Raw genomic sequence first — 115343 nt, 5'->3', positions numbered from 1 at the left:
AGGTTGGCGGCCACCGTCCAGGCGTCGTCGTCGCGCAGGTGCCCACGGACCAGGTCGCGGGCATACGCGTGGCAGACGACCAGGGCGGGTGCGGCCGGGCGGGCTCCGGTCAGGATCTCGCCGGGGGTGAGCAGGCCGTCGTACAGCAGGTCGCCGAGCTCCCAGATGGGCAGGTCGCGTACCGGGGGGTCGGCGATCAGGGCGCGCGCGACGGCGGGCGATCGAATCGATCCGTGGGAGAAGAAGCCCGGTTGACGGCGGATCAGCGTCGGGAGCAGCGCCTCGGGGCAGTCCGGGTGGTACGCGGCGACGACGACCGCCGGATCACGGGCGGGCGCGGGTATCGGGCCCGGGTCCTCGGCCAGCCTGGCCCACAGGGCGGCGGGCACACGAGCAGGCAGCGCGTGCAGCACCTCCGGAGCCGGCCATGTCGCCAGGTCCGCCGCCGAGGCACGGCCCTCGACCCGGTAGTGGGTTCGGCCGCGGTGGGAGTCGAAGTACCAGATGCCCTCGTCGGCGTCCTCGAGCGACTTGCGGACGTGCGCGGGGAGTTCGTCGTCGATCGCCGCCAGCGCCTGGAGCGCGTCGCCGCGGGCGGTGATCCGCCGGGCGAGCCGGTAGGGGAACTCCCCGAGCCCGCGGCCGATGAGCGCGAGCGCGACCGGCGGGGCCAGGGTGTGCCGGCCGGCGCCGAACGCGAGCAGGTCGGCGGGTTCGAGCACGGCGACCACCTCGGCCACCAGTTCCGGATCGACCCGGGACAGCAGCAGCGACAGCGGGCTGGGGGCGCCCCGGAGCAGCTCGGACGGCCCCACCGGCGGCCGAGGTCGCGCGGCCGAATCGGCACCGACCACCGGAGGCCTCCCGGTCCCGTCGTCCCCGCCCGCCCCACCCGACTCGCGGACGTGGCGCAGCAGTTCGTACACCGTGCCCGGATACCCCGGCCCCACCCGGGCCAGCCGCAGCCACCCCTCCACGTCGTCCGGCAGCAGCGGCCGCAGCCCCGTCACGAGCGGGCCGAACGCGGCGGCCTGCGCCGAGCGGGGGCAGAAGTCGTCGACCGAACGCAACACGTCCCACGCGGGCCGGCCCGCGTGCAGGAAGTGCTCCGGCGTCACCACGTGTTCCAGCAGGGCGCGTTCGAGCGGCCGATTGGCGTGGTCGAGGGTGGCGTCGAACTCGACGACCGCGTCCGGCGGGCAACCCTCGGTGCCGGCGAGCGCGGCGGCCACGATCGGCGCGAACGGGGTCCGCCGGTGTGCCCGCCGCAGCGCGTCCCAGTCCGGCGGCGTGGCCGCGAGCGAGAGTACGTGTCGCGCCTCGGCGCGGCGCAGGCCGGGGGACCGCAGCAGCCCGACCAGTTCGTCGGTGTCCGCGTCGGCGCACGCCCCGACCTCCAGCAACATCAGCCCCTCGGGCGCGTCCAGCGCCGCGCGCACGAGCGGGGCGACCACCCGGGTGCGGTAGTTCCGCACGGACAGCGCGGCGAGCACCGCCTCCGGCCCCTCGGCCCGCCACAGCCCGACGAAAGCCTGGAGCCGGGCCCGCTCGACGACGGCCCGGTTCGGCTGCCGACCCAGCACGGCCAGCGCGTGCCGGATCAACCGGGCCTCGCGCGCGTACACCAGGGCCAGGATGTACGGCCGGGTCCGCGTCGTCGACAACATCTCGCGCAGTTCGGGGTGCGGCGGGCGGTCGCGGCTCAGGATCCGGCGCCGGATGCGGGTGTCGGCGCGCGGATTGACGAAGACCTGCCGATCCACCTCGGGGTCGTCGAGCGCGACCAGGTCCGCCAGTACGGACCGCCGCTGCCGATCGTATCGGGCGAGCGCGAGATGATCGCTCCGGTCGCCGTGCGCCAGCGCGTATTCGACCACGCCCGGCACATCCGCCAACTCGGCCAGCACCCGCCCGCGTTCGGCCGGACCGCAACGCGCGACGAGCCGGATCACCCGGTCCGGATCGGCATGCCGCCACAGCGTCGAGACGGCCCTGCTCAGCACGATCCTTCGCCCCCTTCACTCCCCACCGATGTCGGGCGCACGAACCATCGGCCCACCACCGCCCCGCCGCCGCCCAGTCTGTCAGCGCCCCCACCCGGCTGCCCGGCACGCACCGCCCGAAACCGCCCCCGGTGACGACCGTCGCGAAGCCGCCAAGATCACGGGTGCACGGTTCCGGTCGGTGGGGGCGGGGCCGGATCGACAAGGGTATCCAGGAGGTCGGCGACGAATCGGTCCAGGTCGTCCAGTCCCGCGGCGGCCAGGGTACGGCCGCCTCCCGCCAGCAGGTGCGGGATCGCGCCGTGCAGGGCGAGGGTCAACGCGGCGACCCTCTCGCGAGCGACCGGCCGGCCGGCGGCGCGCAGCGCTCGGTCGAACGCGTCGAAGTCGGCCGCGGCGATCGAGTCGAGGATGGCCCCCAGCCACGGTTTGCGCGCGGCCTCGGCCTGAAGCTCGAAGAACGCGAGCATCCGCGACCGGCCGGGACCCGCCACGTCCCCCAGGAGCGCACGGAACATCGCCGCCACCGCGTCGCGGTCGACGGGTTCCGGCCCGGGCACCCGGCCGTACAGTTCCACGCACCGCTCGGCGACGGCGCGCAGCAGCGAATCCCTGGTCGGGAAGTAGTTCTTGGCAGTGCCCGGAGGCAGCTCGGCGGCGGTGTCGACAGCGCGGTGGGTCAACCCGCGCGCTCCCGATTCCGCCAGGACCTCGATGGCCGCATCCCGCAGAAGATCCCGACGTCGCTGATTCACGCCCTCCAATCTACCCCAGACGTGGTACCACAGCTATGGTGGTTCCGTTCCAGTAGGGACAAAGGACGGTTTCTCCCGGAGGGTCGTGCGCGTCATGCCGGTCGGCTATGTGTGCACTGTGGCAACCGTCCTGCTCGGTACGGCGCTCGCCCTCGCGCCCCGGCCCCGCCCACGGTGGCTCGCCGAGTCGAGCTTCCGCGTCGGCCTGCTCGTCGACGAGATGCCCGTCTTTGCGCTGATCTGGCTTGCCGGGTGGTCGGCGTGGGCGTACGCCCAGGGCGACCTCGACTCGTTCGGCGGCCGGATCGCGGCGGCGACGGCGGCCCTGACGGCGGTCGGAATCCTCGTACTGCTCCGCCGCGCGACGCACGCCCGACCCGCCCTCGCCCGAGCCCTGACCAGCGCCCTGGGCCCGGACCACCGCCCATCCGCCGGGCCCACGACCGCGTCCACGCCCGCCCACCCCACCCGCCCATCACCGCTGCACATCGCCCTCGCCCCCTTCCTCCGGCGGCGACGCGACGTCCGGCGCATCGCGAACATCGCCTACGGCGACGCGCCCGGCGGTCGCAACCTGCTCGACGTGTACCACCCACGCCCGCGCCGGCACCGAGCCGGCAACCCCGGCTCCCCCGCCCTCGCGCCGGTGCTGATCCACCTCCACGGCGGCGGCTATCACCGCGGTCGCAAGAACAGCCAGTCGCTGCCGCTGATCCACCGCCTGGCGAGCCGGGGTTGGATCTGCGTCAGTGCGAACCATCGCCTGCGTCCGGCCGCGCAACACCCCGACCACCTCATCGATGCGAAAAAGGTCGTCGCGTGGGCGCGACAGCACGCCCACGAATACGGCGGCGACCCGAACACCCTTTTTGTATCCGGCAGTTCGGCAGGCGACCACCTCGCCGCGCTGGCCGCGCTCACCCCCGGCGACCCGGCGTACCAGCCCGGCTTCGAGGCCGTCGACACCTCGGTCACCGCCGCGATCGTGCTCAACGGCTACCTCGGCCCCTACTACGGTCAGGGTGAGGAGTCCGCCCCGGGCACCCACGTCCACCCGGACGCCCCACCGTTCTTCATCGCCCACGGCACTCTGGACACCATCGTCCCCATCGAGATCGCCCGAACCTTCGCCCGGACCCTCGAAGCCCACTCCCGCAACCCCGTCGTCTACGCCGAACTCCCGGGCGCCCTGCACGCGTTCGACCTGTTCCACTCCCCGCGCTTCGAGGCCGTCGTCGACGCCGTCGAAACCTTCGCCACCCGGGTCCTTGCCCGCACCGCGGGAGGGCGTGTTGACGGAATGAATAGTTAGGAGCCATACTACTTTCCATGCACCACGATCCACTGCCCGAGGAAACCCCCACGCTCGATCAGGCGGCCCGCCAGATCCGGCGCTACGGGCTCGACGCCGACCCGCAGGCCGTACTGGTCGCCGTGCGATTGTTGGCGGCCGGGGCGCGACTCGGGCAGGCGGTCGAGGCGCACTTCGCCGGATTCGGCCTGTCGGCCGGCCGCTATCGATTGCTGGCCGCCCTCGAGGACGCCGACGGGGAGATGACCCCCTCGGGCCTCGCCGATGCGCTCGGGGTCGCCCGGGCAACGGTGACCGGACTACTCGGCGGCCTGGAGCGGGAGGGACTGGTGCTGCGCCGACCGTCCGCCGAGGACGGCCGCTCCGCCGTGGTCGTACTGACCGCGCGGGGGGCGCGGAAGATGCGCGAGTTGGCCCCGACGCACTTCGGCCGACTCCAGGAGATGGTGAGCGCGCTCGACGCCGAGGAGCGCACCGTGTTCCTGGATCTGCTCGGTCGTGTGGTCCGGGGGATTCCGGCGCTGACGGCGGAGTAGCACCCGCCGTCACTCACCACTTACCACCCGTCATGCAGGTGTGCCGTCCCAAGGTTGTCGTCACGTGAGTGCGATGACCTGGGGTGGCCTTTTCTTCACCCATATAGTTAGGGAGCTAATTATATGGCGACCCCGAAACGGAGATCGATATCCCCATGAGGCAAGGACGTTCCACCGGACGTGGCGCCGGCCCACCCCCCTTCACGCTGTGGCGGGAGGTATTGGTCGCCTACCTCGCCCCCGCCCTGATGGCCGGAGCGGGCGGCGTGGCCACCGGGCAGCAGGAGTTGACCATCGCCGCCTGCACGTCGATCGCCGGAACCTCGGCGATCGTCGCCGCACTCGTCGGCTCCTGGCTGCAACGGCGCGGGCCCGGCCGGAGCTGGCTGACCTCGACCCCCCGGGTGATCCCGACCGTCGTCCTGGCGCTGGCAATCACCGCCCTCGCGGCGTGCGTCGGCTGGTTCGTCGGAGGCCACCTGCCGGAGCGGATCATCCCGCACCACGGGAACTGGCCGGAGCGGCTGCGCCTGGACCTGCCGCTGTCGGCGGCCCTGGCCACCACCATCATCACCTGGCGCTGGCGCGGCGCCCAACGGCACCACTCACCCACGGCACAAGGAGCACGGACATGATCGTCGTCATGGGCGCGACCGGGACCACCGGAAGCGCACTTCTCCACCGCCTGGTCGCCCTCGGCGTCCCGAGCCGCGCGCTGAGCCGGGACCCGGACGCGCTGCGCGAGCGCCTCGACGGGCCGGCCCGCGCGCTGGTGGAGGTGCGGGGCGCCGACGCGGCGGACCCGGATTCGCTGCGCAAGGCATTCGACGGCGCAAGCCAGCTGTTCCTCGCCATGGCCAACAGCCCGGCGCAGGTAACCCACGAGACGTGCGCGATCTCCGTCGCCGCCGCAACCGGCATCCGACACGTCGTCAAACTCTCGGCCCCGGAAGCCACTTCGGACTCGCCGGTGGCCGTCTCGCGCGGCCACCACACCATCGAGCAGGCACTGCGCGACACAGGCATGCCGCACACCGTGCTCCGGCCGTACGCGTTCATGCAGAAGCTGCTGACCCTCGCCCCGTCGATCGCCGCCGAAGGCGTGTTCCTGGGCAGCATGGGCAACGCCCCCTGCAACTACGTCGACTGCCGCGACATCGGCGATGTCGCCGCCGAGATCCTGACCCGCCCGGACCTCGCCGGCCACACGTACACCCTCACCGGCGACCGCACCTACACCAACCCCGAGCTGGCCGACCTGTTCAGGCGCACCCTGGGCCGCCCGATCCGCTACATCGACCTGCCGACCGAGGCCATGCACACCACCCTGACCACCACCGCCGGCCTCCCCGCCTGGCTCGCCGACCACATCGTCGAGATCCAACAACTGGCCATCACCCACCCGGAGTCCCCGACCCGAACGGTCGAAACCCTCCTGAACCGCCCCCCACGCACACTGGAGTCCTTCCTCGCGGAGAACGCCCACCACTTCCAATAGCCCCAAACACACACGCAGGCACGCCGAGGCCGAAGCCTGATCGTTGTCGTTCCTTCGCAACCACGACGATCAGGCGGCCGGGCACCGGAACACTAGCCCTAGGGTGGACGTCACGAGAGTCCGGTGACGTGATGGGTCCGGAGGCGCCATGTCCCTGCAGATGAAGTTGGTCGCGATAACGCTCGATTGCCCCGATCCACCGGCGTTGGCGGCCTTCTATCAGGAGGCGACGGGCTTCGAACCGCACCCGAAGTCGGATGCCGACTTCGCGGGGCTCAACCGCGAGGACGGACTCTTCATCGGTTTTCAGCGCGTCGACGACTACCGGGCACCCGACTGGCCCGGGCAGACGGTTCCCCAGCAATTGCACCTGTGCTTCGACGTCGTGGACCTGGACGAGGCCGAGGCCCGACTGTTGGAATGGGGCGCCGGCAAGCCGGACCACCAGCCCTATGACGCCGCCAGGACGCGGGTCCTCACCGACCCGGCCGGCCACCCCTTCTGCATCTGCCAAGCGTGACCGGGGGTTCGGATCGCGTTGGGCCGGCAGGCGTGGACGCGCCTGTGCGCAGGTATCGCTTTGTCGGGCCCGCCGACCTGACGGCCCTCGTCCGTCCGGACAACGCGGGGCGATCGATCGGCTCGGCCGCGGACGTCGACGCGTGGATCTCGGCACGCGGGCCACGCGAGGCGTGCGAACCGTTCACGTTCGTCGTCGATGTCGCGGGTGTACTTCGCCTGGCTCCGCGCCGCAGCGAGCATGTGGTGTGCGCGGGTGGGAGCGAGGTGCTGAGCGCCGGGGAGATCGCCTTCCGTTCGCACGCGGGACGATGGATCGCGGACGAGATCTGCAACCAGTCCACCGGCTACTGCCCCGACCCCGGCTCGTGGCCGGCCGTGGCCGGCGCACTGACCCGGGCCGGGATCGCGCACCCGGGCGGCTTCACCCACGAGGTGGTCTTCCGCCGCTGCCCCTCCTGTCGGCAGCTCAACATCGTCCGCGATCGGCACTACGTCTGCGCGGTCTGCGACGAGGCGCTTCCCCACGCGTGGAACGTCGACGGGGCCCGACTTCCCCGACCACGCGAAGACTTCCGCGCGAGCCCGGGTCCCGGCCCGCACGACACGTAGCCCGCCCCGGTCAGTCCGTCGGCAGCAGGCCCACATCCGACACCGGGCCGAGGTGGGCGAGCTTGTCCGGGTTCGCCACCGAGTGGATCGCCCGGATCATGCCGTCGGCGATGTCCAGTTCGACCACGCTGAGCACGCGGTCCTCGGCGTCGTGGAACACCACACCCGGTCTGCCGTTGACCAGGACCGGGTGCAGGGACGCCCCGAGCTTCCGGATCCGGCGCAGGCCGCCGACCAGCAGTTGCGCGACCCGCCGAGGGTCGGTCATCGGCCGACCGAGGGCGCGTGCCTTGCCGCCGCCGTCGCCGTGGAAGACGACGTCGGGCGCGAGCATGTCGAGCAGCGCGTCCAGGTCGCCGCCTCCGGCGGCGTCGAAGAATCGGCGTGCGAGTTCCGCGCCCTCCGCCCGCCGCGCCGGGGGCTGTGCGCTCTCTCCCGCCTCTCCGGCGGCGGCGATGCGCTGTTTGGCGCGCGTGAAGATCTGCCGGCAGTTCACCTCGGTCTTGCCGGTGATCCGTGCGACGTCCGGATAGCCGTGTCCGAACACCTCGCGCAGCATGAACACCGCCCGCTCCACCGGCGACAGGGATTCCAACAACACCAGAAACGCCATCGACAACGAATCGGCCAGCTCGGCGTGTTCGGCCGGTCCCGGCGCCTCGGCCGAGGTGACGACCGGTTCGGGCAGCCAGTCCCCCACGTACGTCTCCCGCCGTACCCGCGCCGAGCGCAGGTGGTTGATGCCCAGGCGCGTCACCGCCGTCGTCAGGTACGCCTTCGGCTCGACGATCGTCGTACCCGCCTGACAGGCGCGCGTCAGGCCCAGGAACGCGTCCTGGACGATGTCCTCGGCGTCGCCCACGGAGCCGGTCATCCCGTAGGCGATGGAGAACAGCAGCGGCCGGTATCCGATCGCGCCCGTCTCGTCCACCGCTCCACTCACGGAACGCCTCCCGCCCGGCTCATCACCGCTCATGTCCATGCCTTCCCGTCGGGGACGCCTCCGTGCGACGTCCGCAGGGTAGTCGCACGCGATGATCGGCACCGAAGCCCGCCGTGTATTCGTCACGCCCTCCAGGACAAGACACCCGGCCCGGCTGTGACACGGTGTGAGCGGCCTCACAGCCGGCCGCCCACGCCCGGACTCACCCGGGCGCGCTTCCCATCCGTACCCCGCCCCAACCGTCCTGACCGCCCGACACGACCCCGGGCGAACGTGGAAACATCCCATCGTCGGAGCCCGCTTCCCCCGCCCGGTAAGGAATCACGCCATATCGACCCGCTCGCCGACCCGGCCGACGCGTTCGACGTCATCGTGCCGTTGCTGCCCGGCTTCGGTTTCCCCGGCCCGCTCACCGGTTTTCCCGACGTCAACTTCTGGAAGGTCTCCGACCTCTGGCACACCCTGATGACCGAGACCCTGGGATACGAGAAGTACGCCGCCGGGGGCTGCGACATCGGCGGGCTCGTCTCCAGTCAACTCGGCCACAAGTACGCCGACCGCCACCCGTGGACCCCCGCCCACGACCCACCCCGGTCGTACCGGCCCCGGTCGGCGTCACCCTCGTCACCTACGAGAACCCGCCCGGCATCCACACCGCCGCCGAGCGGGTCCGGGCGTTCGAAACCGGCCCGCAGGCCGCGTGGTTCAACCACGTCAACGTCAACGCGCACGACCACGGCGGCCACTTCATCCCCTGGGAGAACCCCGACGCCTGGGTGGACGACCTGCGCCGCACCTTCCGCGGCCGCAGGCCCTGAAGCGGCGGGACCCGGCCCTCGAACGCGGCTTCGGCGGTGCCGTCACCCGCGCCCGGGAGTTCGCGTCACCTCCGGTGAGGGTGCGGCCGGGTGGGCCAGGGTGCCCGCGAAGACCGCTGCCTGGACACGGCGTTCGAAGCCGAGTTTGTGGAGCATCGTGGAGACGTAGTTCTTGACGGTCTTCTCCGCGAGATGCATACGCTCGGCGATCTGGCGGTTCGTCAAGCCCTCGGCGACCAGGTCGAAGGTGCGCCGTTCCTGGTCGGAGAGGGTGGCGACGAGCGAGTCCTCGCGGTTTCCGGTACGCACACGTTCCAGGACCTTCGCGGTACTGGCCGGATCCAGCAGCGACCGGCCGGCCGCGATCTCCCGGACGGCGCGCACCAGATCGTTGCCCCGGATCTGCTTGAGGACGTAGCCCGCGGCGCCGGCCATGATCGCGGAGAACAGCGCGTCCTCGTCGTCGTACGAGGTCAGGATCAACGCGTTGATCTCCGGGAACGACGAACGCACCGCACGACACACATCGATCCCGCTGCCATCCGGCAACCGGCCGTCCAGGATGGCGACATGCGGGCGCAGCGCCGGTATCCGGCGGGTCGCCTCCGCCGCCGACGCCGACTCGCCGACCACCTCGATGTCGCCCTCTGCGCCGAGCAGATCGGCCAGGCCGCGGCGCACGATCTCGTGGTCGTCCAGGAGGAACACCCGGATCGTCTCGCCCGGTTGCCCGGTCACCCGCCCCGGCGCGGAAGTTCGCGTGGCACCGGTGTCGCGGGGCAGGCGCGCTTCGGCGACGACTTCGGTGGTGGACCCGGCTTCCATGGTGTGTGCTCCCCGACGATGACGAACAGGCGCCACCCGGTCGGGTCGGCGTCGTGCTCATTCTGCGCGGGGCGAACCGCGCCCGACAGGGCCGGAGGTCCCGAAACCACCAGGGCCGAGAGACCTTGATCGGCGACCGCGAGCGGCGGGGCGCACCCGGCGAGAGCGATGACCGGGCCGAACGGCCCTGGGGACCGGGTATTGCGGCCCTGCCGGGCCGGCCGGATCGACGCCATGCTCGACGGGTCCGGCCGAGGACGCCGATCCCGATGCCGTCGGCGACTTTTCACCTGCGGGCAAGGGGGTACGCATGGGTGCACGGGAAGAGCGACGACATCGTGCCCCGGCGGCCACTGCGACGAGAACTCCCGGACGAGAGCCGGGACTTCGGCGGACCCACCACGTCATCAACCTTACGGGTGCATACCCCTACCCCACCCGACTCGGGAGCAGTCCATGAACCACAACCCCTCGCCCGTCCCCACCCCCGAGCGCAACGGCGCGCCCCTGCGCGACCACGTGGTCGTCGGCGTCGACGGATCCGGGCTCGCGGACCTCGCCGTCGAACAGGCCGCCGACGAAGCGGCCTTCCGAGGCGTGCCGCTGGAGGTGCTGCACGTCGTCGACCGGGCGCCGGACCGCGAGGAGGACCAGTCGGCGGCGGAACTGCGGGAGGAAGCGGAATCCCTGGTCCGAACGGCCGCCGAGCGGGCCCGGCTGCGCCATCCGGACCTGGCGATCGTCACCACGGTCGCACTCGCCCGCATCGTGCCGACCCTGGAGCAAGCCACCGACCGCGCGGCGCTCGTCGTCCTCGGCAGTCGCGGACTGGGCGGCTTCGTGGGCCTGTTGCTGGGTTCGGTGTCGTTGTCCGTCGCCGCCGCCGCGCGCTGCCCGGTCCTGGTGGTCCGCGCGCCGCACGCGAACGTCCCGCTGGACGCACCCGGCACGGTCGTCGTGGGGGTGTCCGGCATCGACTGCGCCCCCGCCGTCGAGGCCGCGTTCGCCGCTGCCCAGGCGCGCGGCGTGGCACTGCGCGCGGTACACGCGTGGGCACCCCCGGTGTCGCCCGCCGCGCCCTACGCGGCCCCGTTGTGGGTCGGCGACGACGGCCGCAAGACCGCCGAGGCCACCCTCGCCGCGGCCCTCGAACCCGTCATGAACCGCTATCGCCAGGTACCGCTGACCGAGCAGATCGTCTGCGACATCCCCACCCACGCGCTGCTCGCCGCCGGCGACGAGGCCGAGCTGGTCGTCCTGGCCGCCCACCGCCGCCACGGCCGCTTCGGACCCAACCTCGGCCGCGTCACCCACGCGCTGCTGCACCACTCCAAGGCACCGGTGCTGCTGGTCCCGATCGCCTGACCGGATCCCGTCGCCTGCCGGGCCGACCGGACGCGGCGGCCACACCCTCGACCCGGTTTGACACGATGGTCCCGAGAAAACGTCTTCGACGGATCATCGATGGTGGGGAGGGGTTGTGGCGTCGGAGCAGCGGCCGGCTTTGCCGCGGATGCGTCTGGATGAGTTGTTCGGCGGAACCTGCACATTCGGCCCCGCACCCGACGGCGGCGCACTGCTCGAATGGCGCGTACCCCTGCCCTGACGGCCTCGCGGGGCGTCGGGCTCCGCGGCGCGGCACGTGGTACCGCAGCGCTCGACAGCGCGGGCTCAGGGCCGTTCGGCCCTGTGCCACTCCCGCGCCCGGTTCGAAAGTTGAGCCATGAGCAAGCCCCCACCCACGGGCCACCCCCTCGGCCGCCGCGAAACCCTCCGCCTGATGGCAGGCGAACCGATGGGGCGCGTCATCGTCAGCGAAGGCGCCCTCCCGGCCGTCCACGTGGTGCCGTTCGCCCTCGACCGGGAATGCGTGGTGTTCCGCACCCCCGCCCGACTCCCCCCTCGCCAAGGCCGCCCTCGACACGGTGGTCGCATTCCAAACCGACCACATCGACCCCACCGCACACACCGGCTGGACCGGCACCATCACCGGCCACGCCTCCCGAATCGACGACCCCACCACACTCACCCGCCTGAACCGCCTACTCCCCACCCCCCACGACCCCCACCAGGCATGGTTCCGAATCACCTCCGAACTCGTCACCGGCCACACCCTCCACCCCCACCAGCCCCCCACCCACCCCGAAGGGCAAGGGCGCCTACCGCCTCGTCGACGACCTCGACCTCGACGCGCTGCGCCGTGACCCGAAGCCTCTCGTCGGCTTCAGCGACATCACCCACCTCCACGTGGCCCTGTGGGCCCACTGCGGACTCGCCTCCCTGCACGGCCCGTTCCCGGACGGAAGCCGAGACCGGTGCGGCCCCGCCTCGGCGACCGCGCTGCGTCGCGCGCTGACCACCACCACGCCGGTCACCCTGCACCGGGACCCCACCGAGGTCACCGCCCCGATCACCTTCGGGGGCACCGCGGTCGGCGTCCTGGTCGGCGGCAACCTCGATGCGATCCGCACCGAGGCCGGGGCCGGGCTGCCCGCGCTCGACGGAACCATCCTCTTCCTCGAACACCAACGAGGCACGGGACTGGGGGAGGTCGATCGTGCACTCACCCAACTCGCCCGCAGCGGAGCCCTGGACGGTCTGCGCGGCGTGGTGCTCGGGCAATTCCTCGGCTTCGAGCGGGACGCCGACGACCCGACCCTGGGCGGATGGGGCATCGTGGACGTCCTGCGTGAGCGACTGGGCCGGCTGGGCGTCCCCGTCCTCGGCGGCATCCCCGCCGGGCACGGCCCCCACCCGCCGACGATTCCGCTCGGCACCGAGGCAGCCCTCGACACCGCCGCCGGAACCCTCACCGTCCAGGCGGCCGTGGTCTGAGCAACAACCGCAAAACGCCTGTGCCGTCGGGGGTTCGGGATTCCCGGGGTCGGCGCGCCTACACTCCCCGCATGGCAGGACACGCGACTACGACGGCACTGTCCGATGTGCGCTTCGTGGGGCTTCGCTTCCGGCTGGTGACCCGGGGTGTGCAGCGCCCGGCGCCGGTGGAGGTGGCCGCCCTCGCGCACCACGGGATCGGGGACCTCGTCTCCTGGCGGGCGCACGCGGTGATCGAACCGCCCGAGCCCGGGAGCCCTCCCCCCGCGCCGATCACGGCCCCCGTCCCGCCGGCCGAGCCCGGATCCCTGGCCGAGGCACTGGCCGCGATCGACCGGCGGATCTCGGGCGACCACCCGCACGCGCTGATCGCGGTCCCGCCGTTCGCCGAGACGACGATCATCCGCGAACAACGCGCGTACTGCGCGGCTCTCGCGTCCTGCGTCGTGCTGGACCTGATGACTCTGGCCGCCGTCGTCCGGCCCACCGCCACGCCGCAGTCCCTGGATAACCGCCTGCGCGCCATCGGCCTCCAGCCGCCGCAGGACCGCGCGGCCACCTGGGACGCCTACGCCGTGACCCACCTGTTCCACACCCTCGTCGGCGAGGGCATCGCCGGCCGCCGCTGGTCCACCCTGGAGGACCTCGCCCGCACCGCGGGCACGTACCCGCCCCCGATCGAACCGGAGTTCCTCCCCCCGAGCGACGTACAGGAGTCCCTGTTCGACTGAACGCCGGCCGCCTGCTTCGCCGAATGTGATCCGGCCGGTGATCAGTCGGGGCGCAGGTCGCCGGCGGCGTAGCGTTTGGAGATCCTGGCGCCCGTGTCGGTGCGGAGCAGGAAGTACCAGGTGCGGTCGCGGTAGTGCCAGAGTTTGTACCGGATCGAACCGCTGTGGGGTGTGCGGTTGCGATCGTCGACCACGACGCGGACCCGGTCGCCCTCGTGGTAGGCGGGCTCGGGGATGTCCACGATTGCGGACTCCAGGACCAATGCGCGTGCCTGGTCGGTGAGTTGATCGGCTTCGAGCGCGGCACGCAGCGCCGAGGCGGCGGCCGAGAGGTCGTGGCGGGTACCGAACGGGGTCAGCTCGTGCAGGTCGAACCGCCGGTCCGGCTCGGCTCGCAGGCGGGCGATCGCATGGTGGTACATCGGGACCTCGGTCCAACCCCCGGGCGGGAGTTCGCGGTGCACCTCGCCCGACGCACCCATCGCGGACAGGATGTTCTCGGACACCAGTGGGTGCCGGACATAGGCCTCCACGACGGCCAGGCGCAGTTCCACGTCGGCAACGGCCCGGCACAGCAGGACCAGGTCGCCCGGCCTCGTGATCAGGTTGACGAAGGTCTGGTCGACGAACCGCCGGGCGTCGCGGTGCTGTTCGCCGCCCCCGAAGACGAGTCGTGCGGCGTCGGCGAACACCGTGGCGAAGACGTCCTCGTGTGCCCACAACCGGGTGGCGTGCAGTCGATCCGCGAGCAATCGGTAGCGCTGGGAGGCGGATATCGACATCAACTCGTGGACCGGGACGTGGTCGTCGATGTGCATCCGCCCGCTTCCCTCGTCCCTCGCCCCGCCCCCGTGCCGTGCGTGCCGGATCGGCGCCGACAGTCTAGCCGGCGCCGATCCGTGGTCGATCCGTGGTCGATCCGTGGTCGATCCTCACCGGGTCCGGCGGCCGCGCCCCCGCTCCGTACCCGCGCGGGTCCAGGAAGCCCGGTGCGGTGGCCGGGAGGGTGCCGAGCCGACGACGATCACGCCGGTCGCTTCCCCGATCGTGTGGGTACAGCGCTCGCTCGCGCCCAGGCATCGCGGGCACGACATGGCGCGTCGACGTCGCCCGTCGCCGGCACCGCTCCCCGCCTCGCCACCCGACGTGTTCTTCGCCGCCCCGGTCGTCGTACGCATGTTCGCTCCCATTCGGTGATGCCTATCGCCCACACCAGAAAAGCCGCCCTCGCCGCATCACGCATACGCACGACCGGACCGCCCCGGCCCCACAGGGCACATGTCCCGGGGAAATCCCCGCTCCGACCGACGCACCCGTGCGGGTGAACGGCCCGGTCGACCGATCCATATCGCGTCGGGCAAAAGCGTTTGTCGGGTGTCGTGGTGCGGACTAGCGTGCCCGTGTGGATCTCTTCTCACGCTCGTGGACGGCGTTGCGCGCGGCGGTTGCCGAGCTTTCGGACGAGGACTTCGCCCGGCCGTCGGGGTGTACCGGCTGGCTGGTGCGGGACCTGGTGTGCCACCTGGTCATCGACGCGCAGGACGTCCTGATCACACTCGTGACGCCCGCCGATACGGAGCCGACGCGCGATGCGGTGACGTATTGGGAGGTCCCCGAGACGCCACCGACCGGTGACGATCCGCTCGACGCGTTGACGGTTCGGCTGGCCGCCGCGTACCAGGATCCCCGGTTGCTGAAGTTCCACCTCGACGACGTGGGCTCGGCCGCCGGGCGTGCGGCCGAACTGGCGGATCCGGAACTGCGCGTCGGTACGCGGGACCAGGTGCTCACCGTGGCCGACTACCTGTCCGTGTACGTCCTGGAGTGGACCCTGCACCACCTCGACCTCATCGCACACCTCCCGGACGCGGCGGGCCCGCCCGCCGAGGGGCCGGCCCGGACCCGCGAGCTGCTGGAGCGGATCGCCGGGGCCTCCTTCCCGGCGTCGTGGTCGGACCGGGACGCGCTGCTGGTCGGTACCGGGCGGCGCGCGGCGACGGACGGGGAGCGGGCCGAACTGGGCGATCTCGCGGAGCGGCTGCCGCTTTTCCTCGGCTGACGGTTCGGGGCGGGGCTCACGAGGTGCGCCGTGTGCGCTGTTAGGGTCCGTCGATGACAAGAATCGTGCCCTACACCGGTGCCGAGAAGGAGAGTCTGCTCGCCAGTCTCGATCGACATCGTGATGCGGTCCTGTGGAAGCTCGACGGTCTCGACGACGACGCGCTGCGGCGACCGATGACGCCCTCGGGGACCAATCTGCTGTCCCTGGTCAAGCACTTGGCGGCGGTCGAGTACGGGTGGTTCTGTACGACCTTCGGGCGCGAGACCGAGCCGCTGTGGTTCGACCCGGAAGACGACATGACCGTGCTGCCGAGCGAGTCCACGGCCGACCTCGTCGCCTTCTACGGCCGGGCGCGGGTCGCCGCCGACCGGGTCGTCGGCGAACTCGGCCTGGACGACGTCGGCACGTCCTGGAACGGCATTACGGTGTCCCTGCGCTGGGTCCTGATCCACATGATCGAGGACACGGCGCGGCACGCCGGCCACATGGACATCGTGCGCGAACTCCTCGACGGGGCGATCGGCGACCACCCGCGTCCCTGATTCCCGCTCCGCCGCGGCGACTCGGCCCCGGTGCGGCGTGGAGACTACTTCCGGGGGAGCATGGGCTTTGCTGTGCCATGCCCCCCGCGGAGCACGCGAGGAGCCTTCTCCCGTCGGATGCGGGCGCCGGGGGGCGCGGGCGAGAGTTGTTCTCGTCAGGGCGGCTGCGCGGGGCGGAGGCGTCCGCCCCGCCCGGTGTGCCGCCGCGTCCGGGCCGGGTCGTGTACCGGCGCTTTCGACCACCGACGGGGAACTGCTGTGGAGCACCGACCAACCGAGAACGGCACCGACGACGAAGCCGGTCCCGAGGTCGACGCCGACACCGGCGCCGACGGGGCGGAGGGCGGCGGCCGGGGTGACGAGGCCGGCTCGGCCACCGAGGCCCGGCCGGGCGGCGCCAAAACGACCGCGATGGTGACCGAGGCGGCGGCGGGTATCGGCGCCTCCACGGCCGACCCGCCCTCGGACGCCGACCATCCGGCCACGGACCCGCCGTCCGACGGCACCCCGCCGCCCCGGACGCGGTCGCGGCTTCGCCGTTGGGGGCGGCGGATCGCGTTGACCTGCGTCGTGACGCTGGTCGCCGTGACGCTCGCGTCGTTCACGTACAACGCGTTCACCGACGACCGGGCCGACCCGCCTGAAGGGCTGACCTACGTACAGGCGGCCGACATCCGTACTCGCTACCAGACGTGGGGCACGTCCGGGTCGCCCGTCGTCCTCGTGCACGGTGCCTTCGAGTCCGTCGACACCTGGTCGCGGCTGGCTCCGCTGCTGGCCCGCGACCACCGGGTCTACGCGCTCGATCTGACCGGATACGGCTACAGCCAACGGCGCGGGCCGTACACGGTCGACCACCTCACCCGGCAACTCCTGGGTTTCCTGGACGCGATGCACCTGGGTGGTCCGGGTGAACGGCCGCTGCTGGTGGGCCACTCCAGCGGGGCCGCGATGGTCGCGGAGGCGGCCCTGCGCGCGCCCGAGCGGATCGGGGGGATGATGCTCCTCGACGGCGACGCGCTCGACACCGGCGCCGGTCCGCCGTCCGCGCTCAAGTACGTGCTGATCGACCCGTTCCGCACCAGCCTGCTGCGGATCGGGCTCGGTACGGACTGGCTGATCCGGAAGGTGTACGGCTCGCAGTGCGGACCGGAGTGCCCTCGGCTCGACGGCGCGGGGGTCGACCAGTGGCGGCGGCCCTTCCAGGTGGCGGGCGCCGAGGGCGCGCTGTGGAGCATGCTCGGCGAGGGCGTGTTGGGTATATCCGCCGACCGCCTGCAGCGGCTGCGCGACGTGCCCATGCCCAAGTCGGTGGTCTTCGGCGCGAACGACGACGTGTTCGACCACAAGACCCCCACCGAAACCGCCGACCGCATAGGCGCCCCGCCCCCCACGCTCATCCCCAAGTCCCGCCACCTCCCCATGATCTCCGCCCCCGAGGCGGTAGCCACCGCGATCGACGCGGTCCCGGCCCGGCAATAGCCGGCAAACGCCCGACCGACCATCCCGGCCGACCCGAAAGCGGCGGAACGCAAGTTCTGCCGCCGCTGACCCAGGCCCGGCCGGCGCCGGGACACCACCCCGCAGGGGTGTGGTTTTCCGCAGGTGGACCCGGTGCTCGGCCCCATGTCGCGGCCGTCCGCGCTCCAGCAGGCTGCTTGTACCGGTGATTCGGGGCCCGTTCGCGGGAGCGGGCCCCACCGGGCGAGCGAGGAGGTCGGCGGATGCCGAGGAGCAGGACGCGGGGCGGGTCGGCTGCCGGGTACGCGCCGGCCACATCGCCGGTGGCGGCGCGGGCGCGGGGGTTGGTCAAGGAGTACGGGTCCGGCGCCGGTCGGGTCACGGCGTTGGCCGGGGTGGACGTGGAGCTGATGCGCGGCGGCTTCACCGCGATCATGGGGCCGTCCGGTTCGGGCAAGTCGACGCTGATGCAGTGTCTGGCCGGGCTGGACACCGCCACCCGGGGCGACGTGGCGATCGGGGACACCGAACTCGGCGATCTGGACGACACCGCGCTGACCGAACTGCGGCGCGACCGGCTCGGGTTCGTCTTCCAGGCGTTCAACCTGCTGCCGACGCTCTCCGCGCTGGAGAACATCACGCTGCCGGTCGAGATCGCCGGGCGGCGGGTGGATCGGACGCATCTGGACCGGATCGTCGAGGCCACCGGACTGGCCGATCGACTGGGCCATCGCCCGAGTGGGCTTTCCGGCGGTCAGCAACAACGGGTCGCGGTGGCAAGGGCGTTGGTGGCCCGGCCGGAGTTGGTCTTCGCCGACGAGCCGACCGGGAACCTGGACTCCCGGGCCGGCGTCCGGGTCCTGGACCTGCTCCGACGCGGGGTGGACGAGTGGGGTCAGACCGTGGTGATGGTGACACACGATCCGCGCGCGGCGGCGTACGCGGACCGGGTGGTGTTCCTGGCCGACGGTCGGATCGTGGACGATCTGGCCGACCCCACGGCGGACGGCGTTTTCGAGCGTATGCGCGGACTGGACGGGGGGCCGGGACACGACGGCCCGGACGGTCGGGGCGGCGTCGATCACGGCGCCGGTGGTCGGGCCGACCGGGGCCTCGCCGGTCGGGGCCCCGTCCGCGACGGCGTGCGCGGGGTGTGGCGATGATCCTGGCCCGCATCTGCCTGCGCGGAGTGCTCGCGCATCGGACCCGCATGCTCCTGGCGCTGGTGGCGATCGTGCTGGGCACCGCGTTCGTGGCCGGGACCCTGGTGTTCCGGGACTCGGTCGCGGCGTCGACCCGCGCGGCGTTCGCCGACGCGGCGGCCCGAGCCGAGGGGGTGCGCAGTGTGTACGGGCGGGTGCACGTCCCGGACACCGTGGTACTGGACGGCCGGGGCGCACCGCTGCGTGCGCGCGGCAGCCTCGTCGCGGACTGGCCGGCCGGCGCCGCGCCGCGCCTGGATCGCGGTCGCGCGCCGACCGGCCCGGCGGAGGCGGTCGTGGCGGCGAAGCACGCGCGGGCGCATGGGATCGGCCTCGGCGACCGCCTGCGGGTGGCGGCCGTGCCCGGGACGTTCGAGGCGACCGTGGTGGGCATCGCCCAGGACCGGGCGGGCCGGGTCGGGGACGCCGAGGTGTTCCTGGACCCGACGACGGCGCGACGCGGCCTCCTCGGCGGGGCCGACACCTTCACCTCGGTCGCGGTCGAGGCCGCGCCCGGGGTCGCCGACACCCGACTGCGGCAGGCGGTCCTGGCCGCGTTGCCCGACGCCGCGCCCTATACGGTCCGCACCCGCGACGGGGAGGCCGCCGCACGCGGGGACGCCGCCGGGGCCTCGTTGGACCTGGTCACCTACATCCTGCTCGGCTTCGCCGGGATCTCGGTGCTGGTCGGGGTGTTCCTGATCGGCAACACCTTCTCGATGCTGGTCGCCGCACGCACACGACAGAGCGGACTGTTGCGCGCCGTCGGCGCCCGACGCGGGCAGGTGAACCGGCTGGTGCTCGGCGAGGCCGGCGTGTTGGGCGTCGCGGGTTCGACGCTCGGTCTGGCCCTGGGCGTGGCACTGGCGGTCGGGCTGATCCGGCTGGTCGGGCCGGTCGGCGACGCCCCGGCGGCGGGTGGGCCGACGGTGCGGCCGGGTACGCCGGTGGTGGTGTACGCGGTCGGGGTGCTGATCACCCTGGCGGCGGCCTGGCTGCCCGCGCGCCGGGCCGGCCGGGTGCCGCCGATAACCGCCCTGCGGGGTGTGACCGGCCCGACCGATGCGCGGTCGCCGCGTGCTCGAACGGTGCTCGCCGCAGTGGCGGGCGTCCTCGGCGGGGGTGCGCTGCTGCTCGCGGTCCGGGCCGACGAACTCGCCGCCACCGGGCCGCTGCTCGCGGTCGGCGTACTGCTCACGCTGCTCGCGACCGTCGCCGGCGCCCCGTTCCTGAGCGTCTGCGCGGTGCGCGGCCTGGACCGACTGCTCGCCCGCCGATCCGGACCGATCGGCCGGCTCGCGCGTGGCAATACCATCCGTGACCCGCGCCGCACCGGCGCCACGGCCTCGGCCCTGATGATCGGCATCGCCCTGGTGAGCTTCCTGTCCCTGCTCGCCGCGTCGCTGGTGACCTCCGTGGACGGCCAACTGCAACGCACCATGAACGCCGACTACTTCGTGATGTCCAGCCGGCCGATGACCGAACAGGTCGCGCGTACCATCCGCGAGACGCCGGGCCTGGATCACATCACCGCGCAAAAGACCGTGCGGGCCGATCTGATCACCGCGCACGGCACCGATCGCGACCACGATCTGACCGCCACCACCGAACGTTTCACCGACGACTTCCGGCTGCGTTTCACCGCCGGCGACGCCCGCTCGACGCTGGCGCCGGGCGGGGACGGGATCACCGTTCCGCAGGCGTTCGCCGAGGAGTACCGGCTCGCGCTCGGCGATCCCGTCGCGGTGCGTTTCCACGGCGGCGGCACGGCCCGGCTCCGGGTGGGCGCAATCGTGCGCGACGGCGACGTGTTCGCGTCCGGTGCCACGTACGTCGGCACACACGTCGTGCGCGCGCAGTTGCCGGCCGACCAAGTGCCCCTGGACGACGTGTACTTCGCCACCGCCGCGGCGGGAGCGGATCGGACCCGGGTGGCCGACGACCTCGAACGGCGGTTGGCCGCGCACCCGCAGACGAAGGTCCGCGATCGGGAGAGCTACCGTGCGGCGCTGCACGACACCGTGGCACTGGCCCTGGACCTGGTGTACGCGCTGTTGGCGCTGGCGATCCTGGTCGCCGTGCTCGGCGTGGTCAACACACTCGCGCTGTCCGTGGTCGAACGCACCCGCGAACTCGCGCTGTTGCGCGCGCTCGGCCTCACTCGACGGCGGGTCCGGCGGATGATCCGCGCGGAGGCGGTGCTGATCTCCGTGGTCGGCGCGCTCCTCGGGCTGATCCCCGGCCTGGTCTGGGGTGTGGCCACCCGGCGCGTACTGGCCGACAAGGGCCTGGACACCCTGACCGTGCCGTGGTCGACCTGCGCGGCCGTCCTGCTCGGCGCGATCGCCGTGGGCGTGCTCGCCGCCTGGCTGCCGGCGCGCCGGGCGACCCGGGTCCCGCTGTCCGAGGCGATGGCCGGGGGCGGCTGAATCGGCGACCCGGGTGGCCGGGGCGGTCGGCTGGGCCGGCAGGCTCGTTGGCTCCGGTTGCCGATCGGAGGGCTGGGTGCGCGACGAGGGAGGGAAGGGACCTTGCGGGGTTCGGGATCTGCGTCGGAACACGCATCGGAGTATGCGGCGGACCACGCGGCGGAGTACGCGACGGACCACGCGGCCGACCCGGCGGCTCGGGCCCCCGGGTTGCGATCGATGGTGCGCAGTCGGGCCGAGGCCGCCGGTGCGGCCGTACGAACGCTGGCGCTGGGCGCCCTCACCGCGATCCTCGTGCTGCTCTTCCTGATCCTGGCCGGCCCGGTGTGGGCGGTGACCGGGCCACGTGAGTCCGCGCACGCCCGCCCCCTCGCGCGCGCCGCCCGGGCGTTGGCCGGGTGGGAGCGGCGGCGGCTGGCCCCACCGGGTGCGGTGCCGCCGCTGCCGACCGACACCCGCCGTCTGGTCCGGTATCTGGCCGCGCATGTCCCGGTGGGGCTGCTCGGCGGCGCCGTACTCGCGCTGGTCGTCGCCGGGGTCGGGTTCGGCGCGGTGATGGTGGGTGCGTGGTTGTCGGGCAGTCCGAATACGACCACGGCCGACGTGGCGATCCTCGTTGTGCCCGGGGCCGCCCTGCTGTGCCTGGCCGGCTACGGTCTGGTCGGGCTCGCGGACACCGATCACGTGCTGGCCCGGCGGCTGCTCGGGCCGGATCCGAGCGAGGTGTTGCGGCGTCGGGTGCACGAGTTGGCGGCGAGCCGGGCGGGCGTGGTGGAGGCGGTGCACGAGGAGCGGCGGCGGATCGAGCGGGATCTGCACGACGGGGTGCAGCAGCGTCTGGTCGCCCTGGGCATGCTGCTCGGCCGGGCGCGGCGCGGCGGCGATCCGGCGCGGACCGACGAGTTGTTGCGCCAAGCGCACGAGCAGGCCCAGCAGGCGCTGACCGATCTGCGGGACGTGGCGTGGCGGATCCATCCCACGGGGTTGGACGACGGCGGGTTGCGCGCGGTCCTGGAGACGATTGCCGAGCGGGCGCCGGTGCGGGTCGAACTGGACTACGGCGTACGCTCGGAGCCGGCGCCGATCGTCGCAACGGTGGTCTACTTCGTGGTCGCCGAGGCGGTCACCAACACGGCCAAGCACGCCCGCGCCGACGTGGTGACGGTGACCGTGGCCGACGTGAGCGGCCGGACAGGTGACCAAAGCGGCGACCGGATCGCCGTACGGATCGTCGACGACGGTGTGGGCGGCGCGGATCCGGCCGGCGGCGGGCTGTCCGGCCTGGCCCGACGGGTCGGCGCGCTCGACGGAACCCTGCGGGTCGACAGTCCGCCCGGGGGACCCACCACGATCACGGCGGAGGTACCGTGCGCATAGTGTTGGCCGACGATTCGGCGCTGCTGCGGGAGGGGTTGGCCCGACTGCTCGCCGACGAGGGGCACGAGGTGGTCGCCGGTGTGGGCGACGGCGAGGCGATGGTCGAGGCGGTCGCCGCACACGCGCCCGACGTGGTGGTGGCCGACGTACGCATGCCGCCGACGCACACCGACGAGGGGCTGCGGGCAGCCTTGGAGGTGCGCCGCCGACAGCCGGGCGTGGGCGTGCTGGTCCTGTCCCAGTACATCGAAAAGCGCTACGCGGTCGAGTTGTTGACCCAAGACGGCGCGGCGGTCGGCTACCTGCTCAAGGACCGTGTCGCACACGTCGACGACTTCCTCGACGCGCTGGCCCGGGTTGCCGCCGGCGGCGCGGCCTTCGACCCGGAGGTGGTCCGCCAACTGTTGTCCCGGACCACCCACACCGACCCCCTGGACCGGCTGACCGCCCGGGAGTCCGAGGTCCTGGCGCACATGGCCGAGGGCCGCACCAACGCGGCCGTCGCCAAGGCCCTGCACATTTCGCAGAGCGCCGTCGAGAAGCACGCGAACGCCATCTTCGACAAACTGGACCTGCCGCACGGCCCCGAAACCGGGTACAGCCGACGGGTCCTGGCCATCCTGCGCTATCTGGGCTCCTGACCCCGCCACGAGCGTCGACGGGCCGAGGGCATCCGGGAAGCCCCGCCGCGCCCACCCGTTGACGCCCGGCGGGAGCCGCGTGACGATGGGTCCGGCCGCAGGCGGGTGGCGGCCTCGGCGGACGTGGATCCGGCATGGTGAGGACGACGCGTGGCGCACACCGACCGTACGCGACACGAACTGACCGCGCTGGCCCGGGATCGGCTCGCCTCGGGCGGCGTCGTCCTGCACGGCCCGGTCGGGATCGGCAAGTCCCACGTGCTGCGCGCATTGCTCGCCGGTGACCGGGGCGCACCGCTGCTGCGGACCGAACCGGCCGCGGCGGAGCGGGAGTTGGCCTTCTCCACGCTCGCCGATCTGCTCGATCCGGTCACCGACGAGGTGCTGCGCGCACTGCCCGCGCCGCAATGCTCGGCGCTGCGGGTGGTGTTGTGCCGCGAGCCGGCCGAACCGGGCGGACCGGATCCGCTGGCGCTGCGTCTGGGTACGCTCGCGGTATTGCGCGCGTTGTCGGCGTCCACTCCGGCGATGGTGGCGATCGACGGTGCGCAGTGGGTGGATCCGGCCAGCGCCGAAGTGCTGACGTTCGTCGCGCGGCGCCTGGATCCCGCGCGGGTGCGCGTGGTCGTCGCCGAGACCACGGATCCGCCGGCCGGGCCGATCCACGGCGGCCGGTTCTGTCCCGGCGACGTGCTCGAACTCGAACTCCCGCCGCTGGGCTTGGCGGAAACCCGCGATCTCCTCGACCGAACGGACCGCACGGATCGGACGGATCGGACGGATCGGACGGATCGAATCGACCGGATCGATCGGATCGACCGAACTGCCGGTTCCATCGGGGCTCTCGGGGCCATCGGCGCTCTCGAAGCCGGTGGGCCCTTCGGCGTCCTCGGCGCCGTCCCGACCCCGCCCGGCCCCGACGATCCGACGGACGAACGCCCCCTGCCGCACTGGCTCAGCCGGCAGGTGCATCGGGCCGGCGCCGGCAATCCGATGTACGCCCTCGAACTCGCCCGCGCGCTGCGCCGGTTGCACCGGTTCCCGACCCGCGACCAACCGTTGCCCGTGCCCGATCGGCTGCGCCGCCTGCTCACCGCCCGCCTGGAGGGTTGGTCGACCGATGCCCGCTGGTTGTTGCTGCTCGCCGGGGCCGCCGCCCGTCCCACCGTCGCGACGTTGCGGGCGGCGGCCGGTTTCGTGCACGCCGCGCACGACGCGCCGATCCACACGGCGGACCCGCGCGGCGACGATCCGGTCCGGCGCACCGTCGCCGACGCGACCGCGGCCGGCGTCCTCCACGTGGGCGAGGACGGTGATCGACTGCGGTTCGTGCACCCGCTGTTCGCCGCCGCGCTGTACGACGGCGGCACCGCGGAGGAGCGCCGCGCCGCGCATGCCGCGCTCGCCGAGGTGTGCGGCGAGCCGATCGAACGGGCCCGCCATCTGGCCCTGGCCCTGCCCGGCCCGGACGAACGGGTGGCCGGCACGCTGATGGCCGCCGCCGAACAGGCCCGCCGCCGGGGCATGCCCGACGAGGCCGCCGCGCTGGCCCGCCTCGCCGTGGCGCGCACGCCGGACGAACACGCCGACCGCAGATGCGAACGCAGCCTCGACGGCGCCGGGCACGCCTACGCCGCCACCGACTACGAGCTGTGTCGCGAACTGGCCGGTCACGTCTTCGCCCTCGGCCCCACCCCCGCGCAGCGTGTCCGGGCCTGCATCCTGATCATCAACGCGGCCAACCAGGCGCTGCACGACCTGGACGAGGTGTTCGCGGAGGCGTTCGCCCAGGTCGGCGACGACACGTGCGGGCGGGCCCGGTTGCACTATCTGCGCGCGTGCAAGGCGCACATCAGCGACGGCGACTCGGCGATCGCCTGGACCGAGGCGGCGCGCGCCGCGACGCTCGCCCGGCGCGGCGGCGACCGCTCCACCGAGCAGGTCGCGCTCGCGCTCCAGGCGTTCGTGGGCACCCTCCAGGGCCGGCCGAACGCGCGCGAACCGCTGACCCGGGCGCTGGCCCGGCCGCAGGACGCCGGACCGACCGGCAGCCACAACGGCCCTCGCGGGGTAAAGGCACGATTGGACTTCTTCGCCGACCGGCTCGTCGACGCCGCGACCGAACTCGACCGCATGTTGCGCCGGGCGAAGGAGTCCGACGACGCGGAGGAGAAGGTGTTCCTGCTCTGTGCCAAGGTCGACGTGGACGTCCGGGCGGGGCGGTGCGCCCAGGCGTTGTCGGCCGGGCACGAGGCGTTGCGGGTGGCTCGCGAGATCGGCGCACAGCTCGGTCCGGCCTACTATGCGGCGGCGGTGGCCGAGGCCGCCGGGGGCGATCCGGCCCGGGGCGCGGAACTGGCCCGCGAGGGCATACGCGTGGGTCGGTCCGAGCAGGATCAGGTGTATCTGCCGTTGGCGCTGTGCATCCTGGGGCAGATCCAATATCGGCTGCGCGATCCGGTCGCGGCGGTGGGCTGTCTGAGTCGGGCCCGCACGATCGCCGGGCGGCGCGGCATCGTGGATCCGGCGGCGATCCCGTGGGGCGTGGATCTGGCCGAGGCGCTGGTGGCGGTGGGCGATCACGATCAGGCGCGGGCGGTGGTGGCGGAGGTCGGGGAGGCCGCGCAACGGTTGGGCCGTGACGGGGTATTCGCGTCGTTGTCCCGGGCCGACGCCCTGGTCCGGGGCGAGTCCGGTGACCTGGCCGGCGCGGCCGAGTGCCTGCGGGCGACCGCCGAGCGGCATCGCGAACTGGGCCTGCCGATGGAGCACGGCCGCGACCTGTTGGCGCTCGGCGTCGTGGAGTTGCGCCGCCGGCATCCGGCCGCCGCACTGGCCGCGTGGCGCGGCGCGGAGCTGGCGTTCGTCCGCACGGCGGCGCGTCCCTGGCTCGATCGGGTCCGCACCGAGTTGGAGCGGGTCACCGTCGCGGACGACCCGGCCGCGGGTCGTACGGCCGCCGAGGCACGCTCACGGGCGTTGACACCGGCGGAGCACCGGGTCGCGGAGATGGTCGGCGACGGCGCGACCAACCGCGAGATCGCCACCCGCCTGTTCCTGTCCGCCAAGACGGTCGAATCCACGCTGACCCGGGTGTACCGCAAGCTCGGGATCCGCTCGCGCGCCGAGCTGATCCGGCTCTCCCTGGGCGCGAACGGTCGGTCCCACCAGGCGGAATAGCCGCGCTTCGCGGTCGGTCGCGGCACCGAGGGGGGCTCGGGGGAACCCCCTGCTTTGCGTCCGGGGGGTTCCGGAGCGGGCCGTGAAGGATCAGCGTTGCCCATGTTCCCCCGCACGACCGGCGAGGGACTTCCTCCGCGTCCCGGACGACTCATCGCGCATGTCGTCCGGGATGTCCGGCACCGCGTGTCCCGTTCCGTCCGCGGTGCTCCCTCGCCGGTCGCGTCCCCCTCGATCTCCGTCCGGTGCCCCCTCGCCGGACGAGAAGGAGACACGATGATTCTGCGGAATCACGGTACGGTTCGCGGCGCCGCGAACCCGCCGGCCACGCCGTCGCGGCGCTGGAAGTCGGTCTGTGCCGGAGTGGCCGCCGCGCTGTGTCTGGCCGTTCCGTTGGCCGGCAACGCGTCGGCGGCGCCGGCCAAGCCGTCCGTCGCCGCGCCCCTGAAAGTCGCCCCAGGCGGTGCGCACGCCGCCTACGGAGCACGGCAGTTGGCCCTCACCGAGCTGACCCAGGTGCAGAACCAGTGGTGCTGGGCGGCCACCGGACTGTCCGTGGCCAGGTATCTCGGCCGCGGTACGAACACCAGTCAGAACACCTTCTGTGACTACGCCCGCGGCCTGCCCACCAACTACCAGTGCCCGAACCAGCCCGGTGAGCTGAGCGACGTGCAGCGGGCCTGGTCCCGCCTCGGCATGCGGCCGGGGCAGGTCACCGGGACGCTGGACCTCGACACGGTGGCGTCCTCGATCGACGCCAACTCGCCGATTGTGGTGGGTATCTACTGGACCGCGGGCGGCGGGCACGCGAACGTCCTGTACGGCTACGACTCGGACAACGGAACGCTGATGTACTCCGACCCGTGGCCGTCCAGTCAGCGCTACGGCGAGATGGATTACAACTCGTACGTCAGCAACTACGAGTTCCAGTGGGCCGAGTCGCTGTACGGAGAGGCGTGAGTGTGATGACCGACATCTTTCGTTCCCGGCCCGACCACTCCCGCGCGCCCGTCCGGCGCGTCGGGGTGTTGGCCACCGTCGGTATCGGTGCGTTGCTGTTCCTCGCACCGACCGCGTCGGCCGCCGGTGACGCCGCCCTGACCGGTGGCGACTCGCCGACGACCGCCGACCGGAACGCGGCGCAGCAGGCTCTGGTCTCGCCCGAGACCACGAACCGGCTGGCGACCTTCTTCGTCCACCTCGACCAGCGTGCGACCGCGCAAAGCGGCGCGGTGGTCCAGTCGAAGGTCGCCCCAGAGGCCGCGGCGGCGCAGGCCCCGCAGCTCGTGGGCGCCGCGGTTCCGGTGTACTCGCTCAACGCGGACTTCGTCCGCGGCGGCAACTCGTCGGCTCCGGTGGCCAATTTCGCCTATCTCGCCACCGAGGCCCGCTCGGCCGCCGGGGTCGAGGCGACCGTATGGACGGTGCGCGACCGCGCCTCGGGCGCGTGGCGGGTCACCAACGTGCTGTCGGGTGCCGACGAGGTCGGCTATGCCCGCCAGGCGGGCGGCGACACGGTGTTCACCGAGCCGCAGATCGCGGCCTGGTATCGGGTACACGCGGGTCGTGTCCTGCCGCTGAACCCGGCCGCGCAGCAGTCGGTCGGCCCGAGCGGCGCCACCCTGGCCGACTATCGCACGCTCGTGCACGACCGGTACGCCGACAAGTTGCCCGGTTCGACGTACCGACGCGACGGCAAATTGGGCGGCTTCGCGGCCACGCCGAGCACGCATCACGGTGGATCCTCGGCGGCCGACATCGCGCTGCCGGCGAGCGCCGCCGGCGTGCTGGTCCTGGGCGCCGGAACCCTGGTGATTCGCCGCCGTCGGTCGGCAACGGCCTGATCCTGCACGTCGGTTCACGCTCCGCGCGGCCGTCTCCCGACCGCCGCGGACCCCAATCCCACCGCCCCGCGGGCCGAAGTCGCGGGGCGGTGGCCGTTTCGCCCCGAGTGGGCGATCGGGTGGGCCGATGGGTCAGCGCGCGCCGACGGGTTCCGTCGGGGCGGCCGGAATGGCCGCGATCACGTCCCGGTTGGCAACGAATGCGAGCAACTCGGCGCTGTTCAGGGCCGATCCGTTCTGGATCGTGCCGAACTTGTCGCGGTTGCTCGACGAGACGTGGTAGGTCGAGCCGGCGGGCGTGATCAAGGAGACCGAGACGCGGGTCTCCCTCCCCGAGCGCAGTTTCTCGGTGATCGCCTTCGAGCCGTCCGGCAGGACGCTGCGCTCACACTCGGAGTAGTCGTGTTGGGTCATCCGGCCCGTCTTGTTGTCGAATTGCGGACCGAGTTGGCACCGGTTGTCCGGCTCGGCACCCGGTATGGCGGGCTCGCCGCCGTTGAGGTCGATCGTGGTGACGGTGCCGTCCTGGCGGGTCAGTCGGAAGAACAGCGTCTGGTCGCCCTCGTCCTGGTCCTCGGCCTTGACCACACCCGCGGGCAGGTGCGCGCGCAGGGCCGCGAGGACCCTGTCGTGGATGGGGCCGGGGTTCAGCAGGAATTCGTCGCCGGACACGGTGGGCGGCGGCGCGATGGCGGATTGCGGTGGCTGCGGTACCGCTTGGCCGGGGGCGGCGGCCGGGCCACCCGTGGTGGGTTCGTCGTCCCCCGTCAACGCCAGTGCGCCGACGGCGGTACCGGCGAGCAGGGCACCCGCGGCGAGGCCCGCCACGCCGACACCGAGCCGACGGCGGCGTCGACGGCGGACACCGCCGGCTCGGACTCCGGGCAGGACGTCGGGAATCGGCGGCTCGGCATCGGCCGCCGGCAGCATCTCCCGCAGCAGTCCGGGCATCTCGTCTTCGAGAGGCATCGTGCGCTCCTTGGTTTGTGTTGTCGTGCCGGGCTTGTCGTCGTCGGGCTTGTCGCCTTCGGGCGGGTTGTCGTCGTGCGGGTTGTCGTCGTGCGGGTTGTGCGATCGTTCGCCGTCACGTGCGGCTTGATCGCTACGCGGTTTCGCCGTCGCGTGCGGCTGGGTCGCCGCGCGGGTTCGCCGCCGTGCGCGGCCTGGTTGCCCCGCGCGGTTGTGTCCCGATCGATCACGCGAGCGCGATGTCCGTCACCGACTCGCCGAGGATCGCGCGCAGTTGGTCCAGTCCGCGGCTCGCGGCCGACCGTACGGCCGACGAACTGCGGCCGAGGATCGCCGCGGTCTCCTCGATGCTCTGGTCCTCCCAGTACCGCAGGACCAGCACGGCCCGATAGCCGGGCGACACCTTCCCCAGCGCCGCCAACAGCGCCAACCTGCGGGCACTGTCCTCCGGGACCGCCGATCCGTCGGGGACGGTCGCGGCCGGGAACTCGCGGCTGCCGCGCAGGCGTTTGCCGTCCACGAACCCCCGCACCATCACCCGTCGGGTATAGGCGTCCACCGCTCCCGGATCACGCATCCTGTGCCACGACGCGAACACCTTCTCCAACGCGTTCTGGACCAGGTCCTCCGCCTGGTGCCAGTCGCCGCACAGGAGATACGCCGTCCGGCGCAGCGCCTGGTAACGCGCCGCGACGAACTCGTCGAACATGCGCTCTCGTTCCTGCCTCATCCCCGGTCCAGCCTCATCCCGGCCCCTGCTTCCCGTGCGACCGATGTTCACGGCGGCCGTCTGCGCGCCGGTGTCGGGAGATAGACGGGTCGACGGCCCGGGAATGTTGCGTCACGATCGCGGGCGGAGAGGACAACCGGCCCGGTCACGGAACGTCGGGCCCTGCCAGTGCGAGGTTTGCACTGTCTGGGGTGGGTGTGGCGGTCGATGATCAGTGGGTCCGAGGCGATCGTGGGCGGTGTGGAGGGGATCCACGATCGCGCGGCGAAGGCGCGTGCCCCCATCCGTGCTCCCCGGATGGGGTCGCGCCGCCTCGGTCGAGGTGCCTCGGCCCGGCCGTGTCACCGAGGGTGTGTCACTACTCTGTCACTGCTCGCCGTCGAGCAGGGCCAGCGCCGCCGCGGAGACCGCGTCCGCCGGGGCGTACGCGATCACCACCTTGTCCGGGTCGTCGGACGGGTGCAGGGATTCGTAGGTCAGGTCGAGCGCGCCGACGAGCGGATGCCGGATGCGACAGGTCCCGTGGGCCAGGTCGAATTTCGCCTGGGCCGACCACAGCCGGACGAAGTCGGGGCTGATCGCCGCGAGTTCGCGCAGGTGTGCGGCCAGGTCCGGGTCCCGGGGCCGCTTGCCGACCTCGGTCCGCAGATAGGCGACGGTCTCCCCCGCCTTGCGCTCCCAGTCCGCGTACAGGGTTTTGGTGCGCGGGTCGCCGAACATCAGGCCGCCGATCGAGCGCCGCTCGGGCGGGACTTCGCCGAAGTCGAGGAACACCCGGGTGGCCGCGCGGTTCCAGGCCACGATGACGCCGTTGCGGCCGACCACGTACGCGGGCGGACCCCACGCGTCGAGCAGTACGCGCAACCCCGGGCGTACCGCCGCCCGTTCACGCGCGGTCTCAGCACCGGGCCGGGCCAGGTTGCGCAGGTACTGTCGTTCGCCCCGGGTCAGGCGCAGCGCCTCGGCAACGGCGTCCAGGACCGAGTCCGAGACGCGCGAGGCCTGGCCGCGCTCGAGGCGTATGTAGTGGTCGACGCTGACCGCGGCAAGCGAGGCCACCTCCTCGCGGCGCAGACCGACCACCCGTCGGGGACCGTCGTCGGACAGTCCCACATCGCGCGGCGACAACCGGGCGCGCCGGGACACGAGGAATTCGCGCAACGCGGTACTTGGGTCCACGCCGGCCAGTATCCCCATCCAAACGAGTACTTGGGAAGCGTCTCGGCCGTCTCCTCGCGGCGCCGCCGGGTTCGGGGAGGCGAGTCGCCGGGTCAGCCGCCGTTGACCGTGACGCGCGGGACGGCGCCCGCGCCGAGTTGCCAGCGGTCCAGGATCGCCCGGTATTCCCCGGTTTGCAGCAGGCGCTCCAGTGCCTGCCGCACCGCGTCCCGCAGCAGGGTGTCGGACTTGCGCAGGGCGATGCCGTACGGCAGAGGGTCGATCTGCTCACCCCCGACCTCGAGCGCGCCGCCCGAGGTCCGAGCGCCGTTCACCGCCACCGGGAGGTCGAACACGCCCACGTCCGCGCCGCCTTGGGCGATCTGCCGCGTGGCGGCCTCGATGCCGTCGTACTTGGTCGGACTCGACGTACCGGGCCCACAGCGGGTGGTTGCGCGGGTGACGATGTCCTCCTGGATCGCGCCGCGTTGCACCGCCACCTTCGCGCCGCACAGGTCGGCCGGGGTGCGAATGCCCCGGGGGTTGCCCTTCGGGACCAGGAACACGCTGCCGGCGGTGAAGTAGTCGACGAAGTCGACCGTGTTCGACCGCTCCTTGGTGTCGAACATCGACGACACGACCAGGTCGATCCGACCCGAAGTCAGCGACGGGATCAGGGCGTCGAATCGGGTGTTCTCCAACCGCGGCTGCACACCCAGCAGTTGCCCGATCGCACCGATCAGATCGGCGGACATGCCGATGACGCTCCGGCCGTCGGTGTCCAGATACTCGTTGGGTGGGTAGGCGGCGTCCACACCGATGACGAGGGGCCGTCCGGACCGGTACGGCTCGGGGAGGAGGTGGGCCAACGGGGCGGGGGCGGGCGATTGTGCGCCGGCGCCGGTGCCGTTCGGCGCCGAGGCGGATGCGGTCGGGGGCGGGGGTGAACCGGTGCCGGACGGCGCCGGGTTCGCGGTCTTGCCCGCGCCGCCGGCGCCCTTGCCGTCGTCGCGGGTGAACAGATACGTACCGCCGCCGGCGAGTGCGGCGGCCACGACGGAACCGCCGATCAGGAGGCGGCGGCGCGCGATGCCGGGGCTCGACGGGGCCGGCGGGATGGGCCCGGGGACGTACGCGGGCTTGACGGGTGGCGGCGGGGGAATCATCGGCGGCTCCGACGGGCGGGCCGGGGGTTGGTCGGGCCGGGACGACGGGGTGGCTACCGGGCCGACGGTGGTGGTTGCCGACGGTGCGTCGGCCGGGAGGTCGGGGCGGTGCGGTGGTCGAAGGTCGGTCGACGGCGCGTCGGTTGGCGCCGCGTCGGTCGGCGGGGTGTCCGTCGGGCCCGGCGCACCCGTCGCGCCCGGTACCACCGGCGCCGCCCCACCGCTCGCCGCCGCCGTGGCGGAACGGCTCCGGACCAGCGCGGAGTGTGCCGGCGGCAGCCAGTCCGCACCCATCCGGCGGGCCGTGGTGCCCAGCATCTCGAGGATCTGCGCCGGGATGGGCCGCTCGGCCGGATCCCGACGCAGACACGCGGCCACCACCGGCCTCAATTCCTCGGGGACGGCGTCCAGATCGGGGTCCTGGTACACCACCCGGAACATCAGCTGCGCCGCGTCGCCGAACCCGAACGGGGAGCGTCCGGTCGTCGCGTGCGCGACCACGAGGCCGACCGCGAACACGTCGCTCGCCGGCCCGACCTCGTCGCCCCTGGCCTGCTCGGGCGACAGGAACCCGGGGGTGCCGACCAGGTGTCCCGTCCGGGTCGGCCCGTTCGCCTCCCGCACCATCCGGGCGATGCCGAAGTCGATCACCCGGGGGCCGTCGGAGGCCAACAGCACGTTGGAGGGCTTGAGATCGCGGTGCACCAGCCCCACGGCGTGAATCGCGGCCAGCGATTCGGCCAGGCCGGCGGCGAGCAGTCGCGCGCTCGACGCGGGCAGCGGGCCGTGCGCGGCTATCGTCTCGGTCAGCGAGGGGCCGGCGATGTACTCGGTCGCCAACCACGGCGCCTCGGCGTCTGCGTCCGCGTCGACGAACGCGGCGGTCCAGAAGCCGCCGATGCGGCGCATCGCGGCGATCTCCGAGGCGAACCGGCGGCGATAGTGCGGATCCTCGGCCAGGTCGCCCAGGACCACCTTGATCGCGACGAGCCGCCCGCCGGGCGAACGGCCCAGGTACACCTGCCCCATGCCCCCGGCGCCCAGCCGGCCGAGCACCGCGAAGGACCCGATCCGGGAGGGGTCCCCGACGCCGATCGATTCCACGCCGTACCCCCGTCGTCGAGCTGCCGATCCGTTCGAGGGCTCACCGTACGCGATGGGTCGTCTCCCCCGGCCGGGGGAGGCGTTTCCCCCGTTCCGGGGATCCGGCGACATGGGAGTCCGGGCTTTCCTGGGGACATGACAAACGCAAGGCTTGATCAAGGCCGGGCGCCGCGCGACCCGGGCGGCGTGCAGTGGGCCCCGGGTGGGGCGCGGCGGGCCCTGGGCGGCGGCACGATGCTGCGGGGCCGGCGCAGGCTCGCGGCGTTGGCGGTGGGCGCGGCGGTGTTGGTGCTGTCGGGGTCCGGCACGGCGGTGGCGGCCCCGGTGCAGGTCGCGGCCGGCGGCGCGGCGGCGGAGAGCAGCGGGGTCGACATCCGGGACCGGATCGCCGCGATACCGGGCATGCGGGTGGTAGCCGAGAAGCCCGCCGCGCCGGGCATCCGCTACTTCGAGCTGACCTATCGCCAGCCCGACGACCACCGACACCCCGAGCGGGGATCCTTCGAGCAACGCCTGAGTCTGCAACACCGCTCGACCGAGCGGCCGATGGTCCTGTACACCAGCGGCTACGACCTGGGCGCCGGAGCAAGCTTTCGCTCCGAGCCGGCGACCCTGCTGGACGGCAACCAGATCTATACCGAACAGCGCTACTTCGGCACCTCCCGGCCCGTCGACGCCACCGACCCCACCGATCCCGCCGACATGTCCGACCTGAACATCCGCCAGGCGGCCGACGATCACCATCGGCTGATCCAGGCACTGAAGTCGATCTATCGGGGCTCCTGGATATCCACGGGCGGCAGCAAGGGCGGCATGGCCACCGTCTACCACCGGCGGTTCCACCCCGACGACGTCGACGGCAGCGTGGTCTACTCCGCGCCGAACAACGTCGACGACCGCGACGACAGCGCGTACGACACGTTCCTGGCCCGGGTCGGCACGCCCGAGTGCCGGGCCGCGCTGCAATCGGTGCAGCGCGAGGCGCTCCTGCGGCGCGACGAGATGACGACCCGCTACGCGCAGTGGGCGGCGGCGAACGCGCAGACCTTCGAGACGCTCGGCAGCGTCGACCGGGCGTTCGAACTCGCGGTGCTCCGCCTGCCGATGATGTTCTGGATGTACGCGGGCGAGCCGAAGTGCGCCGGGATACCCGCGCCGGGTGCGTCCGCCGACGAGCTTTACGCATGGGTCGACGGCGTCACCCGGCTTGCGGTCTACGCCGACGAGAGCGTCGCGTTCTTCCGGCCGTACTTCCACCAACTCGGCACCCAGCTGGGCTACATGCAGCTCGCCACGCCCCATCTGGACGGCCTTCTGCGCTACCCCGGCATCCAGGAGGTGCGCAACTACCTGCCGGCGGGCACCGCGCTGCGCTTCGACTCCGGCGCGATGCCCGACATCGACCGCTGGGTCCGCCACCGCAGCGATCGCATCCTGTTCGTCTACGGCGAGAACGACCCGGTACGCGCCGAGCCGTTCCGACCGGGACCGGGCAGCCGGGACACCCGGGTCCTGATCGCGCCGCACACGGGCCACGGCGCGCGCCTGAGCACCCTCACCCCGGACGACGCCGCGCAGGCGACCACCACGCTGCGCCGATGGGCCGGGGCCTGAGCCGGACCGGGGTGCGAGTCGGCCCTGGCCAGGCCCCCGCGGGTGCCCGGGCGAGGGTCAGGCGCGGTCGCGGTGCGGGAGCTTCCAGCCCGGGCGCGGGAAGTGGCAGGTGTACCCGTTCGGGTAGCGCTCCAGGTAGTCCTGGTGCTCGGGCTCGGCCTGCCAGAAGTCGCCCAGCGGCTCCAGCTCGGTGACCACCTTGCCCGGCCACAGGCCGCTGGCCTCGACGTCCGCGATCGTCTCCAGCGCCGTCGCCTGCTGCTGCTCGTCGGCGTAGAAGATCGCCGAGCGGTAGCTGCGGCCGATGTCGTTGCCCTGACGATCGCGGGTCGTCGGGTCGTGGATCTGGAAGAAGAACTCCAGGATGTCGCGATAGCTCGTCACCGAGGGATCGAACAGGATCTCGATCGCCTCGGCATGGTCACCGTGGTTGCGGTAGGTGGCGTTCGGGACGTCCCCGCCCGAGTAGCCCACGCGGGTGGCCGTCACCCCGGGCTGCTTGCGGACCAGGTCCTGCATCCCCCAGAAGCAACCTCCGGCCAGAACCGCCTTCTCCACTCCAGCACTCATCTCGCAACTCCTGACCGACGCCGGTAATCACTCCTTCAATCGTATCGATCCCTACCCGAATGGCGGCGGGTGCGACGGATGCGGTGAACGTGGGCCGGGCCACACGGGGTCAGCCGCCGATGCGATCGAAGCCTTCGTCGACGCCCGGGAGGCCGGCGGGCCCCGGGAGGCCCTGCGTCCCGGGCATCCCCGGTGATCCGGGCACACCCGGGCCGCCCGCCACCGGGGGTGCCTGCACGGTCGCCGAGACCGGGTCCGGCTCGTCGGCGCAGACCGTGCCGCGTGGCGGGAGGGTCAGGTCCGTCAGATAGCGGACGGTCGCCGCCTGCGCACACGTGCTGCGACCGAAGGCGGTGTGCCCCTCGGCACGGAACGTGAGCAGCCGCGCATTGTCCAGGCGCTCCGACAGCGCGACCGCATCCTGATACGGGGTGTCGGGGTCACCCGTCGTCCCGAGCACGAGGATGGGCGCGGAGCCCCACGCCCGATACGAGCCCCGGTGCCGGCTGACCCGTTCGCCGCTCCACTGGGCACACGCCGGCGCGTGGTTGTGGTCGTAGGTGGGCGGCCCGAACCCGATCGGCGGGCCGAGCAGCGGCGCGTCGCGCACATTGGCCCGCACGTTCCGCTCCAGCCGGCCCGGGTCGCGCGGGTAGGCCCGGTCGATGCACTCGACCACGACGTTCGCGGTGAGGAAGTCGAAGCTCGCCGCCGACGGCGGTCGCAGCAGGAAGGCGGTACCGTCCCGCAACTCCGCCTGCCGCAGGGCCGCGCCGAACGCGGGCCACACCGCCTTGCCCCCGTTGATGTTGAACATCAGCCGGTAGGCGAGCGTGTACCCGTTCGCCGCCACGCCCGACGGGGTGGGCACCGGGTGTGCGTCCAACTCCCGCATCAGGCGCTCGAACGCGCCGCGCGCGTCCCCTTGGCCGAACCCGCAGCGCACCGGCTCGGCGCTGCACCAGTCGAGGAAGCGCCCCATCGCCGCGTCCAGCGCGAGGTATTGCGGCCGGTCGTACTCGTACGGGCGCTCCGCGTAGTGGACCGGATCGTAGGCGCCGTCCAGCGCCATGGCCCGCACCCGGCCGGGATACCGATCGGCGTAGACGGTGCCGATGTAGGACCCGAACGAGCGTCCGTAGAAGGACAATCGCCGCTCCCCCAGCGCCCGGCGCAGCAGGTCCAGGTCGCGCGCCACGTAGTCGGTGCCCATGAACGGCAGTACGTCGCCGGCCTTTGCCGCGCAGGCCGCGTCGAAGTCCCGCGCCGTCGACACCGCCCGATCGAACCCGTCGGGACCGGGCCGACCCGGCGATTGTGCGACCTCGCGCGAGTAGGTGGCGTCGTCCCAGCACTCGTACGGCGCGCTGCGCCCGATGCCGCGCGCGTCGAAGCCGAACACATCGAAACGTTCCCGCAATTCGGCCGGCAGGGAGGCGTAGTTTCCGCGCACGAAGTCCACCCCGGAGTTGCCCGGCCCACCGGGTTGGAGCACCAACGTCCCCAGCCGCCGCGTCGGGTCCGCGGCCCGGTGGCGAATCACCGCGAGGGTGAGACGACGCCCATCCGGTTCCCGATAGTCCAAGGGGACGGAGGCGTTGGCACATTCGAAGCCGGCGTCCTCGACGCAGGGACTCCAGGCCAGGGTCGGGGCCGCCGTCGCCTCCCCCGGTTCCGGTTCCGCTTTCGCGTTCGCCGAGGCGTCGACCACGCCGCCCCCGACCATCGCGAGGGCGACGGCCGCAACGGCGGCGGTTCGCCGGTACAGCGCCCGCCACCTCGCGCGCGCCGAACGGCGGGTCGGCTCGTGTACCGATTCGTGGGCCGGATCGAACACACGGCGGTGGCGTGTCATGCTCGTCGATTCCCTTCGCCGGACGGATTCGCACTCGTGTTCTCCCCCGGGGCATCACCGACCGCACCACCTTCGCCGATCGGAACTCCCGCTACCTCAACGCGAGAACCCCCAAGCGGACACGCGGCGATCACCCACCCGCGCGCGGATCCACCGGCGTCAGTGTGCCCAGCCGGTCCTCGACGGCCTGGGCCGCGTCCAGGCAGAGGTCCTCCCGGAACGCGCGCCCGACGATCTGCGCCCCGGTGGGGAGGCCGTCGACCACCCCGGTGGGCACCGCCACCGCCGGCAGGCCGACGAAGCTGGTCACCGTACACAGCCGCATCGCCGACGCCACCCGATCCCGACCGGCCCGGTCCCGCGATTCCAGACCGGGTTCGACCGGGGGCTCGGTGAAGGACGGGCCGAGCAACAGCGGGTATTCGTCGAGGAATTCGGCCCACGAACGACGGATGTTCAGCCAGGTGCCCATCAGCTTCACCAACTCGTCCGCGGTCGCCGGCGGGGTGCGCTCCATCGCCATCCCGATATAGCGGTCCCCGCCCGGGCCGAGCAGCGTGCGCACCACCGGCCAGGTCGGCGCGAACTCGGTCAGGGTGATCCGGTCGTACGCCTCCAGGGCCTCGTCCAGGCGCGGTACGTCCGGCACTTCGCGGACATCGTAGCCGGCGTCCCGCAGCGCGTCGGCCGCCGCCTCGACCGCTCCGCGCACGGCCGGGTGTACGCCGCGTCCGCCGGGATCCGCCACCACCGCAACCCGCACCGGCCCGGCGATGGGCGGGCCGTACGGCGGCACCGGCACGGCACGCGGATCGCGGAGATCCGCGCCGGCCAACACCTCGTACACCGCGCGCAGATCGCCCACCCCACGCGCCAACGGCCCGTCGGTGACCAGGATTTGTGTCGCCGGGCCGGGATCGTCCGGCCCCAGTACCCGATGGTCCGCCGGGAACCGTCCCGTCGACGGCTTCAGCGCGGCCACCCCGCAGAACTGGGCCGGGATTCGCAACGACCCGCCGGAGTCGTTGCCGAGCCCGATCGCGGCCATCCCTGCGGCCACCGCCACCGCGTCGCCGCCGCTGCTGCCGCCCGGGGTGCGGCCGGGGTGCCAGGGGTTGACCGTGTCGCCGAAGAGTTCGCTGCGGGTGTGCATCCCGGCCAGGATCAACGTCGGTATGTTGCCCCGCCCGATCGGGATCGCCCCGGCCGCCCGCAACCGCGCCACGGGCGGCGCGTCGGCGGCGGCCACCAGGTCCCGGAAGCGCGGCACGCCGAACGTGGTCGGCACGCCGGCCACGGCGGTGCTCTCCTTCACGGTGAAGGGCACCCCCGCGAGCGGCCCCAGCACCTCTCCGGCGGCGCGCCGACGATCCGTGCGCAGGGCCTGCGCGCGAGCGTGGTCGGCGAGCACCCGGGTGATCGCGTTCAGCTCCGGGTCGACCTCGGCGATCCGCCCCAGGTGCGCGTCGACGAGGTCGACGGCCGAGACGACCCCGTCCCGCACGGCCTGCGCCTGCGCCGTGGCGGACATGGCCCACAGCTGCTCCGGCATGGTGCGCGCTTCTGCACTTTCGTCCCGGTCCATGCGCCCCGTCGTTTCCATCGTTCCTTCGCTTCCTTCGTTCCGTCGTCCACCGTTCCGATGCAACTGCATCGGAACGATAACCTGGGAACCGATGCACCCGCATCGCAATAACGCGCACCACGACCGGAAGGGCGCGGCAGCCATGCCCAGACAGGTGGACCACGCGAGCCGACGCCGCCTCATCGCCGAGGCCGTATGCCGGCTCGCCGACGAACGCGGACTCGAAGGCGTGACTCTGCGCGACGTCGCCGCGCGCGCCGAGGTGTCGATGGGCGCGGTCCAGCGCTGCTTCCGGACCAAGGAGGAGATGCTCGTCTTCGCCCTCGGCCACGTCGGCGAACAGGTCGCCGCCCGGGTACGGGCCCGCCTGGTCCGCAGCCCCGCCCAGTCGGCCGCCACCGCCCTCGGCCACGCTGCCTCCGAGTTCGCCCTGCTCCGCGACGAACACCGCGCCGAGGCCCGCGTCTGGCTGGCGTTCCTGGCCCAGGCGGCGATCAGCGCCCCGCTGGCCGAGATCCTCAAGACCAACTACGCCGCACTGGAGGAATCCTTCACCCACCTGATCACCACGGCCGCCACCACCCCGAATCCCCCCATCCCCCTGGACCCCCACCACGAGGCCCGCACCCTCCTGGCCCTCGCCGACGGCCTCACCACCCACGTCCTCCTCGGCCACCTGACCCCGCCCGAAGCCGAGGCCGTCCTACACACGCACCTGACGAAACTGTGGGCGGCGTAGGGGTATGCACGGGCGGACATGGGTGCTGCGGCCCTTCGGCCGCGGCGGAGGCAGGTTCGGGAGGGGCAACGGCTCGCGGCGAACCCGCCGATGCCTTCCCGAGCCGGTCGCCTGCTACTGGCGGGAGTTGCGCCTCGGGTTGCGTGGGCGGGCGGGTCCGGTCCGGGCCGTGGGGTGGGCCGCCGCCGGCGTGCGGGACTCCGAGACGCCGGCCCTCGACGAGGCGCGTGTGTTGCTCGGCGAAAACCGGCCGGCAGCGGGGAGCGGGAGGGTGGTCGGGTCGGGTTCTCCGAGGGGTCTTCCCGGGTGGGTCGGGGTGCTTCGGGGGCGTTTTGGAGGGGGGTGGGGTGCGAAACCGGATCGCGATGTGTGGCTGTGGGCTTCGGGCTTCGGTGACCTGCGGTTTTGCAATGCGTGTGCGGGAGTTCGGGTGTCGAGGGCGGGTTTCGTGGGCGCTGTTGGCTTCGGATCCACCGCTGCGATACGGGCGGCAGGCTGGGAAGTCATACGCCCACCGACGACCCATGGCAGGCAGGAGTGGGATGACCGGGCAAGCCAACGGCAATCCTGATCGGATGGATTTCGTCTGCTTTGACGCGGACTTCGTTGTCGGCTTCCTGAAGTGTCGCCGGCGGGCGGTATTTTGCGGCGACCCATGTGACACAGATCAAGACATCGATAGGAGCGCTCGTCGTGATGCCCGAGACAACCCTGGCGACCGACCCTGGCGGGTGGGATGCCGCGCTGACCGGCGCCTTCGAGATACTGCTCGGCGGCCGGCCGGCGGTCGATCCCGCTGCCCGGTACGGGGTGTACTACGTCTCGGATTCCCTCGACGAGTTCCTGTTCCCGAATTCCTGGGTCGCCCCTGCCGCGCTGATGGGTCGGGAATCGAGGCAATTGCCGGATCCGGATGGGGAGTACCCCTTCTCTCCGTGGGCGTGGCGGTTCGACCTGCGCGAGTCCCTGTTCCACTTCGACGCCGATCTTCTGGCCGGGACGGGGCCGTGGGGTGACGGTGGGCACAAGGGTCGCCGGCCGTTCGACGATGCCTTCGTCGCCGACTTGCGGACCGCTTCGGCGGTGGACGATGCGGATGAAGTCTTGGTCCACGGCGCGGAGTTGGGGGCGCTCCTGGACCGCCATGGGGTCGACCTGACCGACAAGGCATCCAAGAAACTGAACGGCTGGCTGTCCGTGCTGCTGCGGGTCGCCACCGACGGCACTCCGACCGACGCGATGCGGGCCGCCACCTTCACCGGGCGCGGCCCCGAACATCTGGTGTCGATCCACGACATGAATGCCGTCCGCACCGCCGCCGAGCCCTGGGAGGAAAGCCTGAGTGCGGTCGCACATCCCGCCCTCCGCGACCATCTCCGCATGCTCTGCCTCAGCGAGAACGACGCACGCAGCGAGGGCGGGTTCTACTACGGCAGCGGCCACTGGCCGTGGGCCGATGTCCTGGAAGCGGTCGGCTGCTCCCTCGTCGCAGGCTGGGGGTTCGGCGAGTCCCAGGCCGGCGTGGCCGTTGTGCGGTTGCCGGAGAGAACGGACACATCCGGGGCAAAGTGAGTACGCCCGCCGCGCCACCGAATCGGCGTCCTCTCCAGGCGCCGATTCACCTACCCGGCCGGGACGGGAGTCGCGCGCGTACGCCATCGCCACGAGTGTCCTCACACACCGTGCAGGATCACGGACGGCGCCGACTGCGCTCGGATGGCGAGTCGATGGACTTTCAGCCCACCCAAGCCTGCTGACCTGCGGCTTTCTCTCCTACCGCGTGCGCACCACCCCACGCAATCCGAATTCGTGCGCCTTCACCGAACGCCCACCGCCCAACCTCCTCGGAAAGCTCCCCGGCGTACTCGACCCGACCGCCACTGTCGGCCGGTTTTCACCCAGCAACACGCCCGCCTCGCCGAAAGCGCCCAGTCTCGGAGCCCCGTACGCCGGCGGCGGCCCATCACCGACTCTGACCAGCACCGGACCAGCCACCCGCAGCCCAGAGCGCAACGCCCGCCGAAAGCGCCCGGCCCGCTCGGGAAGGCCCCGGCGGACTCGGCCCAACCCCGCCCACGCGCGCCTACGTCAACCTCAGTGGAAGCACAAGCAGAACGGGTGGCCTGCCGGGTCTGCCAGTACTCGCCAGTTGGCTCCCTGGCGGACCTGGTCCGTGCGTTCCAGGACCGTTGCGCCGAGGGCCACGGCGCGTTTTTCCTCGCCGTCGAGGTCGTCCACGTCGAAGTCCAGGTGGATTTGTTGCGGGACCTGTTGGCTCGGCCATTCCGGTGGGCGGTAGCCCTCCACGCGTTGGCAGGCCAGTGGCGTGCCCTCGAAGCCGTGTACCTCGATCCAGTCCGGGTCGTTCGCATCCGCGACCACCCGGCCGCCGAGCAGTTCGGCGTAGAACTGCGCGAGCCGTGCCGGATCGGCGCAGTCCAGTGCGATCGCCTGCAGCTTTCGAATCACTTCGACCCCCTGTGGCTCCTCGACCGCTGTCCGCGGCACCGTACCCGAGGGGTCGTACCCACCGTCCCGGTGGCCATGCCCGACCACGCGCCGGCCTGCCGGGGGTCGCGCCCGGGCGTCGGGAAGAATGGGTGGGAACGTGCGATCGGCAACCGATCGGCAGTCGAGTCCGGAAGTCCGGAAAACTCGAAAATCGAGAAGCCCGGAAGTCCGGAAGTCCAGAGGTTCAGGAGGCAGGCGTGGGTGCCGAGAAGCGGTCGTCCGACGAAGAGCAGGCGCAGGCCATCAAGCAGCGCAAGAACGGCCTCTACCGCGGCGAGGTGTCGGAGGAGCTGGCCGCGAACATGCGCACCGGGTGGGCCGACACCGAGCGCGTCGACCTGGCGCCGATCGAGCAGGCGCCGAACACGGCCCGCCGCCGCGCGGCTCTGTCGGCCCGGTTCCCGGGTGAGCGCCTGGTGGTCCCGGCGGGCAATCTCAAGACCCGGTCCAACGACACCGAGTACCCCTTCCGGGCATCGACCGAATACGCGTACCTCACCGGCGACCTGACCCAGGACGGCGTCCTCGTCCTCGAACCGGTCGCCGACGGTCACGAGGCGGTGTTGTACCTGCTGCCCCGGTCGGACCGGGGCAACGGCGAGTTCTGGCTGGACGGGCAGGGCGAGCTGTGGGTCGGCCGGCGCGCCGGGTTGGCCGAGGGCGAGCTGCTGTACGGGCTGCCGTGTCGGGACGTGCGCAAGGTCGTCGAGGAGCTGACCTCGGCCGAGGGGCCCGTGCGTGTGGTGCGCGGTCACGACGCGGGGCTGGAGAGCGCTCTGGGCGAGCGGCTCGACGCCGGGCGGGACGAGGAGCTGCGGGTCTTCCTGGCCGATGAGCGGCTGGTCAAGGACACGTTCGAGATCGGGCAGCTCCAGGCCGCGGTCGACTCGACGGTGCGCGGGTTCGAGGACGTGGTCCGGGTCCTGGATCGGGCCGAGGCCACCTCGGAGCGGTACATCGAGGGCACCTTCTTCCTGCGCGCGCGGCTGGAGGGCAACGACGTCGGCTACGGCTCGATCTGCGCCGCCGGGCCGCACGCGACCACGCTGCACTGGGTCCGCAACGACGGCGCGGCGCGGGCGGGCGATCTGCTGCTCCTGGACGCGGGTGTCGAGACGCACACCCTCTACACCGCCGACGTGACCCGTACGCTGCCCGTCTCGGGCCGCTTCACCGCGCTTCAGCGCCGGATCTACGACGCCGTGTTCGCGGCGCAGGAGGCGGGCATCGCCGCGGTGCGGCCCGGCGCCAAGTACCGGGAGTTCCACGACGAGGCGCAGCGCGTACTCGCCGAGCACCTGGTCGAGTGGGGCCTGGTCGAAGGTCCGGTGGAGCGGGTGTTGGAGCTGGGTCTGCAGCGCCGGTGGACGCTGCACGGCACCGGTCACATGCTCGGTCTGGACGTGCACGACTGCGCGGTGGCGCGGACCGAGTCGTACGTCGACGGCGCGCTGAAGCCGGGCATGTGCCTGACCGTCGAGCCCGGCCTGTACTTCCAGGCGGACGACCTGACCGTGCCCGAGGAGTATCGCGGCATCGGGATCCGGATCGAGGACGACATCCTGGTGACCGAGGACGGCAACCGGAACATGTCCGCCGCCCTGCCGCGCGGCGCCGACGAGATCGAGTCGTGGATGGCCCGCCTGCGGGGCTGACCCCACCCACCCGGCATCACACGACACGGGCCGCCCTCCCCGGACACACCTCGGAGCGGGCGGCCCGCCCCACGCCGCCCCGCGAACCGTCATGGCGACCCGAACACCCCACGCCCACCCGGCTGTTGCCACCCGCCCCTCGTCGCTTTTCGGCCGCACGGCGACGATCACCGGCCAATCCCCGCAGCAGCGCCAAGCGTTATCGATCGGTGACCTTCGCGGGGTGCGGGGATTGCCATGATCATCTTCGCGGCGCGCAATCCGGCCCGCCGCCGCGTGAAACGCACATCCACCAGGAAAGAGAAGCGATGCGCAAGAAGATCGCCGCGACGCTCGCGACGGGTGCCCTGACGGTGACGATGGCCGCGGGGGCCGTCGTGACCGGTGCCGGCACCGCGTCCGCCGGGACGAACGGGCAGCAGATCCACTTCGTGGACCTGTACGGCAAGACCCAGTCGATTCGCATCGAGGGTCCCAACCAGAACGGCCAGTGGGCCGCGCTCTGCGTCAACACGCCGAGCGAGCACAAGTACGTGGACGGCTGGTGGTGGAAGGGCAACATCACCTTCACCCACTACGCGTACTCCGACTGCCAGTTCCAGTACCAGAGCCAAAAGACCGAGTACGTGGCGCCGTACCTGCCGAACACCGACTGGTTCCTCACCACCAACCGGTAGTCGTCCGACTCGGCATCGAACACCCGTCGGCGACCGGCCACTTGGTCGGTCGTCGGCTCGGGCGTACGGACACGGCACCGCGACGGCGAGGCGGGCGGCTCCGGGAGTCGACCCGCCTGCCCCGTGGATCGCGCTCAGGTCGTGCCTCCGTGCGCGCCACGTTCGACCTGCGGTGGACGTGGCGATGAGCGCGCAGGGTGATGCCGAACCCGCGCTCCGGGTCGTACGGTCGCCCCGTGCAACGAATCTATGCCTGGCTGCGGGCACATCCCCTGTGGGTCGACTCGGTGTGCACCATCCCGGCGTTCGGCCTCGGTGTTCTCCAGATCCTGTCCTACGAGTACGGCATCGTCATGTCGCTCTGGGCCTACACGATCGTGGTGACCCTGAGCCTGGGCATGGCGCTGCACCGGGTCCGGTTCCGAGCGGCGACGGTGCTCGTGGTCGCGTCCGGGGTGGCCCAGTTGCTCTGCGACGGGACGATCACGTTCGCGAACTACGCGATGCTGGTGATCGTGTACACGGCCGCCAAGTCCGGGCCGCGTTGGCTCTCCCGGGTCGCGCTCGCCGCCACGGTGTCGGCGCCGGCGGCGCTGCTGGTGCGTTTCCCGCACGCCGACGGCGGGACCTTCAGGGCCAACCTGTCCGCGTCCGGCTTTGTCGTCGTACTGCTCGCCATCTCCTGGGTGTTGGGCGATTCGATGCGTACCCGGCGCGCGTTCTACGCCGAGTTGATCGACCGCGCCGCACGCCTGGAGGTCGAGCGCGACCAGCAGGCGCGGCTCGCCGCGGCGGCCGAACGGGCCCGGATCGCCCGCGAGTTGCACGACGTGGTCGCGCACAACGTCTCGGTGATGGTGGTCCAGGCCGACGGCGCCGCGTACGCGATCGACGCCGCGCCCGACTCGGCCCGGGAGGCCCTGGGCACGATCGCCGCCACCGGCCGCGAAGCGCTCGCCGAGATGCGGCGCCTGCTGGGCGTACTGCGTTCCGAGAGCGACGTCGAGACGTTCGTGCCCCAGCCCGGCGTCGACCAACTCGACGAGTTGCTCACCCGGATCCGCGGCGCGGGCCTGACGGTCGACCTGCACGTCGAGGGCCGACCCGTCGAACTGTCCCAGGGTATCGGCCTGACCGTGTACCGCATCGTCCAGGAGGCGCTGACCAACACCCGCAAACACGGCGGGCCCGGCGCCGGCGCCCGGGTCGTCCTGCGCTACACGGGCGAGGACATCGAACTCGACGTGCGCGACGACGGCCGCGGCGCGGCGGCTCCCGGCGACGGCATGGGCCACGGCCTGGTCGGCATGAACGAACGGGTCGCCCTGTTCGGCGGTCGCCTCGAAACCGGCCCCTACCCGGCGGGCGGCTGGCGCGTACACGCCCTGCTCCCCACCCGCCCCCGCACACCCGCCCTTCCAGGCCGCCCGTAAACAACACACGGCCACCCACCCGCAGCACCCGCTCAGCCCGCCGCCGTACCCGCCCACCGCATAGCCGTGTCCACGTCGGCCGTCTCCACCACCCGGTTCCGCAGCCGTTCGTGCAGCGCGGCCCGCAGTTCGAGGACGCGCGGCGCCGTCGAGCCGGGCAGCAGCGGCCCCCGGTATCGGTCCAGGAGGGTGTCGGCCGTGGTGTTCCGATTCGACAACGCGTGGTCCAGGTCGAGGAAGTCGGCCTCGCAGTCGCCGGTCAGCCGATACGGGTCCGACGCCAGCCGATGGCCCAGGATCGCGCGCAGCCGGGCGAGTTCGGCCCGCACCGTGGCCGGGCGGCCGGTCGGGCCGTACACCGCCTCGGTGATCGCCTTCGCCGTCATCCCGCCCGGTTCGCTCAGCAGCGTGGTGACGATCTCCGCGTGGCGGCGGGTGAGTTCGTGGGTGGCGCCGGCCACGTGCAGCCGCGCCCGGCGCAGCCCGAGCGCCTCGAGGCGCATCGGCGCGGCGGTCACCGGCCCGGAGGCGCCGTCCTCGGCGATGAGCAGGAACAGGCCGCCCGCGGCCAGCCGTTCGACGAGCACGAGCTGTCCGCCGGGCAGCAACATCGGGCCTTCGCCGACCGGCATCGGGAGCCGATTGGGCAACCAGCCGGGCGGATCCGCGCGCACCACGCGCCCGCCGGCGTCGACGATCGCGCTGCGGGTGCCCAGGCGGCGGGCGATGCGCTCGACGTATCGGGTGCGTACCCGCATCTCCTCGCGCAGCCGGACCGTCTCCAACTCCGACTGGGCCAACCGCCGGGCGGTGTCGAGCAGGGGGATCGCCAGTGGCTGCCAGTGCCGTTCGGGGCAGGTGAAGTCCAGGATCCCGAGCAGGTCGCCGCTGATCGGGTCGTGGATGGGCGTGGCGGTGCAGGTGTAGGCCGTGGCCGCGGACAGGAAGTGCTCGGCCCCGAACACCTGGAACGGCCGCCCGGTCGCCAGCGCGGAGCCCACCCCGCTCGTGCCCGCCGCGTCCTCGCTCCACAGCGCGCCCGGCAGCAGGTGCACCCGCTCCGCCGAGCGCAGCGACGTGTGGTCGCCCTGTACCCACAGCAGGTGGCCCCGGGCGTCGCTGAGGAACAACAACCGGCCCGGATCCTCGGTCAGTCCGCCCAGCGAACGGCGCAGCAGCGGCCAGATCCCGGTGAGCGCGTGTTCCTCGCGGTGGCGGGCCAGTTCGTCGTCGTCGAGGCACACCGGCGGCAGGTAGGCGTCGGGGGCCAGCCCGTGTCGTCGGGCGCGCGACCACGAAGCCCGGATCGGGCCGCGAACCCCCGATGCCGTGCCGCCGCTCAGCGCCCGTTCCCGTGCGTCCGATCGGTGTGCCATGGAGTCATCATGCCGGCACGGTCGGTCGCCGGCCGGGCGGGTGTCGTCGCGGGTTCTGCAACGTTGGTGCAACCCCCCTGCGACGTCTGGCGGAACGGCTCCCGGCTCGCGCAGACTGCCGGCAGTGCGGCGCGGCGAACGGGGTGCCGTGACCGAGACCGGAGGAGATGGCGTGCCCTACCTGGAACTGTCCGACACCGTCCCGCTCTACTACGAGGAGCACGGCGAGGGCCGGCCCGTCGTCCTGCTGCACGGTTGGACGATGAACGGCACCTTCTGGTCCGGGAACGTGGCCGCGCTGGCGGCGGAGAACCGGGTCATCGTGCCGGACTTCCGCGGCCACGGCCGGTCCGGGAAGACGCCCGAGGGTCATTCCCTGGACCAGTACGCCCGCGACATCCGCGAGTTGGTTCGGGCCCTCGATCTCGCCGAGGTGACCGTGGTCGGTTGGTCGATGGGTACCTCGGTACTGCTGTCGTATGTGCGGCAGTTCGGGTGTGAGGGGCTGCGCGGCGCGGTGTTCGTCGATCAGTCGCCGCGCTTTTTGGACGGCCCCGACTGGGAGTTTCCGCTGCTCGGCGGGTATTCCCCCACCGATCTGGCGGTGTTCGCGCAGACCGTGCGGCACGGTCGACCGATCGCGGTGAAGCCGTTCATCGAGGCGTGTTTCGCCGAACCCCCGGCGGCCGAGGCGGTGGACGCGGTGTACGCGGAGACCACCCAGACGCACACGTCGTCCGCACTCGACGTCTGGATGGACATGGCGCACTCGGACTGGCGGTCGGTGCTGCCGCAGGTGACGGTGCCGACCCTGCTGGTCTACGGCGAGCGCAGCCGGGTCTTCCCGGGTGATCTGGCCGGGTGGCTGGCGGGTGTGTTGCCCGATGCGCGGATCGAGAGGTTCCCCACCAGCGGGCACGTACCCTTCGTCGAGGAACACGAGCACTTCGACGCAGTCGTCACGGATTTCCTCCGCCGCTGATCTCCCCCGGCGTACCGGAGGAATACGCGGGCCCGCCCGGGCGGGTACCCCCGCCTCGCCCGATCCGGGCGGCCCGTGACCCGAGAATCGGGAAGGCCGATGATTGTGATGCCCCAGCAGGCGCCGGAGACCCGATCGTGCGTGGGCCGGCCGGTGCCGGTCCGACCGCCGGTCCAGGTGCCCGCGACGCGCCGGTCCGGACTGCGCACCGATCTGCCGCATCCCGCTCGCATGTACGACTACTACCTGGGCGGCAAGAACAACTTCGGGGTCGATCGCGAGGCCGCCGACGCCGTGCTCGGGGCGGCTCCCGAGGTGCGCGCGATGGCTCGGGCGAATCGGGCGTTCCTGCGTCGCGCGGTGTCGTTCGCGGCGGGGTGCGGGATCCGCCAGTTCCTGGACATCGGGGTCGGCATGCCCACCGCCCACGACACGTACGAGTGCGCGGTGGCGGCCACCGAGGAGGCGCGGGCGGTGTACGTGGACAACGATCCGCTGGTGCTCGCGCACGCCCGGGCGTTGTCCGGTCGGCCCGGTCGGGTGCGGGTGGTGGAGGGCGATCTCCGCGATCCGCACGCGCTGTTGGCGCGGGTGTCCGGGCGTTCAGGGGTGGATCTGGATCGGCCGGTGGCCGTGGTGCTGACCGCGGTGTTGCACTACCTGTCGGACGCGGACGATCCCCGGGCCGTGGTGGGCGCGTTGGCGGGTGCGCTGGTGCCGGGCAGCATGCTGGTGCTCTCGCATGTCGCCGCGGATCTGCGGCCGGAGGCGGCGCGGGCCACGGCCGAGGCGTATCGCCGCTCCGCCGCCCCGCTGTTTCCGCGCACGGCCGCGCAGGTGCGGGCGCTGTTCCCGGGCCTGGACCCGGTCCGGCCCGGCGTGGTGCCGATCTCGTCCTGGCGCGCCGACCGACTTCCGCGTCCGCTGGTGGAGCGGGAGTGGATGTACGCGGGGGTGGCCCACAAGCCGCCTCCGGGACGCCGGGAGTGTTCGGGTACGGGTCGTGTCCCGGCCCGGGCACTGCGCCCCTGCGCCTGAGCCGGTCGCAGCCCCGCAGGGGAGGGCTGCGACCGGCTCGGAAAAACGGGCGGGTCCGCCCACGCACGCCGGCCGCCGGTTCGGCGTGCGTGGGCGGGCCCGCGAGCCCGGCTCCGGATCACCCGCCTCCGACGCGAGGCCGCCCGGCCGCACCGTCCCCGCACGGCCGAGTCGAACCACCCGCACCGCCGGGTCGGCGTGCGTGGGCGGACCCGCGAGCCCGGCTCCGGATCACCCACCTCCAACGCGAGACCGCCCGGCCGCACCGCCCCCGCACGGCCGAGTCGAACCACCCGCACCGCCGGGTCGGCGCGCATGGGCGGGCCCGCGAGCCCGGCTCTGGATCACCTGCCTCTGGCGCGCGGCTGCCCGGCCGCGCCGTCGAACCATCGCCGCACAGCCGGGTCAAACCACCTGCGCCGCCGCCTCGCACCGTCCCCGCACGACCACGCCGAACCACCCGCACCGCCGCCTCGAACGGTCCCTGCGCCGCCGGCCTCGGCCCCCGCACCGCCAACAACGATCGCCCCTCAGACCACCGTCACCGCGACCCCCGCCTCCGTGATCCGGGCCAGTTCGTCCTTCGGGGCGTCCGCGTCGGTGACCAGGTGGCCGATCCCGGACAGCGGGCAGATGCGGGCCAGGGTGGCCTTTCCGATCTTGGAGTGGTCCGCCACCACGATGGTGTGGTTGCTGCGGTCGGTGAAGGCCCGGTCGGTGGCGGCCTCGAGTTGGTCGTGCGTGGTGCAGCCGTGTGCGGCGCTGATGCCGTCCACGCCCAGGAAGGTCACGTCGGTGTAGTAGTCGGCGAGGGTCTTCTCGGCGATCGGGCCGACCAGTTCGTAGGTCTCCTTGCGGGCGGTGCCGCCGATCACCACGAGCGTGACGTCCTTGTGCAGGACCAGTTCGGCGGCGATGTTCACCGCGTTGGTGACGATGGTGACCGGTCCGCGCTCGGCCAGGATGCGGGCGATCTCGGTGGCGGTGGAGCCGCCGGTCAGGCCGACCACGGCCTGCGCCGGGACCAGGGCCGCCGCGGCGCGGGCGATCGCCAGCTTCTCCGGTCGGCGGCGTTCGCTGCGGTACTGCATCGGCGTCTCCAGGCCGATGTTGCCCACGGACGCCCCGCCGTGCGTACGGCGCAGCAGGTTCACCGCGTCCAGGTGTTGGAGGTCGCGGCGCACGGTGGCCCCCGAGACCGCCAGGATCGCGGACAACTCCTCGACGCTCACGCTCCCGTGTGCGGCAACGTGTTCGAGGATGCGCGCGTGGCGCTCGGTTCTCAACATCCGCGCAGCATATCCGTGCGCATTCGCGCAGTCACGAAATCCACCGGCGCAATCCACGGATGGTCGGGGGACGGCATTTCCGGCCTCCGTATGGCAACTCCCGTGAGCATTGTGCGCACTGACGATCTCTTGACATGACGAATGTTGCTCGATTTACTGCTCCGACGCCGAGCAGCGCAATCGGCGTCAAAGGTACGCCCAGCCGGTAGTCGGCGTGAAGCCGCAAGCCCGGACAAAGTCGCCAGGATGCCAGTCGACATCCGAGGCGGGGACGTATCCTCCGCACCTGGAGTTCGATGATGAACACCTTCCTCCCGGGTAGATCGGCCCGCCGTCTCGCCGCCGTCGCGGCGACCACCGCGGCGATCGCGGGATCCCTGTTCCTCACCTCGTCCGCGAGCGCCGGCACCGCCGCGCCCGCGAACGCCCCCAAGAGCGCCGCCGTCACCCTGCCACCCACCCACGCGAACTTCGACTACCAGATCGGCGGCGCCTACACGCCGCCCACCGGGGTCAAGGTGGTCACCCGCGACCACTCCGCCACCCCGGCGCCCGGCCTGTACAACATCTGTTACGTCAACGCCTTCCAGGCCCAGAAGGGCGCCGAGGGCGACTGGAAACCGGGCGAGTTGCTCCGCCGCGACGACGGCACCGTGGTCTACGACGGCCAGTGGAAGGAGGCGCTGCTCGACATCCGCACCCCCGAGAAGCGCACGTCCGTCGCCGCCAAGGTGAACGCCCTGATCGACGAGTGCGCGGGCAAGGGCTTCCAGGCCGTCGAGCCGGACAACTACGACAGCTACACCCGCTCCGAAGACCTGATCACCGCCGAGAACGCCAAGGCGTTCGTCACGCTGCTCTCCGCGCACGCGCACCAGCGCGGACTGGCCATCGCCCAGAAGAACACCTCCGAACTGGCCCCCGACCGCGCGAGCACCGGGCTCGACTTCGCAGTCGCCGAGGAATGCGGCCAGTGGAACGAATGCGGTGAGTACACCAAGTCGTTCGGCAACAACGTGATCGTGATCGAGTACACCGCCAAGGGCCTGAACACCGCCTGCTCCAAGTGGGGCGGCAAGCTCAGCGTCGTGCGCCGCGACCTGAACGTCGTCCCGGCCGGCAGCAGCGGATACCTGCGCAAGACCTGCTGATCCCCGGCCCACGATCGTCGGCCCGGCGCCTCGATCCCGCACGGATCCCGCCGCCGGGCCACCCCCTTCGCCACGCGCGCCCCCTCGCCCTCGCCCGTCCGGGCCCGCCCCGGGGCGACCGCCGGCGCGCCCACCCGCTCTCGCCTTTGCCTCGCCCGCCCCCGCACGCGTTCCGACATCTCCCGGAGGTCCAGTGGTTCTCGACCGGTTCCATCCCACCGGCCTCTCCCGACGCGGCCTGCTCCGCATCGGCGCCGGTGCCGCCGCCGCGACGGCGCTGTCCACGACGCTGGCCGGGTGCGCCGGCACCGACGACGGCGTGGGCGCCGACGGCCGGGTCACGATCGAGATGTGGCACGGCCAGACCGACACCGGGCGCGCGGGGCTGGAGGCCCTGGTGGAGCGGTTCCACCAGGCCCAGTCGGGCATCCGGGTCGACCTCGGCGGCGGCGTACTCGCCGATGCGATGCTCCAGAAGATCACCGCGGCGCTCGCCGCCGGCTCCTACCCCGACATCGCGTACGTCTTCGGCTCCGACCTCGCCGGCGTCGCCCGCAGCCCCAAGGTGGTCGACCTCGGCGACACCGTGCGCTCGGCCCCCACTCCCTGGGACGACTACTGGGACCCGGCCCGCCAGGCGGTCACCATCAACGGCCGGGTACGGGCCGCGCCCGCCGTCCTGGACGCCCTCGCCGTGATGTGCAACAAGAAGCTCTTCGAGGACGCCGGCGTCCCGCTCCCGCAACCCGGCTGGACCTGGAACGACTTCCTGGCCACCGCCCAGCGCCTCACCGACGCGCAGCGCGGCATCTTCGGCACCGGCTGGCCGGGCGCGGGCGACGAGGACACCGTCTGGCGGTTGTGGCCGATGATCTGGGACCTCGGCGGCGACGTGGTCGCCGAGAACGGCCGCGACATCGGCTTCCGCGAGGTCGGCGCCCGCGCCCTGCAGACGGTCGAGGCGCTGGCCCGCGCCAAGAGCGTCTACATCGACCCCAAGCCCGGCGGCGAGCAGATGTACCAGGTCTTCGCCTCCGGCCGGATGGGCATGGTGGTCACCGGCCCCTGGCAGATCCCCGACATCACCGAGGCGGGCATCGACTACCACGTGGTGCCGCTGCCCAGCTACAGCGGCCGGCCCATGACCATCTGCGGCCCCGACACGTGGACCGTCTTCGACAACGGCAGCGCCCGGGTACGCGCCGCGCGCACCTTCGTGTCCTGGCTCAACCAGCCCGACCAGGACGTCGAATGGGGCGTGCGGGTCGGCAGCCTGCCGCTGAGCCGGATCTGCGAGGCCAAACCCGAGTGGCGCACCCACGCGGCCGAGACGCCGGGCCTGGACGTGTTCACCCGGGCCCTGGAGACGGCCCGTGTACGGCCCGCGCACCCGGCCTATCCGCAGATCTCCACGGCCCTCGGCGAGGCCATCGTGTCCGTGCTGCTCGGCAAGAGCAGTCCGACCCGGGCGCTGAACCGCTGCGCCGCCGCGGCCAAGGCCGCCCTCGTCATCCCGCGTTGACGAATCCCGCGTTGAGGAGCCCCTCCATGTCATCCCTGCCCGCTCCACTCACGCTGTCCGACCACGATCGCCGGCACCGCACGCTGCGCCGCAGACGCCGGCGCGAGACGGCGACCGCGTGGGCGTACATCCTGCCCGCCGTCCTGGTCGTACTCGGCCTGAGCATCGTGCCGTTCGTCTGGTCCCTGCTGCTGTCCTTCCGGGCCGACGACCTGGTCACCCCCAGCCGCTGGGTCGGCGTGGACAACTACGACGCGCTCACCCAGGACCCGCACTTCAGCCAGGCGGTACGCAACACCCTGCTGTACACCGCGCTCTACGTGCCGCTGAGCATGGCCCTGGGGCTGTTCCTGGCGCTGGTGCTCAATCGGCGGATCAAGCTGGTGGGCCTGTACCGCACGCTGATCTTCGTGCCGTTCGTGATCTCCGCGACGGCGCAGGGCGTGTTGTTCTCGTTCATCCTCGACCCGGAGTTCGGCGCGGCCAACTCGGTGCTGCACGCGCTCGGGATCAGTCGGCAGGGCTTCCTCACCGATCCCGGGCAGGCGTTGCTGGTCCTGGTGGCGATCTCGGTGTGGAGCGGCACCGGGTTCTGCGTGGTGATCTACCTCGCCGCGCTCCAGGACGTGCCGCCGTCGCTGTTGGAGGCGGCACGGCTCGACGGTGCGGGGCGGTGGCAGTTGTTGCGGCACGTGGTGATGCCGACGCTCACCCCGGTCAGCCTGTTCCTGGTGTTGTGGCAGACGATCAACGCGTTGCAGGTGTTCGACCTGGTCTATGTGACCACCAAGGGTGGTCCGCTCGGGTCCACCACGGTGATCGTCTACTTCATCTGGGAACAGGCGTTCAAGAACTTCACCGCCGGATACGGCGCGGCGGCGGCCTACGTGCTGGCCCTCGCGCTCCTGGTGATCGGGGTCGCGTCGAGGCTCGTGCGAGGCCGCAAGCCCGCCGGTGCCGTGCTGGTCGAAGGTGGTGCCAAGTGAGCGCGACGACCGTCGAGGCCGCCCCCGCGCAGGCCCGGCCGGCCCCGGTCGCGGCGCCGCGCCGCCGGCTCCCGTTCAGCCCGTGGCATCTGCTGCTGATGCCCCTGTCCCTGCTGTTCGCCCTGCCGCTGGTGTGGCTGGTGCTCAGTTCGGTGATGACCAACGCGGAGATCAACCGGTTCCCGCCCGCGTTGTGGCCCTCCGGAATCGACCTGGGCGGCTACCGCTACGTGCTGGGCAATGCGATGTTCCCCCGCTGGTTCGCCAATTCGCTGATCGTCTCGGCGGTGGCGGTGGCCTCGAACCTGGTGTTCGGGGCACTGGGGGGCTACGCGTTCGCCCGGATGCGGTTCGCCGGGTCGCGCGTGTTGATGGTGGCGATGTTGGCGACCATGGCGATCCCGTTCCAGCTCACCATGATCCCGACGTTTTTGATCATGAAGCGGCTCGGGCTGATCGACACGCTCGGCGCGCTGATCATCCCGTCGCTTGTGACGCCGTTCGCGGTGTTCCTGCTGCGGCAGTTCTTCCTGTCGCTGCCGAGGGAGTTGGAGGAGGCCGCCTGGATCGACGGGTGTTCGCGACTGCGCGTGCTGTACCGGATCGTGTTGCCGCTGTCCCGGCCGGCGCTGAGCACCGTCGCGGTGCTCACCTTCCTCACCACCTGGAACGACCTGACCTGGCCGTTGATCGCGATCAACCACGACACCAAGTACACGCTGCAACTGGGCCTGACCACCTTCCAGGGGCAACACCACACCCAGTGGGCCGCGGTGATGGCGGGCAACGTGATCACCGTGCTGCCCGTGCTCGTCGCCTTCCTCTTCGCGCAGAAGGCGTTCATCCAGTCGATCACCTCCAGCGGTCTGAAGGGGTAGCGATGTCACGGGAGTTCGACCCTCTCGTGATTCGCCCCCCGTCCACCGCACACACCCGGGAAGCCCGATGCCGCACACCTTCGACCTGCTCGTCCTCGGCGACGCCAATCCCGACGTCGTGGTCGGCCCCCTCGACCGGCCGTTGGCCTTCGGTCAGCACGAACACCTCGTCCCCACCGGCCTGCTCACCCTCGGCGGATCCGGCGCGATCACCGCCTGCGGCGCGGCCCGGCTGGGTCTGTCCGTCGCGATCGCCGGCCGGATCGGCGACGACGACGCGGGCCGCTTCGTGCGCGCCGCGCTCGCGGATCGCGGTGTGGACACCTCGGCGCTGCGCGTCGATCCGAGCCTGCCGACGCCGCTGACCACAGTGCTCACCCGCACCGACGGGGACCGGGCCATCGTCACCGCGGCCGGCACGCTGGCCGCGACCGGACCCGACGACGTGCCCGAGGAGTTGCTGCGCCGAAGCCGGCACGTGCACGCCTCCTCCTACTTCCTGATGCCGCGACTCGCGCGGGCGCTGCCCGAGTTGTTGCGCATCGCCCGTGCGGCCGGCGCCGCCACGTCCCTGGACACCAACGACGACCCCATCGGGCGCTGGGACCCGGCCGGGCCGGCCGCCGTACTGCCCGCCGTGGACTACCTGTTGCCCAACGCCCAGGAGGCCCGGGCGTTGGCCGGCTCCCCCGCCGCGACCACCGAGCAGGCCGCCGCGCGGCTGGCCGGGCACGGCCCCGTCGTGGTGGTCAAGGACGGCGGCGCCGGCGCCTTCGCACACGACGGCGCGAACGTGCTGCGGACCCGGGGCATCCCCGCCGAGCCGGTGGACACCGTCGGCGCCGGCGACAGCTTCGACGCCGGCTTGATCGCCGCCCTGCTCGCCGGCGAACCCCTCGCCCGAGCCCTCGATTTCGCCGCCGCGTGCGGCGCCCTGTCCACCCGAGCAACCGGCGGCACCGCCGCCCAACCCACCCGGGACGAGGCGCTGGACGCGCTCGCCCGCAACGGAAAGAACCAGTGATGACCCGCACCAAGATCGTCTTCGTCGGCGCCGGCAGCGTCGTGTTCACCCAGGGCCTGTTGGCGGACCTGTTCGCCTTCCCGGAGTTGAAGGACGCGCACATCGCGCTGCACGACATCGATCCCGAACGCCTGGCCACCGCGCACGGCGCGGCCCGGCTGATCGCCGACGACCGGGGCGCGAGCCCGCTGATCACCGCGCACGCCGACCGCCGCGAGGCGCTGGCCGGCGCCCACTTCGTGATCAACATCATCCAGGTCGGCATGCGCGAGGCCACCCGGACCGACTTCGACGTGCCCGCCGGCTACGGCCTGCGCCAGACCATCGGCGACACCCTCGGCATCGGCGGCATCTTCCGCGCGCTGCGCACCTTCCCGGTGTTGCGCGCGCTGGGCGAGGACATCGCCGAACTGTGCCCGGACGCCTGGCTGCTCAACTACACCAACCCGATGGCGATGAACGTCGGCTACCTCCGGCGCGCCACCGGCCTGACCCGCGTGGTCGGCCTGTGCCACTCGGTCTACTGGACCATGCAGGGCCTGGCCGAACTGGTGGGCGTGCCCTACGAGGAGGTCGACTACCTCGCGGCCGGCGTCAACCATCAGGCGTGGGTGTTGCGCTTCGAACACGCCGGCGCCGACCTGTACCCCAAACTGGACGCGCTGATCGCCCGGGACGAGCAACTGCGGCGCCGGGTACGGGTGGACATGTATCGCCGGCTCGGCTACTACCCGACCGAGACCAGCGAGCACTCCAGCGAGTACGTGCCCTGGTATCTGGGCCACGACAGCGAGATCAGCCGACTGCGGCTGCCCGTCGGGGCCTACCTCGACATCGTCGACGAGAACGTCGCGGCCTACGAGAGCACCCGCGCCGCACTCGCCGCCGGACAGCCGGTGCCGGTGGAGTCGACCATGGAGTACGCCCCGCAGATCATCCACAGCATCACCACCGGCACGCCGCGCACCGTCTACGGCAACGTGCCCAACCAGGGCTTGATCGACAACCTCCCCACCGACGGCGTGGTCGAAGTCCCGTGCCTGGTGGACAGGTTGGGCGTACAGCCGACCCGAGTCGGCGCGCTGCCCGCGCAGTTGGCCGCCCTCAACCGCACCTACCTGAGCGTCAACGACCTGGTGGTGCGCGCCGCGTTGGAGGACGACCCCCGGCACATCCGCCACGCCGCGATGATCGACCCGGCCACGGCCGCCGTACTGCCCGTCGAACGCATCTGGGACCTGTGCGACGACCTGGTCCGCGCCCACGGCAACCTGCTCCAGCCGGCCCTGCGCACCACGCTGGGCCACTGACATCCGGTAATCGACGTGGCCCGCACGGAGCACGACGGAGCCGCAACCGCCGCCCCCCGCGCGCAGCCCCCGTAGGCGCGTCAGCGCCCACGACCCGGGCCGACCCTGGAGATCGACGCGCGCAGCGCGGAGAGCGGCGGAGCCGCAGAACTTGGGCCGGGTGGCCCGGAGCGAAGCGGAGGGACACCCGGCCCGAGCGAGGGGCCGCTTTTTTCTCGGAGGAGCGAAGCGGGGGAGAGAAAAAAGTGGCCCCTCGCGAGCCGGCGCGAAGCGCCCAAAAAGAGCTCCCCCTCGCTCAGTAGTCCTCGTGCGCGTACGGCAGCAGGTCCGTGCGGAGCGCCGCGTCCAGGCGGTGCGCCGCGCCGGGTGTAGTCTCGGTGACCAGTCCGGCGGCCACCAGCCGGCGGATCGGCGTGCCGCCCAGGTAGCAGGTGGCCAACTCGCGTACGTCCAGGGCCAGATCGGGTGCGGCGTCGGCGGCGGTGTAGGTCGCCCCGGTCGGGTCGGCGGTGAACCGGAAGCGGCCCTGGTTCGCGGGCAGCGCGGCGTCGCGCACGTCCAGGACCAGGTCCACCGGCGCCGCCCAGGACCGCGCGGTCAGCGCGGTACGCACATCGACCAGGCGCAGCCGCAGCGCCGGATACTGCCTGGTCACCCGCACCTGATCGCGATCCCCGGCGAACTGCAGCAGCGGATCGTCGAGCGGCCGGGCCCAGGCCACCACCTTGTCGATCAGGTCGATCGAGACGAGAAAGGCCCACAACGCGGCGGCCACCGGGGCGTCCCGCGCCTCCAGTTCGAACACCTGGAGCACGTTGGCCGAGCCGGCGGGCCCCTTGACCTCCTCCACCCGGTAGACGACGTAACCGGCCGGGGTCTCGCCCCGCTCGCCGAGCGCGACGACCCGGATCGGCTCCTCGTCCTCGTCGTCGAGGAGCACCATGGTGCGCCACCACTCCTCGTCCCGGTCCAGTCGCCCGCCCCGCCTGCCCCGCACCGCCGCGTAGACCGGACCGAGCAGGCCCGGCGCCTTGGCCGGGTCGACCAGCCGCAACGGCCGGGGGTCGGGCGTGATGCGCAGGTCGAGCGGCCGGCGGGCGTCGATCTCGATGCTGCACCCGAGGGTTCCGTCGCCGTAGCCGAAGCGGCCGTAGATCGTGTCCTCGGAGGCCCACAGGCAGGACAGCGGCTGACCGAGTTCGGCGCACCTGCGCCACTGCTCCGCGATCATCCGGGTCAGCAGTCCGCGCCTGCGGTGGGTGGGCGCCACGGCGACGTAGTCGAGCCCCGCGCAGGGCAGTTCGCCACCGGGCACGGTCAGCTTGAAGCGGTGCGCGACGACGGCCCCGACGAGGGCGTCGTCCTCGTAGGCGCCGATCCGCCCGCACGCGCGCAGCCTGTCCCGGTGTTGTTTGCGTTCGTCGGCCGAGTCCGCCTCGTGGAAGGCCAGATCGGCGAGATCCACGATGCGATCCACCTGCGACTTGGGGATTTCTCGGATGTCGAGGGTCACCCTCGCGACGCTAGCCGGGTCGGGTTCGCCGCGCATCGAGTTTTCTGCGGGCCTGCCCTGCGCGGCCCGGGCCCGGCCCGGCTCATCCCCCACTTGAGGGATGGGCCGGGGCCCTCGCGCACGCGATCGTCGTCGGCACAGTCACCCGCGGGCCCGAGAAGGCTCGTCCGCGGACCCGAAACGAAAAAGGAGCGGTCATGCGGCTGCGTTTGATCGTCCTGGCCGTCGGCACCTTCGCCATGGGGGTCGACACGTTCGTCATCGCGCCGATCCTGGGGCCGATGGCCGACGACCTCGACGTGTCCCGAACCGCGGCGGGGTGGCTGATCACCGCGTTCGCGCTCGCCTACGCCCTGGGCGGGCCGGTACTCGCCGCCGCCGTCGGACACCGGGCGCCGCGCGGCCTGTTGCTCGGCGGCCTCGCGGTCTTCGCCGTCGGCAACGCGCTGAACGCGGTCGCCGGCGACTACGGCCTCGCGATGATCGGTCGCGCCCTCGCCGGCGCCGGCGCCTCGCTCTACACCGTCAACGCCCTGGCGGTGGCCCGGGCCACCGCCCCGCCGGGGCGGGAGGGGCGGGCCACCTCGGTGGTCGTCGGCGGCCTGACCACCGCGATCGTGCTCGGTCTGCCGCTCGGCGCCTGGCTCGGCTCGACCACCGGCTGGCGCGTGGCGCTGTGGCTGATCGTCGGCCTGGCCGCGGTGGCCGGCGCGGGCATCGCCGCCGTGGTCCCCGACCTGCCGGGGCTGCCACGCCGAACGCTGCGCGAACGCGTCGCGCCGCTCACGGACTTCCGGGTCGTGGTGATCCTCACCGCCACCCTGCTGTGCCTGACCACCAGTTGGACCGTCTACACCTATTTCGACAAGGTGACCCGGCCGGCCACCGACGGCGACGCCGGGCGCACGTCGCTGATCCTGCTGACCTTCGGCATCGGCGCGGTCTGCGGGAACTTCCTCGTCGGCCGCCTGGCCGACCGCTTCGGTCCCGCCCGCACGATCGTGGTCGCCGCGCCGCTGCTCACCGCCGTCGCCGCCCTGGTGCCGGCGCTGTCCCGGTCGATGGCGGCGGCGTGTGTCGTGGTGCCGCTGTGGGGGCTGCTGCACTGGATGATCAACGTGCCGCAGCAGTTGCGGGTCACCGCCGCCGCTCCGGACGCGGTCCCGCTGGTCCTCGGCCTGCACCAGAGCACGATCTACCTCGGGATCAGCGCGGGCGGCGCGGCCGGCGCGGCGGGCTTCGCCCTCGGTGGCCGCGCCGGCATCGGGTGGGCCGCGCTGGCCACGGGCGTGGTCGCGCTGGCCGTGCTGGCCTGGTCGTTGCGGGTCGGGTCGGGGCCTCGGGACGAACTGCGGTCCACCCCGGCCGAGGTGCCGGCGACGTCGGGCTGAGCCCGGGTCCGGAACAACCCGTACGGCCCCGTTCCGGCGGGGCCGTACGGGTGTCGCGCCGGCCACCCACGAGAGCCGGACGGAGTCAGGTAAGGGTTATAGTCTTACTTCACCGGTTACTTCGGCGGAAGGCAACGTGTGCGCATCCCGATGGCCGACTATGTCGCCGGCGCGACCTTCGCATCCGACCTGGTCAATACCTCGCCCACGGTGCGCGCCGACACCGGCGACGCGCTCCCCGATCCGGCCGCGTTGGCGGGCCTCCTGACCGGGCACGACCTGCGGCTCGATGCCCTGGCGGACAAGGGCGCGCCCACCGACGACGACCTCCACGCGGTTCGGCTGCTGCGCCGGGAGGTGCGCGGCGTCGTCGAGACCGAGACGGCGGAGCAGGCCGTCGCGGGCTCCGGTGTGCTCGTCGCCCGGGCGGGGCTCGCCCCCGTCCTGGACCGGGCGGCCGACGGCGGTTGGCAGTGGTACGTCCCGACCGCGCCGGGGGCGTCGCTCGCCGAGGAACTGGCCGCGTTCGTCGCGGTCGGGTTGTTCGGCGCCGTCCGCACCCTCGGCCACGACCGTTTCCGCGCGTGCGCCGGCCCCGACTGTCGCGGCGTATTCGTCGACACCAGCCGGGCCGGCCGGCGCCGCTACTGCCTGCCGGACCTGTGCGGCAACCGGGTCAACGTGGCCAACCACCGGGCCCGGCGGCAGCGGGCGGGGGTGGCCCGGTGAGCGCCGCGATCGAACAACCGCCCCTGACCGGCGCGCTCCGCCTCCCCGACGGGGCCTGGATCCGGGCGCGCGGGCTGCGCCGTCCGCGGCCGGCGGGTCCGACGCCCGACTTCGGCCTCTATCTCGGCGACGAGCGGTTGCGCCGCCGCCACGACGCGGCGCTGACGTGGCCGCACGTCTGGCTCGACTGGCCCGACTTCCGGCTGCCGCGCGATCGGGAGCGGGCGATCCGGGAGATCCGCGCGCTGCACGAACGGGCCCGCGCGGGCGAGGCGGTCGAGGTGGCCTGCGGGGGCGGCATCGGGCGTACCGGGACCGTCGTCGCGTGTCTGGCCGTACGCGCCGGCATCGCCCCTGCGAACGCCGTCGCCTGGGCCCGCGAACACCACCACCGCCGGGCCGTCGAGACACCGTGGCAACGCCGCTGGGCGCGCCGCTTCCCGACGGACGGCTCCGGATCGTCCGGGCCCTACAGGTAATCGTCCAACCGGGCCAGGGCGAAGCCCTGCGCGGTGGCCGTGTCCACGACGCGGCGCAACATCTGGGCCATGTCGCCCTTCCACTGCCCGGGGCCCCGGAAGTGGGTGAGGATGATGTCGCCCGGCTTGAGCCGGTGGTCGTAGCGATACTCGATCCGGTCCGGGAACGCCTCCTGGTTCCAGATCGGGAGCGCCACGATCCCGCACGACTGCGCCGCACGCAGGGTGTCCTCGTTGAACTCCCCATACGGCGGCCGGAACAGCCGCGAGGCGACGCCGATCTCGCGCTCGGCGGTCTCCTGTTCCCCGCAGATCTCCTGCTGCTGGCGCGCATAGCCCAGCTTCCGCAGGTCCGGATGATTCACCGTGTGGTTGTTCACCGCGACACCCTGCTCGTGCAGGCCCCGGAAGTAGTCCCAGCCGCCGCGAGCCAGATAGCCGCTGACGAACGCGCTGAACGGCACGCCCAGTTCGCGGGCCATCCGGGCGAACTCCGGGTCCTTCTCCGCGCCGTCGTCGACGGTGAGGAAGACCACCCGGTCCTCGGTGGGCACCCGGTGCACCACCGGCGGCAGATCGCCGTAGCGGGTCACGCCGGGACCCGACTTCAGCACGGGCCGTGTGGCCGGCGGCGCGGGGGCCGCGATCGGCGCCTCCGCCAGGCCCCACTTGCGCGCGGCGGCGGCCCGACTCGCCGCGATCCGGGCGGCCTCCTGCTGTTCCGCACCCAGCCGGGCGGCCCGGATCCGCGCGTCGGCCTGCTCCCGGACGGCGTCCGGAATCGGCGCGGCCGGTGCGGCGGGCACGCCGGGCGCGTTCGCCGCCGCGATCGGCTGCCCCGGCTTGGTCCGGGGCACGCCGGCGTCCTCGTCCGCGCACCCCGAACCGGCCAGGCAGGCACACAGGCCGAGCGCGACACCCCATCGGGTGAGCGCGCGCCACGACGGGGACCTCATCGCATCCACACAGCTCATGGCGCCCCTTGTTGCCCGCTCCCACCGACTTCGAACCCGGACGTTTGTTCGCCTCGAATGCCTCCATGCCTCGCCCGGCCGAGCGAACCGAGGTCCGGAGCGGCCCGCCCCGTGACGGCACGCGAGCCGGCCACCACTAGGTTTTCGATCATGGACGCGACTGCGGACGACGCGATGGTCCCCCTCCCCGCCGGACGGGTCACCCTGCGCGATCGGCGCACCCAACACAGCTGGTCGGTCGACATCGCGCCGTTCCGGCTCGCGGTGTTCCCGGTCGCCCAGGCGCGGTACGCGCGGGTCACCGGCGAGCACCCGAGCGCCGCCGTCGGGAACCGGCTACCGGTCGAGGGCGTGTCCTGGTACGACGCGGTGCGCTTCTGCAACGCCCTGTCCGCACACGAGGGCCTCACCCCGGCGTACCACCTCGCAGCGGGCGTCGAGCCGGTCGCCTGGGACACCTCGACCGACGGCTACCGACTGCCGACCGAGGCCGAGTGGGAGTACGCCTGCCGCGCCGGAACCACCGGCCCGCATCACGGCCCGCTCGACGACATCGCCTGGTATCGCGCCAACTCGGCGGAGCGTATCCACGACGTGGGCGGCAAGCAGCCCAATCCGTGGGGTCTCCACGACATGCTCGGCAACGTCTGGGACTGGTGTTGGGACCTGTACGACGCCGAAGTCTACGGCGAATACCGGGTGTTGCGCGGTGGCGGTTGGTTCGACGAACACTGGAGCCTGCGCGCCGGCGCCCGTCGGCGCAGCCATCCGAGCTACCGCGTCGACGATGTGGGTTTCCGCGTCGCCCGCTCGATCCTGCCCTGAGCGGGCGACCGCGTCGCAACTGTCTTACACGGACGACCGCGCGGGGCGAATGGGGGCGGCCCGGCGAGCGGACGGGGGGCCGGACGCCGGGCCGCGGCGGGCCCGGCCACGGGGGGAGCCGGCGCCCACTCGCACCACTTTCCGCCCCGGCACCGGTGCCGCACAAGCCCGAACACGCCGACACCGGAGGAAGCCGGCCGACGCGCGCCGTGGGAGCGCGCTCATCGGTATCCGGCGTACCCCGGCGCGCGCCCGGCCCGGGTATGGCCGATTCGATGCCCTCGTCCGAACCGCTCGCACCCGAACCCGGACCGGGGGCCGGCTTGGGCATTACTCCCCAGGTCCCTTGAGCCGACGGCACCGACCACCGCCGAGAGCACCGACCCGACCCCCGCCCCGGCGGCCGGGTCCTCGTCGTGCCCGCGCCGCCCCGCCTCCACCTTCCCGCCCGAACAAGCGTGCCCCTCCGGGTGGTTGACAGTGGAACCGAGATCACCTCTATTATTCTATCCGGAATCATATACGTTCCGAGATGGCATCGCCGATCCGGCGGGCGGTACCAGGCACGAAGGGCGGTGGCGAGTGACGCAGGACGCGGTGACCGCATCGACGGGACGGCGGCCCGGCAAGGTGCTGGCCGTACACTTGAACTACCCCTCCCGCGCCCGCCAACGCGGCCGTGTCCCCGACCACGCCTCCTACTTCCTCAAACCCGGCAGCTCGCTCACCGGATCCGGGCGCGTCGAGCGCCCGGCGGGCGTCGAACTGCTGGGCTTCGAGGGCGAGATCGCCTTGGTCGTCGGCCGCGCCGCGCATCGCGTGACACCGGCCGAGGCATGGGGGCACATCGGCTGGGTCACCGCCGCCAACGACCTCGGTCTGTACGACCTGCGGCACGCGGACAAGGGCGCCAACGTGCGTTCCAAGGGCGGCGACGGCTTCACCCCGCTGGGGCCCATCCTGCTGCCCGCGGCCGAGCTGCGTCCCGAGGCACTGCGTGTACGCACCTGGCTGGACGGCGAGTTGGTCCAGGAGGACACCACCGCGACCCTGCTCTTCGACTTCGCCCACCTGATCGCGGACCTGTCCCGGCTGCTCACCCTGGAGGTGGGCGACGTGATCCTGACCGGTACCCCGGCCGGCGCCGGCGTGGCCGAGATCGGGCAGCGCATCGAGGTCGAGGTGGACAGCCTCGACGACCCGACCCGGTGCACCGGACCGCTGCGCACCGACGTGGTCGCCGGCCCCGCGCTCGCCGGCTGGGGCACCCCTCCGCTCGTCGACCCGGCCACCCGCGCCGACGCCCACGGCGCCGTGCCCGACCCCGCGCTCACCGACGACCTGCGCACCCGGCTCGGCCGGGTCGCGGTGGCCACGCTCAGCGTGCAGTTGCGCGCCCGCGGCTTCGATACCGTCTCCATCGACGGCGTACGTCCGCTCACCCCGGGCACCCGCCTGGTCGGCACCGCCCGCACCCTGCGCTACATCCCGTTCCGCAAGGACCTGTTCGCCGCCCACGGCAACGGCCACACCGCGCAAAAACGTGCCGTCGACAACCTCGAACCCGGCCAGGTCCTGGTAATGGAGGCCCGCGGCGTGGACACCGCCGGCACCCTCGGCGACATCCTGGCCCTGCGCGCCCGCACGCTCGGCGCCGCCGGGATCGTCACCGACGGCGCGGTCCGCGACAGCGCCGCCGTCGCCGCCCTGGGCCTGCCCGTACTGGCCGCCGCCGCCCACCCCGCCGTGCTCGGCCGCCGGCACGTGCCCTGGGACGTCGACGTCACCGTCTCCTGCGGCGGCGCCACCGTACAGGTCGGCGACGTCGTGGTCGCCGACGACGACGGCGCGGTGGTCATCCCGCCCGCCCTGGTGACCGAGGTCCTGGCCGCCGCCGAGGAGCAGGAGGCGCGCGAGCGCTTCATCACCGAACAGGTCGCCCGGGGCGCCGCGTTGGCCGGCCTGTACCCCATCGGCCCCGAGTGGGAACCCGCCTACCGCGCCTGGCGGGCCGCGCTGCCGCCCACCCACGACTCGGCTTCGCCCATCACCCGCGAGGAGTCCCGATGAAGTACCGCGCCGACCCGTCCCTGATCCGCGGCTCGATCGCGCCGCTGGTCACCCCCTTCACCGCCGACGGCGCCCTCGACACCGCCACGCTGCGCCGCCTGGTGCGCTGGCAGCTCGCGGCCGGCTCGCACGGGATCTCGCTCGGCGGCTCTACCGGCGAGCCGTCCGCGCAGACCCTGGCCGAGCGGGCCGAGGCGATCCGGGTGGTCGCCGACGAACTCGACGACCGGGCACCGTTCTTGCCGGGTACCGGTTCGGCCAAGCTGGAGGAGACGTTGGAGTTGACCGGCGTCGCCCGGGACGCGGGCGCCGACGCGGTGCTGGTGATCACCCCCTACTACGCGCGCCCCACCCAGGACGCGCTGTTCTCCTGGTACTCCACCGTCGCCCGCGAATACCCCGACCTGCCGGTGGTGATCTACAACGTGCCGAGCCGCACGGCGGTGGACATCGATCCGCGGACCGTGGCCCGGCTCTTCCGCGCGCACGAGAACATCGTCGGCATCAAGGAGACCACCAGGGACTTCGAACACTTCTCCCGGGTGATGGAGGCCGCCGGCCCCGAACTCCTGCTCTGGTCCGGCATCGAACTCCTGTGCCTACCCGTGCTGACCCTCGGCGGCGCGGGCTTCGTCTCCGCGCTCGCCAACATCGCGCCCGCCGCGGTGGCCGAGATGTACGAGGCGTATCAGCAGGGCGATCTCGGTCGGGCCCGCGAACTGCACTACGCCGTACAGCCGTTGGTGGACCTGCTGTTCGTGGAGACCAATCCGGCGCCGGCGAAGTGGCTGATGCACCGGCGCGGCCTGCTCGGCTCCGACCTGGTCCGCCCCCCGCTGCTGCCGCTGTCCGAATCCGGCCGAACCGCCGTATCCGCCCTCGCGCAGAGCCGGTTCGACCTGCTGACCGACCCCGCCCTTGGAGAATCCGCATGAGCACCACCACGACGACGCCCGTCGAGCCCGCCGAGGTGCCCGCCGGGCTGCCCACCCGGCTGCGTCACTTCATCGACGGCCGACACGTCGACTCCCTGGACGGCGCCACGTTCGAGGTCTGCGCCCCGGCGTCGAACCTGCCCTACGCCACCGCCGCCGCGGGCAAGGCCGCCGACGTGGCGGCGGCGGTGGCCGCCGCCCGTCGTGCGTTCACCACGGGGCCGTGGCCGCGACTGCCCGCCAGGGAACGGGCCGTGGTGCTCAACCGCATCGCCGACGAGGTCGAGCGACGCGATGCGCGGCTGGCCGAACTGGAGACCTTCGACACCGGCCTGCCGATCACCCAGGCGCTCGGCCAGGCGCAGCGCGCCGCCGAGAACTTCCGCTTCTTCGCGGACCTGATCGTCGGTCAGACCGACGAGGCGTATCAGGTGCCGGGCCGCCAACTCAACTACGTGCACCGCCGACCGGTCGGCGTCGCCGGGCTGATCACGCCGTGGAACACGCCGTTCATGCTGGAGTCATGGAAGCTGGCGCCGGCCCTGGCGGCCGGCTGCACCGTGGTGCTCAAGCCCGCCGAATTCACCCCGCTGTCCGCGTCGTTGTGGGCCGACATCCTCACCGAGGCGGGCCTGCCCCGGGGTGTGTTCAACCTGGTCGGCGGGATCGGCGAGGAGGCGGGCGCGGCGCTGGTCGAGCACCCCGACGTGCCGCTGATCTCGTTCACCGGGGAGACCACCACCGGGCGCACCATCTTCGCCGCCGCCGCCCGACACCTGAAGGGGTTGTCGATGGAACTGGGCGGCAAGTCACCGGTGATCGTCTTCGCCGACGCCGACCTGGACGACGCGATCGACGCCGCGCTGTTCGGCGTGTTCTCGCTCAACGGCGAACGCTGCACGGCCGGTTCGCGGATCCTGGTCGAGCGCGGGGTGTACGAGGAGTTCGTCGAGCGCTTCGCCGCGCGGGCCGAGCGGATCGTGGTCGGTCCCCCGGCGGATCCGGCCACCGAGGTCGGCGCGCTGGTGCATCCGGAACACTACGAACGGGTGTTGGCGTATGTCGAGGTGGGTCGCACCGAGGCGCGCCTGGTCGTCGGCGGCGCTCGCCCGGCACATCTGCCGACGGGCAACTACCTCGCGCCGACGGTGTTTCGCGACGTGCCGGCCGATGCCCGAATATTCCGGGAGGAGATCTTCGGCCCCGTCGTGGCGCTGACCCCGTTCGACGACGAGGCGCACGCGGTGGAGCTGGCCAACGCGGTCGACTACGGCCTGGCCGGCTACGTGTGGACCAACGACATCCGCCGCGCCCACCGGGTGGCACACCGGGTCGAGTCCGGGATGGTGTGGATCAACTCGCACAACGTGCGGGACCTGCGCACCCCCTTCGGCGGGATCAAGGCCTCCGGCCTGGGGCACGAGGGCGGCCACCGCTCGATCGACTTCTACACCACGCAGCAGGCGGTACACGTGGCCATGGCGCCACTGCACACGGCCCGATTCGGCGCCGCGTGACGATCACGGCCGAACCCCGCGCGATCCGGCCGTCGGTTCGTCCTCGACCGTATCCGCGCAGGTCGCTCGCTTGCTAGGTTCCGCACAGCTCTCGAAGCCGGTTCCGCGCGACCTCAGGACACCGGCTTCCGCACGACCTCTCAACCGAACAGCGCGTCGAACAGGAGGAGAGCCCCCATGCCCACTCCCGCCGTTCCGCCCCCGCCGCCCGTGCCCGCCGTCCGCCCCGGCACCCCCGCCCCCGTGCCCGAGCCGGCGGGGGCGATACCCCCGCCCGACATCGTCCGGGCCGCCTACGCCGAGCTGGTCGTCACCGACCCCGCCGCGTCCCGGGAGTTCTACGTCGACCTGCTCGGCCTCGTGGTCACCCACGAGGACGAGGACGCGGTGTACCTGCGCGCCTTCGAGGAGTACCTGCACCACTCGCTGGTGTTGCGCCGCGGCGCGAGCCCGGCGCTGGCCGCGCTCGCGTACCGGGTGCGCTCGCCGGGGGAGGTCGACGCGGCCGAGCGCTACTACCGGGCCCTGGGCGTACCGGTGGAGCGCCGCGCGGCGGGCGCCACCCGGGGGATCGGCCCGGCGGTACGGGTGCTGGACCCGCTGGGGTTCCCGCTGGAGTTCTTCTACGCGGCCGAGCACGTGCCGCGCCTGCACCAGAGCTACGACCTGCACGGTGCGGGCGCGATCGCCCGGCTCGACCACTTCAACATTGTGGTGCCGGACGTGGCGCGGGCCGAGCGCTACTACCGCGACCTGGGCTTTCGGGTGACCGAGGACATCCGGGGCGCGGACGACACGCTGTACGCGTCCTGGTTGCACCGCAAGGACACGGTCCACGACATCGCGCTGACCGGCGGCGACGGTCCCCGGCTGCACCACATCGCGTTCAGCACCCACGAGCGCGGCCAAGTGCTGCACGTATGCGATCTGCTGGGCGCCCGGCGCCGGTCGGCGCACATCGAGCGCGGTCCGGGGCGCCACGGGGTGTCCAACGCGTTCTACGTGTACGTGCGTGATCCGGACCTGCACCGCGTGGAGATCTACACCACCGACTACTACACCGGGGATCCCGACCACCCGGTGCTGTCGTGGGACGTGCGGGACAACCAGCGGCGCGACTGGTGGGGCAATCCGGTGGTGCCGTCGTGGTACGCGGAGGCGTCCACGGTGCTGGACCTGGCCGGGAAGCCGCAGCCGGTGTTCGCTCGGGAGGAGAACCACGAGGCGGAGGTGACGGTCGGCGCCGACGGCTTCTCGTTCGCGCGCGACACATCGCCGCAGGTGGGGTCCCCGCCGTGAGCATCCACCCCTGGTGTAAGATCCGAAATCGTATCCGAAATAGTCGAGTGGAGAAGTAGGATGCGCACACGGCAGCCCCTCGCCGTCACCACCTATCCGAGCGTCGGGCCCTCCGAAGAGGTCGGGGAGTCCGAGCAACCCCCGGTGCTGCTCGTGCACGGGTTCTGTTCCGACGCCCGCCGCTCCTGGTTGGAGACGGGCATGGTGACGGCGCTGATCGACGCCGGCCGCACCGTCATCGCGCCGGACCTGCGCGGACACGGCGCCAGTCCGGCCCCGACGAGCGGCGACGAGGCGGACGCGAACACCACCGTCGACGATCTGCTCGCCGTGCTCGACGCGTACGGCGCGGAGCGGGTCGACATCATCGCCTACTCCCTCGGCGCCCGGCTGATCTGGGCATTGGCCGAACGCGCGCCGGAGCGGGTGGGTCGCGTGGCGTTCGGCGGCATGAGCCCGGTCGAGCCGTTCGCCGCCGTGGACGTCGCGGAACTGCGCCGGGTCGTACGCGGCGAGGCGACCACCGCCGATCCGCTCACCGGGATGATCGCGGGCCTGATCCGCGCCGAGGGCGACCGCGCCGACGGGCTGGTCACGTGTGTCGAGGGCCTGCGGAGCACACCCTTCGAGCCCACGCCATGGGCCGGCCACACCCCGCCGTGGTTCGTGGTCGGCACCGACGACCCGATGACCCGGGACATCGACGTGTTGGTCGCGGCGGCGGCCGGATCACGCATGGTCGTGGTGACCGGCGACCACCACGGCGTCCTGGTCAGCCCCAACTTCCAGGGTTTGGCCGTGTCGGTCGTCGGCCGCTGACCCACCCGCCGCATACCGCGCGCACCGGATGACGCCGGGCCGGGACACCGTGTCCCGGCCCGCGACCGTATCCGGTCGAGACTGAGGAGACCGTAGTTGAGCCCCGCAAAGGCAACCGCCGCGAGCAAGGCGTCGAAGTCGTCCAAGTCGGAGATGTGTTACGAGCTGCTGCGCGGCCGGATCCTGGACGGCACCTACGGCCCCGGGTACCGGCTGGTGTTCGACCAGCTCGCCCGCGAGGCGGGAGTCAGCACCATCCCGCTGCGCGAGGCGGTGCGCCGGCTCCAGTCCGACGGCCTGGTGGAGATCGTCCGCAACGTCGGCGCCCGGGTGGCCGTGTTCGACCGCTCGCAGGTCGAGCACTCGCTCAACGTGCTGGCCCGCCTCGAGGGCTACGCGACGGCGATCTCGGCGCCGCTGATGAGCCCCGAGAACATCGCCGAGGCGAGGGCGATCAACGACCGGATGATCGAGGCGCTGGCCGACTTCGACCCGACCGCGTTCACCGCGCTCAACCGGAGGTTCCACTTCTCGCTCTACGCGCATTGCCCCGATCGGCACCTGAACGCGCTGCTCGAATCCGAGTGGGCCCGCCTGGACCACATGCGCCGCTCGACCTTCACCTACGTCCCCGGCCGGGCCCGCACCTCGGTGCGCGAACACGAGCACCTGCTCGACCTGATCGGCGCCGGCGCGGACCCCGGGGAGATCGAACGTGCGGCCTGCGCCCACAAGATCGCCACCGCGGCGGCCCTGCACCAGGCCAAGGCCGGGACGCCGTAGCGGGACGCCGAGAGCCCCGGTCGAACCGGCCGCGGGGCGCCGAAAGCCCCGGCCGGTTCGGCCGGGGCCCGGGTACGCCGGCTGCGGCCGGAGCGAGGTCGCGCCGTCAGCCGACCCTGCGCCCGAAGCGCAACTTCCAGGGCGTCAGGGCGGATTCGATCTGCACGGCCAGGCTCATCTTCGAGGCGCCCTCGGCCCGTTCCTCGAAGCGGATCGGCACCTCGACGATCCGGAGCCCGCGCTTGACCGTGCGGTGGTTCATCTCGACCTGGAACGAGTAGCCGTTGCTGTGGATCGACGGCAGGTCGATCGCCCGCAGCGCCGACGTCCGCCATGCCTTGAAGCCGGCGGTGGCGTCCTTCACGCCCAGCCGCAGGATGGCGTTGACGTAGTGGTTCGCCCACGTCGACAGGAGCTTGCGGTACCAGGCCCACTCCGCGGCGGTCGAGCCGCCGCGCACGTACCGCGAGCCGATCACCACGGCGGCGTCGCCGGTGCGCAGCGTGTCGAGCATGGTCGGGATCACCGCGACGGGGTGCGAGAGGTCGGCGTCCATCTGGATCACCACGTCGGCGCCCTCGTCCAGCGCACGGGTGATCCCGGCGACGTAGGCGCGGCCCAGCCCGTCCTTGTCCCTGCGGTGCAACACCCCGACGAACCCCGAGGACTCGGTGGCGAGCTTGTCCGCCACCTCGCCGGTCCCGTCGGGCGAGTTGTCGTCCACCACGAGCACGTGCAGGTTCGGCAGGCCCAGATCCGCGAGCAGGCCGACCAGAACGGGCAGGTTCTCCCGCTCGTTGTAGGTGGGAACGACGACGACGATCCTCGCGAAGGTCTCTACCACGATCCGGTTCCCGCGCGATCTCCCGGAGCATCGCGCGGCGGCGCCCAGGCACCGGCGGACGACAGGTCTGTATGCATGAGGCGCGAGTCTATCGGCGCCTGGGCGCCGGCCGTCCGCACCCGAGCGGCGTGTCCGCCCGCGCGGCCGGCGGCACGGCGACCGGGGGCGGCTCCCGGTCGCCGGGGCCGGGTGCGCCCAGTCGCCGTGGCCGGGCTCAGACCAGCAGTTGGCCGCCGTCGACCTGGACGATCGTGCCGGTGATGTGCGCGGCGGCGGGTGAGGCCAGGAACACCGCGAGCGGGGCGACGTCCTCGGGGACCGCGATGCGGCCGAGCGGGATCCGGGACTCCCACGCCTGCCGGGCCTGCGGGTCGTCCATCAGGCCGGCCGTCATCGGGGTGTGCACCGGGCCGGGCGCCACGCCGTTGACCCGGATGCGGTGCGGGGCCAGCTCGATCGCGCCGGTGCGGGTGAGCGCGTCCACCGCGGCCTTGGTGGCCTCGTAGTGGCCGAGGCCGGCGGTGGGTTGCCGGGCGCCGATCGAGCTGATGTTGACGATCGCGCCGCCCGCGTCCTCGGCGATCATCCGGCGGGCCGCCGCCGCGGTGACGGTGAACGTGCCGCGCAGGTTGACCGCCACCACGGTGTCGAACACCTCGATCGGCAGGTCGACCAGGAGCCCGCCGCCCGCGACCAGGCCGGCGTTGTTGACCAGGACCGCGAGCGGGCCCACCTCGGCGAGCACCCGATCCAGGGCGGCGGCCACCGACGCGGGGTCGGTGATGTCCATCACGACCGCGGTGCCGCCGATCTCCCCGGCGACCTCGTCCGCCGCGGCGGCGTCGATGTCGGCGATCACGACCCGGTCGCCGCCCCCGGCGAAGGCCCGGGCGACGGCCGCGCCGATCCCGCTCGCGCCGCCGGTGACCACGACCACCCGGCCCGGCCGCGCGTCCGGGGCGGTCATCGGGCCTCCGCCACGATCACCCGGGGGCTGCCGGGCAGTTCGAGCACGTCCACCGGGTGCCAGCCTGCCTCGACGAGCCATTCCTCGACCTCGGCCCGCGGATACACGGTGGTGCCGTCGATGACCAGGTACTCCCCGGCGTGCAGCGTGTCGATCAGGCGCGGCGTCCCGGTCGGCTCCAGGAAGAAGTCGAGCAGCAGCAGCCGGGCTCCGGGCTCGGCGGCCTTGCGCGCCGCCGCCACGATCCGCCGGTTGTGCTCGGGGTCGAAGCGGTGCACCACGTGTTCGAGGAGCACCAGGTCGAATCCGGTGGGCACCTCGCCGGACAGCGGATCGCCGCCGACCACCTCGACCCGGTCCTCGACGCCGGCGGCGGCCAGGGTGTTCTCCGCGTGCCCGACGAGGTCGCCGTCGGACATGAACGTCGCGGACAGCTCGGGGTGCGCGCGCAACGCCTCGGCCAGGAACGACCCGGACAGTCCGGCCAGGTCAAGCACCCGCCGGTGGCCGCCGAAGTCGTAGCACCGGACCAGCATCGCCGCGTGCAGCGCGTTGTAGGTCATCACGCCGCCGAGGAAGGTGCCGAGACGGTCGCCGCCGAGGTCCAGCGGGGCGGGGCGGGCGGTGCGCGAGGTCTCGCCGAATCCGAGCCAGTGCGGGTAGCTGACGCCGTCGAGGAAGGTCAGGAACGGGCGCAGGTCCACGCCCTCCCCCGAGCCGGCGAGATGGTGCGCGGTGGCGGGCGAGTTGGCGTAGCCTGCGTCGCCTCGCTCCAACAGGCCCAGGCCCACCATGGTGTCGGCCAGGATCAGTGCGGTCCGCGCGGGCAGTCCGGTACGGGCGACGATCTCGTCGAGCGGCGCGGGGCCGTCGGCCAGGGCCGCGAACAGTCCGGCCTCGCCGGCCGCGAACAGCTGCTTGGCGGCCATGTATCCGATCGCGACATCGACGATGGGAGCCGGATCGACCGCGGCCCGGGCGTCCGAGGGAACTGGCATGCGGATCTCCTCGAGGGGCAGGAAGTTGGTATCTGGAATGCTATATGATTACCGATGCCATCAACAATGCCGATCTTCGTGGAGGACCCGTGACGCGCTCCCCCGGCAGCAGTCCCGTGCCCCGTCGCCGCCTCGGCGCGCACGGCCCCGACGTACCGGTCCTGGGCCTCGGCTCGTGGAACACGTGGGACCGGATGCGTCCCGCCGACGCCGTCGCGCTGATCCTGGACGCGCTGGAGCACGGCGTGGAGTTGTTCGACGTCGCGCACTACGACATGGGCCCGCACGCGGAGAACGCCCGCACGGACCTGATCTTCGGAGAGGCCATCCGCGAGGCGGGCGTGGCCCGCGAGGACTGGCTGCTGTGCGGCAAACTCTGGCTCTGGGAATACCCGAGGAAGGGCTTCGCCGAGCAACTGGACGTCGCCCTGGACCGGATCGGCACACATCGCGCCGACCTGGTCGTGGTCGGCGACTTCTTCGGCGAATTGCCCATCCCGGCCGTGGTCGCCGACGTCGCCGAACAGATTGCGGCGGGCCGGTTCACCGCGTGGGGCGTCAACAACTGGTCCGCGCGCGACGTGTGGACCGCCCGCCGGTTCGCCGCCGCCGAGGGGCTGACCCCGCCGACGTTCGCCCAACTCAAGTACAGCCCGGCCCGCCGGGCGGTGGCCGAGGGCGCGCCGTTCGCCGAACTCTTCGCCGACGGGCTGGCGTTGCAGGCGTCCGACGTCCTGGAGGGCGGCATCCTGGCCGGCAACCTGCACCCACAGCGCAAAATCGGCGCCGACCCCGGCAACCTCCGCGACCGCATCCGAGAGGTCTACCCAAAACTCGCCCACGCGGCAGCCGAGTTCGACGCCACCCCCGCCCAACTGGCCATCGCCTTCTGCCTCACCCACCCGGCAGTAGCCACAGTCCTCTTCGGCACCAGCCGCATGTCCCAATGGCACGACAACCTCAAGGCATTGACCCTCGTAGCCAAACACGGCCCCACCCTCCGCGACGCCATAGCGGACGTCTGGGTCGACGCCGACGTCATGAACCCGGCAGCCTCCGGCGCCTGACCCCGACAGCCCACCCAACGACCCCGCCGGCGCCCAAGACCACAACCAACACCAAACCCCGACCGAACTCCCCCTTCAGCCGGACCAACACTCAAGACCACCCCAACAAAACACCAACCGACCGGGCTCCCCCTACAGCCCGGCCGGCGTTTGAGGCCATCCCAAGCCAACCAACACCCAACGCCGGCCGAACCCCCACACCGGCCCGCACTTGAGGCCAACCCACCCCACCAACACCAAACGCCGGCCGGACTCCCCCTACAGCCCGGCCGGCGTTTGAGGCCAACCCAAGCCAACCAACACCCAACGCCAGCCGAACCCCCCGCAGCCCGGCCGGCGTTTGAGGCCAACCCAAGCCAACCAACACCCAACGCCAGCCGAACCCCCCGCAGCCCGGCCGGCGTTTGAGGCCGACCCGGGTCAGCCGACACCCAACGTCGGCCGAACGCTCACGGCCCCTCCGGGGACACCACCTCGCGGTCCGCGTAAAACGGCACGAGGCGCGCCCGCAACGCCGTCGCCCCGACCCGCTCCAGCAGCCGCAACCCCCCGATGTTGTCGGCCAGTTGCGACACCTTCGTCGCACCGAACAGCACACTCGCCGTAGCCGGATGCGACAGCGCGAACGCCACGCACACCTGTGCCGCCGTCGCGCCCAGATCCGCCGCCACCTCGGCGATCCCGGGTGCGGAGGCGATGATCCGCTCCCGCACCCCACCGGGATCCCGCCCGATCTCCCGCGCCGGGGCCACCCTGCCCGCCAGAATCCCGCCCTCCAGGACATCGGATGCCTGCAACGACAGCCCCGCCGCGAACAGTTCCGCGAACGGCGCACCGTCCGCGATCGAGCGCCGGCACGGGCTGTACTTGAGCTGCGCCACCTGCGGCCCCGGCGACCCGGCGGCGAGCGCGTGCCCCCCGATGGTCCGAATCGCGGTCGCCGACCAATTGTTCACCCCCCAGTGCCCGATCAGCCCACTCTTCTCCAGCTCGGCCAGATCCCCCGCCAGTCGGGCCAGATCCAGATCCGGATCCCGGATGTCCCCCAGGATCGCCAGGTCGGCATGATCCGTCCCGGCCCGGAACATCGCCCGCTCCACCTGCTCGCGCAGCGACTGCGCGGGATACCCCTCCAACCAGATCTTGGTCGACAACTGGTAGTCCGTACGGGCCAGTCCCGCCGCCCGCACGATCGCCGAGAACAACACGTCGGTGAACACCGGCCGCTGCCCGGGAATCCCGTACACCGCGACGTCGAAGAGGTTGACCCCCCACTCCACCGCCCGCGTGACCAGGTCCACCGCGTCGTGGAAGTCCATCCGGTCGTAGGTGTGCCACGACCCCAGCGACAACAGCGGCACCTGCGGCCCGTCCGCACCCAACCGACGCCGCGGCACGATCGCGTCGGAGCCCGCACTCCGCCCGCCGGCCTCCGACGCCGCATCCACCGGCTCCGCGCCTGGCGACGCCGAGTCCTTCGAAGTCTCACCCATTGCAATGGTCCTTTCGGCACCGCGAACATCCTCGCGGGCCATCGATCTCGGGGACGATACGGGACGTCACGGCAGCCAGGGGTGCACGACCGCCTTGACCTGCTCCTGCCGATGCATCGCCGCGAGCGCGTCGGTCGCGCCCGACAGCCCGACCGGAGCGGCGAACAGGCGATCCCACGCGAACCGGTCACGAAAGTCGCGCAGGAACTCGACGGCCCGGTGGTAGTCGCCGACATCGCCGTTGAGCGAGCCGACGACGTTCAGTTCCTTGCCCATCACGGTCCCGAGCGGCAACCGCTCCGGGGTGGGACCGGTACTGCCGACGATCACGAACGTGCCGCCGAACGCGGCGAGATCGACCGCCTCCACGCCCACGCCGGGCGCCCCGGCCAGGTCCAACACCAGGTCCGCGCCGCGCCCCCCGGTGGCCTCCTGTACCGCCTCGCGCCGCTCGGCCGCGTCGACCGCCAGGCCCAGGGTCAGGTCCGCGCCGAACTCCCGGGCCAGGTCGAGCCGGGCATCGGGCGCGCCGATCGTGATCACCGTCCGGGCCCCGCTCGCCCGCGCCATCGCCCCGGCCACGATGCCGAGCGCCCCGGCGCCCTGTACCACCACCGACGCCCCGGGCCGCACCCCGCCGGCCCGGTCGAACGCGTGCAGCACGGTCTTGACCGCGCATCCCGCGCACGCGGCCCAGGTGTCCGGCACGTCGTCCGGGATCACCACCTTCTCCGCGCGCGGCCCGACATAGGCGAACTCGGCCAACCCGGCCGTGGCGTACGGCCATTGGTCCGCACGCTGGCGAAATCCATAGCCCCGATCCACGCACCCCACCGGCTGGCGCAGCACCGTACAGGCGTAGCAGGTCCCGCACGTGGACTCGGACCAGCCGATGCGATCGCCCACCCGCAACACCCGGCCGAGCGCGTCGGTGGCGCCCACCCCCACCGCCTCGACGGTGCCGGTCATCTCGTGGCCGAGCACCATCGGCAACATGCCCGGGAAGCTCATCGCGCCGCGCCACAGGTGCACGTCGGTGGCACACAGTGTGGCGCAGCCGATCCGGACCAACACCGCGCCGGGCTCGCAGCGTTCGGGCAGCCCGATCTCCTCCAGGGTCAGCGGTTCCTCGTGCGCGCGCAACACCGCGGCGCGGGTGGAGCCGTCCGGGACGGCCCGGGTTCCCATGATCATCAACGCTCTCCGGTTCTGTGTGTCATCGACTGTGCGCGCATCGGGTCCGGCTCATCGGCTGTGCGCGGTGTCCCACACCTCGTGCCGGCTGCGCCACCACAGCAGCACCAGGATCACCAGGAAGGGGATGACGCCGCGGTATTCGCGCACCTCGCTCAGCGAGGCGGAGACGCCTTCCAGGCAGCCGAGCAGCAGCCCGCCGCCCAGGGTCAGCGGCAGATTGCGGAACCCGCCGACCATGGCGACGGCGAGCGCGGTGACGATCAGCTTGCCCAGGGTGGAGAAGTCGCCGCCCAGGCGCGGCGCGACCAGGATGATCACCAGCGCGGTCAGCGCGCCGATCGCCACCCACACCGCGGTGGCCAGGCGCGGCGCGGAGATGCCGACCACCTGGGCGGTGCCGGGCCGCTCCGACAACGCCTGCAGGCGCAGCCCGACCAGCGTCCGGCGCAACATCACCTCGACGCCGACGGTGATCGCCACCGCGAAGGCGAGCGAGACCACCACGGCCCAGGACACGACCACGTCGCCGATCCGGAACACCGCCCCGTCGAAGGGCGCGGGGAAGCGGCGCGCGCCGGTGGAGGTGGCGCCGAACAGCCGCAGGCCCACCGCCATCACCGCGACGTACACGGCCACCGTCACCGCGGCCTTGGTGCGTTCGTTGTGCTCGCCGAACCAGCGGATCAGCACCGCGCCCAGCACACCGGACAGCGCCGCGCTGACCGCGACGCCCAGGAACAGCGCCGGCCACACGTTCAGGCCGTCGTCGGTCAGCGACACCATGGTGAAGGCGCCCATCGCGCCGACCGCGGCCATCGCGAAGTTCACCACGGCCACGAGTCGGTAGGTCAACACCACGCACAGTCCCAGCAGGGCGTAGCCGCCGCCGCTGCTCAGGCCCGCGATCACAGAGTTCAGCATGTCGACACCTCGTTCTCGGGCGATCCGCGCGGGGCTACTTCTTGCCCGGCACGATGAAGCCTTCGGGCAGTACCTGCCACTTGCCGTCGACGGCCTTGACGAATCGGCTGCCCTGGACCGGGTTGTGCCTGTCGTCGGGGCCGAACACCCAGGGGGAGCCGACCATCGGGTAGTCGATCGGGCTCATCTTCTTGAACGCCTCGGTAACCGTCTTGCGGGTGATGTCGCCCTTCATGCCCTTGAGCACCTGGACGAAGACGTCGGCGGCCATCACCGCGCCCTGGCTGAACGCGGTGCGCTGGATGCCGCGCTTGTCCATCAGTTCGGCCCAGCGCGCGTTGCCCGGCAGGGTGGTGTCGGTGTACGGCTGCCATTCGGTGCCGACGTAGGCCCGCATGCCCGGGGGCACCAGCTTGGCGTTGGCGTCGGTGTAGCTGTTCGCGCCCATGATGAAGTCGACGTTCTGCATGCCCTGGGTCTGCGCCTGGGCGAACCAGGGGCCGACCTGCGCGTTGTAGAGCACGGCCTGGCAGCCGGCCTGTTTGGCGGCGATCAGGTGCGGGGTGGGATCGCCTTCGCCGACGGCGGTGTCCTTGGCGGCGAGTTGTTTGCCGGTGAGGGTCTCCCACTCCTTGATCGCGTCGCTGATGCCGCCGCCGCTGCCGGGCAGGGTCGTGTAGTACAGACAGACCTTGTCGTGGTGCAGCGTCTCGGAGGCGTAGTAGAGCATCGCGGTGAGCAGTTTGAACGGGCCGGGGTTGACCGGCGCGATGTCGGGGCTGTTGAAGCACGCGGGGTCGACGCCGACGGCCGGGATGGAGACGATCTTCGCGGTCTTGTACGCGGCGCGATTGACCCCGCAGTCGACCGCGCTGGAGGAGCCGACCAGGGCGACCACTCCCTTGGACTGCACGAGTTCGACCTCGTTCTCCGTGGAGCGTTGCGGGTTCATCGCGTCGTCTTTGCTGATCAGTTCGAGTTTGCGGCCGTTGATCCCGCCGGCCGCGTTGACCTCGTCGAAGACGGCCTTGACCGCCTGCGGGACCTCGGGGGTCTGGAACAGCCCGGTGATTCCGTTGATCGAGCCGACCTTGATGGCGCCTTTGGTGGAGCCGCCGTCGTTGCCGTCGTCGGCGGCGCAGGCCGTCGCGGCGAGGGTGAACGCGAGCGCGAGCACGGCCGCGGCCGGTCGGCGCACGAGGGAACGCTTCATGGGAACGTCCTTGTCTTCGTGGGGGGTTGGATCGGCACGGGGTCGATCCGGTCGAAGGCATGCCGGGGGGATCCGGGTCGGCGGCGCGAGCGGGCGCCGGCCCCGGGGGACGGTCGGGCGGTCGGGCGGTCGGACGGTCGGAGTTCAGCCGGTCGGGGTGACGATCGCGGTCGGGGGGACCGCGCCGTCGGGGGTGTCGGAGCTGCCGAGGTAGGCGGCGGTGACCGCCGGGTCGCGCAGGACCTGTTCGGTGGGTCCGGCGGCGATCACATGGCCGAAGTCCAGGACGGTGACTTCGCGACACGCGACCCGCACCAGTTCCATGTCGTGTTCGACCAACAGGACGGACACGCCGTAGCGTTCGGGCACCCGGGCCAGTCGTTCGGCCAGGCGCCGGGATTCGGCGGCGGACTGTCCGGCGGCGGGCTCGTCGAGCAGGGCCACCGCGGGTCGGGCGGCGATCGCGGCGGCGACGTCGAGCAGGCGCCGGGTGCCGGCATCGACGATCGAGACGGGCAGGTCGCCGACGGGACAGCCGAAGAATTCGAGCAGTTCGTCGGCCTCGGCCCGGTCCAGGCGGCGGCCGGCGCCGATGTCGAGGTATTCGTACTGGGTGAGTTCGGGTGCGATCAGCGTGGTCTGGAACGTGCGGCGCAGGCCGCGTGCGGCGCGTACCTGCGGGGCGAGTCGGTCGATCGGCACGCCGTCGAGGCGGACCGTGCCGGGGAGGGTGCCGAGGAAGCCGCCGACGGCGGAGATGAAGGTGGACTTGCCCGCGCCGTTGGGGCCGATCAGGCCGACCACGGCGCCGGCGGGCACGGTGAGGTCGACCGCGTCGAGGGCGGTGACCGGGCCGTATCGCACGGTCAGGCCGGTGACCTCGAGGGCGGGCCCGGTGCCGATGGGCCGGGCCGGGGCGCCGACCGTGCGCTCCGCGGGCGGGCCCGCGTCGGCGCGTTCCCGGTCGGCCGCCGGGGCGGCGTCGCGTAGTTTGCGGGCCTTGGCCAGGCGTTTGCGGTTGCGGGTGAAGTCGGTCTGGCTCATCCCGCTGCGCAGCGCGAAGATCGGCACGATGCCGAAGACGATGCCGCCGAGGTCCTGGGGCAGTCGGACCTTCTCCAGGATGGTGGCCATGGCGGCCCCGAACACCCCGCTCATCAGGGCGCCTTCGGGGTGGTGCGGGCCGATGAGGATGGCGATGGCGAACAGGGTGACGGATTGGCCCATGGCGAAGTTGCCGGCCACCACCAGGCCGAGTTGGCCGGCCATCAGGCCGCCGCCGACCCCGGCGACGAAGGCGCTGATCGCGAACGCGGCGAGTTTGCTGCGGGCCACCGAGATGCCGTGCGAGGCGGCCATGCGTTCCGAGTGGCGCAACTCCAGCCAGGATCGGCCGAGTCGGGTCTTGTCGAGGGCGGCGAGGGCGAACGCGATCACGGTGAAGACGATCACCACGAGCACGAAGTAGTTCGCGTTGGTGCTGAAGGCGGCGGGTCGGGCCACGGTTTTCAGTTCCTCGGTGCCGGGGAACTGCTTGGCGCCCAGCACGATGTCGGTGGACACCGCGGCGCCGAAGGTGATCACCGCGAGGTTGACCCCGCGTACCCGCAGCGCGGGCAGGCCGATCAGCATGCCGACCGGGGCGGCGGCGAGGCCGCCGAGGATTACCCACACGATCAGCCCGCCGGGGGCGTCGGCGAGGTTGAGCCGCATCACCACCCATGCGCCGATCGCGGCGAAGGAGAGTTGGCACAGGGACATCACGCCGGCGCGGCCGACGATCACGCCGTAGCTCTGCATGACGACGGCGCCGATCACGCTGGTGATGGCGAGGTAGAGCCAGTAGGGCGACAGGATCGCGGGGACGGCCACGCAGGCCAGTACGGCGAGCGCGATGCCGATCGCCACGCGGCGCGGGTCGACCAGGTCCGAAAGGGTCTTCGCGGCCCGGGACTTCATCGGGTGCCACCGCCGATCGGGGTGTCGAGCGGGTGTGGGTCGCAGGCGTGGTCGGGGTCGGCGGGCGCCGGCCCGGCCGGGTCGGGGGTGGTCGAGCCGAAGTAGTACTCGTGCAGTAGCTCGTGCCGGCCGCGCAGGTCGGCGCAGGGTCCGTCGTGCACGATGCGGCCCTTGCGCAGCACGTAGGCGTGGGTGCCGACGTCGAGGGCGAGGTTGGCGAACTGTTCGATGAGCAGTACGGCCAGGCCGGCGGCGGCGAGTTCGCCGACCACGCGCATCAGCCGGCGCACGATCAGCGGGGCCAGGCCCAGCGACATCTCGTCGACCAGGACCACCTTGGGGTCGGTGACCAGGGCGCGGCCGAGCACGAGCATCTGCTGTTCGCCGCCGGAGAGGTGGCCGGCCTGGAGGGTGCGTCGGCGGGCCAGTTCGGGGAAGAGCCGGTAGACCTGTTCCGGGTCGCCCGCGCCGGCCCGGGCGACCAGGAGGTTCTGCTCGACGGTGAGGGTGCGGAAGATGGTGCGGGCCTGTTCGACGTAGCCGACGCCGGCCCGGGCGCGTTTGTACACGGGCAGCTTCTGCACCGGGCGGCCGGCGAGTTCGATGGTGCCGGCGGTGGTGCGCACCAGGCCGGCGATGCCGTCCATGAGGGTGGTCTTGCCCGCGCCGTTGGCGCCCAGGAGCACGGTGACCGCGCCGGGGGCCACGTCCAGCGAGACCCCGCGCACCACGGGGATCTCGTCCCGGTCGATGTCCACCTCGCGCAGCCGCAACACGGGTTCGGCGCCGGCCGGGCTCTGGGTGTTCACCGCGCTCTCCCGTCGAACGTGTCCCGCAGCGCGCGGATCACCAGGTCGTGCGCGCGCCGTGCGTCGGTGAGGTCGGTGGCGAGCAGGCCGAAGAAGCCGTGGATGAGCCCGTCGAAGCGCACCACCTCGACCGGGGTGCCGGCCGCGGCCAGCGCCCGCGCGTACTCCTCGCCCTCGTCGCGGAGCACGTCGTATTCGGCGCCGAGCACCAGCGCCGGCGGCAGGCCGGAGAAGTCGTCGGCGCGCAGCGGCAGCAGGTACGGGTCGGTCAGGTCGGCGGCGTCGCGCGGGTACTGGGTGAAGAACCAGTCCATGCTCGCCTTGGACAGGAAGTAGCCGTCGGCGAAGTCCCGGTAGGAGGGCCGCCCGTCGTCGGGATGGCCGAGCACGGGCGAAACCAGCGCCTGGAGCGCGATCGGCGGGCCGGCCAGGTCCCGGCTCATCAGCGCGACCACCGCGGCCAGGTTGCCGCCGGCGCTCTCCCCGCCGACCGCGATCCGGTCGCCGTCCACCGACCGGCGCGCGCCGTCCTCGTGCAGTGCGCGGACCACGGCGTAGCAGTCCTCGGCGGCGGCCGGGTAGGGGTTCTCCGGGGCCAGCCGGTAGTCGACCGAGACCACGACCGTCTCGGCGCCGGCGCATACCGTGCGGCAGGCGTACTCGTTCTCGTCCAGACAGCCGATGGTCCAGCCGCCGCCGTGGAACCAGACGAGCGCGGGGAAGGGACCGGCCCCCTCGGGGGTGTAGATCCGGACCGGGATGTCGCCGCCGGGCCCGGGGATCGTGGTGTCCTCGACGGCGCCGACCGCCGGCAGGTCGGCAGGCATGGTCCAGGTCTGCGCGAAGCCCTCGCGCATGGCCTGTGCGTCGAGGACGAGGGGGGCGGGGCCGGATTCGCCGATCCGAGTGCGCTCGATGATCTGCTGGGCTTCCGGATGCAAGGGCACCGTATGCCTCCCAATCGACTCGCAAATCGTATCTGATTGCGTGTACGGTATGGGCTCTCGCAGGGCCTGTCCAGATCCCAGGAGGAATTAAGGTGCGCAACCGCGAATCGTGGAACGCCCGCCGCCCTGCCGCCCCCGCCGGCGACGCGCCCGCCGATCTGGTCCTGACCGGCGGACGGGTTCACGTCTTCGACGAGGGCGACCATCTGGCGCAGGCGATCGCGGTGCGGGCCGGGCGGATCGTCCGGGTCGGCCACGACCACGAGGTCGCCCCGCTGATCGGACCGGGCACCCGGGAGATCCCGCTGCGCGGGCGCGCGGTGCTGCCCGGCATCAACGACTCGCACCTGCACGGGGTCTGGCTCGGCGCGATGTGGCCGCACCTGCTGATGGACGCGCTCACCGCCGGCGCCGCCGACGCCGCGCCACCGGCCGCGCCCGCGCTGCGCACCTCGGCCGACCGCCGCGCCGCCATCCTGCGCACCCGCGACCTGCTGGCCGCGCTCGGCGTCACCAGCTACACCGAACCCGGCCTGGGCCCCGGCGAGGACGGCGGCGAAACGGGCTGCTTCGGCTCCGCCGCGCTCGCCGACTACGCGCAACTGGCCGCCGAGGGCGAACTCGCGGCCCGGGTCACCGCGTTGCTCCTGTTCGGCGAGTTGGACGGCCCCGGCTCGGCCGACGCCTTCACCGCCGGACTGCGCGAATTCGCCGCCCCCGCCGAGGTGCCGGGCTGGTTCCGGGTGGCCGGCGTGAAGATCTTCGCGGACGGCATCCCGCCGATGCGCAGCGCCTGGGTGTGCGAGCCCTACCCCGACGGTACGCACGGCGCGCTGCTGATCGACGGCGACTCGGCCGAGCAGCGGCTGCACCGGCTGACCGGGATGATTCGCGCCGCGCATGCCGCCGGGCACCAGATCGGCGTGCACTCCACCGGCGACCGCACCTCCGCCGCCGTGGTCTCCGCGCTCGGCGCGGCGCAGGCCGACGACCCCCGGCCGGCCCGGCACTACCTCATCCACGGCGACCTGTTGCCGCCGGCGACGCTCGCCGAGATGGCCGCGGCCGGCATCGGCCTGAACACCCAGCCCGGCATCGCGGTGGCGACCCGACACCTGCTGCACGACACGCTCGGCGCGCACACCCTGGCCCGGATGTGTCCCACCCGCGACGCGCTCGACGCGGGCGTCGACGTCTGCCTCAGCTCGGACTCTCCCGTGCTGACCCCGGACTGGCGCCGCGGGGTGGTCGCGGCGGTGACCCGCGCCGGCGTCGACGGCTCGGTCTGCGGCGTCGAGCAACGCCTCGCCGTGCGCGAGGCGTTGCGGGCGTACACGGTCACCCCCGCCCGCCAGGACGGCGCCGAGTCGTGGAAGGGCTCGTTGGAACCGGGCAAGGTCGCCGACCTGTGCGTGCTCGCGGCCGACCCGCTGCGGGTCGAGGTCGAGGCGCTGCCGCAGGTCCCGGTGGAACTGACGGTGGTGGACGGGCGGGTGGTGTACGAGGCGGCGGGTCGGGGGTGAGCGGCGGGCCGCGCCCCTCGTGCGAAGATCACGGTGATCGAGAACGGCCACCGTGGAGGACGACGATGTTCGCGATATCGCTGGGCGACGGTGCCGAGCTGCGCCCGCTGGAGCCCTGGCGGGCCGAGGAGTTCCTGGCCCACATGGATCGCGGCCGGGAGTTCGTCGGCCGGCACATCGGCCTGGCCGACGCCACCGCCGACCTCGCCGGCGCGCGAGCCTGGCTCCAGTCGTACGCCGACAGGGCCGCCACTGACACCGGCCGGTTGTACGGCATCTGGCTGGACGGCCTCCTCGTCGGCGGCGTGCTCTTCCGGACCTTCGACGCGATCGCCCGCACCTGCGAGGCCGGTTGCTGGCTGGAGCCGGCCGCCGCCGGGCACGGTCTGGCCACGCGCGGATCGCGGGTGATCATCGACTGGGCGATCCGCGAGCGCGGCATCCACCGCGTCGAGTGGCAGGTGTCCGACCAGAACGCGCCGAGCATCAACGTGGCCAAACGACTCGGCATGACCCGCGAGGGTGTGCTCCGGCAGAACCACCTCTACCGCGGCGCATGGCAGAACACCGAGGTCTGGTCCGTACTCGCCCACGAATGGCTCGCCGCGAACGCCCTCGCCTGACCCGAACACCCGAACCCGTACCGGGGTGCCCCGCGTCGCCGCGACCGACCGGGGCACCCGAACCGGCGGGCACACCCGGCCCGTTCGGGCTCAACCGCCGGCCGCCGCCTCCGCCGGGCCGTAGTACCCGTCGCCCGCGAACCGCACCCGCACCGGCTGCCCGGCCACCCGGTCCGGAACCCGCAGTACCGCCTCGCCCCGTGCCCCCGTCATGACCCGCGCGACCTCCCCGCCGGCGCCGAGCAGGACCACGTCCACCTCGAACAGCGGCACCCCACACGCGTCCCGGAGCACCACCGCCACCGTGTCCGCGTCCCGTGCGGTCACCGCCAGGTCGGGCTCGCGGTTCGCACACAGGTCCCGGGTGAAGTCGCCGACCTCGAACAACTCCGCGCCGCCGAACCCGCCGCCGAACCAACCGATCCCGCCGTTCCCGCGCACCACCGGCCGATAGTGCCCGCGGTCGCCGAGCACGGCGAGCAGCAGGTCCCGGTCGCCGTTGCCGACACCGAGCAGCAGGTATTGCGCGCCGGACGCCCGCAACCGGCGGGTGAAGTCCGCGACATCGCGGGGCTCACCCAGATTGGTGATCCGCCGCTGTCCGCGCTCGCCCATGATCAGGTGCAGGAAGTCCGCCCGGGTGAAGTCGGTGAAGGCGATCGTACGGCCGTCGGGCACCCGGTCGAGCCCGGCGTAGGCGGCCGTGGGCAGGATCCGCCGGTCCCGGTCCGGATCCCGCATCAGCTCCACCGCCTCCCGCACATTCGCCCGATGCGCCCCGTAGCGGTCCCCCGTCCAGGTGTTGGTCGGCTGCGTCGCCCACCACATGGACACCGCCGTGGTCCCCACGAACACCGCCGCGAGCAGCCCCGCGAGCACCCGTCGCGCCGACATCGGCACCGCCACCCGTCCCCCGCGCACCCGGTCGGAGCGCTCCCCCAGCGCCGTCAGCACCACCGCAAGCCCCACACAGCCCAGGGCCGGCACGATCAGCTGGTAGCGCGCCCACCACGGCGCCGGCGACGCGATCCCCCACACGATCACCGGAAGCACCAGCCCCCACAGCAGATCGAAGCGCCGCCGAACCCCGAACACCACCAGGCCCACCACCAGGACCGGCAGCAGCAGGTAGATCCACTGCAACCCGAACCCGCCCGGCTGCTGGTCGTACGTATAGGCGAACCGCTCCCGATCCAGCAGCCACGAGTGCCACGTGGCCCGCGCCTTCCCCTCCCCGATCACCAGCGGCGAGATGGTGGTCCGGATGATCAACTCGTCGACGGTGCCCCTGCCCGGGAAGCCGAACATGCTGAACGGGTAGAACGGGTTGCCGTAGCGAATCCAGGTACGCACATACCAGTAGCCGCCCAACGCCGTCATCGACAGGCCGAGCAGCGCCACATTGGGCACGGCCACCCGGACCAGCGCGGCGGCATCCCCCCGCAGCCCGGCGACCAGACCGCGCGGCGGCCCGGATGGCGCGCCCCGGCGCACGTCGGCGAGCACGTACCCGGTCTGCACCACGACCAGCACGCCGACCATCGCGGCGGTCAACAGGTTCGATGACTTGACCCCGACGGCCACCCCGAGCGCGATCCCGATCCACCACACCTGGCGGCGCAGCGCGCGCCTCGGGTCCACGCCGCGCGTGATCGCCGCCGCCACCGTCGAGCGCAGGCCGAGCGTCAGGTGCAGCGCGGCGAGGGCGGTGGCCGTCGTCCCGAAGTCGACGTAGGTGGTCGACGCCTCCAGGAACACGGCCGGGACGGCGAGGATCCCGAGCCCGGCGAGCGTCGCGTGTGCGCGCCGGGCGCCGGCGGTGCGGGCGATCCCGGCGGTGGCGACCGCGCCCAGGGCGAGGAAGGGCAGTCCGGAGGCCCAGCCCAGGCGAGTGTCGCCGAGGAACGCGCCGCTGAACCCGGTGAGCAGTTCCTGCCCCTGCGGATACACGTCGGCCCACAACACCTGTGGGGTGTGGCCGACATACCCCTGCTGGAGCCAGATCGCCGGCCCGGGCAGGTGGTACCACAGCCCGTCGTAGTCGAGCGGACCCAGGAACACGGCCAGCGCGCCCCGCCAGCAGTACTGCGCACCCACGAGCAACGCCACCACCACGACCGCCGGATGCCGCCACGACCGCCGCACCCGGGGGGCGAGCGCACGGACCAGGTCCCGACCCCGCCGGCGCTCTCCGTCGAGGCGGGCTCGCCGGGTCGCCGCGATCTCCGCCGCCGCGACCACGAGGGCGGCGACGAACAGGGGGACCGCGTCCAGTCGGCGCAGCAGGGCGCCGACCAGCAGGGTCAGTGCGGACAGTTGGGCCGTGGTCAGCAGCAGCCACAACAGCACGACGTCCACCGCGCGGCGCATCCCGCTCGCGCACGCCAGGTGCCCGCATCCTGCGAGGGTGGCCGCGAGGGCGATCACCAGGGCCGCGGCGTTCACCGCAGACCCGGGGTCGCGTCGCGACGGACGTCGGCCGGGAGGGGAGCGGTGTCGGTCGCCGCGCGGAAGACCCAGGTGCGGTAGCCCCAGAAGCGGAACCCCGTGGCCAGGCCCATCCCGATCACGTTGCCGGAAAGGTTGTCCGCGAGCAGGCTGTCGAAGCCCAGGACGTGCCGCGACACCCACAGGCAGCCGACCTGGATGACCAGACCACCCAGGCTCCAGCCGATGAACAACAACAGTTGCCGACCCGCGTCGTGCACGGCGCCCGACGCGGTGCGCTCGCGGTAGGTCCACCGCCGGTTGCCCAGGTAGGCGACCATCGTGGCGACACTCAGCGAGAGCAGCTTCGCGGGCAGGGCGGAGACGTCCAGGAGCGCGCGCAGGACGTTGAACAGGACGACGTCGACGCTGTAGCCGACCCCGCCCACCACCGCGAACCGCGATATCTCGGGGACGAATCTGCGCAGGTGCTTCGGCGGTGCGGAAAGGATCATGAGCGGTCTCGTCAACCTCGGGAAGTCGGATGCGGGGCGCCGGTCGCGGACCGAGGCGTCTTCGGGTGTCGCCGACCGGTTCGGCGGTACGGACGGCCGCGATCACCGGGGCGGCACACCGTTTCGGGCAGCGCGGAACCCACCCCCGGCACCGGGGTCGGCGCCGGGGGCAACACGGGATGTCACATGGGCGGTTCGGTGGTCAGCGCGCGGGTCGGCGACGACCGGCGCGTGTCGTCAGCGGGCGTCCCAGCGCGGCGAGGCCGCGATCACCTTCAGCACTTCCAGGTCCAACCCCGGCGCGGCCGTGGCCAGTTCGCCGTAGGACGTGGTGGGCTTGGCGGGCGGCGCGTCCACCTCGAACCGGATGCGCAGGCCGTGCGGCCGGTACGCGGTCAGGCTCAGGGGCACGGCCCGCCCCTCCACATTGCGCTTGAGATCGACCACGGCCGGGTTCCCGTCGGACAGGGTCACCTCCCCGCAGGTCCACTGCAGCGGGCCGGTCGGGCAACCCTGCCCCTCGCCGGGGGGAGTCGGGTCGACACGGACGGTCAGCAGGTGCCGGCCGCCCCCGGCCTGCACGACGAACTCGCCGCTGCGCGAGTCCCCGTCGCGGGACAACATCTCAATCTGCCCCGGCAAGAGTGCCGGAACCAGGCCCAGCACCTGCTCCGCGGCCGTCGGCTCCACGGCGATCACGGGTGCCCAGACCGGGCTGCGGGCGATCTCGGTGATCTGCTGGATGCTCATGGTCGGCACGCCCGCCGGCTCTCCGGCGTCGTCGTACGCGCCGGAGAGGCGGACCCCGACCATCGCTCCGTCGGCCCGGATGTGTACGACGCTCCACTCCGCGTCCGGACTCCCGGGCTCCTTCGTGGACTTGCGTACGGTCAGTGCGCCGCCCTCGGGCTGCACCACCCGGACGCACTCGTTGTCCGGGCGAACTCCCGTGCAGTAGGCATAACTTCCCAGCTCGGTACGGCTGCCGGGCACCGGTCGGGAGATCGACACGACCAGCGACGACTTGCCCGCGGCCGTGGCATACGTCCCGGAGACCTGTGCCTCGCTCCGGAGCACCTTGGGCGCGTCGGCCTCGAAACGGCTTTCCGCATCGGTCAGCACCCCTTCCCGGGGCAGCGCCTTCATCAGGTACGGCACCAGATCCCGGCGCACGTCGGCCGCCGAGGGCAACCGGGTCCGGTCGGCCGAATCCGACGAAAGCCCGAACCCGCCGTCCGTCGCGGCCCATCCCCCCACGCTCGCCGCCACCAGCACGAACGCCAGTGCCGACCGACGCAGGGTACGGGCCCGCCGGCGCTGTCGGCCCCGGGCGAGTGACCGCGCCACCAGGTCGGAACTGGGCGCGGGGAAGTCCTCGACGGCGGAGCTCAGCGCCGCGGGCAGGTCGCGCTCGTACCGCTCGAAGTCCTCGTCGGTGATCACGGCCACCATGTCCTTTCGATCGCGATCGCCGGGGTTGGGGGAAGCGGTCGGGTCGGTCAGCATGTCGCCGCCAGGTCCCGCAGTTCGCTCCCGAGCAGCGCCCGCAGGCGAGTCAGCGCCCGTTTGGCGCGGACCGGGACGTTGCCGGGCGCGATGCGCAGGATGTCGGCGGTGTCCTTGATCGAGTAGTCCTCCCAGTAGCGCAGCACCAGCACCGCCCGATCGTTCGGGGACAGCCGGTCCAGGCCCTCCAGGAGGGTCAGCCGCAGTTCGATGTCGGTCCCGTCGGGCGACTGCCGGTCCGGCACGTCGCCGGCGGGCCGCTCCGACCAGCGCCGGAGGCGGCGGGCGGACAGATACGTCCGTACCAGCGTGGTGTGCGCGTAGGCCATGGGTGCGTCCATGACCCGCACCCGGCGCCACACCGGGAACAACTTTCCGAAGGTCTCCTGGACCAGGTCCTCGGCGAGATGCCAGTCTCCCGTGAGCAGGCAGGCGGTACGCAGCAGCTGTCCGCTGCGTGCGTGCGCGAACTCCTCGAAATCCGCGGCCATGCTTCTCGACATGGAGCCTCCGTACTTTGGCGTCGCACAAGTAACGCCACGACCCGCGGGTTACATGACACCCTCGCCGAAGATTCTTTCGACGGGTGTCGGCCGCGGCTCCAGGGGGCTCCGATCCGCCCCTCGCCGGGACGCCGAGGGGAGGCAACACCTCGGATCAACCGGGATATCCGGTGATCATCCGGGCTCCGCCCGATGCAGGGCGTGCCGCAGTGCGTGGACCAGCGCGCCCGCGTCGACGGACGGGTCCAGGTACCCGAGCGGCGCGAGGTGGTCGGCGGCGAACGGATCGGGAGCGGGCACGGGGGCGGCGACGGGTTCCGGGGCCGGCACGGCCTGCGGATCCAGGCGGTCCAGGGTGTCCTCGATGGCGTCGATGAGGCTGCTGAGCGCCTCGTCCAGCGATGCCGGTGCGGTCATGGACGGTTAACGAGTGCCGCGTTCACCCGAAACGGCGTACCGCCCGGAGCCATCCGATCGACTGCTTTCCCGTCACTCCCACGGTGCCGCTCCCCGGGCGGACCCGCGCCCGGGCCGAAGCCGGGGCGCGGCCGGGGCGCAGGTCCCGCGTCGAATCCCTGCCGGGTGTGGCGGGTTTATCGGGCCCGGTTGTCGGGGGACTCGTACCGGGCGTCGGTGGCGCTTCCGCCACCGACCGTTTGCCGTTCAGGAGGTTGTCGTGACCATCGCCCCCGGGAAACTGTCGGATCCCATCGTCGGAGCCTTCGTCTCCGCCGTGAACGCACACGACAAGGCCGCCTTCGTGGCATTGATGGCGCCCGGGGCGACCATGTCCGACGACGGGACGGATCGTGACGTCGACGAGTGGGTGGATCGTGAGATCTTCTCGTCGAACGGGCACATGAACGTGCGCTCCGAGGCCGACGGCGGACGATCGCTCGTCGTCGACTACCGCAACGACACCTGGGGCGAGATGCGCACCGCCTGGCGCTTCACGGTCGAGGACGGCCTGATCGCGCGCTTCGAAACGGGCCAGGCGTAACGGCCCGGGCCCCACGCGACGGCGGCCCGCGCGGTCACCCCGCCCGACCGGCCAGTTCCCGGAACCAGCGCAGCGCGGCGGCCGTGCCCAGCCGATTCGAGCCGGCGTGGTCGACATCCGCCCCGAATCGGGTCACCCGGACGTCCACGCCCTTGGCCCGCATCGCCGCCAGGCAGTGCGCGGTGTTCGCGGGTGCCGCCTCCCGGTCCCCGGCCGCCACGTACAGGCGGACCGGCACCCGGGGCCGCCAGTCGGTGCACACCGCGTCGGTCTCCCGCAACGCGGCGGCCAGGGCCCCGGTGGGTCGGGTGAGCAGCGCCCGGCCGTGTTCGGTCAGCAGTTCGTCGAGGGAGTTCGGGGTCGCGTCCAGGATCTCGGCGTCCCGGTGCGAGCCGTCGAGCAGGCCCTCGATGGTGCCCGCGTACCGGCTTTGGAAGACCTCCGCCGGGGTGTCGTAGATGTGGTGCAGACGGTTGTACGCGACCAGGAGCAGGGCGCTGTAGAGCACGCTCGGCTTGTCGGCCAACTCGCCGCCGAGCAGCGCGGGCAGTTGCACACCGCCGAAGTCGTACGCGCCGCCGATCGGGGCGATCGCACCGACCCAGAACCACGGATCGGCTCCGGTTTGCAGCGCCCGAGCCAGCCCCAGCGCGGCCGACGCGCCCTGCGAGAAACCACTGACGTACACCTCGCGCGCCGTCGTGTGCCCGTGCCGGCCGACGAACTCGCGGGCCGCGCGCAGCAGATCGAGCGACGCGGTGGTCTCCGAGGGAATGTCCATCCAGGGGTGCGGGCCGGGCCCCTCGCCCTGGCCGAGATAGTCCGGCATGGTGACCGCGAAACCGGCCGAGGCGTAGGTCAGCGCCGGGGCGATGCCCCAGGTCTCGTCGCTGGTCGACGGCGCGTCGCCGCGGTACAGCTCGGTGCCGTGCGTGTACGACACCACGCGCAGCCGCCGCTCGCCGTGGACCGGCAGCGCGAGCAGGCCGGTCGCGGTGGTGGGGCGCCCATGCGGGTCGACGGTGCGGTAGACGAGGCGGCGCAGTACGACGTCGTCGTGGATCGCGCCGGCGTCCCATCCGTCGTCGGCGAGCGCCCGCGCGGCCTCGGCGGCGGACACGGTACGCAGGTCCACGACGTCCACGAGTGTGCCGCGTCCGCGCGCATCGGGGGCGGCGGCGGCGGAGTCCGGCGCGGCGGGGGTGTCGGCCCGGGCGCCGCCGGCGAGGGGGACCACGAACAGCCCGGCGAGGGCGAGGCCCAGCACGATCCGGCGACCGGTGGACCGGACGAACGGCGGCCGGGCGAAAGGGGGCTCGGTGAAACGGGCCTCGGCGAACGGAGGCGTGGCGAAACGGGCCTCGGCAAACGGAGACTTGGCGAACGAGGGCTTGGCGAACCGGCGCTTGGCCGACAGAGGCGTGGCGAACCGGGACTGGGCACCGTCGGGCGATGCCGTGCGCTTCTTGGTCATGTCTCGACGGTAGATTTCCCGAACTCGTCCCGGCAGCCGGTCGGCCGGGGGTCGCCGCGGCGGCATCCCCGGCACCGGACACCCCGGCGAACCCCGGCGCCGACCCCGGGGCGTGCCGGGTGAACGCGGCGCGGATCCTCGGTACCCACCCACGCGAGCGCCCCCGACACACCGCCGTCCCCCGACGCCTCCCCCGAACCGCGATGCCGCGCTGCTGGAATGGGTAGGACACCGCACGGCACGAGCCGAAGCCGAATCCGCGCCGAATCCCCAGGGAAGTGCCCATGACCACGGCCCCCCACCCGCCTCGCGAGCCGGCGCCCGTCGCCCGCGCCGGTCGCGCTCCCGGCGCCTGGCCCGTGGCCGGGCACCTCCCGCACCTGCTCCGCGCGCCGCTGCGCTTCCTCGACTCGCTGCCCGCGCACGGGGACCTGGTCGAGATCCGCCTCGGCCCGCGTCCCGCCTTCGTCCTGTGCCATCCCGAAATCGCCCGCCAAGTGATGAGCGACGGCCGCACGTTCGACCGCGTCGGCCCGCTCTACGAGGGCTCCCGCGCCGCCCTCGGCAACGGCCTCGCCACCTGCCCTCACGCCGACCACCGCCGCCAACGCCTGCTGATGCAACCGGCGTTCCGCACCGAGCACTTGCCCGGCTACGCGGCGGCGATGGGCCACGAGATCGGCGTCGCGCTGGACCGGTGGCGGCCGGGCACGACCGTGGACATGGTCGACGAGATGTTCGCGCTCACCACCACGGTGGCCGTCCGCACCCTGTTCGGCTCGGGCATCGACGACCGCGACATCGCCGAACTGCGCGACAGCCTCGACACGTTCCTCAAGGGCGTCTATCTGCGCGCCCTGCTGCCCGCCGTCGACGCGGTGCCGACCCCGAGCAGCCGCCGCTATCGTCGGGGCCTTGCCGGCTGGCGCGCCCACGTGGCGCGCATCGTGGCCGACCGCCGGGCCGACGGCGCGACCGGCCGCGATCTGCTCGCCCGCCTGCTCGCCGCCCGGGACGACGACGGCGGCGCGCTCAGCGAGAGCGAACTACACGACCAGGTGGCGGTGTTGATCCTGGCCGGCGCCGAGACCACCTCCTCCGCGCTGGCCTGGTCCCTGCACCTGATCGCCGGCCACCCCGACGCGGAACGCGCCCTGCACGCCGAGGTCGACGCCGTCCTCGACGGGCGCGTCGCCGGCCCCGACGACCTGCCCCGCCTGGAATGGACCGGCCGGGTCGTGCGCGAGGCGCTGCGCCTGTACCCGCCCGCCTGGGTGCTCCCCCGCACCACCACCCGCGCGGTCGACCTCGCCGGCCGCCGGCTCCCCGTCGGCAGCACCCTCGTGTTCAGCCCGTACATCCTGCACCGGCACCCGGACTTCCACCCGGAGCCCGAACTCTTCCGCCCCGAACGCGAGTACGCCGACGGCACCGCTCCCGGCGCCTGGTCGCGGTCCGCGTTCGTCCCCTTCGGCGCCGGCCCCACCAAGTGCATCGGCGACACCTTCGCGCTCACCGAGAGCGTCCTGGCCCTGGCCTCCATCGCCGCCCGCTGGCGACTGCGCCCGGCCTCCGCCACGCCGGTTCGCGCCGTCCCGCGCAGCGTGCTGACCCCGCGCACGCTCCCGATGCGCCTGATCCCCCGCTGACCCGCGCCGCTCAGACCCCCTTCGCGACGCGCTCGCCCATCGGCCCGAAGAGCACTGCCCAGTTGCCCGGGAACGCCGGCACCGCCGCGGACAGATGGAAGCGCACGACCGTGCACTCGTCGGCCCCGGCCCCGCCTCCCCGGATCGCCTCCAGGCAGTGGTCGACGCAGTCGTTGACGTCGTCCTCGTCGAACCCGAGCCGCTCGTATGCCTCCCGCACCTCCGCCGGCAACGACCGCGACTCGTCCCACCCGGCGACCGCGTCGAACAGGTAGAGCAGGTGGCTTCCGGGCTCGGGCGGTTCGGCCCGCAGCCGCGCCGTCTCGAACTCCCGGTGCACGTCGTCCGGGACCAGGCCGGACAGCGTCACCGCCGCGTCCACCAGCTCGGCCCAGTAGGCCGCGTCGTGCTCGCCGTCGGTCTGCCGCAGATACGCGCTCGCGAACGCCGCCATGACCTGCGGGTCCTCGATCAGCGGCGAGACGACCATGTCGCTCTGGTAGTCGAAGCCGAACCAGAGCCGGCGCCCGTCGAGCACGAGCGATTCGATCCCGGCCACATGGCCGACCCGTCCGGGCAGCGGCTCGGGGCATTGCGCGGAGGTGATGTCCATGCCGCAGACCGTACCGGCGCTCCCCGACGCCGGCCCGGCCCTCCCCCCACGCACCCCGCCCCCGCCGGGTGATCCCGGTCACCGCCGGCGGCCGGCACTGGACGCGGCGGCTGTTTTGTGCGCCGTCGCGGGCGTGCGAGAGTGGTTCACGGAGCCCGAACCGGCTCCCGGACGAGGCACGCCGTACCCGGTCAGGACAAGACGGTGTCAGGGAGTGCTCGTCATGGCCTGGATCGTGCTGATCGTCTCCGGTGTCCTGGAAGCCGTCTGGGCGACGGCCCTCGGCAAGTCCGCCGGCTTCACCCGCCTGTGGCCGACCGTCGTCTTCGGCGTCGCCCTGACGGCCAGCATGAGCGGCCTCGCCTACGCGCTGCGCGACCTGCCGGTGGGCACGGGCTACGCGGTGTGGGTGGGCATCGGCGCGGTCCTGACCGTCACCTACGCGATGGTCTTCGACGGCGAGGCGTTCTCCGTCGTCAAGCTGCTCCTGCTCGCGGGCATCGTCGGCAGCGTGGTGGGCCTCAAGGTCCTGCACTAGCGGGCGGGCTCACCGGGTTCACGACAGACCCCGGCGCCGGACATCCGCTACGGAGGTCCGGCGCCCTCGGGCGGTCCGGAGCGCCGGCCGGCCTCAGTCGATCCGTAGTTCCCCCATCTCACTCCATCCGCTCGCGTCCGGGACCACCGTGCTGACGATCTCGGGCGTGTGCCGAATCAGCGGCCGGAACCGCTCCAGCGCGTCCCTGAAGTGGTCGGAGTTCACGTGCGCGGCGGCCGCGTCGTCCCGGAACGCCTCGACCAAGACGTATGTGGTCGGATCGTCGAGACTGCGCGACCACTCGAACCACAGGTTGCCCGGCTCACCCCGCGTGGCCTCGGTAAACGCCGCGGCGTGCCGCGGCCACTCCTCGGCGTGCTCGGGCTTCACCGGGAACTTCACCACGATAAAAATCATTCGGTAACTCTAAGTCGTCATCGTCGTCGTCGATACCGGCGCCGCGAGCAGTTGGCCCGTTCGGGGGCCGGCCGTCGGGTCGCTCATGCCGCGCCATTCGGTGGCGACGATGTACAGCGTGCGCCCGTCGGCGTCGAGCACGCAGGAGAAGCAGCCGCGGTCCAGATCGAGCGTCGCCCTCACCTCGCCGCCCTCCCGGACCCGGACGCACCGTTTGTTCGGGACGTCCGCGTACCAGACGGCCCCTTCCGCATCGAGGCAGATCCCGTCCGGGACGCCCGTGCCGAGGTCGGCCCACACCCGACGGCGCGACAGGCCGCCGTCGGCGTCGATGTCGAAGGCGGTGAGGCGGTTGGCGTAGGACTCGGCGACGATCAGCGTCGTGTCGTCGGGGGTCACGGCCATGCCGTTGGGGAATTCGACGCCGCCCGCGACCCGGCGTACCGACCCGTCCGCGGCGATCACCGCGACGAACCCCGGGCGCGGCGCCTCCCCGGTCATCGGGTCGAAGTCGGCGCCGTTGACGAACACGTTGCCCCGCCCGTCCGCGACGATCTCGTTGAAGCCGCCGCCGACCGCGCTCAGATCCGCGTATGTCGCGAACGTACCGTCCGGCTCCGGCGTCACCACGCGCGCCTCGCTCGACGAGACGATCAACCATCGACCGTCCACCGCCCGGTCGAAACACATCGGCAGGGACGGGAACGGCACCCGCACGACCACCTCGCCGACCCCCTCCGGATCGACCGCGACGATCTCCCCCGTGCCCCAGTCGGCGAACCATGCCCGCCCGGCGTGCCATCGCGCGGACTCGCCGAAGACGATGCCCTCTCGCAGAACCGTGCTCTCGGACATCGCGCACACACCCTTCTCGACACCACCCTCGAAACCGTTGTCGGCCCCGATGCCTGTTCCCCCCTTTCCCGATAGACCCACGCCGGCGACGGAACTCATCGCCCGCGTCGCTTCGCTTCGCCCCACTACCCGACGAACCGAACCTCCGGATACGCCCTCGACGGTCGGTCGAGCAGATCACCCGACCGGCCTCGTAGGTGCCGGTCGAGGAAGGCCCGCAGCTAGGCGCGGGTGATCGCGGTGGCCCGGTCCCCCCTCCACCGAGCACGGGCCCGACGACCGGCCGGCCTTCCGGTACGCCCTGGCCCCCGGCACCCGCCCGGTCGACTACGTCGCCGTCACCAACGTCGGCGACGAACCCCTCACCGTCGACCTCTACGCGCAGGACGCCTTCACCACCGCCTCCGGCGGCTTCGACCTCCTCGCCGCCGGCCGCCCCGCCGCCGACGTCGGCGCGTGGATCCGCCTCAAGGAGAGCCGGATCACCGTGCCGCCGCACGCTCGCAGCGACGTGCCGTTCGAACTCGCCGTCCCCGCCGACGCCTCCCCCGGCGACCACGCGGGCGGCATCGTCGCCTCGCTCGCCGGCCCCGGCCGGGACCAGGCCGGCAATCGGGTCGTGGTCGACCGCCGCGTCGGCACCCGCATGTACCTGCGCGTCGACGGGCCGCTGCGTCCCGCGCTCACCTCCGGCGGGCTCAGCGTGAGCCTGCGCACCTCGCTCGACCCCCGCGACGGCGCCCTGAACGTCACCTACACCGTCCGGAACAGTGGCAACATCCGCCTGGGCGCCCGCCCCGAGCTGACCGTCCGCGGCCCCTGGGGCCTGACCGGCACCCACCGCAAGCCGGCCCCGCTCCCGGAGTTGCTGCCCGGCGCCTCGCTCACCCGAACCGTGCGCGTATCCGGCGTCACCCAGGCCTTCCGCCTCGATGTCGACCTCGCCCTGCACCCGACATCCGTCCCCGGCGGCTCCCCCGACACGGGCCCGACCACCCACGCCCACGCCACCGTTCGTGCCATCCCCTGGAGCGCGGTGGCCACGGCGGCGGCGCTCCTCGCGCTGATCACCGCCCGGTTCCTGCACCGCCGCCGGCGCCGCAGGTCCGCCGGCCCGACCGAAAAGACCTCCCCACCACCAACACCCCACCCCCGCCCCGAGCATCAACCCATCGCGTAATGTCCCCAGGGCCGCACCAGTGCCCCCAGGAGGCCCCGCATGCACGAGACCGGCACATCCGGAACCGCCGCCCTGGTGGCGCTCCGAAACGTCGGTCGGGGCCAATCCGGCGCACTGCTGCGGCGACTGGGCGGTTCCGGCCTCCTGGCCCTGCGCCGTGCCCGGTCGCTGCCGCGTGCCCTGATCGAGGCCGTGTTCGAGACCGACGACACGGACCTGCTCCGGGCGTTGGCCGCGAACCCCGGCCTGGACCACGACAGCCTGCTGCGCCTGGCCCGACTCGGCCACCCCGCCCTGGCCCGCACCCTGTACCGGCCCACGAACCCCGAGCGGCACACGGTCGTGCTCCGGCGCGCCGTCCTCGCCGCCGCCGACCCCGCGGATCCCGACTGGCGCGCGCCGCACGGCTTCGTGCCCTGGCTGCTGACGCAGCATCACGAACGGCTCCTCGAACCGGCGTTGTGGGCCCCCTTCGGCGAACTGGTCACACACGCCCTGCTCGAACTCGGCCCCGACCTACCCCCGGCCGTGGTCGCCGACCGCCACCGCGCGCTGCGCGACCTCCTCGACGAATCCGCGTTCGCCCGCTTCCGCCGGGCGGCCGGCGACCTCGACCACGGCGACCTGCTCGACCGCCTCGACGACCCGGCCGCCGCCGAGGGTCGCCAACCCTCCTCCGCCACCCACCTGTTACTCCTGCGCATCCGCCGCGCCAAGGGTCCCGTCCCGGTCCCATCCGACTGGTCCGCCGCGCGCGAGGAGCACCTGCGCAAACCCTTCCCCTCGTCGGTGACCGCGGTCCTCGCCCGATGGGCCGACTGCCCCGACGAGATCGTCCGGGACGGCGGCCGATCCGCCCGCCCCACCCTGCGCGCCCGCGCCTTCCGTCTTCCCGCGCCCGCTCCGGGGCGAGACTGCGATCACGATCACGATCTCGACCACGACGAATGGGAATGGACCCCGCTCCTGCGCCGGGGCCTGCGCCGCGGCCGATTCACCGCATCAGCGCTGCTCACCGAGGCCGGACCGGCCGTGGCCGTGCTCCTGGCCCTGCCCGACGACGACCCCGCCGTCCACGCCGCCGTACACGAACTCCTCGCCCCCCTGGGGACCGACGCCGACGCGTGGTCCACCGTCCTCGCCGAACTCCCGCGCTTCCCCGGCACCCCGGCCGCGCTCGTCGCGACGGCCCTCGCCGGCTCCGCCCCGAACCGGGCGCACACCCGCCCGTCCGGCGGCGACCCGGCCCGCATCCTGCTGTTCCGCTGCGCGAGCAGCGCACAACAGCACACGCTGGTGTCCCTGCTCGACCCGCCCGCACTGCGCCCCCTGCTGGCCGCCGCCCCGCCCGACCGCGCGCTGCGCGAACGCCTCCGGGCCGTGCACGGGCCCGCCGCGAACCTGATCCTGGCCGGCGTGGCCGAGCAACCCGCGGAGACCGTCGCCGAGTTACTGGATCTCGACGATCCCGCGGTGAACGCCCTGCTGTTCCGCCGCGCCGAGTTGGACGACGCGGCGGTGACCCGCCTGCTGTCCGGCGTGGACCGCACGGGCCGCCCGGGCACGGTCCCGCTCGCCTCCGCCCTGCTCGGCTGCCTCGAACGCGACGAGGGGCCCAACCGCCGGCTCGCCGTCGACGTCGCCCCCGCCTCGGACGACCCCCGCGTCGCGCGGATCGTCCTGCACCGGCGCACCCTCTACACCAACGCCGGTCGGCTGCGCGCGCTGCTCGACCGGTGGCGGGACGCCGGCCCCGACGGCGTGCGCGCCCTGATCGACGAGGCCACCCGCCACGGCCTGGAGGACTCGCGCAACCCCTTTCCGGCCGAGACCGTGAAGCTCGTCCGCGCCGCCCTGGACCACGTCGACGGCCCGGCGCTCCTGCGCGCCCGACTGGCCGAGGTGACCACACCGGCGGCGATCGTCACGGCCCTGCGCGGCCCGGCCCATGCCGCCGACGTCGTCCTCGCCGAGTGCGGGCCACCGCCGTGGGACACGCTGATCGAGACCCTGACCCGCGACTCCTGGCCGGATCAGGTCCGGGACGCGGTGGTCGCGCACCCCGACTGCCCGCGCGAACTCCTGCTCGCTCGGCTGGCGTTCATGCCCGACCATCCGCACGATGTGCGCCCGTGGGTGCGGGCCGCGCTGGATCGCGGCGCGTTGACCGTCGAGGACATCGTCCGCACGTGCCGCCCCGCCCACGTCGCGTTCGACCTCCTGGCCGGCTCGGCGATCATCGAGGATCCGACCACCCGCCGACCCGCGCTCGACCCCTGGCGACTGCCCGACGAATTACGACCGCATCGCCTCCGGGCCCGCCTCGGCACGGCCCCGGAAGCCTGGACGGTGGCCGTACGACTCCTGCCCGACTTCTCCGGCACGCTGATCGAACTCCTGGACACCGCGGCGGCCATGGCGGCACCCATCAGCCGAGCGAAACCCGCGTGCCGAACGCCGCTCAGCCGAGGCGTTTGACGAAGATGTACTCGACACTGCCCGGCGGGTAGTCCGGTACGGTTCCCACGAGTTCGTAGCCGTGCCTGCGGTAGAAGTCCGGAGCCTGGAAGTCCCACGTCTCCAGTCGCACGTGCCGACACTCTCGGTCGGTCGACGCGATCTTCTCGGCCCGCTCCAGGAGTTCCGAACCCAACCCGGCGCCGCGCAGGCGTGCGTCGACCCACAGCAGGTGCACGTGCAGCCAGTAGGCCCACGTGTAGCCGGTCAACCCGCCGACGAGATCACCGTCGTCGGCGCGCACGTAGAGCTGGAGGGGTTCCTCGTTCTCGGCGGAAGTCCCGCGCAGGGCCGCCAGATTCGGTGAGACCGCCGTATTGGATTCGGTGAGCATCCGCCCGAGCCAGGCTTCGCGTTCCGGGTCCACGATTACTTCGAACTGCGCCACCCACCCACTGTAGCCGGACCCCCGGGCCCATGACAGCGACGGATCGGCGGCGACTCCCACCCATGGGAAGCCGCCGCCGAACGCCCGGACCCCGTCGAACAGCCGGGGCCCGCTGAACACCCGACCCAGCCCGCTCAGTCCCCGTCCACCGCATACCACGCCGCCGTGTCGCCCGGCAGCACGCCATCCCCGGGCAGCTCGCCGCTCGCGAGCAACACCGGCCCGTACTCGGGCAGCCGCACCGGCTCCGCGCCAGATTCACCGCGCACACCGGCCCGCCCCCGCGCCGGAAGACCAACGTGCCCTCCGGCGACGGCAACCACCGCAGTTCCGCGCCGTCACCGAGGTCCGGGTGCGCCCGACGGATCGCCAACGCCGACCGGTACAGCGACAGTGTGGACGCGAGGTCGTCCCACTGCGCCTCGACGCTCAACCCGGCCCAGTCGCCCGGCTGCGGCAGCCACGTCGGCGCGCTGCCCGGCGCGCCGAATCCGTACATTCAGCCCGTCCGGCGCTTGAGGACAACCGAAGCCGGGCTCACCCGCAACCACCGTGCGCGCCCGACCTCAGCCGCCCCGAACCCGCCCCAGCGACTGCAACATGTAACGCTCCCGGTCATACGGATCCGCCCCCACACGCTCCCGCGTAGGAACCGCATGGCCGCCCCCAAACGGCCGATACCCCTCGAACTCGCTGACCAGCACCCCCTCCCCCCGCGTCAGCCCCGGCAACCGCCCCGTAACCCCATGCAACATCGCCGCCGGAAGGCTCCCCCGCACCAGGAACCGATCCCCCCGAGCCACCTGCTCCTCCGGCACCCCCCGCACCGCGGAAAGCGCCGACAACACCACGCCCAGGCAGTCCGCCGGAGTCTCCACCTCGAACCGATGCGTCGGCTCGAACACCCGCGTCCCGGCCCGCCGCAACGCATCGGCCACCACCAGCGGCGTCACACTCCGGAAGTCCCCCGCCGCACTCACCGGACTGAAATACCCCGTACGGGTCAACGTCACCGTGCAGTCCAGCACTTCCCACCCGTACAACCCCTGCCGCAACGTCCGGCGCGCACTCTCCTCGATCGCCCGATGGAACGCCATTGGCAGCGCCCCCAACTCGACCCCCAACCGGAGCGCGATCCCGCTCCCCGGCGGCGCCGGCTCGACCCGCACACCGACCGTGGCCCAGAAGTAGGTGGGCCCGTCCGCGTCCATTTCCTCCACGGCCTCACCCACCCCCAGCGGACGCTCGAAGTACAGCGGCCGCGACTCGGCGAACGCCACCCGCAGACCGAACTCCTCGGCCAGGGTCGACCCGATCACCTCCTTCTGCACCTCGCCGTACAGGCGCACCGAGATCGCCCCCGACGACTCGTCCCCCCGCACGTCGATCATCGGGTCCTCCTCGGCCATCCGCTGCAACGCGGCGTACAGCGCGGGCCGTTCACCGGGCTGCCCGGGCGTGACCTCGGATTCCAACGTCGGCGGCGCGAACAGTCCGGTCCGGGGCAGCCCGTCCGCCGACCCCAGTTGATCGCCGACCCGCGCCTGCGCCAGACCCCGCACCTTCGCGATGGTGCCCGCCGTCGCATCCGCGTCCCGCACCGCCGTACCACGATCGAAGACCTGCACCCCGGAGGCCCGCACGGTCGACTCGACCACACCGCCCCCGTGTTCGCGCCGGAACAGCGCGACCGAGTCCCGGGCCCGAAGCACCCCGCTCCAGGTGCGCACGTACGCGATCTTCTCCCCCGCCCGCCCTCGCTCGATCTTCAACACGACCGCCCGCAAAGGCTCTTGCCCCGCCGCCGCCTCGACGCGCGGCAACCACGTGGCGATTCCCCGCACCAGGTGCTCGACCCCCTCCCCGTTCAGGGCCGAGCCGAAGAACACCGGGTACACCCGCGCCTCCCGTACCTGGCGCCGCAGTTCGCGCGTGTAGTCCGCCGTCGTGAGCACGACCCGGTCGTCCAGATACGCGTCCACGAACGACTCGCCGTGGTCGGCGAGCGCCTCCGCGAGCCGCTCCGCGAAGCCCGGGTCGCCCACGTCGAACGGCGCGAATCGCGCGTCCGCGGTCCCGATCCCGGCCACCGACCCCATCGCGACGCACCCGGGCCCCGGCTCGGCGGCCAGCGCGTCCAGCACCTCCCGGTAGCGCGCGCCCATCCGGTCGATCTTGTTCACGAACACCAGGACCGGGATCCGCAATCGGGCAAGTGAGCGCATCAGCACCCGGGTTCGCGCCTGCATGCCCTCCACCGCGGACAGCACCAACACGGCGCCGTCGAGTACGCGCAGCGCCCGCTCCACCTCCGCGACGAAGTCGGAGTGGCCGGGGGTGTCGATGACATTGACCTGGAGGTCGTCCACCCGAAACGCCACCACGGCGGAACGGATGGTGATCCCACGCCGACGCTCCAGGTCGAGCGAATCGGTCTGGGTACTGCCGGCATCGACACTGCCGACTCGGGAGATCACCCCCGCGTCGAACAGCAGACGCTCGGTCAGGCTGGTCTTCCCCGCGTCAACATGCGCGAGAATCCCGATGTTCAGATGGTTCATGACGGCCAGAGGCTCCCGCGGCTGCACTGATGGGACGAATTCCGTAGAGACCGCTGAACCCTCGGCGCATGACGTTCCTCTCCGAACGAACTCATCCCATGTGACACAGTGCGTCTGGCACCCTAACACCGCCCCGACGCACGTCCGCGCTCTTTTCCCGGCGCCCGCCCACCGCCCACGACCGCTACTCCGCCGGCAGCTCACCCTGCACGATGCGGGCGATCAGCGCCCGGCGACTGGACACCCCGGCCTTGGTGAACACGGCCTTCAGGTGGTCCTGGACCGTGTACGGAGTCATCGCCAGGACCCGGGCGATCTCCCGCGTGTCACAACCGCGAATCGCCTGCAGCGCCACCTCCTGCTCGCGCCCGGTCAACCCGAACGCGGCCAGGTACAGCGGCATCGTCTCGGCCGGTGACGCGGGCGAGGCCACCACCCCGACGTGCCCGTCGGCGAGACCGTCGACCAGCGAGGCGTGCAACACGAACCACCGCCCGTCCCCGGTACGCACCCGAATCGGCACCTGCGCGGCGAGCACCCCGGACGCGGCCCGTCGCGCGTGCTCGGACACCATCGCGAAGGCGGTGGGCACGGACAGTGAGGCCGACGAGTCGTCGGCGAGGTCGGCGAGCAGCCGCTGGGCCCGCTGATCCGCCGCGACCAGGCCGTTCGACGGACCGAGGATCATCATCGCGGGCGCCTGGTCCGCCGGGAGCGCCCACGTCGGGGCGGCATGGCAGGCCCGCAGCGCGTTGCCGATGTGCCGCGCGGCGACATCCGCCAGGTCCCGCTGCCGGCCCAGAAAGGGGCCGTGCTCCCGACCCCGCATGAACGCGGCACAACCCCACCGGCCGCCCTGCGTGTCGAAGACCATGCGCAGTTCGTCACCGAACCCGGACGGGGCGAGCTGCTCGCGAAATCTCATCGCCCGTTCGGGCTGCCCCCGCGTCGCCCGACTCAGCGTCTCGGCCCGGACCCCACTGCGCCGGATCGCGGCGAAGGAGGCGATGTCCTCGTGCCACACCTCCATCCGCACCGCCTCGCGAAACCCCGCCATGCTCAGGTCGTTGCTCACCACGGAGGTGACGAGCCCGGTGGTGGGATCCGCGGTGTGCCAACAGACCGCGTCGTACCCGAGTACATTCCGCAGCAACTCGTCGGCCCGCGCGAACACTTCGGCGGCGGATCGACCCGGTGCGGCCAACTCCCGTAAACCATCGATGACTTGCTTCGCAGCACTCGATGCCATGGCGGGAACGTAACACGCTGGAGCCGACCACGTCCGCAGTGCGACGATCGGAATTGCGCTGCAACCGACCGCCGATCGACGCTTTCGCTTCTGTTCCACGAGTCGCGTCGCGTGCGAGGATCGGGGTGATCGGAAAGGGGCCCCATGGCACGGGAACACGAGAACGGCGCACGTCCGCCGGTACGGGTGCGGACGGTCGACGTCGACACCGGCGCCGTGCCGGTCTTCCTCACCATGCTCGACAGCGCGGTGGCGTGGCTGACCGCCGCCGGCCGCCCCGGCCAATGGGGCACCGAACCGTGGTCCACCCGCCCCGGGGGCGAGGCGCGCGTCGAGTCGGTGATCCGCCGCGGGCACGCCCGCCTGGCCGAGATCGACGGTGTCCCGGCCGGCGGTTGTGTCTTCTCCGACACGCCCTCCGCGTACATCGACCCGGTCGACGAACCCGAGTTGTTCATCAACCTCCTCGTCACCGACCGCCGCTTCGTCGGCGCGGGCGTCGGCGCCGCCCTGATCGCGGACGCCCGCCGGGAGGCGGCGAGCCGCGGCGTCGACCTGATCCGCGTCGACTGCTATGGGGGCGACGACGGCGCTCTGGTCCGCCAATACCAAAGCCTGGGCTTCACCCCGGTCACCCCCTTCACCGTCGAGCGCCCCGACCAACCCGAGTGGCCCGGCCAGTTGCTGGCCATGCGACTGAAGTCCGGCCGATCCGCCACGCCGGCCTGCGACCCGGCATCATGAGCGCATGATCACCATTCACCTCAAGTACGAGATCGACGCCGACAAGCTCGCCGACTTCGAGGAGTACGGCCGCCGCTGGATCCACCTGGTCAACCGCTTCGGCGGCACCCACCACGGCTACTTCCTGCCGAGCGAGGGTGACAGCGACATCGCCTACGCCCTCTTCTCGTTCCCCGGGTTCGCCGCCTACGAGCAGTACCGCATCGACAGCGCGACCGACCCGGAATGCCGGGCCGCGATCGAACTGGCCCGCGCCACGGGCTGCATCAAGCGCTACGAACGCCGCTTCCTACGTCCCCTGGACGCGAACCCGCAGCCGTAGACCCGCAGCCCTGGACCCCCAAGCCCACGGCCACCTCCGCATGGCGCCCCATCGCCTCGTACGTCCGTCCCGCACCACCGCGGCAAAGCCACAGCCGAGGGCGACGTATACGAAGCCACAAAAAGACGGTTCGGCGCGGCGAGCATAGTCCCGGCGTACGGGTACGACCAACGCCGGCCGCCGTCGGCGGCCGAGAGGGCGTAGACCTTGTCGGACGACGCGTACACGGTCCCGCCGATCGCGACCGGCGGGCGTTTCATCGGTGCGCCGGACACAAAGCGCCAGATGCGCGTGCCGGTCACGGCGTCGAGGCGGTGGAGCGCTCCGACCAGATCCCCGACGTACACCCGGCCGTCGGCGCCGATCTCGGCATCGGTCGTGAACACCCAGCGCTGCCGCCCGTCCGACGTCAGGGCGTACAGCTCCGTGCCCACTACGAAGTAGGGGCCGTCGTCGGCGGCGGTCACGATGCCGCGCTCGACCGAGCCGAACGTCCAGCGTGTGGCGGCGTTTTCGGGGTCCAGCGCGCGTAGGCCGGCGTATATGGGAGGTACAGCGCGTCCCCGAAGACGAGGGGTGGCGTGACGTCGCCCGTGCCGGGGCTCGCCGTCTCCGGCATCCTCCTTGTCGTCAGAACCCGGCCGTCGGACATGGCGTACGCGGTCAGGACGCCGTTGCGGCTCATCAGCCACAACCGATCGCGCCACAGCGAGGGTGCGCTGGAGAGATCGGCGATATCCGCGACCCGCCACCGAGTGCGTTCGACGCCGGACCGGATGTCCACCGCGACGAGCCGGGCGGCATTGGAAAAATACCCGGAATCCGCGTCGCCCACGGGCGGGTCGGCCGCGAACTCGGTGACCCCGCCCCACAGTCTGGCGCCGTCCGCCGACGCCAACTTTTCGAGTGACCCGGCCCGGGCAAGGTAGAGGGCGTCGCCACAGACCGTCAGCTCCCGGGCGTCCTCACCGGCCTCTCGGCCCCACACCGCCGGCACCGGCCACGCGGGCGGGGACGTCGGTGACGGCCGACGGCGACGGCTTCGCCGCCGGAGCGTCCGTGGCGCCGAACGACGGAAACCTTGGGGCGTACACCATGTATGTGACCACCCCTGCCGCAGCGCCGCCGACCAGCAGCCGACGCGTGAGCGGACGCATTCCGCCCGGCGCCCCGCCGCCGGCGCGGCCACCTTCGGGAGGACGATCACGACCGGATCGTCCGCCGCGCCACTGTTCCGTGCGCCCGACGGCCCGTCGTCACTGGTCTCCACCAGGCCCGATCCCAGCGTGCGTTCCGCTTCGGTACGACTCCCCTCGACCGCTCGCGCGACCTCTACGGAAAGCCAATCGCCACCGACTGCCGCCCAAGCCGTGTCACCGACCTGCGCCAACACGTCTCTCGCAGCCGGCCGCGCCGCCGGATCCCGGGCGAGGCAGGCGGCAACCAACTCCGGTAGATCCGATCCGGGAAGCGCCGTCCGCATGCCCGCCAACCGGGGCTCCTCACGCATGGTCCGAACCAACAACGCGGACGCGGGACCCGTGCCGTAGGGCCCTTTCCCGAGTAGCCGCGAACACCAGCACCGCACCGAGTGCGAACACATCGCCCGCCGAACTCACTCCGGCTTTCGCCAGTTGCTCGGGCGCGAGGTAGCCGGGCGTGCCCAGCGTGCTGCCCGGCGCAGTCACGGTCGTGTCGCCTGTGACGCGCGAGATGCCGAAGTCGATGACGCGCGGCCCCTGTGCGCCCAGCAGAATGTTGCTCGGCTTCAAGTCGCGGTGCACGACGCCCGCCGCGTGCATCGACGCCGGCGCTTCCGCGAGAGCGGCGGCCAAACGGCGCAACGCGGTCTCGGACAACGGCCCGTACGTCCCGACGGCGTCCGCGAGCGTCACACCGGGCAGGTACGCCGTGGCCAACCACGGGCGTTCACCCACCGCGTCGTGATCCAACACGGGTGCCGTGAACGCCCCACCGACCCGCTCCGCCGCCCGAACCTCCCGCTCGAAACGCGCTCGAAACGCCGGGTCGCGTGCGATACGCGCGTACACGACCTTGACCGCGACCGCCCGCCCCGACCGGCTCCGCCGCAGGAACACCCGCCCATACCACCGGCACCGAGCACACCAACCAGGTCATACCCGCCGATACGCAAAGGAACTTCCGGCCCGAGCGCACGCACCAACAAGCCTCCCAAGCCGAGACCACAACGGTCGAACTGACGATCTTTGCCCGGCGGTTAGTCGATTGGGATCGCTCCATGGCTCGGTGCAACAGCCTCGATGCGGCGCGCGAGCTCGATGTCGTGCTCGGCCACGTGCCCACCGAGATCGCTGGAACTGATGCTGATGTGGACCGTTTTATACCCCAACGTCGCGTCGGAGTGGTGTCCCCAGTCGTCCTGGATGGCCGCGATGTGTACGACGAACGCGGCGCCGGCGACGTGCGGGATCGAATATGTGCGCTCGATACGGCGACCGTCCGTGGTCCAGCCGGGAAGATCGACGGACAGGACCCGCTCGATCTGTGACAGAGTCAATGCTTCAGCCATGGTCATGCCTCCAGAGTCAGCGGCGCGAGCAACTCGGCCAGTTCGCGGCCGATCAAGTGATCGTGCCACGCTCGCATCTCGGCCTCCAGGGATGACAGCTCCCGAATGGCCCGTGCACTTCCCGTCCCGAGAGCCACGTCGACTGCCACACGCGCCAGGGCGAGGGCTGCTTCGGGCCGGCCCAGCGCTGCTTGTGCGCGTGCCCGGCGCGCACTCCACACGCCGACGTCCCGTCGTGCCGGGCCGACAGGTGACGGAATAATCTGCTGCCACAGTCGATCGGCGTCCGCGTGCAGACCCAGCCGGCCGTAGCACGTCGCACGCTGGACTTCCACGTAGTGGGAGGTACGGAGGCACGCGGTACCCCACTCCTCGACGTCGACAGCCCGAATGATCCGCTCGGCGTGATCGAGCAGTCGATCCGTTTCGGCACGGTCCCCCGACAGCGATGCACCATGTGCCTGCTGCTGCAACGCGAACACGACCAGTTCGGGCGGTAGTTGTTGCGCGACGGACAGGACGTTCGCGCAGAGGTCGACTGCGGCGGCGCCCGAACCGGCATCAGTATGAGCCATGGCCCGATCCACGAGGGAGCAGGCCACAGCGTGCGCGTTGCCGGAGCGGTGCGCCCATTCGGTTGCCATGCCGTGCCAGTGCGCGGCCGCCGTGATATCTCCTGCGTCCAGATACAGCCATCCGGCGAACGCGGCGAACGCGCTGCCGGTCTCGGCGAGCCGACGTCGGACGTCCGAGTCGGCCTGGTCAAGCAGCTTTCCGATCAGGTGCAACTGCGCGGATACCGTCCCTATGAGCGCGCGGGAACCGAGCATCATGTCCGCCTTGTAGTGCCCAGCAAGCTGCTCTTCGAAGTAGTCGATGAGCGCCGGGTCCACTCGGCCTCGCATTGTGCTTGGCACCGCGACGCTGGAGAGGGCGAGCGCGGTAGCGCTGACGAACTGTCGTCGATCCACAGACTTCACACCAGGCGTGGGAGGCAGGCAATTCACCGGCGCCACCGGGTGGTTCGGCCCGATGCCCAGCTCGGCCTCGGTCATTCCGGTGAGAGAGACCAGGATCCGTCGGTAGATCGGTCGAGGGCGAAGCGTTTCGCCGTCCTCCCATCGCGCAATCAGGCGAGCGTCGACCGAGACCTGACGCTCGCCGAGTTCGTCGGCGACTGCTTGTAGATCGAGCGCGAACTCGGTGCGCGATTGCTTGCGGTGTTCCTCGCGCACGGCGCGCAAACGACGGTTCGGAGTGAGTTCACGACCTCTTCCCACGGCAATCCCCAGGTGTGCACGGCGCGATGATGTGTCCACGCTACCGACCGGCCTGGCCCGATTCGTGCGGATCGCCACGGTATTGCCATCGCTTCGCCATCGACAACGCCATCGGAGTGCACCGCGCGACTCGTGATCATCGTCAGGACGGGTCCGGTAGGGATGCGAACCACCCTTTGTCTCCCACACCGCACCGAGCGGCAACCGGGCCCGTCCTGACCACATGCCTGATCCGACACACTCGTTGGAGCACATCGTGACCGACATCGAGGCGGCACCGCAGACCATCGCCCTGGCCGCTTGGAGTATCCATCTCCACCCCGCTGCCGATCACCCTCGGCCGTGGCGCCTGGACGTGTTCGCGGCCCACGGCCCCGGGAGCGGCTCCGTCGGGACCTACGAGCGCGCGGCGTTCCACCTCACCGACGCGGATGTCGCCGTCCTCGCCGAGACGGTCCTTCGGCCGCCTCGCCCGGAGGACCGCCCGCCCGGCCGGGCCCGGCTGCTCCGGGAGGGCACGGCCCTGCGGCTGCGGCTGTTCATCCACGCCGTCGACGGCGAGCAGCCGGAACCGCGCGGGGTGATCCACCTCCAGGAGCACCACCGGCAGGTTCTCCTCGACGACATCGCCCGGCACCGGCTGGACCTGATCCCCACCGGCGCCGTGCCCGAGCCGCGGCTGTGCCTCGACCCGGCGCCTGTCACCGGCTACAGCATCGACCAAGTCGCCGAGTTGCGCGACCGCTTCGACCGGTGGCTGGACAGCGAGGGCGTCCGTGCAGCGCTCGCCGATCGCGAGGTCGCGCGGCATCTCGGGGGTTGGGCGGTCGACCGGTGACCGAGGCGGCGTACATCGACCGGGAGCGCTCCGGTACACCAAGCCGTGGTCGCGTCGGTGGCGGCGATCTGCAACCGGTTCACTCGCGGCTCTGGGGGCTCAGGACTGGGCTATCAGGCGGGTTTGGGTGAAGTCTCGGGTGGTGAGTGCTTCGGGGTGGATCAGCCAGTACAGGGTTCCCGTGTCGGCCCATTCCATTTCTGCGGCCTCGTCGCTGTCGAACTGGGCCAGGAGGATCCAGCGGGTGGCCGCCGCGTCCAACTGTGGGTCGCCCCACGGGCGTTCGATGCCGAGTTCTGCGGCTGCGGCCTCGTATTCGACCGGGCCCTGGATCGGTGTGGCATGTCCGCCGATCCGGTGGCCGATGTGGCTGTTGAGCTTCGCGAAGGCGCGGCGGAACGGCCTTAGTGCGAGCGGGATTTCGCGCGGTTCGGGCCACGGGTCGTCGGTGCCGAGCAGGGCCTTCCGCGCTTCCGGCAGCCAGAGATCGGGGGCGCTTTCCTCGACCTCCGCCGCCAACTCCACGCGCGGGTACGGTTCCGGCCCATGGGTCACGTCCGCCGGGAAGACCGGCGTGCCCTCGGGGACGTACAGCACTCGGGCTCCGGCCCACGTGGTGGGATCGTAGATGGAGACGAACGCCGGCTCGTCGTCGCCATCACTGTCGACCCGGCCGTCGAAGTAAAAGAACAGCAGCGTTCCGTCGGGGGGAAAGCCCGGCGACCGTCCGGCCGCCGGCAGCGCCGCACACCGCACCGAGGCGATGAACGACAGCGGCCCGACCCCCGGCCAGTCGGGCCAATCGACCCCACTCGGCAGCTCCGGCACGCCACCGAGGACCGCGACGACCTGCTCGCCCGCACCGGCTCGGCGCAGCCGAAGGCAGGGACGCAGCAGCGCGATCCACCGCTCGGCCAAGTCGGGGGGCAGGTGCTCGGCGGCGAGCCGGGAGTAGCGCTCATCGATCACGTCGACCATGATGCCGCCCGCCCCCGACAGCCGACCACCGGCCGTCGGCCGACCTCGGGAATCAACCGAGCAGCAACGCCCGGTCCCACTCCGGCGGATTCGGCGTCGTCGCCGCGAGCAGGGCCGGGTTCACCCCGGCCGCACCGTCGAGCAGCCCCGGACCGGCCACCCACAACGCCCCCGCCGCACCCCGCGCCACGCGCGAAGGCCCGGGGCCGCCATCCCTCGCGGGACGGCGACCCCGGGCGGTCGTGCCGAAGTGCCCGAGCCCTGTCGGCCGTGCTCTACCGGCCGAAGTCCTTGCCCACGACCAGCGGCCGACCGGCCGTGTCGGCGGACGCGAGGTCGCGCCCGGCCTCGACGCGCCCGTCCACGGTGTACTGGTAACAGGGGAACCGAATGCACACCACGGAGCGACTCACGCCGTGGAGCACGTCGAAGCCGGTGCGGTTCGCGATCGACAGAACCGGCTCCTGGATCGTGTATCCGGCGTCACTGCGCTCCTCGATCGCCCGCGCCGAGATGACCGTGCGCGTTCCCGTGAGGCTCTCCCCGCTGTAGACGCAGAGGTTCCCCGTCGGGCAGGAGGTGTCGGGAGCGGCGGCGTCGGCCCGTGCGGTGGGCGCGAAGGCGAGCGCGCCCATGAGGGTGCCGGCAACCACACCGGACGCCACGGTGGCGAGTGAGCGGAACATCGAAGTGTCCTCATTCCTTGTTGTGCGTTCTACCTGGCTGAGTTCGTACCGATCTCGTCGAGCCGGCCCCGCCGCCCCGGTGGAGCCGTGCGGTTGGTTGGCCCGGCTTCGACGCAGGCCACATTTCCCTATCGACAGCGGTGCGTGAAACCCCATTTACGGACAGTGGCGACACGCTCTGTTTCGGCCTCGTTACCGAAAGTGGACAACGCCCTCTGCGATCATGTGACCAGGCGACTACACCCGGTGAAATCCCGGAAAACAGCCGAGCGAGCCGAAAGTGAAGAACCCCCTCCTCGGCACGCTCCCGGCGGCCTGCCTGTCCACATCACGCAGAACCCCCCGCACACTCTCGGACATCACCGCATGGCCGATTCCGAAGGGTCACGCATTCCGATTCCGACAACGCGCGACCGGCGCGGCGTCCGGCTTCGCTCAGCGCGTGTCACCCGGGCCGCCGCCCACCACCGTCGCGCGAGCGGTTTCCAGGCGGGTGCTCGGCAGGCGGTAGGGGGAGCAGGAGACGTAGGTGATGGGGAGGCCGGCGAAGTAGTGGATCGACGCCGGGTCGCCCGCGTGTTCCCCGCAGACGCCGATGCGGAGGTCCGGCTTGGCGCGGCGGGCCTCGGTGACGGCGCTCTCGATCAGTCGGCCGACGCCGGCACGGTCGAGGGTTTCGAACGGAGAGACGGGCAGGATGCCGCGCTCCAGGTAGGCGGCCAGGAAGGAGGCTTCGGCGTCGTCACGGGACAGGCCCCACGTGGTCTGGGTCAGGTCGTTGGTGCCGAACGAGAAGAAGTCCGCCTCACCGGCGAGTTCGGCCGCGGTGAGCGCGGCCCTGGGCAGTTCGATCATCGTGCCCACCGGACACCGCACCGCCACGCCCGCCTCCCGCCCGACCTCGGCGAGGACCCGTTCCACCTCCGCCCGGGCCGGGCGCAGTTCCTCGACGGTGGCCACCAGCGGGATCATGATCTCCGCCCTGGGGTCGCCGCCGGCCCGCAGCCGGGCCACCGTCGCCTCGGCGATCGCGCGCACCTGGGTGGCGATCAGGCCGGGGACGACCAGGGCCAGGCGCACCCCGCGCAGCCCCAGCATCGGATTGCGCTCACGCAGGCGTTCGCCCGCCTCGTGCATCCGCACCTCGCGCGCGTCCGGCTCGCGCCCCGCCGCGCGCTCCCGGGCGATCCGTACCGCCGATTCGGTGTGGTCGGGCAGGAACTCGTGCAGCGGCGGGTCGATCAGCCGGATGGTCACCGGCAGGCCGTCCATGGCCGCCAGGATGTCGGTGAAGTCGCGGCGCTGGAGCGGCAGCAGGGCGTCCAGGGCCCGCCCGCGGTCGGCGTCGTCGCGGGCCAGGATCAGGTCCTCGACGAGCCGGCGCCGGTCGCCCAGGAACATGTGTTCGGTGCGACACAGGCCGATCCCCCAGGCACCGAAGCGCCGGGCCCGGGCCGCGTCCTCGGCGGTGTCGGCGTTGGCGAGCACGTCCAGGCGGCGGGTCGCGTCGGCCTGGTCCAGGAAGCGGGCCACCGCCTCGACCACGCCGGGCGTACGCTCACCGGTCTCCAGGTAGTGGGTGACGGGCGAGGCCACCAACGGCAGTTCGCCGAGGTACACGGTGCCGGCCGTGCCGTCGACCGAGATCGTGTCGCCCTCCGCGACCACGGTCCCGTCGGCCGCAGTGGCCCGCCGGCCCTCGATGTCGATGTCCAGGTCGGCTGCCCCGCACACGCAGACCTTGCCCATGCCGCGCGCGACCACCGCCGCGTGGCTGGTCTTCCCGCCCCGGCCGGTGACCACGGCCTCGGCGGCGATCATCCCGGGCAGGTCGTCCGGACTGGTCTCGGGCCGAACCAGCACCACCGGCTCCCCCGCCTCGGCCCGCCTGGTCGCCTCCGCCACGTCGAACACCGCCGCGCCGACCGCCGCCCCGGGCGAGGCCGGCACACCGTGCGCGAGCGGTTCGGTGTCGGCGTGCGCGTCGAAGCGCGGGAAGGTCAGCTGGTCGAGCTGCCCGCCGTCGACCCGTGCCAGCGCCTCCGGCCAGTCGATCACGCCCTCGTCCACCAGCGCGCAGGCGATCCGGAAGGCCGCCTCGGCGCTGCGTTTGCCCACCCGGGTCTGCAGGATCCACAACCTGCCCCGCTCGACGGTGAACTCCACGTCGCACAGGTCGCGATAGTGCGCCTCCAACAATCCCAGGCACCCGGTCAGTCGTTCGTACGCGGCGGGATCGAGCCGTTCCAAGTCCTGAAGCGGATGCGCGTCCCGCACCCCGGAGACCACGTCCTCGCCCTGCGCGTCGGGCAGGTAGTCGCCGTACACGCCGGGGCGGCCGGTACCCGGGTCGCGGGTGAACGCGACACCCGTGCCCGAGTCGGACCCCGAGTTGCCGAACACCATCGCCTGTACGGTCACCGCCGTCCCCAGGTCGTCGGGGATGTGCTCACGCCGCCGGTAGACCCGGGCCCGCTCGCCGTTCCAGGACCGGAACACCGCGAGCACCGCCCGATCCAACTGCTCGCGCGGATCCTGCGGGAACTCCTCGCCGGTATCCGCCGCGATCAGCGCCCGGAACTCCCGCACGATCGCCCTCAGGTCGGACACACCCAGCCCCAGGTCGTCGGCGACGCCCAGCTCGGCCCGCCGCCGGCTCAGCACCCCCTCGAACCGCGCCGCGGCCACGCCGAGCACGGTGGTCCCGTACATCTGCACCAGTCGGCGATAGGAGTCCCACGCGAAGCGCTCCCGGCCGCTGGTCTCGGCCAGCCCGAGCACCGAGGCGTCGTTGAGGCCGACGTCGAGAATCGTGTCCATCATCCCGGGCATGGAGAACCGCGCCCCCGAACGCACCGACACCAGCAGCGGATCGTCCGGCTGCCCCAGCCGCCGTCCGATCGACTTCTCCAGGTCGGCCAGGTGTTCGCCGATCTCCCGGTCCAGACCGGTCGGCGGCGCGCCGGTGCGCAGGAAGACCCGGCAGGCGTCGGTACTCACCGTGAACCCGGGCGGCACCGGCAGGCCGAGCCGGGTCATCTCGGCGAGGTTCGCGCCCTTGCCGCCGAGCAGATCGGCCCGATCGCGGGAGCCTTCGGAGAAGTCGTACACGTACGCGCCGGCCATGGGCGTCCCCTTCCTGCGCGGCGGCCCGCGACGGGCGGGGGCCGTACCGGGGCCGGAGGCGACGGCGCCGAGCGTGGTGGGACT

At 72.4% G+C, this 115343-nt stretch carries 103 protein-coding genes, 2 pseudogenes and 1 riboswitch (1 of these 106 cut by a window edge); of the genes and pseudogenes, 55 read left to right on the top strand and 50 right to left on the bottom strand.

Annotated features, from left to right (window positions below; translation table 11 throughout):
* Window positions 1-2003, bottom strand: partial view of a hypothetical protein gene (locus ACMXN5_RS43715; RefSeq protein ID WP_439680424.1) — the 5' portion only. It extends 64 nt beyond the left edge of the window; only the first 2003 of its 2067 coding nucleotides appear in the window; its start codon is at window positions 2001-2003; its stop codon lies beyond the left edge, outside the window.
* A 158-nt stretch (window positions 2004-2161) separates the two neighbouring features.
* On the bottom strand, window positions 2162-2758 hold the full coding sequence (locus ACMXN5_RS43710; protein WP_439680423.1) for a TetR/AcrR family transcriptional regulator: 597 nt from the start codon (window positions 2756-2758) through the stop codon (window positions 2162-2164).
* A gap of 118 nt (window positions 2759-2876) precedes the next feature.
* On the opposite strand from ACMXN5_RS43710, the gene ACMXN5_RS43705 reads away from it, so the two are divergent.
* The 6 genes from ACMXN5_RS43705 to ACMXN5_RS43680 all read left to right on the top strand — a co-directional run bounded on the left by ACMXN5_RS43705 (window position 2877) and on the right by ACMXN5_RS43680 (window position 7235).
* Window positions 2877-4070, top strand: a complete 1194-nt coding sequence (locus ACMXN5_RS43705) for an alpha/beta hydrolase (RefSeq protein WP_439680422.1) — start codon at window positions 2877-2879, stop codon at window positions 4068-4070.
* A gap of 17 nt (window positions 4071-4087) precedes the next feature.
* Window positions 4088-4606: a MarR family winged helix-turn-helix transcriptional regulator gene (locus ACMXN5_RS43700; RefSeq protein WP_439680421.1), complete on the top strand. Its 519-nt coding sequence runs from the start codon at window positions 4088-4090 to the stop codon at window positions 4604-4606.
* 155 nt (window positions 4607-4761) lie between these two features.
* Complete coding sequence (locus ACMXN5_RS43695) at window positions 4762-5241, top strand: hypothetical protein (protein WP_439680420.1); 480 nt, start codon at window positions 4762-4764, stop codon at window positions 5239-5241.
* Window positions 5238-6104 (top strand): NmrA family NAD(P)-binding protein, encoded by an 867-nt coding sequence (locus tag ACMXN5_RS43690; protein WP_439680419.1) that lies wholly within the window; start codon window positions 5238-5240, stop codon window positions 6102-6104. Before ACMXN5_RS43695 ends, ACMXN5_RS43690 begins: the two co-directional genes overlap by 4 nt.
* A 148-nt stretch (window positions 6105-6252) precedes the next feature.
* The gene (locus ACMXN5_RS43685; protein ID WP_439680418.1) at window positions 6253-6624 is read left to right on the top strand and encodes a VOC family protein; all 372 of its coding nucleotides are present in this window, start codon (window positions 6253-6255) and stop codon (window positions 6622-6624) included.
* Window positions 6625-6668: 44 nt separating this feature from the next.
* A complete protein-coding gene (locus tag ACMXN5_RS43680) occupies window positions 6669-7235 on the top strand; it encodes a hypothetical protein (protein ID WP_439680417.1) in 567 nt (188 codons plus the stop codon).
* Between the two features lie 10 nt (window positions 7236-7245).
* On the opposite strand, the gene sigJ is transcribed toward ACMXN5_RS43680, so the two are convergent.
* Window positions 7246-8178, bottom strand: a complete 933-nt coding sequence (sigJ, locus tag ACMXN5_RS43675; protein ID WP_439680416.1) for an RNA polymerase sigma factor SigJ — start codon at window positions 8176-8178, stop codon at window positions 7246-7248.
* A 321-nt stretch (window positions 8179-8499) separates the two neighbouring features.
* On the opposite strand from sigJ, the pseudogene ACMXN5_RS43670 reads away from it, so the two are divergent.
* Window positions 8500-8996 (top strand): annotated as a pseudogene (locus tag ACMXN5_RS43670) (alpha/beta fold hydrolase); the annotation flags it as partial.
* Window positions 8997-9038: 42 nt separating this feature from the next.
* Here the strand turns inward: ACMXN5_RS43670 and ACMXN5_RS43665 are convergent.
* Window positions 9039-9821: a response regulator gene (locus ACMXN5_RS43665; protein WP_439680415.1), complete on the bottom strand. Its 783-nt coding sequence runs from the start codon at window positions 9819-9821 to the stop codon at window positions 9039-9041.
* A 456-nt stretch (window positions 9822-10277) separates the two neighbouring features.
* Between ACMXN5_RS43665 and ACMXN5_RS43660 the strand changes: the two genes are divergently transcribed.
* The 3 genes from ACMXN5_RS43660 to ACMXN5_RS43650 all read left to right on the top strand — a co-directional run bounded on the left by ACMXN5_RS43660 (window position 10278) and on the right by ACMXN5_RS43650 (window position 13387).
* Window positions 10278-11186 carry a universal stress protein gene (locus ACMXN5_RS43660; protein WP_439680414.1) on the top strand — a complete coding sequence of 303 codons (909 nt, stop codon included), beginning with the start codon at window positions 10278-10280 and terminating at the stop codon, window positions 11184-11186.
* An 882-nt stretch (window positions 11187-12068) separates the two neighbouring features.
* Window positions 12069-12656 (top strand): hypothetical protein, encoded by a 588-nt coding sequence (locus tag ACMXN5_RS43655; RefSeq protein WP_439680413.1) that lies wholly within the window; start codon window positions 12069-12071, stop codon window positions 12654-12656.
* 71 nt (window positions 12657-12727) lie between these two features.
* A complete protein-coding gene (locus tag ACMXN5_RS43650; RefSeq protein WP_439680412.1) occupies window positions 12728-13387 on the top strand; it encodes a hypothetical protein in 660 nt (219 codons plus the stop codon).
* Window positions 13388-13428: 41 nt separating this feature from the next.
* Here ACMXN5_RS43650 and ACMXN5_RS43645 read toward each other — a convergent pair whose 3' ends face one another.
* On the bottom strand, window positions 13429-14205 hold the full coding sequence (locus tag ACMXN5_RS43645) for a hypothetical protein (RefSeq protein ID WP_439680411.1): 777 nt from the start codon (window positions 14203-14205) through the stop codon (window positions 13429-13431).
* 584 nt (window positions 14206-14789) lie between these two features.
* Between ACMXN5_RS43645 and ACMXN5_RS43640 the strand changes: the two genes are divergently transcribed.
* From ACMXN5_RS43640 to ACMXN5_RS43595, 10 genes are all read left to right on the top strand, one after another.
* Window positions 14790-15446 carry a maleylpyruvate isomerase N-terminal domain-containing protein gene (locus ACMXN5_RS43640; protein WP_439680410.1) on the top strand — a complete coding sequence of 219 codons (657 nt, stop codon included), beginning with the start codon at window positions 14790-14792 and terminating at the stop codon, window positions 15444-15446.
* A 53-nt stretch (window positions 15447-15499) separates the two neighbouring features.
* A complete protein-coding gene (locus ACMXN5_RS43635; protein WP_439680409.1) occupies window positions 15500-15991 on the top strand; it encodes a DinB family protein in 492 nt (163 codons plus the stop codon).
* 258 nt (window positions 15992-16249) lie between these two features.
* Window positions 16250-17473: an alpha/beta fold hydrolase gene (locus ACMXN5_RS43630; protein WP_439680408.1), complete on the top strand. Its 1224-nt coding sequence runs from the start codon at window positions 16250-16252 to the stop codon at window positions 17471-17473.
* Window positions 17474-17715: 242 nt separating this feature from the next.
* A complete protein-coding gene (locus ACMXN5_RS43625) occupies window positions 17716-18615 on the top strand; it encodes an ABC transporter ATP-binding protein (protein ID WP_439680407.1) in 900 nt (299 codons plus the stop codon).
* Window positions 18612-21083, top strand: a complete 2472-nt coding sequence (locus ACMXN5_RS43620) for an ABC transporter permease (RefSeq protein WP_439680406.1) — start codon at window positions 18612-18614, stop codon at window positions 21081-21083. Before ACMXN5_RS43625 ends, ACMXN5_RS43620 begins: the two co-directional genes overlap by 4 nt.
* Window positions 21084-21302: 219 nt before the next feature.
* The gene (locus tag ACMXN5_RS43615) at window positions 21303-22460 is read left to right on the top strand and encodes a sensor histidine kinase (protein ID WP_439680405.1); all 1158 of its coding nucleotides are present in this window, start codon (window positions 21303-21305) and stop codon (window positions 22458-22460) included.
* Window positions 22451-23101, top strand: a complete 651-nt coding sequence (locus ACMXN5_RS43610) for a response regulator (protein WP_439680404.1) — start codon at window positions 22451-22453, stop codon at window positions 23099-23101. The genes ACMXN5_RS43615 and ACMXN5_RS43610 overlap by 10 nt, the downstream gene beginning before the upstream one ends.
* 150 nt (window positions 23102-23251) lie before the next feature.
* Window positions 23252-26281 carry a helix-turn-helix transcriptional regulator gene (locus ACMXN5_RS43605; RefSeq protein WP_439680403.1) on the top strand — a complete coding sequence of 1010 codons (3030 nt, stop codon included), beginning with the start codon at window positions 23252-23254 and terminating at the stop codon, window positions 26279-26281.
* 276 nt (window positions 26282-26557) lie between these two features.
* Window positions 26558-27241 carry a papain-like cysteine protease family protein gene (locus ACMXN5_RS43600; RefSeq protein WP_439680402.1) on the top strand — a complete coding sequence of 228 codons (684 nt, stop codon included), beginning with the start codon at window positions 26558-26560 and terminating at the stop codon, window positions 27239-27241.
* A complete protein-coding gene (locus tag ACMXN5_RS43595) occupies window positions 27238-28125 on the top strand; it encodes a hypothetical protein (RefSeq protein ID WP_439680401.1) in 888 nt (295 codons plus the stop codon). Before ACMXN5_RS43600 ends, ACMXN5_RS43595 begins: the two co-directional genes overlap by 4 nt.
* Window positions 28126-28257: 132 nt before the next feature.
* Here ACMXN5_RS43595 and ACMXN5_RS43590 read toward each other — a convergent pair whose 3' ends face one another.
* The 4 genes from ACMXN5_RS43590 to ACMXN5_RS43575 all read right to left on the bottom strand — a co-directional run bounded on the left by ACMXN5_RS43590 (window position 28258) and on the right by ACMXN5_RS43575 (window position 33252).
* The gene (locus ACMXN5_RS43590) at window positions 28258-29094 is read right to left on the bottom strand and encodes a hypothetical protein (RefSeq protein WP_439680400.1); all 837 of its coding nucleotides are present in this window, start codon (window positions 29092-29094) and stop codon (window positions 28258-28260) included.
* Window positions 29095-29320: 226 nt separating this feature from the next.
* Entirely contained in the window at window positions 29321-29824 is a 504-nt protein-coding gene (locus ACMXN5_RS43585; RefSeq protein ID WP_439680399.1) for a SigE family RNA polymerase sigma factor, read from the bottom strand.
* A gap of 366 nt (window positions 29825-30190) precedes the next feature.
* On the bottom strand, window positions 30191-31003 hold the full coding sequence (locus ACMXN5_RS43580) for a helix-turn-helix transcriptional regulator (RefSeq protein ID WP_439680398.1): 813 nt from the start codon (window positions 31001-31003) through the stop codon (window positions 30191-30193).
* A gap of 92 nt (window positions 31004-31095) precedes the next feature.
* Window positions 31096-33252 carry a protein kinase domain-containing protein gene (locus ACMXN5_RS43575; RefSeq protein ID WP_439680397.1) on the bottom strand — a complete coding sequence of 719 codons (2157 nt, stop codon included), beginning with the start codon at window positions 33250-33252 and terminating at the stop codon, window positions 31096-31098.
* Between the two features lie 135 nt (window positions 33253-33387).
* Between ACMXN5_RS43575 and ACMXN5_RS43570 the strand changes: the two genes are divergently transcribed.
* Window positions 33388-34866 carry a S28 family serine protease gene (locus ACMXN5_RS43570; protein ID WP_439680396.1) on the top strand — a complete coding sequence of 493 codons (1479 nt, stop codon included), beginning with the start codon at window positions 33388-33390 and terminating at the stop codon, window positions 34864-34866.
* 57 nt (window positions 34867-34923) lie between these two features.
* Here the strand turns inward: ACMXN5_RS43570 and msrA are convergent, their stop codons facing one another.
* The 3 genes from msrA to ACMXN5_RS43555 form a co-directional block, all read right to left on the bottom strand.
* Entirely contained in the window at window positions 34924-35436 is a 513-nt protein-coding gene (gene msrA / locus ACMXN5_RS43565; protein WP_395792466.1) for a peptide-methionine (S)-S-oxide reductase MsrA, read from the bottom strand.
* Between the two features lie 109 nt (window positions 35437-35545).
* Window positions 35546-37291 (bottom strand): alpha/beta hydrolase, encoded by a 1746-nt coding sequence (locus ACMXN5_RS43560; RefSeq protein WP_439680395.1) that lies wholly within the window; start codon window positions 37289-37291, stop codon window positions 35546-35548.
* 130 nt (window positions 37292-37421) lie between these two features.
* Entirely contained in the window at window positions 37422-38843 is a 1422-nt protein-coding gene (locus tag ACMXN5_RS43555) for an amidase (protein WP_439680394.1), read from the bottom strand.
* A gap of 175 nt (window positions 38844-39018) precedes the next feature.
* On the opposite strand from ACMXN5_RS43555, the gene ACMXN5_RS43550 reads away from it, so the two are divergent.
* Window positions 39019-39615 (top strand): TetR/AcrR family transcriptional regulator, encoded by a 597-nt coding sequence (locus ACMXN5_RS43550; RefSeq protein ID WP_439680393.1) that lies wholly within the window; start codon window positions 39019-39021, stop codon window positions 39613-39615.
* Between the two features lie 696 nt (window positions 39616-40311).
* Window positions 40312-41187 carry a hypothetical protein gene (locus tag ACMXN5_RS43545; protein WP_439680392.1) on the top strand — a complete coding sequence of 292 codons (876 nt, stop codon included), beginning with the start codon at window positions 40312-40314 and terminating at the stop codon, window positions 41185-41187.
* A 522-nt stretch (window positions 41188-41709) separates the two neighbouring features.
* Here the strand turns inward: ACMXN5_RS43545 and ACMXN5_RS43540 are convergent.
* Window positions 41710-42084, bottom strand: coding sequence for a VOC family protein (locus tag ACMXN5_RS43540; RefSeq protein WP_439680391.1), 375 nt, complete (start codon window positions 42082-42084; stop codon window positions 41710-41712).
* 239 nt (window positions 42085-42323) lie between these two features.
* On the opposite strand from ACMXN5_RS43540, the gene ACMXN5_RS43535 reads away from it, so the two are divergent.
* The 3 genes from ACMXN5_RS43535 (at window position 42324) to ACMXN5_RS43525 (ending at window position 45891) form a co-directional block, all read left to right on the top strand.
* Complete coding sequence (locus tag ACMXN5_RS43535; RefSeq protein ID WP_439680390.1) at window positions 42324-43781, top strand: aminopeptidase P family protein; 1458 nt, start codon at window positions 42324-42326, stop codon at window positions 43779-43781.
* 308 nt (window positions 43782-44089) lie between these two features.
* Window positions 44090-44458, top strand: a complete 369-nt coding sequence (locus ACMXN5_RS43530; RefSeq protein ID WP_395792477.1) for a hypothetical protein — start codon at window positions 44090-44092, stop codon at window positions 44456-44458.
* 236 nt (window positions 44459-44694) lie between these two features.
* Window positions 44695-45891 (top strand): sensor histidine kinase, encoded by a 1197-nt coding sequence (locus ACMXN5_RS43525; protein ID WP_439680389.1) that lies wholly within the window; start codon window positions 44695-44697, stop codon window positions 45889-45891.
* 32 nt (window positions 45892-45923) lie between these two features.
* On the opposite strand, the gene ACMXN5_RS43520 is transcribed toward ACMXN5_RS43525, so the two are convergent.
* Window positions 45924-47267, bottom strand: a complete 1344-nt coding sequence (locus tag ACMXN5_RS43520) for a GAF domain-containing protein (protein ID WP_439680388.1) — start codon at window positions 47265-47267, stop codon at window positions 45924-45926.
* 172 nt (window positions 47268-47439) lie between these two features.
* On the opposite strand from ACMXN5_RS43520, the gene ACMXN5_RS43515 reads away from it, so the two are divergent.
* On the top strand, window positions 47440-48249 hold the full coding sequence (locus tag ACMXN5_RS43515) for an alpha/beta fold hydrolase (protein ID WP_395792483.1): 810 nt from the start codon (window positions 47440-47442) through the stop codon (window positions 48247-48249).
* Between the two features lie 99 nt (window positions 48250-48348).
* Entirely contained in the window at window positions 48349-49287 is a 939-nt protein-coding gene (locus ACMXN5_RS43510) for an SAM-dependent methyltransferase (RefSeq protein WP_439680387.1), read from the top strand.
* A 530-nt stretch (window positions 49288-49817) separates the two neighbouring features.
* Here the strand turns inward: ACMXN5_RS43510 and ACMXN5_RS43505 are convergent.
* A complete protein-coding gene (locus ACMXN5_RS43505) occupies window positions 49818-50576 on the bottom strand; it encodes a DeoR/GlpR family DNA-binding transcription regulator (RefSeq protein ID WP_439680386.1) in 759 nt (252 codons plus the stop codon).
* 299 nt (window positions 50577-50875) lie between these two features.
* Between ACMXN5_RS43505 and ACMXN5_RS43500 the strand changes: the two genes are divergently transcribed.
* The 6 genes from ACMXN5_RS43500 to ACMXN5_RS43475 all read left to right on the top strand — a co-directional run bounded on the left by ACMXN5_RS43500 (window position 50876) and on the right by ACMXN5_RS43475 (window position 57447).
* Window positions 50876-51727 carry an endo alpha-1,4 polygalactosaminidase gene (locus tag ACMXN5_RS43500; protein ID WP_439681410.1) on the top strand — a complete coding sequence of 284 codons (852 nt, stop codon included), beginning with the start codon at window positions 50876-50878 and terminating at the stop codon, window positions 51725-51727.
* Window positions 51728-51920: 193 nt separating this feature from the next.
* The gene (locus tag ACMXN5_RS43495; protein WP_439680385.1) at window positions 51921-53249 is read left to right on the top strand and encodes an ABC transporter substrate-binding protein; all 1329 of its coding nucleotides are present in this window, start codon (window positions 51921-51923) and stop codon (window positions 53247-53249) included.
* Between the two features lie 26 nt (window positions 53250-53275).
* On the top strand, window positions 53276-54235 hold the full coding sequence (locus ACMXN5_RS43490; protein WP_439680384.1) for a carbohydrate ABC transporter permease: 960 nt from the start codon (window positions 53276-53278) through the stop codon (window positions 54233-54235).
* Window positions 54232-55113, top strand: a complete 882-nt coding sequence (locus ACMXN5_RS43485) for a carbohydrate ABC transporter permease (RefSeq protein WP_395792493.1) — start codon at window positions 54232-54234, stop codon at window positions 55111-55113. The genes ACMXN5_RS43490 and ACMXN5_RS43485 overlap by 4 nt, the downstream gene beginning before the upstream one ends.
* Window positions 55114-55180: 67 nt before the next feature.
* A complete protein-coding gene (locus tag ACMXN5_RS43480; RefSeq protein WP_439680383.1) occupies window positions 55181-56137 on the top strand; it encodes a carbohydrate kinase family protein in 957 nt (318 codons plus the stop codon).
* Window positions 56137-57447: an alpha-glucosidase/alpha-galactosidase gene (locus ACMXN5_RS43475; protein WP_439680382.1), complete on the top strand. Its 1311-nt coding sequence runs from the start codon at window positions 56137-56139 to the stop codon at window positions 57445-57447. The genes ACMXN5_RS43480 and ACMXN5_RS43475 overlap by 1 nt, the downstream gene beginning before the upstream one ends.
* A gap of 295 nt (window positions 57448-57742) precedes the next feature.
* On the opposite strand, the gene ACMXN5_RS43470 is transcribed toward ACMXN5_RS43475, so the two are convergent.
* Window positions 57743-58996 carry a GNAT family N-acetyltransferase gene (locus tag ACMXN5_RS43470; RefSeq protein ID WP_439680381.1) on the bottom strand — a complete coding sequence of 418 codons (1254 nt, stop codon included), beginning with the start codon at window positions 58994-58996 and terminating at the stop codon, window positions 57743-57745.
* Window positions 58997-59157: 161 nt separating this feature from the next.
* On the opposite strand from ACMXN5_RS43470, the gene ACMXN5_RS43465 reads away from it, so the two are divergent.
* The 3 genes from ACMXN5_RS43465 to ACMXN5_RS43455 all read left to right on the top strand — a co-directional run bounded on the left by ACMXN5_RS43465 (window position 59158) and on the right by ACMXN5_RS43455 (window position 61559).
* Window positions 59158-60351: an MFS transporter gene (locus ACMXN5_RS43465; protein ID WP_439680380.1), complete on the top strand. Its 1194-nt coding sequence runs from the start codon at window positions 59158-59160 to the stop codon at window positions 60349-60351.
* Between the two features lie 138 nt (window positions 60352-60489).
* A complete protein-coding gene (locus ACMXN5_RS43460) occupies window positions 60490-61080 on the top strand; it encodes a CGNR zinc finger domain-containing protein (protein WP_439680379.1) in 591 nt (196 codons plus the stop codon).
* Complete coding sequence (locus ACMXN5_RS43455; protein WP_439680378.1) at window positions 61077-61559, top strand: protein-tyrosine phosphatase family protein; 483 nt, start codon at window positions 61077-61079, stop codon at window positions 61557-61559. Before ACMXN5_RS43460 ends, ACMXN5_RS43455 begins: the two co-directional genes overlap by 4 nt.
* Here ACMXN5_RS43455 and ACMXN5_RS43450 read toward each other — a convergent pair.
* Window positions 61550-62515 carry a polysaccharide deacetylase family protein gene (locus ACMXN5_RS43450; RefSeq protein ID WP_439680377.1) on the bottom strand — a complete coding sequence of 322 codons (966 nt, stop codon included), beginning with the start codon at window positions 62513-62515 and terminating at the stop codon, window positions 61550-61552. The genes ACMXN5_RS43455 and ACMXN5_RS43450 overlap by 10 nt on opposite strands.
* Before the next feature lie 168 nt (window positions 62516-62683).
* Here ACMXN5_RS43450 and ACMXN5_RS43445 point away from each other — a divergent pair, with 168 nt between their 5' ends.
* The 7 genes from ACMXN5_RS43445 to ACMXN5_RS43415 all read left to right on the top strand — a co-directional run bounded on the left by ACMXN5_RS43445 (window position 62684) and on the right by ACMXN5_RS43415 (window position 70781).
* Entirely contained in the window at window positions 62684-63358 is a 675-nt protein-coding gene (locus ACMXN5_RS43445) for a formylglycine-generating enzyme family protein (RefSeq protein ID WP_439680376.1), read from the top strand.
* A 582-nt stretch (window positions 63359-63940) separates the two neighbouring features.
* Entirely contained in the window at window positions 63941-65428 is a 1488-nt protein-coding gene (locus tag ACMXN5_RS43440; protein ID WP_439680375.1) for a fumarylacetoacetate hydrolase family protein, read from the top strand.
* Window positions 65425-66363: a 4-hydroxy-tetrahydrodipicolinate synthase gene (gene dapA, locus ACMXN5_RS43435; protein ID WP_439680374.1), complete on the top strand. Its 939-nt coding sequence runs from the start codon at window positions 65425-65427 to the stop codon at window positions 66361-66363. Before ACMXN5_RS43440 ends, dapA begins: the two co-directional genes overlap by 4 nt.
* Window positions 66360-67880: a 5-carboxymethyl-2-hydroxymuconate semialdehyde dehydrogenase gene (hpaE, locus tag ACMXN5_RS43430; RefSeq protein ID WP_439680373.1), complete on the top strand. Its 1521-nt coding sequence runs from the start codon at window positions 66360-66362 to the stop codon at window positions 67878-67880. The genes dapA and hpaE overlap by 4 nt, the downstream gene beginning before the upstream one ends.
* Window positions 67881-68057: 177 nt before the next feature.
* Window positions 68058-69179 carry a 3,4-dihydroxyphenylacetate 2,3-dioxygenase gene (gene hpaD / locus ACMXN5_RS43425; protein ID WP_439680372.1) on the top strand — a complete coding sequence of 374 codons (1122 nt, stop codon included), beginning with the start codon at window positions 68058-68060 and terminating at the stop codon, window positions 69177-69179.
* A gap of 60 nt (window positions 69180-69239) precedes the next feature.
* Window positions 69240-69998 carry an alpha/beta fold hydrolase gene (locus ACMXN5_RS43420; RefSeq protein ID WP_439680371.1) on the top strand — a complete coding sequence of 253 codons (759 nt, stop codon included), beginning with the start codon at window positions 69240-69242 and terminating at the stop codon, window positions 69996-69998.
* Between the two features lie 96 nt (window positions 69999-70094).
* Window positions 70095-70781 (top strand): GntR family transcriptional regulator, encoded by a 687-nt coding sequence (locus tag ACMXN5_RS43415; protein WP_439680370.1) that lies wholly within the window; start codon window positions 70095-70097, stop codon window positions 70779-70781.
* Between the two features lie 106 nt (window positions 70782-70887).
* On the opposite strand, the gene ACMXN5_RS43410 is transcribed toward ACMXN5_RS43415, so the two are convergent.
* The 3 genes from ACMXN5_RS43410 to ACMXN5_RS43400 form a co-directional block, all read right to left on the bottom strand.
* On the bottom strand, window positions 70888-71625 hold the full coding sequence (locus ACMXN5_RS43410; protein ID WP_439680369.1) for a polyprenol monophosphomannose synthase: 738 nt from the start codon (window positions 71623-71625) through the stop codon (window positions 70888-70890).
* 214 nt (window positions 71626-71839) lie between these two features.
* A complete protein-coding gene (locus ACMXN5_RS43405; RefSeq protein ID WP_439680368.1) occupies window positions 71840-72592 on the bottom strand; it encodes an SDR family NAD(P)-dependent oxidoreductase in 753 nt (250 codons plus the stop codon).
* Window positions 72589-73590, bottom strand: coding sequence for a methyltransferase (locus ACMXN5_RS43400; RefSeq protein WP_439680367.1), 1002 nt, complete (start codon window positions 73588-73590; stop codon window positions 72589-72591). Before ACMXN5_RS43400 ends, ACMXN5_RS43405 begins: the two co-directional genes overlap by 4 nt.
* Window positions 73591-73679: 89 nt before the next feature.
* Between ACMXN5_RS43400 and ACMXN5_RS43395 the strand changes: the two genes are divergently transcribed.
* Entirely contained in the window at window positions 73680-74657 is a 978-nt protein-coding gene (locus tag ACMXN5_RS43395; protein ID WP_439680366.1) for an aldo/keto reductase, read from the top strand.
* Between the two features lie 449 nt (window positions 74658-75106).
* On the opposite strand, the gene ACMXN5_RS43390 is transcribed toward ACMXN5_RS43395, so the two are convergent.
* The 7 genes from ACMXN5_RS43390 to ACMXN5_RS43360 all read right to left on the bottom strand — a co-directional run bounded on the left by ACMXN5_RS43390 (window position 75107) and on the right by ACMXN5_RS43360 (window position 83196).
* A complete protein-coding gene (locus ACMXN5_RS43390; protein WP_439680365.1) occupies window positions 75107-76150 on the bottom strand; it encodes an aldo/keto reductase in 1044 nt (347 codons plus the stop codon).
* A gap of 66 nt (window positions 76151-76216) precedes the next feature.
* The gene (locus ACMXN5_RS43385) at window positions 76217-77344 is read right to left on the bottom strand and encodes a zinc-binding dehydrogenase (RefSeq protein WP_439680364.1); all 1128 of its coding nucleotides are present in this window, start codon (window positions 77342-77344) and stop codon (window positions 76217-76219) included.
* Window positions 77345-77395: 51 nt separating this feature from the next.
* Window positions 77396-78268: an ABC transporter permease subunit gene (locus ACMXN5_RS43380; RefSeq protein ID WP_380034171.1), complete on the bottom strand. Its 873-nt coding sequence runs from the start codon at window positions 78266-78268 to the stop codon at window positions 77396-77398.
* A gap of 34 nt (window positions 78269-78302) precedes the next feature.
* Window positions 78303-79481 (bottom strand): ABC transporter substrate-binding protein, encoded by a 1179-nt coding sequence (locus tag ACMXN5_RS43375; protein WP_439680363.1) that lies wholly within the window; start codon window positions 79479-79481, stop codon window positions 78303-78305.
* A 144-nt stretch (window positions 79482-79625) separates the two neighbouring features.
* Complete coding sequence (locus ACMXN5_RS43370) at window positions 79626-81440, bottom strand: branched-chain amino acid ABC transporter ATP-binding protein/permease (protein WP_439680362.1); 1815 nt, start codon at window positions 81438-81440, stop codon at window positions 79626-79628.
* Entirely contained in the window at window positions 81437-82249 is an 813-nt protein-coding gene (locus ACMXN5_RS43365; RefSeq protein ID WP_439680361.1) for an ABC transporter ATP-binding protein, read from the bottom strand. The genes ACMXN5_RS43370 and ACMXN5_RS43365 overlap by 4 nt, the downstream gene beginning before the upstream one ends.
* Entirely contained in the window at window positions 82246-83196 is a 951-nt protein-coding gene (locus ACMXN5_RS43360; RefSeq protein WP_439680360.1) for an alpha/beta hydrolase, read from the bottom strand. The genes ACMXN5_RS43365 and ACMXN5_RS43360 overlap by 4 nt, the downstream gene beginning before the upstream one ends.
* Before the next feature lie 92 nt (window positions 83197-83288).
* Between ACMXN5_RS43360 and ACMXN5_RS43355 the strand changes: the two genes are divergently transcribed.
* Both ACMXN5_RS43355 and ACMXN5_RS43350 read left to right on the top strand, forming a co-directional pair.
* On the top strand, window positions 83289-84719 hold the full coding sequence (locus ACMXN5_RS43355; protein ID WP_439680359.1) for an amidohydrolase: 1431 nt from the start codon (window positions 83289-83291) through the stop codon (window positions 84717-84719).
* Between the two features lie 65 nt (window positions 84720-84784).
* The gene (locus tag ACMXN5_RS43350; RefSeq protein ID WP_439680358.1) at window positions 84785-85342 is read left to right on the top strand and encodes a GNAT family N-acetyltransferase; all 558 of its coding nucleotides are present in this window, start codon (window positions 84785-84787) and stop codon (window positions 85340-85342) included.
* Window positions 85343-85432: 90 nt separating this feature from the next.
* On the opposite strand, the gene ACMXN5_RS43345 is transcribed toward ACMXN5_RS43350, so the two are convergent.
* The 5 genes from ACMXN5_RS43345 to ACMXN5_RS43325 all read right to left on the bottom strand — a co-directional run bounded on the left by ACMXN5_RS43345 (window position 85433) and on the right by ACMXN5_RS43325 (window position 90710).
* Window positions 85433-87787 (bottom strand): hypothetical protein, encoded by a 2355-nt coding sequence (locus tag ACMXN5_RS43345; RefSeq protein WP_439680357.1) that lies wholly within the window; start codon window positions 87785-87787, stop codon window positions 85433-85435.
* The gene (locus ACMXN5_RS43340; RefSeq protein ID WP_439680356.1) at window positions 87784-88284 is read right to left on the bottom strand and encodes a GtrA family protein; all 501 of its coding nucleotides are present in this window, start codon (window positions 88282-88284) and stop codon (window positions 87784-87786) included. The genes ACMXN5_RS43345 and ACMXN5_RS43340 overlap by 4 nt, the downstream gene beginning before the upstream one ends.
* 237 nt (window positions 88285-88521) lie before the next feature.
* Window positions 88522-89727 carry a hypothetical protein gene (locus tag ACMXN5_RS43335; protein WP_439680355.1) on the bottom strand — a complete coding sequence of 402 codons (1206 nt, stop codon included), beginning with the start codon at window positions 89725-89727 and terminating at the stop codon, window positions 88522-88524.
* Between the two features lie 56 nt (window positions 89728-89783).
* Window positions 89784-90293: a SigE family RNA polymerase sigma factor gene (locus tag ACMXN5_RS43330; RefSeq protein WP_395792552.1), complete on the bottom strand. Its 510-nt coding sequence runs from the start codon at window positions 90291-90293 to the stop codon at window positions 89784-89786.
* Between the two features lie 174 nt (window positions 90294-90467).
* Window positions 90468-90710 carry a hypothetical protein gene (locus tag ACMXN5_RS43325; RefSeq protein ID WP_439680354.1) on the bottom strand — a complete coding sequence of 81 codons (243 nt, stop codon included), beginning with the start codon at window positions 90708-90710 and terminating at the stop codon, window positions 90468-90470.
* A 259-nt stretch (window positions 90711-90969) separates the two neighbouring features.
* On the opposite strand from ACMXN5_RS43325, the gene ACMXN5_RS43320 reads away from it, so the two are divergent.
* Window positions 90970-91293 (top strand): nuclear transport factor 2 family protein, encoded by a 324-nt coding sequence (locus ACMXN5_RS43320; RefSeq protein ID WP_439680353.1) that lies wholly within the window; start codon window positions 90970-90972, stop codon window positions 91291-91293.
* 34 nt (window positions 91294-91327) lie between these two features.
* On the opposite strand, the gene ACMXN5_RS43315 is transcribed toward ACMXN5_RS43320, so the two are convergent.
* Window positions 91328-92767 carry an alpha/beta hydrolase family protein gene (locus tag ACMXN5_RS43315; protein WP_439680352.1) on the bottom strand — a complete coding sequence of 480 codons (1440 nt, stop codon included), beginning with the start codon at window positions 92765-92767 and terminating at the stop codon, window positions 91328-91330.
* 284 nt (window positions 92768-93051) lie between these two features.
* Here ACMXN5_RS43315 and ACMXN5_RS43310 point away from each other — a divergent pair, with 284 nt between their 5' ends.
* On the top strand, window positions 93052-94416 hold the full coding sequence (locus ACMXN5_RS43310) for a cytochrome P450 (RefSeq protein WP_439680351.1): 1365 nt from the start codon (window positions 93052-93054) through the stop codon (window positions 94414-94416).
* A 10-nt stretch (window positions 94417-94426) separates the two neighbouring features.
* On the opposite strand, the gene ACMXN5_RS43305 is transcribed toward ACMXN5_RS43310, so the two are convergent.
* Window positions 94427-95029 (bottom strand): hypothetical protein, encoded by a 603-nt coding sequence (locus tag ACMXN5_RS43305; RefSeq protein WP_439680350.1) that lies wholly within the window; start codon window positions 95027-95029, stop codon window positions 94427-94429.
* A gap of 148 nt (window positions 95030-95177) precedes the next feature.
* Window positions 95178-95240, top strand: a riboswitch (guanidine-III (ykkC-III) riboswitch).
* Window positions 95241-95252: 12 nt separating this feature from the next.
* On the opposite strand from ACMXN5_RS43305, the gene ACMXN5_RS43300 reads away from it, so the two are divergent.
* Complete coding sequence (locus ACMXN5_RS43300) at window positions 95253-95567, top strand: DMT family transporter (protein ID WP_078981618.1); 315 nt, start codon at window positions 95253-95255, stop codon at window positions 95565-95567.
* 93 nt (window positions 95568-95660) lie between these two features.
* Here the strand turns inward: ACMXN5_RS43300 and ACMXN5_RS43295 are convergent, their stop codons facing one another.
* Both ACMXN5_RS43295 and ACMXN5_RS43290 read right to left on the bottom strand, forming a co-directional pair.
* Window positions 95661-95984: a putative quinol monooxygenase gene (locus ACMXN5_RS43295; RefSeq protein ID WP_439680349.1), complete on the bottom strand. Its 324-nt coding sequence runs from the start codon at window positions 95982-95984 to the stop codon at window positions 95661-95663.
* A gap of 9 nt (window positions 95985-95993) precedes the next feature.
* Window positions 95994-96839: an SMP-30/gluconolactonase/LRE family protein gene (locus ACMXN5_RS43290; RefSeq protein WP_439680348.1), complete on the bottom strand. Its 846-nt coding sequence runs from the start codon at window positions 96837-96839 to the stop codon at window positions 95994-95996.
* 301 nt (window positions 96840-97140) lie between these two features.
* On the opposite strand from ACMXN5_RS43290, the gene ACMXN5_RS43285 reads away from it, so the two are divergent.
* On the top strand, window positions 97141-98019 hold the full coding sequence (locus tag ACMXN5_RS43285) for a WxL protein peptidoglycan domain-containing protein (protein WP_439681409.1): 879 nt from the start codon (window positions 97141-97143) through the stop codon (window positions 98017-98019).
* Between the two features lie 39 nt (window positions 98020-98058).
* Window positions 98059-100497 carry a hypothetical protein gene (locus ACMXN5_RS43280; RefSeq protein WP_439680347.1) on the top strand — a complete coding sequence of 813 codons (2439 nt, stop codon included), beginning with the start codon at window positions 98059-98061 and terminating at the stop codon, window positions 100495-100497.
* On the opposite strand, the gene ACMXN5_RS43275 is transcribed toward ACMXN5_RS43280, so the two are convergent.
* The 5 genes and pseudogenes from ACMXN5_RS43275 to ACMXN5_RS43255 all read right to left on the bottom strand — a co-directional run bounded on the left by ACMXN5_RS43275 (window position 100481) and on the right by ACMXN5_RS43255 (window position 104734).
* The gene (locus ACMXN5_RS43275) at window positions 100481-100924 is read right to left on the bottom strand and encodes a GNAT family N-acetyltransferase (protein ID WP_439680346.1); all 444 of its coding nucleotides are present in this window, start codon (window positions 100922-100924) and stop codon (window positions 100481-100483) included. The two genes, ACMXN5_RS43280 and ACMXN5_RS43275, sit on opposite strands and share 17 nt — an antisense overlap.
* A 134-nt stretch (window positions 100925-101058) precedes the next feature.
* Window positions 101059-101193 carry a hypothetical protein gene (locus ACMXN5_RS43270; protein WP_439681452.1) on the bottom strand — a complete coding sequence of 45 codons (135 nt, stop codon included), beginning with the start codon at window positions 101191-101193 and terminating at the stop codon, window positions 101059-101061.
* 20 nt (window positions 101194-101213) lie between these two features.
* Window positions 101214-101423: pseudogene (locus ACMXN5_RS43265) on the bottom strand (alpha-amylase); the annotation flags it as partial.
* 67 nt (window positions 101424-101490) lie between these two features.
* Window positions 101491-103485 (bottom strand): GTP-binding protein, encoded by a 1995-nt coding sequence (locus ACMXN5_RS43260; protein ID WP_439680345.1) that lies wholly within the window; start codon window positions 103483-103485, stop codon window positions 101491-101493.
* A 184-nt stretch (window positions 103486-103669) separates the two neighbouring features.
* Complete coding sequence (locus ACMXN5_RS43255) at window positions 103670-104734, bottom strand: LuxR C-terminal-related transcriptional regulator (protein ID WP_439680344.1); 1065 nt, start codon at window positions 104732-104734, stop codon at window positions 103670-103672.
* Window positions 104735-104878: 144 nt separating this feature from the next.
* On the opposite strand from ACMXN5_RS43255, the gene ACMXN5_RS43250 reads away from it, so the two are divergent.
* Complete coding sequence (locus tag ACMXN5_RS43250) at window positions 104879-105478, top strand: GNAT family N-acetyltransferase (RefSeq protein ID WP_439680343.1); 600 nt, start codon at window positions 104879-104881, stop codon at window positions 105476-105478.
* 4 nt (window positions 105479-105482) lie between these two features.
* The gene (locus tag ACMXN5_RS43245) at window positions 105483-105800 is read left to right on the top strand and encodes an NIPSNAP family protein (RefSeq protein ID WP_439680342.1); all 318 of its coding nucleotides are present in this window, start codon (window positions 105483-105485) and stop codon (window positions 105798-105800) included.
* Here the strand turns inward: ACMXN5_RS43245 and ACMXN5_RS43240 are convergent.
* The 5 genes from ACMXN5_RS43240 to ACMXN5_RS43220 form a co-directional block, all read right to left on the bottom strand.
* On the bottom strand, window positions 105752-106147 hold the full coding sequence (locus ACMXN5_RS43240) for an outer membrane protein assembly factor BamB family protein (RefSeq protein WP_439681408.1): 396 nt from the start codon (window positions 106145-106147) through the stop codon (window positions 105752-105754). The two genes, ACMXN5_RS43245 and ACMXN5_RS43240, sit on opposite strands and share 49 nt — an antisense overlap.
* A 116-nt stretch (window positions 106148-106263) precedes the next feature.
* Window positions 106264-106788 (bottom strand): outer membrane protein assembly factor BamB family protein, encoded by a 525-nt coding sequence (locus tag ACMXN5_RS43235; protein WP_439680341.1) that lies wholly within the window; start codon window positions 106786-106788, stop codon window positions 106264-106266.
* A gap of 514 nt (window positions 106789-107302) precedes the next feature.
* A complete protein-coding gene (locus ACMXN5_RS43230; RefSeq protein WP_439680340.1) occupies window positions 107303-107899 on the bottom strand; it encodes a serine/threonine-protein kinase in 597 nt (198 codons plus the stop codon).
* Window positions 107900-108039: 140 nt separating this feature from the next.
* Entirely contained in the window at window positions 108040-108357 is a 318-nt protein-coding gene (locus ACMXN5_RS43225; RefSeq protein ID WP_439680339.1) for a 4a-hydroxytetrahydrobiopterin dehydratase, read from the bottom strand.
* Window positions 108354-109586, bottom strand: coding sequence for a Twin-arginine translocation pathway signal (locus ACMXN5_RS43220; protein ID WP_439680338.1), 1233 nt, complete (start codon window positions 109584-109586; stop codon window positions 108354-108356). The genes ACMXN5_RS43225 and ACMXN5_RS43220 overlap by 4 nt, the downstream gene beginning before the upstream one ends.
* Window positions 109587-109854: 268 nt before the next feature.
* On the opposite strand from ACMXN5_RS43220, the gene ACMXN5_RS43215 reads away from it, so the two are divergent.
* Window positions 109855-110469 carry a hypothetical protein gene (locus ACMXN5_RS43215; protein WP_439680337.1) on the top strand — a complete coding sequence of 205 codons (615 nt, stop codon included), beginning with the start codon at window positions 109855-109857 and terminating at the stop codon, window positions 110467-110469.
* A 99-nt stretch (window positions 110470-110568) separates the two neighbouring features.
* On the opposite strand, the gene ACMXN5_RS43210 is transcribed toward ACMXN5_RS43215, so the two are convergent.
* From ACMXN5_RS43210 to ppdK, 4 genes are all read right to left on the bottom strand, one after another.
* Window positions 110569-111438, bottom strand: a complete 870-nt coding sequence (locus tag ACMXN5_RS43210) for a DUF1963 domain-containing protein (protein WP_439680336.1) — start codon at window positions 111436-111438, stop codon at window positions 110569-110571.
* 61 nt (window positions 111439-111499) lie between these two features.
* Window positions 111500-111637 carry a hypothetical protein gene (locus ACMXN5_RS43205; RefSeq protein ID WP_439680335.1) on the bottom strand — a complete coding sequence of 46 codons (138 nt, stop codon included), beginning with the start codon at window positions 111635-111637 and terminating at the stop codon, window positions 111500-111502.
* A gap of 85 nt (window positions 111638-111722) precedes the next feature.
* Window positions 111723-112133, bottom strand: a complete 411-nt coding sequence (locus ACMXN5_RS43200; RefSeq protein WP_439680334.1) for a peptidase inhibitor family I36 protein — start codon at window positions 112131-112133, stop codon at window positions 111723-111725.
* Between the two features lie 435 nt (window positions 112134-112568).
* Window positions 112569-115259, bottom strand: coding sequence for a pyruvate, phosphate dikinase (gene ppdK / locus ACMXN5_RS43195; RefSeq protein ID WP_439680333.1), 2691 nt, complete (start codon window positions 115257-115259; stop codon window positions 112569-112571).
* Between the last annotated feature and the right edge of the window lie 84 nt (window positions 115260-115343).

Source organism: Embleya australiensis (genome assembly GCF_051903075.1).
In the GTDB taxonomy this organism is placed as follows: domain Bacteria; phylum Actinomycetota; class Actinomycetes; order Streptomycetales; family Streptomycetaceae; genus Embleya.
Note: the sequence above shows the minus strand (reverse complement) of the source record. Positions and strands in the feature narration are given on the sequence as shown.

Coding starts and splice junctions, on each gene's coding strand:
- ACMXN5_RS43700 (WP_439680421.1), top strand. CDS start 4,088: ATGCACCACGATCCACTGCCCGAGGAAACCCCCACGCTCGATCAGGCG.
- ACMXN5_RS43695 (WP_439680420.1), top strand. CDS start 4,762: ATGAGGCAAGGACGTTCCACCGGACGTGGCGCCGGCCCACCCCCCTTC.
- ACMXN5_RS43690 (WP_439680419.1), top strand. CDS start 5,238: ATGATCGTCGTCATGGGCGCGACCGGGACCACCGGAAGCGCACTTCTC.
- ACMXN5_RS43685 (WP_439680418.1), top strand. CDS start 6,253: ATGTCCCTGCAGATGAAGTTGGTCGCGATAACGCTCGATTGCCCCGAT.
- ACMXN5_RS43665 (WP_439680415.1), bottom strand. CDS start 9,821: ATGGAAGCCGGGTCCACCACCGAAGTCGTCGCCGAAGCGCGCCTGCCC.
- ACMXN5_RS43660 (WP_439680414.1), top strand. CDS start 10,278: ATGAACCACAACCCCTCGCCCGTCCCCACCCCCGAGCGCAACGGCGCG.
- ACMXN5_RS43650 (WP_439680412.1), top strand. CDS start 12,728: ATGGCAGGACACGCGACTACGACGGCACTGTCCGATGTGCGCTTCGTG.
- ACMXN5_RS43645 (WP_439680411.1), bottom strand. CDS start 14,205: ATGCACATCGACGACCACGTCCCGGTCCACGAGTTGATGTCGATATCC.
- ACMXN5_RS43635 (WP_439680409.1), top strand. CDS start 15,500: ATGACAAGAATCGTGCCCTACACCGGTGCCGAGAAGGAGAGTCTGCTC.
- ACMXN5_RS43625 (WP_439680407.1), top strand. CDS start 17,716: ATGCCGAGGAGCAGGACGCGGGGCGGGTCGGCTGCCGGGTACGCGCCG.
- ACMXN5_RS43620 (WP_439680406.1), top strand. CDS start 18,612: ATGATCCTGGCCCGCATCTGCCTGCGCGGAGTGCTCGCGCATCGGACC.
- ACMXN5_RS43615 (WP_439680405.1), top strand. CDS start 21,303: ATGGTGCGCAGTCGGGCCGAGGCCGCCGGTGCGGCCGTACGAACGCTG.
- ACMXN5_RS43600 (WP_439680402.1), top strand. CDS start 26,558: ATGATTCTGCGGAATCACGGTACGGTTCGCGGCGCCGCGAACCCGCCG.
- ACMXN5_RS43590 (WP_439680400.1), bottom strand. CDS start 29,094: ATGCCTCTCGAAGACGAGATGCCCGGACTGCTGCGGGAGATGCTGCCG.
- ACMXN5_RS43585 (WP_439680399.1), bottom strand. CDS start 29,824: ATGAGGCAGGAACGAGAGCGCATGTTCGACGAGTTCGTCGCGGCGCGT.
- ACMXN5_RS43570 (WP_439680396.1), top strand. CDS start 33,388: ATGACAAACGCAAGGCTTGATCAAGGCCGGGCGCCGCGCGACCCGGGC.
- msrA (WP_395792466.1), bottom strand. CDS start 35,436: ATGAGTGCTGGAGTGGAGAAGGCGGTTCTGGCCGGAGGTTGCTTCTGG.
- ACMXN5_RS43560 (WP_439680395.1), bottom strand. CDS start 37,291: ATGACACGCCACCGCCGTGTGTTCGATCCGGCCCACGAATCGGTACAC.
- ACMXN5_RS43555 (WP_439680394.1), bottom strand. CDS start 38,843: ATGCCGGAGCAGCTGTGGGCCATGTCCGCCACGGCGCAGGCGCAGGCC.
- ACMXN5_RS43550 (WP_439680393.1), top strand. CDS start 39,019: ATGCCCAGACAGGTGGACCACGCGAGCCGACGCCGCCTCATCGCCGAG.
- ACMXN5_RS43545 (WP_439680392.1), top strand. CDS start 40,312: ATGCCCGAGACAACCCTGGCGACCGACCCTGGCGGGTGGGATGCCGCG.
- ACMXN5_RS43530 (WP_395792477.1), top strand. CDS start 44,090: ATGCGCAAGAAGATCGCCGCGACGCTCGCGACGGGTGCCCTGACGGTG.
- ACMXN5_RS43520 (WP_439680388.1), bottom strand. CDS start 47,267: ATGGCACACCGATCGGACGCACGGGAACGGGCGCTGAGCGGCGGCACG.
- ACMXN5_RS43510 (WP_439680387.1), top strand. CDS start 48,349: ATGATTGTGATGCCCCAGCAGGCGCCGGAGACCCGATCGTGCGTGGGC.
- ACMXN5_RS43505 (WP_439680386.1), bottom strand. CDS start 50,576: ATGTTGAGAACCGAGCGCCACGCGCGCATCCTCGAACACGTTGCCGCA.
- ACMXN5_RS43500 (WP_439681410.1), top strand. CDS start 50,876: ATGAACACCTTCCTCCCGGGTAGATCGGCCCGCCGTCTCGCCGCCGTC.
- ACMXN5_RS43490 (WP_439680384.1), top strand. CDS start 53,276: ATGTCATCCCTGCCCGCTCCACTCACGCTGTCCGACCACGATCGCCGG.
- ACMXN5_RS43480 (WP_439680383.1), top strand. CDS start 55,181: ATGCCGCACACCTTCGACCTGCTCGTCCTCGGCGACGCCAATCCCGAC.
- ACMXN5_RS43475 (WP_439680382.1), top strand. CDS start 56,137: ATGACCCGCACCAAGATCGTCTTCGTCGGCGCCGGCAGCGTCGTGTTC.
- ACMXN5_RS43470 (WP_439680381.1), bottom strand. CDS start 58,996: ATGCGCGGCGAACCCGACCCGGCTAGCGTCGCGAGGGTGACCCTCGAC.
- ACMXN5_RS43465 (WP_439680380.1), top strand. CDS start 59,158: ATGCGGCTGCGTTTGATCGTCCTGGCCGTCGGCACCTTCGCCATGGGG.
- ACMXN5_RS43450 (WP_439680377.1), bottom strand. CDS start 62,515: ATGAGGTCCCCGTCGTGGCGCGCGCTCACCCGATGGGGTGTCGCGCTC.
- ACMXN5_RS43445 (WP_439680376.1), top strand. CDS start 62,684: ATGGACGCGACTGCGGACGACGCGATGGTCCCCCTCCCCGCCGGACGG.
- dapA (WP_439680374.1), top strand. CDS start 65,425: ATGAAGTACCGCGCCGACCCGTCCCTGATCCGCGGCTCGATCGCGCCG.
- hpaE (WP_439680373.1), top strand. CDS start 66,360: ATGAGCACCACCACGACGACGCCCGTCGAGCCCGCCGAGGTGCCCGCC.
- hpaD (WP_439680372.1), top strand. CDS start 68,058: ATGCCCACTCCCGCCGTTCCGCCCCCGCCGCCCGTGCCCGCCGTCCGC.
- ACMXN5_RS43420 (WP_439680371.1), top strand. CDS start 69,240: ATGCGCACACGGCAGCCCCTCGCCGTCACCACCTATCCGAGCGTCGGG.
- ACMXN5_RS43405 (WP_439680368.1), bottom strand. CDS start 72,592: ATGACCGCCCCGGACGCGCGGCCGGGCCGGGTGGTCGTGGTCACCGGC.
- ACMXN5_RS43400 (WP_439680367.1), bottom strand. CDS start 73,590: ATGCCAGTTCCCTCGGACGCCCGGGCCGCGGTCGATCCGGCTCCCATC.
- ACMXN5_RS43390 (WP_439680365.1), bottom strand. CDS start 76,150: ATGGGTGAGACTTCGAAGGACTCGGCGTCGCCAGGCGCGGAGCCGGTG.
- ACMXN5_RS43385 (WP_439680364.1), bottom strand. CDS start 77,344: ATGATCATGGGAACCCGGGCCGTCCCGGACGGCTCCACCCGCGCCGCG.
- ACMXN5_RS43380 (WP_380034171.1), bottom strand. CDS start 78,268: ATGCTGAACTCTGTGATCGCGGGCCTGAGCAGCGGCGGCGGCTACGCC.
- ACMXN5_RS43375 (WP_439680363.1), bottom strand. CDS start 79,481: ATGAAGCGTTCCCTCGTGCGCCGACCGGCCGCGGCCGTGCTCGCGCTC.
- ACMXN5_RS43370 (WP_439680362.1), bottom strand. CDS start 81,440: ATGAAGTCCCGGGCCGCGAAGACCCTTTCGGACCTGGTCGACCCGCGC.
- ACMXN5_RS43350 (WP_439680358.1), top strand. CDS start 84,785: ATGTTCGCGATATCGCTGGGCGACGGTGCCGAGCTGCGCCCGCTGGAG.
- ACMXN5_RS43340 (WP_439680356.1), bottom strand. CDS start 88,284: ATGATCCTTTCCGCACCGCCGAAGCACCTGCGCAGATTCGTCCCCGAG.
- ACMXN5_RS43330 (WP_395792552.1), bottom strand. CDS start 90,293: ATGTCGAGAAGCATGGCCGCGGATTTCGAGGAGTTCGCGCACGCACGC.
- ACMXN5_RS43325 (WP_439680354.1), bottom strand. CDS start 90,710: ATGACCGCACCGGCATCGCTGGACGAGGCGCTCAGCAGCCTCATCGAC.
- ACMXN5_RS43315 (WP_439680352.1), bottom strand. CDS start 92,767: ATGACCAAGAAGCGCACGGCATCGCCCGACGGTGCCCAGTCCCGGTTC.
- ACMXN5_RS43310 (WP_439680351.1), top strand. CDS start 93,052: ATGACCACGGCCCCCCACCCGCCTCGCGAGCCGGCGCCCGTCGCCCGC.
- ACMXN5_RS43305 (WP_439680350.1), bottom strand. CDS start 95,029: ATGGACATCACCTCCGCGCAATGCCCCGAGCCGCTGCCCGGACGGGTC.
- ACMXN5_RS43300 (WP_078981618.1), top strand. CDS start 95,253: ATGGCCTGGATCGTGCTGATCGTCTCCGGTGTCCTGGAAGCCGTCTGG.
- ACMXN5_RS43295 (WP_439680349.1), bottom strand. CDS start 95,984: ATGATTTTTATCGTGGTGAAGTTCCCGGTGAAGCCCGAGCACGCCGAG.
- ACMXN5_RS43290 (WP_439680348.1), bottom strand. CDS start 96,839: ATGTCCGAGAGCACGGTTCTGCGAGAGGGCATCGTCTTCGGCGAGTCC.
- ACMXN5_RS43280 (WP_439680347.1), top strand. CDS start 98,059: ATGCACGAGACCGGCACATCCGGAACCGCCGCCCTGGTGGCGCTCCGA.
- ACMXN5_RS43260 (WP_439680345.1), bottom strand. CDS start 103,485: ATGAACCATCTGAACATCGGGATTCTCGCGCATGTTGACGCGGGGAAG.
- ACMXN5_RS43255 (WP_439680344.1), bottom strand. CDS start 104,734: ATGGCATCGAGTGCTGCGAAGCAAGTCATCGATGGTTTACGGGAGTTG.
- ACMXN5_RS43250 (WP_439680343.1), top strand. CDS start 104,879: ATGGCACGGGAACACGAGAACGGCGCACGTCCGCCGGTACGGGTGCGG.
- ACMXN5_RS43245 (WP_439680342.1), top strand. CDS start 105,483: ATGATCACCATTCACCTCAAGTACGAGATCGACGCCGACAAGCTCGCC.
- ACMXN5_RS43225 (WP_439680339.1), bottom strand. CDS start 108,357: ATGACCATGGCTGAAGCATTGACTCTGTCACAGATCGAGCGGGTCCTG.
- ACMXN5_RS43215 (WP_439680337.1), top strand. CDS start 109,855: ATGCCTGATCCGACACACTCGTTGGAGCACATCGTGACCGACATCGAG.
- ACMXN5_RS43200 (WP_439680334.1), bottom strand. CDS start 112,133: ATGTTCCGCTCACTCGCCACCGTGGCGTCCGGTGTGGTTGCCGGCACC.
- ppdK (WP_439680333.1), bottom strand. CDS start 115,259: ATGGCCGGCGCGTACGTGTACGACTTCTCCGAAGGCTCCCGCGATCGG.